A 115,343-nucleotide genomic window follows, 5' to 3' on the forward strand; every position below is an offset into this window, starting at 1 on the left:
TGCAAGCATCTGCACCTCTTGACTACCAATTACACGATTCTTACTTTATCGTTGCTCACTTCCACTACGTAATCGTTGGTGGTATCGTAACAGCGTTATTTGGTTCAGCGCACTTCTACTGGCCAATTTTCTTCAACCGTATGTTAAACGAAACACTTGGTAAAATTACTTTCTGGGTATTCTTTATCGGATTCCATTTAACGTTCTTCGTTCAACATTTCTTAGGTTTAATGGGTATGCCACGTCGCGTATTCACTTACATGGAAGGTCAAGGTTGGGATCAGTTCAACTATATCTCTACAATCGGTGCATTAATGATGGGTGTAGGGGTTATCTTAATGGTAATCAACTGTTTAATGTCAATCAAAGGCAAACCAGCAGGTCGCGATCCATGGGGCGATGGACGTACTTTAGAATGGTCAATTCCACAACCAATCCCATTCTATAACTTCCGTCAAACACCTCTTGTTCGTGGTTTAGATCCTTGGTGGATTGAAAAGCAAGAAGGTAATAAAGAAGTTACATTTGCTGAGCCAATCGGTGATATTCATATGCCAAACAACTCAGCTATCCCATTTGTTATTTCTATGGGTATGTTTATCGCAGCATTCGGTGCTCTTTACAATCCAGATGCAGATAAACCATGGTCAATTTATATTTTAATTGCTGGTCTTGCAATTACATTTGGTGCTATGATTTTCCGTTCTGTTAAGGACGATCACGGCTTCCACTTACACAAAGAAGAAATTCTTGAAATTGAAGAACATCTTTACGGCAAAGGAGGAAATAAATAATGGATTTCAATACTAAATTTACTCCTCATACTTGGCCAGATCATCCTGAACAAGCTACGATGGAAGGGAAAAATAAAGTTGTTGGTTTCTGGATTTTCCTTGCCTGTGAAGTTGTACTTTTCGCAAGTTTATTCGCTACTTACTTAGCGCTTAAGAACAAAGGGCCAGCTGGCATGGAGTTCACAACACAAAGTTTATTTGAATTACCTTTAGCTTTCGCTATGACGATGTTATTATTAACATCATCACTAACGTCTGTTTATGCCATTTACCATATGCGTAACTTTAACTTTAAGGCTATGCAAACTTGGTTAGGTATAACATTGCTTTTAGGTCTTGGATTCTTAGGTCTTGAAATTTATGAATTCAATCATTATGTAGGTCTTGGTTTTACATTTGACCAATCTGCATTCTCAACTGCGTTTTATTCATTAGTTGGTACACATGGTTTCCACGTAACATTAGGTCTTGTGTGGATTGCTACGTTAATGCTTCGTAATGCTAAGCGTGGTCTTAACTTATACAATGCACCTAAATTCTTCGTGGCTGCATTATACTGGCACTTTATCGACGTAGTTTGGGTATTCATCTTTACAGTAGTTTACTTGATGGGAGTGATCGGATAATATGTCATCACACGATACACCTATAGTTGCTAAGTCACAGGCACAATACGAGTATGATCGTCATCATAATGCCGTTCATATGCGTAAACAAGTAATCAACTTTGCGATTATGATTTTCTTTACGTTTATCGCATTCGCAGTAGTTGCAGCTGATTTTTCTAAATACTTAATATTACCGCTTATTTTATTGCTTGCTGGAGTTCAAGTTGTTCTTCAACTTTACTCTTTCATGCACTTAGAAGACAAAAAAACACACTTCGGTGGTGTAATTGGCTTCTTCATGTGGATGGGTATTTTAATCGCATTTACATTCTTCTTAGCATTTTTAACAATCATTTGGTGGTAATCACCAAAAAAGCACGTTCTCTACTTTATGTAGGAACGTGCTTTTCTTCTATTGTGTCAATGAAATTAAGGAGTTAGTTATAAAGTATAGCTTGGGCAAAGCAAAAGGGGGGGGATTTCCGTTACGACTGAGCGCTTTCCTGGGGGCGTCCGATGAGCCGCTTCACTCGCGTTGCTCGCTCCATGGTCTCATCTGTGACGCTGATCCCCGAGGAGTCGCCCAGTCTCCACTCCAATCAACTTATCCACATGACATACTTTTTAACAAGATGACATCCAACTTTTAGTTTTATCGAAACACTTTCAGAAATTATCGCCCAACTTCTGAATATTATCGATAAACTTTCACGTTTTATCATCTAACTTTTAAATTTTATCGACATCCACCTTTCGAAGAGCAAAAAGGATTCATACACAAAACTGTGCGTGAATCCTTTTAATTTATTATGTTGCCCAGTCTCCATCCCAATCAACTGATTCACAAAGCATGTATCCTCTGACATGTCGCTTTAATTTAAGTGATAAAGTTTAGCAAAAGAGTTTCGTCTTAGGACAGCAACGACAATGTACAATTACGTCACTGTTAGAAGTCTATTCTGTTCAATTATGATGTGTAGTCATAGTGTCCAATCTTGAAATACATAAAATTAATAAAAATTCTACGCTATTGTTGATTGGAGTGGAAGGCTACTCGACTCCCGTGGGAAAGCGAGACAGGCGAGACCCTGCACGGAGCGGAGGAAGCGGCTCGACGCTCGCCCACAGGAAAGCGAGTAGCCTGGAACGGAAATCATCCTCATAAAAGTGTCACAACATTCACAGATTTCTTTGACCATATTGTTTTTCACACTTTAAACCACCGTAAACTATGGTTAGTAATTTGTTCACCTTTCGTTCATTGCAGAATGTTTGTAAGCGTTCTATAATAGGGATACTGAAGTTAAAGGAGTGCGTTTTGTATGCCACTTAGTATATTTGGTTTCCAAGCTTTATGGAGCCCATACTTAATAGGGGTTCTTGTTTTTATAACAGTCATCTATTTTCTAGTCACAACAAAGTGGCGGAAGGATTTTAAAGTAAGTGAGCCTTTGAAAAAAGGAGAGGCTATTTATTTTGTACTGGCGATGGTAACGATATATATTATTAAAGGATCTCCAATAGATTTAATGGCGCACATTATGTTTACAATGCATATGGTGCAAATGGCTATTTTATTGTTACTTGTACCGATTTTCTTAATTAAGGGGATTCCTTGGTGGATATGGAAAGTTGCAATTGAAGCACCAGTTGTTAGATCTTTATTTAAAGTATTAACATTTCCCGTCGCTGCAGTATTTGTGTTTATTGGTCTATTTTCTTTCTATCACTTACCTGCAGTGCTAGACTACATTAAATTAAACGAAACTCTACATGGTACATATACATTTGTATTATTTGTTTCTGCTGTCTTAATGTATTGGCCTTTGATTCAAAAGATGCCAAATCAACCACAAATGAAGCCCTTGCATAAATTAGCCTATATCATTTCGAATGCGGTATTAATTACACCTGCGTGTGCGTTAATTATTTTTGCACCAAATGCTATGTATGAAACATATACAAATGGTGAAGCATGGCTAAAGGCAATGGAACTTTGTGTACCAGTGGCCACACTTTCTAGTTTATCTCTTTCAGGACCAGAGCTCTTTACAAATATGACACCTGTTGCGGATCAGCAACTAGGCGGCGTTTTAATGAAGATATTACAAGAGCTTATTTTCGGGGTATTACTAGGGGCGATTTTCCTTAATTGGTATCGTGCAGAACAAAAGGATCCGGATAAAATTACTGCCGATGCTTTAAAAGAGCATCAAAAGAAATGGGAAAGCCAGCAGCAACATTAATTGTAAAAAAGAAATAAGGGGTTTTGTCGATGGAATTGCAAATTTTGCCTACTATAAGTACATCATTCATCGTTATTAGTGCTGTACTTGTAGCTATTGGTTGGGGCTTAATTATAAAAAGAAAGGTTGAGGCACATAAAAAAGTAATGTTTGCAGCAGGAGTTGCAGCACTTATCTTCTTTATTATTTATGCCTCACGTACAATCTTTATTGGTAACACAGCGTTTGGTGGCGGAGAAGATTTAAAACCTTATTATACGTTCTTCTTAATTTTCCACATTACGCTTGCAACAACTGGAGCAGTATTTGGGATTGTTAGTATCATCTCTGGTTTGAAAACGAATCTTAAGCTTCACCGTCGTATTGGACCAATTACAAGTATTATTTGGTTCTTCGTAGCTATTACGGGAGTTCTTGTTTACTTGTTACTTTATGTTTTATTTGAGCCAGGTGAAACAACATCTGTCATTAAAGCTATTTTAGGTTTCTAACTTCATTTAGCTGGTGTCATTGTGCTGAAGTATATTTGATCAAAAAGATCTCCCTCCTTTTATTTTTGAGAAGGAGGGAGATTTTTTATGGATGTTTGATTAAATAGGGACAGGACAACAACAAAGAGTAAAGGGCCGATTAAAATACCAACAAATCCAAACATTTCAAAACCGATAAACATTGCAATAAAGGTTATGAGTGAGGAGAGTCCAACTTTATTTCCAATCACTCTAGGTTCAATCATACGCCGAACTAAAAAAAGTGCGATTGTTAATACGACTAGCATAACAGCAAAAATATAATCACCTGTAAAGGCTTTGTATAGTGCCCATGGAAGAAGCAAAATGAACGAGTCTAAAAAAGGAACGAAGTCTAAAATGACTAGCAAGAGTGATAATACAAGTGGGAATGGAGTTTTAAGAAAATAAAAAGTCCCAAAAGATATAGCTAAAATACAAATACCAACAAAAAATTGTGCTTTCATAAAACCAAATAAAGCAAGTTTCACACGCTGTCCAATAAATAGTATTTTTTGTTGATAGTGAAACGGAATAGGTGCTAACATTTTACGGTTAATATTCGGTAGTTCTAAAAGAAACATATATAACACAATCCAATAAACAAAAATATCAAACAAACGTGAAGTAATATACGTAAGGAAAGATGACCAAACATTCACATTTGTTAAAGAAAGAGCATATTTCTCAATTGCAGAAAGAGCTTGTGCTATCATAAGCTGAATTTGTATAACAAGATCTAAGGGCAAACGATGCGTGTAGTTAGAGAGCTTGGATTGCATTTGAATCCATATTGCTGAGAGCTGATTGAGGTACTCTGGAATATCAATGATAAATATTGAGAATTGTTTCCAGCTTATAAATATGATGAGAATACATAATAATAATGTCACAATTGAAAAGATCATAAAAAAAATGGATGCGACTATTTTTCGTTTTTTTCGGAACCGTTTACTAATTCGTATGATGACAGGTTCCAATAATAATGCAGTTACGTAGGCAAGCAGTATCGGTAATGACAAGGATATAAACCAGAGGATTGCAATTCCGATCGCTATAACGATTATCGGATGGCGAAAAAAAGGGCTTTTTAAAAATTGTAACATCTATCTCACCTACATCATGTATAAGATATAGTTAGTATGAGAAGAAATAAAATTTTTACTCAAAATAAAAAAGACTGGACCACCAGTCTTTTCAGTTTAGCTATTGCACTGCATGCTATTGTCGTTACTGTTACCTGAATAAAAAATAAAATGATTTCGATGTTTAATCGACATATATGCACCGTGAAATAACTATCTAAAATTACGCATGAATTTCAAAATCTTGTAAGTCTAATTTAACCTTTTTTAAGATTTCTTCACATTTTTTTACAAGATGAGCTGGATAAACTTCATCATCACCATACTCAACACCGTGTGGATAGTAGTACTTACCAAGTACTGGTTTCATTAATGTTAGGATTGCATCGTGTGCACCAACATCACCTGATTTAGCATATGAGAATACACGTAGGTAATAACGTCCCTCACGAGTATCGAAACGCTTATCAAATGTCATACGTTCGTAGTCCCAGCCGCCATCACATTCTAAACCGTTTTTTTTCATGACGCTTACAATAAGTTCTTGATCAGCTGTTAAATTTTCAAGGTTAGTATTTTCAAAATACATCTCTAATCCTCCTTTAGGTTCTCGTACAAAGTATACGCTCATTTTTATAATAGAGCATATTCGACATTGTTGCAATGACAACATTGTGTCAACCCAACTACAATTGATATAATAGTTTTAGAATAATCGTGATAAGAAGGAGACATGTATGAAAGCTTTATTTCGCATTTTTATGGCATGTGCTGCAGTTGCGTTGATTGGCTTTATGTTTTTTAATACACCACGTGAAAACGAGCCGCTAAAAGGCCCGAATGCCAATTCAAATATCATTCCCAAAACCGAGTTAACGCAACCTGAAATGGGGGCAATGCCACGTCCGAAAAGCGGGATGTCAACATTAATCGGTAAAGAAATAAAGGTAATTTCAGATAAATATGGTGAACCAGTGCGAAAGGAACCATCGTCCTTTGGCTATGATTGGTGGATATACAATGCAAGTCCCTCCAAATTTTTCATGGTAGGCGTTGAAAATAATGTGGTGACACAAGTTTATCTAGCTGGTGAAGATTTAGATGCTTCTCCTTTTAAGGTTGGTCAGAAGCGCGATGATATATACCGAATGACTATCATTGATTACGAAGTAACGGCGAATGTTGGTAAAAATATTTTCTCTTTCTCGATGAGTGAAGAAGATATGCAGACGCGGTTGCTTGTAAAATTCGATGGGCTATTTGCACAACTCTATCTCGATAGAGAAACTAGTGAGCTACAAGGCGTACGATTTACTAATAGTAAAACTCTTGTTCTTCATCAACCTTATGAAATGACTTATCAAGGCGAGCTAGTTATACCAACCCCACCTTCTTCCTTTTTACAGAAGGAAATAAATGAAGCAAGTGCTGCGCAACTTGACGATTTAATCAATGTTGCAAGAGTTCGACATGATTTATCTCCATTAAAAATTGATGAATCAATAGAAAAAGTTGCAAATATGCATAGTGAAGATATGAAGGTTCAAAATTTCGTTGGTCATGAATCACCAACAAATGGAGATTTAAAAAAGAGATTAGAAACACAGGAAATCGAATATAGTGAAGCAAATGAAAATCTTGCGACTGATTATTTTGATGCTATCGAAGCAATGCATGGCTGGCTTAATTCATCTGAGCATCGAAAAATCATATTAAATGATTTATATACCACAGTGGGATCTGGAGTCTTTTTAAACTATTATACGCAAATATTGTTAGAATCTTCTTCACAGGAGCTGGATAGTGAGAATAAAGACTCTGAGGAACCAGTAGAAAATAATGATGAATCATCACCTTAAAGAGAACTTAACGTGTGGAGTTTTTCTTCACCTCACTAGTTTTCAATAATCAAGCGTTTTCGGGACAGTGAATCTCGTTCCGCTTTCGGTGCTTCTAAAATGCTGGAATATATAGAAATTAAAGACTGAAGATACACTTGATTTTGCCAAGTGTATCTTCAGTCTTTTCAGTTAGACGAAAAAGAAAAGTGCAATGACCAACTACAATTTTCGTCACACCATTATATACGCCGTCATATGCTAGAGAACCGAAAGGGGGAATGAAGCTTGCAATTAGCTGAGCTATTAAAAGACTGGCCGTGTAGTGTAACTGGAGGATCTATTCGTACAAATATTACAGGCGTTGAGGATTATGCTCAGGCAGTAAAACCTGGGGATATTTTTATTGTACGTAAAGGTAAGAAAACATCAGGAAGTCGTTTTGTAAAAGAAGCATTAGCTCGGGGAGCTGCCGCTATAGTATCAGAGGAAAGTATTTCAATACCTATTACTGATCAAAGTATTCCTTTTGTTTGGGTTCCGAATACATCCTTATTTTTATCGTATGCGAGTGCAAAGCTTTCAGCCTTTCCAGCGGAAGCATTGACAGTCATTGCGGTTACGGGTACAAATGGTAAAACAACAGTGAGTCATTTTGTGAGCCAATTGCTAAGAGCTCTACATAAAAACGTCGCGGTTATTGGAACTGTAGGATTTTTCATCAATGAACAGAAACAACAAACAGTGCATGAGCAATTAACTACATTACAGGCAAAAGAGTTGCATCCAATTTTAAAGCAATGTGTACGAAATGGTGTTACACATGTTGTTTTAGAAGCTTCGTCAATGGGGTTACAGCAACATAGGCTTGATCATTGTGATATCGATTGTGGTGTTTTTTTAAATTTAACGGAGGACCATTTAGAAGATCATGGAGGACTTGAAGCTTATAAGCGTGCGAAAAAGAGATTGGCAGATTTGTCAAAAAAACTTGTGCTAAATGGGGATGATAATTTTTGCCGCTCCGTTGGTATTTATGATAAGAAAAAATCCTGCTCATTCGGGTTTGATAATCATAATGATTTACATATCCAAATTGTTAGTGAATCAATTGGAAAAACGGTGCTTTGTTTACAAACATCCTCGAGCGAACATATCGTGGAAATTCCTTTTAACGGAAAATATCATGTGCAAAATGCTGTAGCTGCGTTAATGACTTTATGGCGACTAGGTATTTCAATTGAAGATCTGGCGGAGCATATGTGGTTGTTGAGGCTACCAGAAGGAAGGCTTGAGAAAATAGACAATCCATTTGGGGTTGACGTGTATGTTGATTATGCTCATACGGCCGAGGCATTACAGGCTGTTTTGCAAACTTTGGATTGTACTAAAAACCTTTACCTTGTATTTAGCTGTGGGGGAAATCGAGATAAGGCGAAGCGTTTTGCGATGGGAGCGGTAGCTAGTAAGTATGCGGATGTCATCTTTTTAACAACGGATAATCCACGTGATGAGGATCCTATTTTAATTAATGAAAGTATTATTGCTGGTTTTACTGAGCAGCAATATTATGAAATCTATTTAGATCGAAAAGTTGCTATTCATCAAGCGCTAGCAAAGGCAGAAAAAGGTGATATTGTACTTGTTGCCGGAAAAGGGCATGAACAAACCCAACAAATAAAAAATCAAAAATTCCCTTTTTCCGATCAACAATGTATTCGAGATTACTTTTTAAATCTTATGTCTAAGGACGGCGTTGAATAACAAAGAAAGATCCAGTCGCAATAGCAAGTCTTCGTCCAGTCTCATCCTCGATATCACATTCCATCACAAGTGTCTGGCGCCCTTTATGGACGAAGCGCCCACGAGCGATTAGTTCCTTGTTTGTTGTTGTAGCAATATAAGAGAGATTCATATTTGTTGTGACAACATTAAAGCCTTCTGGCACTGAACGCGAAGCAAGTCCGCCCATTGCTGCATCTGCAATAGTTGCAATAATCCCACCGTGTGGTACCTTAATAGTATTATGGATAACAGGTGTAATGGGAATACGAACTTCACTAACTTCGGGTTCGAATTTGCCAACCATGTGTAAGGCAGCATTAATATAACGTCGATGAATACCGTGTTGTTTATCGCGAAGCCCAGACAATAAATGTAGTAAGACTTCCTCATCTTCAGCCGTGCTATGTTGTAAAATCTCTGCAAGTAATTGTTCTATATGTTCTTTAGATGATGGCACCAATTTAAAAACTCCTTCATTTAAAAATATCAATAATGTAAAATTACCATAAAATCTGTTATGATGGAAAAGAGATTGGGGGAATTAAAAATGATGATGACCTCTGACTGGGCAATCATTTTGGATGAGACCGATGAGCTTTGTGAGATGATTCTTTCCTCTGAGCATGCGAAAGCGCTGCAACAAGCTTATGATGATGTGTATAGCGACGTCCAAATAGTGGAAGCTATTTACGCTTTCAATCGCATGAAAGAGCAGTACGAAGATGTACAACGTTTCGGAAAATATCATCCGGACTATCATACAATTATGAAATCGATTCGTCAGCAAAAGCGCGCACTCGATTTAAATGAAAAGGTTTCGGCATTGAAACTTGCTGAGAACGATTTTCAAGATTTGCTAGACCAAATAAGCTTACTTATAGGGAAAACTGTTTCTGAAGCGGTAAAAGTTCCTGTAAGTAATCCGTTCTTTGCATCAGGTTCTTCATGTGGTGGAGGATGTGGCTCAGGCGGTTCTTGCTCATGCTCTGCTTAACACAAGGTAATACTTTTTAATAGACTATATACAAAACTCGAGTGAGTTTGTATATAGTTTTTTTTATTACTATATTATGTTGTAGCGACAGCAACATACATCAGGATGAAATTGCTGAATAAAAATTGTATAGTAATTGAATAGGCAATATAGAAATTAAAGGAGGATAAATAGATGAAGACTTATCGAATTGCCGTTATACCAGGAGATGGGATTGGTCAAGAGGTTGTACCTGCGGCGATAGAAGTGCTTAATAAAGCTGCTCAACTAGATGGTAGCTTTCAATTTGAATGGACAACTTTCCCATGGGGCTGTGATTATTATTTAGAGACAGGTAAAATGATGCCTGATAATGGTATTGAAGTTTTAAAAGGTTATGATCAAATCTTTTTAGGTGCTGTAGGTATGCCCGATTTAGTACCAGATCACATTTCGTTATGGGGACTACTTATTAAAATCCGCCGTGAGATGAAACAATCTATTAATGTGCGTCCAGCAAAGCTACTTCAAGGTTTGCCTTCACCTTTACGTAACCCAAATGGCTTTGATTTTGTAGTTGTACGTGAAAACTCAGAAGGAGAGTATGCTGAGAGTGGTGGCAGAATACATAGTGGACAAGATGAAGTTGCTATCCAAAATGCTATTTTCACGAGGAAGGGAACAGAGCGGGCAATGCGATATGCATTTGAAATGGCGAAAACTCGACGCCAGCATGTTACAAGTGCCACAAAATCTAATGGAATTACGTATAGTATGCCATTTTGGGATGAAGTTTTTGAACAAGTAGGTAAAGATTATGAGAACATAGGACAAGTATCTAATCATATTGATGCTTTAGCTGCTTTTTTAGTAATGAAGCCAGAAAAATTTGATGTAATTGTTGCATCAAATTTATTTGGGGATATTTTAACCGACTTAGGTGGTGCAATTATGGGCAGCATCGGAATTGCGCCAGCTGCAAATTTAAATATAGAACGACAATATCCATCCATGTTTGAACCAGTTCATGGCTCAGCTCCTGATATTGCAGGACAAGGGATTGCAAATCCGCTTGGACAAATTTGGACAGGAAAAATGATGCTTGATTTTTTAGGCTATCATGAGGTTGGTACCAAAGTGCTGAATGCGATGGAAGCAACATTAGTGCAAGGTATTAAAACAGGTGATTTAGGAGGAAAAGCAACATTACGTGATGTAACGGATGCGGTATTACATCATTTACAATAAAGTGGAATTTAAAATGTCATTACCAAAAGTAGTGGGTGACATTTTTTAAAACGTATGCCATTTATCCTCATTCCGTAGAAGACTCTTACCTATGAAGATGGTGATAAATTGATCTTCGTTACGGCTGGGCGAGTCCTTGGGGATTAGCGGCTCATCGGACGCCCCTGGGAAAGCGCCCAGTCGGAACGGAAATCAACTACACGTTATGGTGATGATTTAACTTTAAACAGAGGGGTTTTCTTCAGCTCCCCTGTTTATTTTGTTAAAATAAAAAATTTTGCTGCAAAAATGAAAGGGGTGTAGGGTCTTATGATTAAGTTTTTTCAGTATAACTGGCAAGTAAGAGACGAATGGTTCGAGTGGTGTAATCAGCTAAGTATAGAGGAATTGTTGCAGAAAAGAATTGGGGGATTAGGTAGTATTCTATATACACTCTTTCATATTATTGAAGTTGAATATAGCTGGATTCGTGGCATTATGGGAGAAAGAGACAGAATATTCGATTTTGATGAATATAGAACGCTTGAAAAAGTAAAAAATCTTTCAATTGAATTACAAGGCGAAATTATGGGATTTTTGAAGCATAATGAGAATTTAAACGATGAAATCGTAAAGGTCTCTTGGGATACAAATACTTATACAAAAAATGATATTTTACACCATACTATTGCACATGAAATTCATCATATAGGGCAGCTTTCTGTATGGGCGAGAGAATTAAATCTATCCCCAGTACCTGCAAATTTTATAAGAAGAAAATATTAAAATAAAAGGTAAGGGCTATAAAAAGTAGCCCTTACCCATAATGTGTTACCTAATGGAAGTTAAGTTCCATTTCATTATTCTTGTTTTTGTAGTATTTCTACTGCAATATCAGGTCTATCTGTAACAATACCTTTTGCACCATTGTGAATTAATTTATTCATTGTTGGGACGTCATTGATTGTCCAATAATGAACAGGGATATTTAAATTGCTTAAAAATTGGATAAACTTCGGAGAATCCAAGTTAATTACTCCTGATTTAGGTGGTATTTGGAATACATCTACCTTTGGATGATATAAATGTCCGAACTGACTTGAGAAAGAAGCGAATGCTTTACGAACATCTGACTCGCCTGCACCTAATGCTACTTGATTTTGAGCATATAAATTAAAGCGATCAATCTGTTCACCGTAGAAGCTTGTGACAACTACTCGATTCTCAGCACCAAGCTCTTCAATTAAACGCCATAGTTTAGATGGCATTAAACTTCCTTCATACGTATCTGGCGCATCTTTAATATCAATATTTACTAACATGTTTGGATAAGATTCTAGAAGTTCGCGTAAAGTTACAACGTCTATTTTTTCATCTCGATAAGGAAATTCCCCATCCAAATCTTCAAAGTGATAACCGTGGTTTAATGCATTTATTTCTGCTAAAGTCATGTCTGCAACAAGTCCATAGCCATCTGTCGTACGATCAACAGTATCATCATGGAAAACGATAATTTCCTCATCTTTAGTTAAGCGAATATCTATTTCAAAGCCCTGAACACCTAACTGCATGGCTTTTTCAAAAGCAGGCATTGTATGCTCAGGTGCTAAATGAGCACCGCCGCGATGTGCGAGAATAATTGGGTGATCAAATTGTAATGCTTGTTTACCTTCTCGTTGTTGAGGTTTAGAAATAGCTTTACTACCTGCCCAAGCCGCTGCACTTGCCGCTGCGATTGCAAGCGCAATCTTTGTTTTCTTACCCATATTCGTCCTCCTTAACAATTAAAATAATATAAATAGTACTGACAATTTCACTTTTAAATTTTCAGTGAGCAAACAAAAAATTATAACTTAAATTAGTGCTCTATTAACTTGCATAAGTGAATGTAAAAATCTTAGTCAACGTTGTATGCTTTTCCATTATAACGGAAAATCGAGCGTTCTGTCAGCTAAACTCTGTTGCTATCATTTTCCGGTCTATGGTATTCTTTTATGTAAGAAATGAGGGGAATACTATGAACGAACGCCAAGGACTAATCGTTTACGTCCATCAATTAAAACATGCGAAGTCTCTTCGAAAATATGGTCATGTTCTTTATATTTCTCGGAGGCAAAAATATGTAGTTCTTTATTGCGAGCGAGAGGAAATTGAATCAATGACAACAAAACTACAACGCCTTCCATTCGTGAAAGACGTTGTAAAGTCTTATCGTCCATTTGTTAAAACTGAGTTTGAAAATGCAAAACCAGATAAAGCGAAAGAATATGACTATAAAGCAGGTCTATAATACTATGTTAAAGCTGGTATATAGTGATGAAGTCTCATTATTCCGATTAAGTATTGATAAAATAGTTTTGATTCCGAAAATATAGAAGAGTGCTTTATTTCTACAACAACCGCTTTTCTATCTAGTCGTTTAATACTTTCTTCAAACATTTTTTGTCGCTGTGAAGGCTGCTCTTCATTATAAGGGATGCCTTCTCGACAAATATAAATCGGCATGAATTTACTTTCACCGACTGGTTTTAAAGCGATTGCTAAAGAGGCAAACTTTTTTTCTTCTTTAGTGGATGTTAGTATAAAAGCTTGGTGGAAGCGATCTTGATTGGTTTTCACTATTTCAAGTAGCTCATAAACATCACCATAGCCTTCACCTAATTCTATAAATTGTTGTGGCATAAAAATTGCACATCCTTTCCAATACACATAGTATCATGCTGCGGGAGGTCAAGCACATGAAATTTGCAATGAGTTTTTTTTCCATTCTAGCATTAATCATTACCGGCACATTATTTTTTCAGTACCATGCCTATTCATCTGATTTAGAAGCAGGCAATGGCGAATTCCGTTATTCACAGGAGATAGAAATTGTCTATCGAGAAAATAGCTTGGATATTCGTCAACATTTTAAAAACTTACCAAACCAAAAAGTGAAAATAAAGTGGCCGGAAAATGCAGTGAACCCTAGTTGCTTTATCGATAACGAAAAAAGCTGTGAGCGATTATCAGAAGAAGTCTCTTATTTTAAACATGGAGAGACTAAATCACAATCTGTTTCATACATAATTCCGATTGAGGGTGGCTTAAAAGATAAAATGCTCATCCAAAATGCTTTCGCCACATTAACGAATGGTGAAGCATCTTATTCCGTAGTACATATTTCAACCGATAGTAAAATTGTTGGTCAGTGGATCACGGGATTGCCTTTAGTAGGTCAGCAAAAATTATCACTTGTTAACTATACAATGTTTAGTGGAGATGGTACAGTTCGTGATATTTATTGGCAAAAGGGTAATTTAAAAGCACAAGAGCAAAACTCTGTGTTATCTATTTATGCACGGGGAGCTATTTCGAAGGATTTATTGAAGTCATTGGAAAACATCAAGTTTTTGAATGATCAACATATTGCTATTATTCAAGAAAAGAATCCAGTGAAAGAACATGATGACCGACTTTTATTTATGCCTGAGCTAACTGAACAAGCAGTTGCACAGGAAGTTATACTGTCACAAATAAAGTCACAATATAAGTTTAAAGATTCACCAACATGGTTGCCGGAAGTTGTGGCATCCTATTTAGTGAAGGATACGATTGGTTCCGATAAAGCAAAGAAAATTGTGAAGACGTTAAAAGAATATATGACAGCAGATCAAGAGTTAGCATGGCAGGAATCTTTGGATAAGCTAGGGGAAGAGCCGATTTCCCCTACATTAATGGACGATCTTTTATCAAAGGTATTAAATGCAAAAACGTCTTATTTTAAGTTGAATGCGGCCCAAGTAAACGGGACATATCCACTTTTATTTGAGGATGATCGAAATGTTTATGTGAATGATGCTTTGAGAAAAGATGTTCATGTGATTCTTTCTGAAGGACAAGTATTGTATACTGCTGATACATTGTTACCGTATCTAGGATATACGGTTGGTGAAGGGAAAAATGGATATTATATCAATAGTGATAATCGCACCTTCCGATTCCCGAAAGAGCCTGGATTTTATGTATTTAATCAACGTAGATATTCTACAATTTCAGAACCAATTATAAAAATTGCCAATCATTATTATGTTGAAGAAGCTTGGCTACAACGATTATTTTTAGTAGAATTACAAAAAAGTGATGGTCGTATCAATATTAAGAAGTTAACACAAGAGGAAGAATAAATTTTTGCAGCGGAGGTTCGTCTTTCGCTGCAAAAATATTTTTAACTTCTTTAAAGTGGGTGCTAAACACCCGCTGAAATAGAGGAACTCAGTCTAAGAACGCCATGTCCTGTGGCAATTTGACTGTGCAAAAGCGAAGCGACAACACAATAAATAATAACAATTACGCCAAGGTGAAATTGTTATATGGAATAAGAAAGTACGGTGATTTGCCTATGAGAGTTGTAGCAGGAGAACGTAAAGGGATGCCGTTAAAGGCGATTGTAGGGAACACGACGAGACCTACAACTGATAAAGTTAAGGAATCCATCTTTAATATTATTGGTCCATTCTTTGATGGAGGTATAGCGCTTGATTTATTTGCAGGGAGTGGTGGCTTAGGGATCGAATCTTTAAGTAGAGGAATTGAGCAGGCCGTTTTTATTGAAAAGGATGCAAAGGCGTTCCAAGTACTACAGGAAAACATAAAGAAATGTCGTTACGAGGATTGCTCTGAGCTATTTCGTATAGATGCGAAGCGTGCTGTGAAAGCGCTATTAAAACGTGATATTTCGTTTAAATTAGCATTTTTAGACCCTCCATATCACCATAAAGAATATTATGACTTAGTGCAGATTCTTGTCGACAATGATAAAATTCAACATGATGGCGTAATTTTATGTGAGCATGCAAAAGAAGTAGAATTACCACAGAGGTTTGGGGACTTTGTATTAAAAAGACAAGAAACATATGGCGGAACGATTATATCCGTTTATCTTCATTCGTAGGGTATCCCACTACCAACTGAATAGTGGAACTCAGGCTAAGAACTTCACATCCTGTGAAAACGTAAGAGTGGCCACGTCATGCAGCCAAGGTAAAATGGATCGTTATGCAAAAGAAAGAGGGGAATAGATTGTCAGAGAAAATTGCTGTAGTTCCTGGGAGTTTTGATCCGGTGACATATGGTCACTTAGATATTATTAAACGAGCGGCAGATGTATTTGACACAGTTTATGTTGCTGTATTAAATAATTCATCCAAGCAGCCATTATTTTCGGTAGAAGAGCGTATGGCATTAATGGCTGAAGTGACTAAAACATTGCCTAATGTACGTATTGAAAGTTCATCTGGACTATTAATAGACTATGCCAAGGAAAAAAAAGCAAAAGCGATTGTCCGTGGTTTACGTGCTGTTTCGGATTTTGAATATGAAATGCAAATTACTTCGATGAACCGTTTTCTTGATAAAAACATTGAAACGTTTTTCATCATGACAAAAAATCAATATTCATTCTTGAGCTCAAGCATTGTCAAAGAGGTTGCGAAATATGGTAGTGATGTAACCGAGCTTGTTCCTGCTTGTGTTGTAGAAGCATTGAAAGAAAAGTATGGTTTTAATAAATAAAAGAAACAAAGAGGATGTCTTATTTTTAAGACATCCTTATTTTAGTTTGAGGAGCAATTTGTTTCCTACGTATAATGTTGAACCATGCAGATGATTATTTATTTTAAGAAAAAAAGAGCATAAATAGTAGGTACAATGATTATGCTAAGTAGGCGGAATTTTATATAGGGTCGAACAGACAGCTTGGCTGATTTTGCAATGACGAAGATTTGTAAGTGAATGCTTATACTTTGCATGGTTAACAACATAACAACTAGTAATGGCAAATACGAAAGATTTGGAAAAGCTGAGACGGTCATTTTAAGACCATTTGTAACTTCAAGAATTGCTGCTATGGAAAGTTCCGCTGCATAGGGAAGTTTAGGTAGCAGTGAATCTAAGCCTTGTTGGACAATTGTCTGGATGGTAGTGAAAAAAATTATTGTCGTTCCAACTAATAGTATTGTCGGGGCTGTTTCTTTTATGCTTTCAGAGAATGGTGCTGTATTCAAAGATGTATTGTGTATTGAGATGCTAGGAGGATCTGTTTTACGAAATAAAAAGTAACCAGTTAGTAAGCAGCAAATATTAAAACTATGTAGTAAACATAAAAAAAACCATCCGAACGTATTACTGTGTAATAAATCAAGGCTTACAAAGCCTAGGACAAAAAGAGGGCTTGGTGCATGACATACGGCTAATAAAAAATTTGCTTCTTTAGCGTGTAATTGCCCACTATTTTTTAAGTAAACAATGGTTGTTGCTCCAGACGGATAACCTCCAAGTGCGCTAATAATATAGGCTTGTACGTATAAAGAAGCTCTTTTTGTTTTTGTGCGCATAGGAGCCGTTAAACGGAGCAGCCATTGCGTTAAAATAAGATAAGGTAATAAATACGGGAATAGAGCATCCATAAAAAGGTTTAAACCTAAATCAGTACCTGTATGAGCTGTTTGTGGGAATAACAAGAGTAATAGAATAAGAACTATGCAAATCGCTATTTGAATTGTCGCGTACATGTTATCATCTCGTTTCAACTTTTTGTCATTCACATAGGCAAATGCTAAAATCAATATATGTAAAAAAGGCAAAAAAATGAACGTAAGGTTTTGCAAGCGTCCTAGGAGGTTTTTTCTTGTGAAGAAAAAAATTAGTATTTATGCAATGTTATTAGTCGTGATTTGTTTTTTAATGTTATACCGATTAGACGCTTATATTATGAAGCCTGGAAGTGCTTATGATGTCAGTGAATTTGTTAACGTTGAAAATAGCCACACGAATGATAAAGGTTCCATGAGTTTAATGACGGTGGCTATGCAGCAAGCTACGCCTTTTTCGTATCTTTGGGCAAAAACTCAAAAATACCAAAAATTAATGGATATTACGCAAGTTCGAAATCCGTTAGAGGATGAAGAGGAATATAATGTTCGACAGCTTAAATTAATGACGGATTCTCAATTTAATGCAAAATATGTAGCTTTTCAGAGAGCTGGCCTTCAAACAAAAATTCTTTTTAACGGTGTTTTTGTATTAAATGTTCTGGAGGGCGGTGCTTCGGAAAATTTATTAAAAGCTGGTGATGAGATTATTGAAGTTGATGGACAAAAAATAAGAAATCAACAAATGCTTGTAGATCTTTTAAAGCCGAAGCAGCTTGGAGAGAAAGTGACAATTCAATTTATACGTAATAAAAAAGAACAAGAGGTAACGATCACATTAAAGGAAATCCCTAGATCAGAAGAAACAAGGGCCGGTTTAGGTATTACTTATGCTGAAAGTAAATCTATTGAAACAAATCCAAATGTGTCAATGAAAACTGAGGATATTGGAGGTCCGTCTGCTGGACTAATGTTTACTTTAGAAATTTTAGACCAACTTCTCGAAGAAGATTTAACGAAGGGCTATGCTATCGCTGGGACAGGGGAGATGCTAGTTGACGGCACTGTTGGAAGAATTGGTGGAATAGACTATAAAGTCATTGCTGCTGATCGTGATGGTATGGAAATCTTTTTCGCGCCAGATGATGAAATTACTCCAGAAATGAAAGCTAAATATCCTGAGTTAGAATCAAATTATGCAACAGCAGTAAAGGTAGCGAAAGAAATAAAAACAAAAATGAAAATAGTTCCGGTTAAATCTGTGGATGATGCAATCGAATATTTAAAACAGCTACAGCCGAAATAAGAAACAAAAAAGATGCTAGAAGAATTTCTGGCATCTTTTTATTTTAAAGAAAATCTTATTATTGGGATTTAAATAAAAGTAAACCGCTGCTCGCAGATAAAAATGTTGCTATCGTTGTGATATTACAAAATTATTTAATTATAGTTCTTCGCCAAAGCGAGGATTGATTTCCGTTCCGACTGGGTGCTTTCCTGGGGGCGTCAGATGAGCCGCTTCGCTTCGCTGCAGGGTCTCATCTGTGACGCTGATCCCCGAGGAGTCACCCAGTCTCCACTCCAATCAACCACTTTACTCAGCGTGTATCTACCGGTCACACTAATTGTAATAAAAAGAAACTTTGCAACAAATGTTTAATATTTAAAACATATGGCAGTAATGGGAGATATATAATTGCGGCTGTTATAAGTCGGATTTGTTTGATTATGATGAGTAGTCATAGTGTTCATTTTTGAAATGTGCAAAATTAATAAAAGTTCTACGCTATCATTGATTGGAATGGAAGGTTACTCGACTCCTGTGGGTAGCGAGACAGGTGAGACCCTGCACGGAGCGAATGTTTTCCGTGCGAAAGCGGAGGAAGCGGTTCAACGCTCGCCCACAGGAAGCTTTGCTCTACGCGAAAACGAAGCGGTAGCGATAAAGCGAGTAGCTTGGACTGGAAATTACCCTTTAATGCGCCACGACATTCCTTGACCATTTTGTTTTTCTACAACATAAAAGGATGCTAGAAAATCTGGCATCCTTGTATTGAGATTTGCTATTACTTAAAAACGAATGGGTGGTGTTTGATAATCTTTAGGCAAACTTTGCCCTTTTGATCTTTGCTCTATACTTAAATTGTATACCTCTGCTGCATGAATATCTACAGCGAGCATAGCATCATCCATAGCTGCAACACGACTGATTAAAGGTAAAGGTATGTCTTTTTTGTGCATGCCCAAATACGCTTGTCCCTGCTTACTCATACCAAGCAAACGTATACTGGAAGGCGCATCAAAGCTTTGCAATTGTTCTTTTGTAAATCCAGTATAAATGTGCGTGAGCATACGTTGAAGTCGTGTCCAAGTATAGCGTTTAGATTTAATTTTCTCCATAAAGCTACCGAATGAATGACTCGTTTTCGCTGCTTTAATCAGTGCATTCTCAATGCCTTCTGTTACCTCAGCGTAGCGCGTCAGTTCACTAGGTGTGTGCCGAATAAGTGTAAACTGTAATAATGGCCAAAAAGTTTCCCAACTTGCAAATCCACCATATTTTCCATGCCAATCTGCTAAATGAACGAATGATGCTTTAGGTAGAAACTCTTGCACATTTTGTAGAGCACTTGTTGTTGCTAGTGCCTTGCGTATTCCTGTGGCGCTAGCGATGGATGCACCTTCTTGTATAGCGTCATGGTAACCTGCAACGATGCGAGGGATCGTTAAAGGTTTAATGTTACTACCTAAAGTTTTGGCAGCCTCAATGTAGTGAAAACCAAGTATATTGTTCGGTTGACCTAAATCAATGTATGCAGCAGGGAACTTTTGAGAAAGCTGTTCATAGGCGTAATGTAGACTTTTAGGATAGCTTGCCCCCGTTTTAAGGCTTTCTTTAATAAGAGCGTTATATTCAGTACGGTGACTATTAATGAGCTGAAACGTATTCATAAAGGGTTGTATGGAGCCATCTTCGCTTCCGAAAGTAAAAGAATCACAACCAATTCCAGAAAGTAAGGAAATGGCTCCTTTTGCGAAATCAGTTGCAGGTGCGGTACTATATACGTAGGGTAGTTCAATGACAATATCGACACCACCTGCGAGAGCCATTTTTGTGCGTGTCCATTTATCGACCATGGCTGGTTCACCACGTTGCAAAAAATCCCCGCTCATGACAGCGATGACAATATCCGCTTGTGCTACTTTCTTCGCCTGTTCCAAATGATAGGCATGTCCATTGTGAAAAGGATTGTATTCAACAACTATTCCAACTGCTTGCAAATGTAAGCCTCCTTTATCTATAGCATTTGCTTCTCGTTCTAAGGAGCATTTTTGCTTATATAGAACGGTTTAGAGCAAATACACATTTAATAATATATAATTATAGGTGGGTTTTATTGTGGTGACAAGAAATTATCTTGACATCTATTTTTACACATTATATAATCAACAGTGTTGTCTCGAGGTGATTAAACGAATGAAATGGTCAATTCATCAATTATCTAAATACCGCCAAAACGGGATGCCAATCGATGCCTATGTCCAGTTGGACGAGGTGATGGAGCGAAACCAGGATATTCGAGCAATTTCGCCCGTTCATGTAAAAGGGCTATGTACTTTCGGTGCATCGCAAATGACATGTCAGCTAACAGTGACAGCGACGTTAACACTTCCATGTGCCCGCACGTGGGAAGATGTTGAGTTTCCTATCGAAGTTGAGACAGTTGAAATTTTCAGCTGGGTTGACGAAGAAAATCGTGGGGAAGATGGCGGAGATATTCACTACATAGTTGGTGAAGTAATCGACATGAAGCCGGTTCTTGAGGAGTTAGTGCTTCTTGAAGTACCTATGCAAGTGTTCAAGGTGAATACCGAAGGGCAAGTGCATGGTGGTAAAAACTGGTCTTACGCAACAGATGAAGACGTTCAGCTACACAAAAAGGCTGACGAACAAAAAGTGGATCCAAGACTGGCTGATTTAGCTAAGTATTTTGATCAAACAGACGAATAGACGATCTGTAAGGAGGTGCCATCAATGGCTGTACCATTTAGAAGAACTTCTAAAACTGCAAAAAGAAAGCGTCGTACGCATTTCAAACTATCTGTACCTGGTATGGTAGCTTGCCCAAACTGTGGTGAAGCAAAATTATCACACCGTGTTTGCAAAGCTTGCGGACAATACAAAGGTAAAGAAGTAGTAAGCAAATAATTCAGTGTTTGCTCACGTCAAAGGCTAGTAAAGAGACCATGGCTCTTTACTAGCCTTTTTGTTGACTAGAAAAGACGGAATCTTTCGGCAATAACAGAAAAGATATATAGTACTATAATAATTGTATGATACAATTTATCCATTGGGACAAAGGGGGAAATAGTATGGCTTATATAATTGATAACAAAGATGGTATTATGACGTTTGCGATTGATCGGGAAGAAAAAAGGAATGCGGTTAATGATGAGGTTATGGACGGGCTTCAAGAAGTTATTACATATATTCGACATCATGATGATGTCCGTTTTTTAGTCGTGACGGGTGCGGGAGATAAATCATTTTGCTCAGGGGGCGATTTATCTGAATTTCATTCGCTTGAAACGGAGGATGAGGCGTTCGGGATGTTGAGTAAGATGGGCAAAATATTATACGATCTTGCGACTTTGCCTGTGCCGACGATTGCGTTAATTAATGGAACGGCGGTTGGTGGAGGTTGTGAGATTGCAACAGCTTGCGATTTTCGTCTAGTGGCAAGTCATGCGAAATGTGGTTTTATACAGGGGACATTAGCAATTACGAGCGGCTGGGGAGGCGGTACATACTTATTCGAACGTGGGTTACGCCATGATCGTGCAATGAAGATGCTAGTCGATGCAAAACCTTATCCAGCAGAATTACTATATGAAATTGGTTGGGCAATGCGCGTCTTCGAAGGTTCAAAAGAAGAAGCGTTGAATGATTTTATCGAACATATGCGTAAAATTCATCCTTCTGTTCATAAGGCTTATAAAGAAATTGAACTTCGAAAGTGGCGTGAGCGTAATATGTATGAACGTGTTATGGAGGAAGTTCGTACGTGTGCGAAATTGTGGGAAAGCGAAGCTCACCACGAGGCAGTTGCTAATTTCCTAGCAAAGAAAAACAATAAATAATGTATAGCGGCAGTGATTATAACAAAGCATAATCACTGACTTTTTTATTTCGATGATTCTATTTTGCTCGCCCATGCATATAGTAGTAAAAAATGCGAGGGTGATAGATTATGGAATTGAAAAAAAGAAAAGATCAATGGACAAAGGAAGACGATGAAAGATTAGCAGAAATTGTGTTGCATAATGTGCAAAATGGCAAAACACAGCTAGAGGCTTTTGAAATGGCTGCTAATGAACTAGGTCGTACAAAACAGGCATGTGGTTTCCGTTGGAATAAAACATTACGTAGTCAATATAGTCAGTCACTACTAGCTGTACGAAATCAGCCGCAACAATCTATGCGAAGCCATTTGAAATTGGCATTAACAAGTTTCGATGAATTAACAGATGCCTATCAAAGTCTCGAAATAAGACACCGTGAATTACAAAATGAGCATGAAAAACTAGTGAAATGGTTACAGCAAGGATATTCTTTAATGAAAGATTAAAGTAAGGGAGCAGATGAGGGTTACAAGTGCGGTAGAGTAAGTTACTTAGAAAGAATATAAGTTAGATTAAAACATAATGCTGCGCTAAGTGAATTTATAGGCAGTAATTTATCTGTACCGAATGCGAAGCGCCAGGTATAAAACGCACACCTTGAAATGTAACGAAAGTAAAGAAGTTAGGTGTAAGAGTTACTGCCAGTAAAAGTCTGATTGGTGAAGACTAATGATCAGTGGAAAAACCCTGCTGATTAAGGTTTCACTTTATATATTGTCGTAAACACTTAGCCAATCTTGTATAATAAAAGAACCTGCATAGGAGGTGCCTTAGAAACTATTCTAAGGCACCTCCTTCTGTAGAGTGGGGCGAAATAGATTGTATAATGATGGACGGTAGCGGCTGTCCAAACACTCGCTCAAATAGAGAAACTCAGTCTAAGAACGCCACGTCCTGTGGCAACGACTGAGTGACCAACATCTTGTTGGTTCGAAGCCTCGACGGATGTCTCGGAATCAGAATGGAGTTCTTGTATCGCAACCATGCGATAACGGCTGACCAACCTGCATCGGTAAAAACGCCATATCCAGTGTCATTACTGAAATGACCGACATCGTGTCGGCCCTCACGCGGGCCTAAGCGTAAAGTCGATTCCGGACGCAATTATGTCGAAAGAGTGCGTTCTCTTATATTTGATCGTCCGTTGTAAATGTGGGAGGTGTGATGTATTGTGGGTGTAACGATTATTGGTGCCGGGGCTGTAGGGCAGTTAACGGCAAGTTTTATAGCTGAGTCTGGTATATCTGTAACGTTGGTTGCGAGAAGGCAGGAACAGGTAGATGAACTTCATGCAAAGTATTTAACACGAGTGAATGTTGATGGAACGAAAACTGTACAAAAAGTTGCTTCAACTACAAAATTAGAGGAACTACCACGACAAGATTTAATTGTAATTGCTGTTAAATACGGTCAATTACAAGAGCTTTACAAACAATTATCTGCATTACCGAGTACGGTACCGTTGTTGTTTATGCAAAATGGTTTGGCGCATTTTGGCGAGGCACTACGTTTGCCACAAAAGAATATTGCTTTTTGTTCTGTATCATTCGGTGCTCAATTGATCAATCAGACAACTGTGCAACATAGAGGTGTAGGTGCATGTAAAATCGCGATAGAGCGAGGAGATAGTAAAGCGTATGACGATTTGTTGCAACTAAGCAATTCCTTATATCCAGTTGAACTACTTGCAAATGCGGAACAAATGTTATTTGAAAAAGCTGTATTCAACTGCTTAATTAATCCATTGACGGCTATACTGCAACTGAAGAACGGAGAGTTAGTTACGAATAAGCAAGCGTTTCTATTAATGCAAACTCTCTATCGAGAAATTACGGAAGCTTTTGAAGGCATAGAACAAACTATACCTTTTTCTAAGGTGATAGACTTATGTGAACAAACGGCAAGTAATACATCCTCTATGCTAGCGGATCGGGTGCAAGGGAGGAAAAGTGAAATTGACACGATTGCAGGAGTAATACTAGAAAAAGCTCTAGCGGATGGTCACGATTTGCCAACTTTACGTACTTTATATCACCAAGTACTTGCGATAGAGGAGAGCGGTGAAAGACGTTGAAAGATTTTTTACATATTATGATAAGTGTCATTATTTTTTGTCCAATCCTCCTTTTTATGATTGTCTATTTAGTTGGTCGAAAGGTTAAAATTCGAGGCACTCATGCTTTCGGAGTAGCATCGGACGTGACGACATTGTGCTTGTTTTTTTCAGTACCACTAGCAATTAGGGTGCTGTGGAATGTCGATGTTAGCGCACTATTAGTTACATTGACGGTAGTGATGGCAATAATTTTTACATATATTGATTGGCGAACAAAAAAGGAAATTGAAGTAAAACCGCTACTTAGGAAAATTTGGCGCTTTCAGTTTTTAGTGCTAAGTGCGGCGTATATTGTTATTTGTTTAGTGGGAGTTATTCGATCTGTTATAGAATATTTACAGGCAGTCTAAGCATTTTCTTTTCATGTTGAAGCCATAAGCGTTAAAATAATAGCGTTATAAAATGTTTTTTTTAGTCCTACTCTAAATGTGCAAAAGTATGAAGTGAAATTGCAAAGTTTTCAAGCATTTGACAGTGTTTCGTAATGTTTGTTGGAAACTGTCATTATAAATTAACTTTCTATGGTAAATTGCATAGTAAGTATTAATGGGATTTATCAGGCGTGTTGATTGGAGAAATATAGATTTTTTATTGACTGATAAAAAGATTTTTTGTTGATATTTTGCAAATATATGCCCATTTTACTGATTGTAGCGTAGGGCTACTCGACTCCCGCGGGAAAGCGAGACAGGCGAGACCCTGCACGGAGCGAAGCGGCTCGATGCTCGCCTGCAGGAAAGCGAGTAGCCTGTAGCGGAAATCAGAAACTTAGTGTGGATGGAAATAGTTAATCGACACACTTGGGAATTATTTTATTTTAAGTTTGCTTATTAAAGAGTAAGAAGATGATTTAGGTAGAGGAGTTTGTGTTAAATGAAACTGGAGTCAATCCAAGTACCCATAAAAAATCGTTTGCTAGCAGATTATTGGTCACCGAATACTGCCATCCATGAGTTTTTTGAATACGAATATAACGATAAATCTTTTGAGAAACGTGCGCAATATCTAGATCAGCATGCGTATGATCAAAAAGAATTAACAGCCATCATACGTCAATTTATGGAGCCTCTTGGTATTTCGAAGAAAGCGAATGAACATTTGCAACAACTAGAGCAAGGAGCTGTTACGGTTGTTGGTGGGCAACAAGCAGGTATCTTAACAGGCCCTCTTTACTCGGTGCATAAGGCGATATCGGTTATTGCATTAGCGAAAGAGCAAAGTGAAAAGCTACAGCGACCGGTTGTTCCTGTTTTTTGGATAGCTGGAGAAGATCATGATTTAGAGGAAATTAACCATACGTATACAGTTCGTGGTGTAGATATTAAAAAACGTGCATACGGTGAACGCTCAAGACGTAAAACAATGGCTTCTGAAACAAGTATAAACAAAGAATCCATGACACAATTAATAAATACTATTGTGAAGGATATGGGTGAAACAGAATTCACTGAAATGCTTATTAAACAATTAGTAAATACTCTAAATGAGAGTGACACGTTTACGGACTTCTTTGCGCAACTTATGAACCACTTGTTTAAAGATGAAGGTTTATTGATGATAGATGCAGCAGACTTTAAATTCCGTCAATATGAGAGTGGGAATTTTACCCGTATCATTCATAAAAATGAAGAAATTGCTAGAGTGGTAACGGAGAAGGAAGCGGAGCTTGAACGTGCGGGTTATGGCCAGCCTATTTTGGCAACAAATGAAGCGGCCAATTTATTTTATGTAGAAGATGAAGAGCGTCATCTTTTAGAAAGAAAAAATCAGCAATTTGTCAATCTAGCTGCCAATATCAAACTATCTCGTGAAGAAGTTTTAAAAATTGCTGAAGAACATCCTGAGCAGCTAAGTAATAACGTTGTGACGCGTCCGTTAATGCAGGAAATGACATTGCCCGTGCTAGCATTTGTTGGTGGACCAGGGGAGCTTGCCTACTGGGCGACATTGAAGGATGCATTTTCGGTATTAGGCTTACAAATGCCGATTTTTGCTCCACGTCTTCATATCACACTTGTTACACGTCGCGTAGAACAACTTTTACGTGAATATCGTTTAACTGTTGCTGAAGTTTGGGATGGTAAAGTGTTACAGCTTAAAGAGCAGTATGTTGCTGACGTACAGGACACTGAAGCGAAGCGCCAAATTCAAACGATGCAACGAGATCTTTTAGAGAAATATGATGCACTTCAACATTATTTAGAAGAACAACAGCTATTATTAGATAAAATACTTGAGAAAAATAAAGAGAATCATCTAAAGCAATTTGAGTATTTGCAGCAAAAGGTTGAACAAACTGTTCTTAACAAACATGAAACAACGATCCGAAAATTTATGACGTTACAAAATGAGCTGTATCCAAATGAGGGGTTCCAGGAAAGAACTTATAGTCCATATCGATATTTTAATGAGTTTGGACCTACGTTAATTACTGAAATGCTGAAACAAAATTATAGCGTTGGCAATCACCACTATATAATTTATTTATAATCCAATATTTGTGTCTATATACCTAATTAATAATTTGATACAATGTGAATTTGATGGGTAATGTCGATATAAATAGTAAATAGAGAGCTATCCTACTAAGGATGGCTCTTTTTTTGAGTCATTTAGCATAGTTCCAATAAATTGTTAAAGGCCTAATCGCACATTAATTGTTAAAATGTCAAGTTTTTTTTAAAAAAAGTGGAGGAAAGTGGGGGGATGTGGTACATTATTTAATAAAGTGGGGTGAATAGCATGTTCATGGGAGAATATCAACACTCTGTTGATGCAAAAGGACGATTAATCGTGCCCGCAAAATTTCGTGAAGCCTTAGGTGAAACGTTTGTTGTAACACGCGGACTTGATAATTGTTTATTTGGCTATCCTATGGATGAATGGCGAAAACTCGAAGAAAAATTAAAGGGCTTACCGATGACCAAAAAAGATACACGTGCATTTGCAAGGTTTTTCTTTTCTGGAGCAACGGAAGTAGAGATAGACAAGCAGGGGCGCATAAACATTCCTTCGACTCTAATGCAGCATGCACATCTTGTAAAAGAATGTGTCGTGTTAGGAGTTTCGAATCGGATTGAAGTATGGGCGAAAGATGCTTGGGAGACTTACTTTAGTGAGTCGGAGCAATCCTTTAATGAAATTGCAGAAAATATGATTGGCTTTGATTTTTAACTTTTTTAGACACTTAAGTGTCAGCTAGATGAAGTTGAGGCCTGAAGGGAGCGAGTGGTATGTTCGATCATACAACCGTGTTATTAAGAGAAACAGTTGATGGGTTGAACATCGATCCTGATGGTGTGTATGTGGACTGTACGTTAGGTGGAGCAGGACACAGTGAGTATTTAGTACAACAATTATCTGAAAAAGGTCGTTTAATTTGCTTTGATCAAGATATGACAGCTATTAACAATGCAAAAATTCGATTGGCACCATATATTGAACGTGTGACATTTGTTCATTCGAATTTCCGCTATTTAAAAGATGAGCTATTGGCGATTGGTATTGAGCAAGTTGATGGTGTTTTATATGATTTAGGCGTATCTTCGCCACAGCTTGATACACCAGAACGAGGCTTTAGTTATCACCATGATGCACCTTTAGATATGCGCATGGATCAAACGGCATCCCTTACAGCATTTCATGTCGTAAATGAATGGGCATATGAAGATTTAGTACGTATATTTTTCCGTTATGGGGAAGAGAAATTTTCAAAACAAGTTGCTCGTAAAATCGAAGAGGCACGTAAGGTAGCACCGATTGAATCAACTGGCCAACTTGTAGAACTTATTAAAGAGGGTATTCCAGCAGCGGCTCGCCGTAAAGGTGGACATCCAGCGAAGCGCATATTCCAGGCAATACGAATTGCTGTTAACGATGAGCTAGGCGCAGCAGAGGATTCATTAGTCGATGCGATTGATATGATAAACGTAGGTGGACGCATTAGTGTCATTACGTTCCATTCATTGGAGGACCGCCTATGCAAGACTATTTTTAAGGAAGCGTCATCATTACCGGAATTACCACCGAATTTACCAGTAATTCCTGATGACATGAAGCCAACTTTAAAGCTTATCTCGAGAAAGCCGATCGTTCCTTCTGATGAAGAACTAGCTGTAAACAATCGCGCTCGCTCAGCAAAGCTTAGAGTGGTAGAGAAAATTAACGACAAAGGGAGTGAGTAAATGGCAGCAGTTCGTGTAAGGCAGCACCAGCAACAGCAAGTGCAACAACCAATAACACCCCCTAGCCCACAACCCACTATCAAACGTCGTAAAAAATCGAACCAGAAGTTTGAAAAAACAATGCTAATTGCTTTAGTTAGCATTATCGCTGTAATGTCAGTACTAGTGTTAAATAAGCAAGCAGCCATTCAGACAACCAGCATGGACATTCAAAAAATCGAAACTGAAGCAGAAGAGATTACTAAAAAGAATGTTGACTTGACAGTTCGTGTAAGTGAACTGTCTACATACGAAAACATATGGAACAAAGCTAAAGAACTCGGTTTAACTCAAAATGAGAAAAATGTAAAGGTAGTGCCGGGAGAATGAAAAAAAAGAGATTTCGATTCCAATGGGGAGCCTTTCTATTATTTATTTTTTATGGAGGGCTCTTTTTTCTATTGTTCACGAGAATGGTGACGTTACAAGCTACAGGTGAAGTGGAAGGTCAAGAGCTTGCGGCAAAGGCAGCTGCAAAATATAGCAAAGAAAGTGTAATAACAGCAAATAGAGGGAAAATCTTTGATGCAAATGGACAAGTTATTGCGGAGGATACACTTAGTTATCGACTAATCGCAATCGTCAATAAAGAGGCCACGACGAATTCAAAAAAACCTCGACATGTAGTAGATCCAGATAAAACTGCAAAAATATTAGCAGATTATATTTCAATGGACGAAAAAGCAATCTATAAACAGCTTACTAGGGTAAATGATAAGGGCGAAAAGCCTTATCAAGTTGAATTTGGCGGTGCGGGACGTGGATTAAGTCATGAGACGATGAGTAAAATCAAAGAAGAGAAATTACCAGGGATTTTATTTGTAAACGATTTAAAACGTTATTATCCAAATGGAATCTTTGCCTCACATTTAATTGGTTTCGCACTAAAAGAGGAAAATAAGGATGGTACGCTTACAACAAAAGGGAAAATGGGTCTTGAGCTTACCTACAACAAAGAACTAACTGGAAAAGACGGTAAGGTAGAATATGAGACAGATGCTTTCAGTTATTTATTACCGAATAGCGAAAAAATGGTGACGCCTGCCGAAAATGGTGATGACATTTATTTAACACTTGATAAAACAGTTCAAAGCTTTTTAGAGGAAAGGATGACAGAGGTTGAAAAGGAATATAACCCTGAAGCGATGACAGCTATTGTGGCAGATCCGAAAACAGGTAAAATCCTTGCGATGTCACAGCGACCTACATTTAATCCTGATACACGTGAAGGCGATAATATGAAATGGCTGAACGAAGCTATTGAAGAGACGATAGAACCAGGTTCGACGATGAAAACATTCACACTCGCTTCAGCGATTGATACAGGGGTTTGGGATCCAAATAAGACCTATCCGTCAGGTCAATACAGAGTCCATGATCGTGTAATTAAAGATTATAATAGAGTTGGTTGGGGGTATATTACTTATTTACAAGGCTTCCAACGATCATCCAATACTGCAATGGCACACTTATTAAAGCTTATTGGTGAGGATGTATTTTTTGACTATTTAGATCGATTTGGTTTTGGTAAAAAAACAGGTATTGATTTACCGAATGAAGCATCAGGAAAACTTTTATCAAATTATCCAGTGGAACGAGTGACAACAACGTTCGGTCAAGGTTCTACGGTAACGCCAATTCAATTAATTCAAGCATTGACAGCGATTGCGAATGACGGGAAAATGATGCAACCGTATGTGATCGATCGTATTGTTGACCCTTCGACAGGAAAAACGATTAAAAAGCATGAGCCGATTGTAAAGGGAAAACCAGTTTCAGCTGACACAGCGAAACAAGTAAAAGAAACCCTTGCATCTACGTTAACAGCTAAGGATGGTTCGGCGAGCGACTTTATTCTTGATGAATATGAAGTTGCAGGGAAAACAGGTACTGCCCAAATTCCTTTAGGAAATGGTAGGTATTCATGGGGGTCAAATGAATTTCTATATTCTTTCTTAGGGATGGCTCCTGTAGATGACCCTCAGCTCATTATGTATGTATCCATCAAACGGCCAAAGTTAAAGGGTGAAGCTGGTTCTATACCAGTTTCAAAAGTATTTAAACCTGTTATGTTAAATAGTTTAAAGTATTTAAATGTTAACCCTGAGGATGTAAAGCAAGTTGATGATACAAAAATACAGGATTACACAGGTAAAAGTGCTGAGGCCATACAAGTAGAGCTTCAGAATGATGGTCTGCAGCCAATTATTGTTGGTGGTGGCGGTAAAATTATTGACCAATATCCTAAAGGTCCACAAAAACTTGTGAAAGGTAATTTTGTGTTTTTAAAGACAGCAGGCGATGTAGTACTTCCAGACTTCACTAACTGGTCGTTGCGTAATGTACTTGCTTTTAAGGCATTGGCAGAGTTAGAACTTGAAGTCGTTGGGGAGGGCTTTGTAGCTAGTCAGAGCGTCTCGGCAGGTACTGTAATTTCAGATCGTTCACCGATTGTCGTGAAGCTGAAAACGCCAGCTGAAAGCTTTATCAAAGATGTAGAGGCCCCAACTGAGGGTGAAACTGAATAAAGACTGAATAGAAGCCCACTTTATTTCATACGTTGTAAAAAACAAGGTGTGATGTCGAATGAAGTGGATTTCTATCCATTCCAAAAAGCGTTTGCGTATTTTATATGTATTGTTTATGTTTGTAGCCGCTGCGATTATTATTAGGCTGTTCTTCTTGCAAGTATTAGATCAAAAAGAACTGACAAAGAAAGCCGAAGAGAATTGGGACCGAGAAATTCCTTTTGCCAATGAGCGAGGGCATATTACTGACCGTAAGGGGAAAAATATTGTCACAAATAAGCTTGCACCAACTTTATATTTCATGCCTTCTCAAAGTAAGGATATTGAAGGTGCAGCGGCCAAAATTGCACAGGTTTTAGGTGTAGATGAACAAAAGCTTTTGGCAAAAATGAAGAAGAAAGTGTACTTAGTAAAGCTGGCACCAGAAGGAAAAAATATTCCTTATGAAAAAGCAGTAGAGTTACAAGGTATGCAGATTGAGGGATTATATAGTGGTGTCGATTATTCAAGGGATTATCCATATGGTACCCTACTATCTCGTTTTTTAGGTTTCACAGGCTATGATGCACAAGGTTTAGCGGGAATCGAATATGAATACGATAAGCTGTTACAGGCTAATTCTTCGGCTATACGAATCTTTACAGATGCGAAAGGGAATAATTTACCGAATGTAAAGAGTGCCTGGAAGGCTGGTGAAGATGGCGCAACGATCGAGCTAACGATAGATGTAGATGCACAACAGGTCGTTGAACGTGAATTATCACAGGCGATGAAGCGTTATGATGCTGACCAAGCAATGGCCATTGCTATGAATCCAAACAATGGTGAAATTTTAGCATTGGCCTCATACCCTACATTCAATCCGGCAGAATATCAAACTGTAGAGCCCGCTATCTACAATCGAAATTTACCGGTTTGGATGACATATGAGCCAGGGTCAACGTTCAAAATCATAACACTCGCCGCAGCACTGGAAGAAAATGTAGTGGATTTAGAGAAGGATACTTTTTATGATCCAGGCTATTCAATGGTTGCAGGAGCAAGATTGCGTTGTTGGAAGCGAGAAGGTCATGGATCTGAAACCTTCCTTGAAGTGGTAGAAAATTCTTGTAACCCTGGCTTTATTGAATTAGGTCAGCGAATAGGTAATGAAAAACTACTACAGTATGTTAAAGATTTTGGTTTTGGTACAAAAACAGGTTCTAACATTGCTGGTGAGGCTTCAGGAATATTATTTTCCAAGGATGCTTTTGGACCCGTTGAGCAGGCCACAACTTCATTTGGCCAAGGGGTTGCCGTTACACCAATTCAACAAGTGCAAGCAGTAGCCGCAGCAATAAATGGGGGCAAGCTGTATACGCCATATGTTGTGAAGAAGGTTTTTAACCCTAATACCGGGGACGTTATAAAAGAGACTGAACCAGAAGTTAAAAAACAAGTTATTCGTGAGGAGACGTCTGCAAAGGTTCGAGGTGCATTAGAATCTGTTGTCGCAAAGGGCTCAGGACGTCAAGCTTACCGAGATGGATTACGAATCGGTGGTAAAACAGGTACGGCACAAAAGGTAGAGAATGGCCGTTATAAAGACGGCGAATATATCGTATCGTTTATTGGCTTCGCACCTGCGGATAATCCGCAAATTGTCGTTTATGTAGCGGTAGATAACCCGAAAAAGGGAACGCAGTTTGGCGGTGTGATAGCAGCTCCAATCGTTGGTCAAATTATTGAAGATATTGCACCTTTTGTTGGCATTGAAAAATCGAAGGAACAGCTTGAAAAGGATTATCGATGGGGTGACCCAATCACTGTGAAGGTACCAAGTTTTATTGGTCAATCGAAGGACGATATTGCCAAGCAACATTATCCATTCCGCATTGTATGGCATGGGGAAGGGACTAAAATTGGCAATCAGCTGCCTGAAGTGGATAGTGTTATCAAACAAGATGGTACCATTCATCTTTATTTAGAAAACTAATTAACTTTACCTTTAAAAAATGGGAAAGAACCACTATTATTATGAAGGGTAGTATTAAATACATGAAAGTTTGTGCTTTTTTCTTCAAGAAGAAAGTGAAACAAGATTTAAAGGAGATTTTTCAATGAAACTCGCAACAACGCTTACCATTTTAGCTCTTGCTTTTATAGTAACAGTTATCCTGGCACCAATTAGTATTCCACTTCTTCGCCGATTAAAGTTCGGTCAAAGTATTCGTGAGGAGGGGCCGAAATCCCATATGAAGAAAGCTGGTACTCCAACAATGGGGGGCATTATTTACTTAATTGCCATTATCCTCACTACTGTTGGAGTAGGAAGCTATTTAGATTTATTTACAACATATACCGTCGTACTGCTACTAGTATTAGTAGGGTTTGGGTTAATCGGCTTGTTAGATGATAGCTTAAAGGTTGTTTTTAAACGTAATTTAGGATTAACATCACTTCAAAAGCTTATTGGTCAAATTGCCATTGCAGTCTTGGCTTATTTCTTACTACATGGATCGTTTGATACATCAATTGCAATACCATTTACAGATTGGACGATTGATCTTGGTATTTTCTATGTAGCCTTTTTAATTTTCTGGTTAGTAGGCTTCTCAAATGCTGTGAATTTAACAGATGGTTTAGATGGGCTTGTAGCAGGTACTGCTTCCATTGCCTTTGCAGCATTTGGTGTTATTGCTCTATTCCAAGAACAAGCTGATATCGCCTTATTTACATTCGCAGTAACAGGTGCATTATTAGGGTTTTTACTTTTTAATGCGAATCCTGCAAAAGTATTTATGGGAGATACAGGTTCTCTAGCATTAGGTGGAGCTTTAGCTATGATCTCTGTATTAGTAAAAGCAGAACTCTTACTGTTATTAATTGGATTAGTGTTTGTTATTGAAACATTATCCGTTATTTTACAGGTAGGTAGCTTCAAACTTCGTAAAAAACGTATTTTTAAAATGAGTCCTATTCATCATCATTTTGAATTATCAGGTTGGTCAGAATGGAAGGTAGTACTTGTCTTTTGGTCAACGGCTTTAGCAGTAGCATTGATTGGAGTTTTATCGGAGGCGTTCTTATGAGAAATTTTACAGATTTACAACATAAAAAAGTCCTTGTTTTAGGTCTAGCTAAAAGTGGTGTGGCTGCAGCTGAGATTTTACATGAGCTTGGCGCCTTTGTGACGGTTAATGATTCAAAACCATTTGACGAAAGCCCAGATGCGCAAGGTCTATTGCAAAAGGGGATTACAGTTATTTGCGGGCGTCATCCAGAAGATTTACTAGATGAAGGCTTTGAAATAGTTGTGAAAAATCCAGGAATTCCTTATAGCAATAAAATAGTAGCAGATGCTATAAGCCGTGAAATCCCTGTTTGGACAGAAATTGAGCTTGCTTATTTAATTAGTGAAGCGCCATTTGTCGGTATTACAGGATCAAACGGTAAAACAACTACGACAACGTTAATTTTCGACATGCTGAATAACGGAAGTTTAAAACCGTTAATTGCAGGGAATATAGGAACAGTTGCATGTGGTGTTGCAAGAGAAGCACAAAAGGATAATGTAATTGTGACAGAGTTATCATCCTTCCAATTAATGGGGACTAAAACGTTTAAGCCGAAGATTGCTATATTAACAAATCTTTATGATGCACATCTTGATTATCATGGGACATTTGATGACTATGCTGAGGCAAAATTTGGTGTTACACGTAATCAAGATGAAAGCGATTATTTTATTTATAATGCTGATCAGCCAGTTGTTGTTGGCTATGCCACAAAATCAAAAGCTCAAAAGGTACCCTTTAGTTCTAAGGGACGCACGGATGAAGGAATTAGTGCGGATGACACAACAATTTATTGGCAAGGAGAGCCGTATTTAGATCGAGCAAATATCGCTTTGCCTGGTAAGCATAACTTAGAAAACATTTTAGCAGCTGTCGCAGCTTGTATTTTAGTCGGCTGTGACAAAGCTAAAATGGAAGAAGTGCTAGCGAAGTTTGCGGGCGTTCGTCACCGTACTCAATTTGTACGTGAATGGAATGGACGTAAAATTTACAACGACTCCAAAGCAACAAATTGCTTAGCTACAAAAAGTGCTTTAGATGCATTCCAAGCACCTGTTATTTTACTTGCAGGTGGATTAGATCGAGGACATTCGTTTGAAGAATTACGTCCATGTATGAGCCATGTAAAAGGTGTTGTTGCCTTTGGAGAAACAGGACTACGTTTTGTAGAATTTGCAAAATCATGTGGTATACAGCAAACTGTCATTGCACAAAATGTTGAGGATGCAGTACACTATGCTGCGCCGATGTCAGCAGAAGGCGATGTTATTTTGCTATCTCCGGCTTGCGCAAGCTGGGATCAATATGACAGCTTTGAAATAAGAGGCGATGTTTTTATTGATGCTGTAATGAAGCTGTAATGAGCCTGTAACTATTTTAGAATATACTTGACTTGGAAGGATGGCATTACTGAGAGGAAAAGAAAGCTATTTATTGCTCGTCACAACATTGATGCTTTCAATAATCGGCATTATTTTCGTCTATTCTGCAGGTACCTATTGGAGTGCCGTTCATTATAGTGGAAAAATGCCGTTTTATATGAAGCAAAGTCTATACTTTGCCGTAGCTATTGTAGTGTTTTTAATCACGGTTCGATTAAATATTTTGAAAGAGCAGTCCTTTTGGAAAATGGCCTATATATTTTCGTTAGTTTTACTAGTCCTTGTACTTATACCGGGAATTGGACTTGTACGAAATGGCTCTCAAAGCTGGATTGGCGTAGGTCCCCTAACAATTCAGCCAGCTGAACTAGCGAAAATTACTGTCATTGTATACATGAGCCATATTTTAGCGCAGCATAAAACGGGTACGTCGATTGTTAATTGGCGGCATGGATTGATCTTATTATTGCCCGTTGTACTTATTATGCTACAGCCCGATTTTGGTTCAGTTTTTATTCTCGTTGTTTCTGTGTTTTTATTGTTTTTTGTGGCAGGGTATCCTTTAAAGCTTTATGCAATGTTTATGATTGCTGGAATTGCTGGATTAGTAGGCTTGATTGTCACAGCGCCATACCGACTAAAGCGAATTGAAGCATTTATTGATCCGTGGGTCGATCCTTTAGGTAGTGGGTTTCAGGCTGTGCAGTCGTTAATGGCTATAGGTCCGGCTGGGATTTTCGGGCATGGTTTTGGACAAAGTAGGCAAAAGTTTTTATATTTACCAGAACCACAAAATGACTTTATTTACGCAATAATCCTTGAAGAGGTCGGATTATTTGGTGGACTTGTTATTTTAGCACTTTTCGTACTGACGATTTATGCAGGCTATAAATTTGCAGTGCGGGCTAAAACAAGAACATCTTATTACGCGATCATTGGACTTGTAACAATGTTAGCCGTACAAGCATTTCTAAATATAGCAGTAGTGATTGGTTTAGTGCCTGTAACAGGTGTCACATTACCTTTTATCAGCTATGGAGGAACATCTTTAGTAACAATGTGGCTAATAATAGGTATTATTTATCAATTAGCGAAATAAATATAAAGGAGGAGTACTTTTTGGAGAAAGTAATTGACATAGAAGATCGCATACCTACGCTAAAAAAGCGACGAAAAAAGCGTACAAATCGGAAATTTATAGTGCTAATATTACTTTTCTTTATCGTGTTAGCAGTACTCCTTTATTTTCAATCTCCTTATAGTAAAATCAACAAAATTACAGTCAATGGCGCTCGATTAGTAGAAGAACAATATTATTTGAAGTCAAGTACTCTTGCAACTGGGAAATCAATGTGGGGATTTAAAGAAGGAGAGGTAGAGAAATTATTACTAAAGGATAAATGGGTGAAAGAAGCACATGTTAAACGTAATTGGCCTCAAGGCGTGGCAATAGAAATTAAAGAATGGAAAAAGGTTGCGTACTTAGCTGGTGACGGTACTTATTATCCATTACTTGAAAATGGCAAGCGCTTTGATCAAGCTGGAGATGAAATCCCGATTGATGCACCTGTATTTATCGGCATATCTGGCGAAAAGACAATTAAGAAACTTGTAAAGCAGTTAGCACAATTAAATCCAGAAGTATTAACTCTCATTTCTCAAGTCAATACTAACAGCAATAACTCAAACCCTAATGCAGTCAAGCTCTATATGAACGATGGCTATGAAGTTCGAGCTGTTATTCAAACATTAGCAAAAAAGCTAAATCATTACCCTTCACTTGTGGCACAAATTTCAAATTTGGAGAAGGGAGTTATCGATTTAGAGGTAGGCTCGTATTATCGTCCTTTCAATAATGAGTACAACCAAGCAGCTATTGATATAGATACCGATGCGACCGACCAGGAAGTGGAAAAAGATGAACAAGAAAAAGAATAGCAAAGAAAATTTCTTTTCAAGAAAACAATTTCAGTTGCTTATTGTTTGTGTGACTATGGGGTTTATCATTGGCTATTCCTACAACCAGGCAAAAGATAATCGAGATGCAGGTTCGACTAATCCAAAGCTTTTGGAGCAAGAGGATTCATATCGTGAGGAGTTAATTGCACAGCAAGAGCGCAATAAAGAATTATCAGAAGAAGCGAATGCTTTGCAGGAAAAAATTCGTAAGTATGAAAAATCATTCGTCGCTAGCAAAAAGGATTATACAAAGCTTGTTGAAGAAGCAGAGGATTTACGTTTGTTGTTAGGCGATTTAAATTCAGAAGGAAAAGGGATACGTATAACTCTTCAAGATGGTGATTACGATCCAAAATCTGCTAATCCTAATGATTATATCGTGCATGAAAGCCATATTTTTAAATTGCTCAATGAGCTTAAAATTTCTGGCGCTCAAGCAATTGCTATTAATGGTCAACGTGTTTTGGCGAATTCTTATATACGCTGTAATGGACCAGTCATTACGATTGATGGCAAGCAACATCCAGCTCCATTCGTCATCGAGGCTGTAGGAGATTCAGCAACATTCAAAGCTTCCTTAAACTTAAAAGGCGGCGTTGTGGATCAATTATTAAATGACAATATTGTTATATCATTTGAAGAAGAGCAAAAGCTAACGATGCCAAAATCAAAAGTAGAAAGTTAAACGATTTTTCTAATTTAAGATCTAAGGCGTAAATCTGTGAGGGGTTACGATACGTCTAGGAGGGGCTATTTTGAAAAAAAATATGTATACCCGAATAACGATCGTGCTATTTATTATCGGTTTGATGATAGCGGTACAATACAATACCATAAAGCAACCAGCTGAGCGAGATACACGAGATATTTGGGCCATAAGAGAGGAATTAGCAGAAGAAAAGCAAAGGCATTCCACATTATTAGCAGAAATTCGTTCACTTAATGAAGTAGTGGGTCGCTATGAGCAATCTGAGAAGGCAAATTTACAGTCGGCATTATATCAAACGCTGAATCGTTTAAAGCAACAGGCCGGGTTAACGGAAGTGACAGGGCCCGGAGTTGTACTTCGTGTTGAACCAGCGCCCGAATTAGTAGAAATGGGGTATGAAATCAAAGAAATTTCCCCTGATTTACTAACCCAATTACTAAATGCTTTGTTTAAAAACAATGCAGCGAGTGTCTCGATAGATGGAAATCGAGTTGTCCAGACAACAGCCATTCGAGACATAAATAGAAAGACGACAGTGAACAGTGTACCACTGTCCGCACCACCCTTTGAAATTTATGTTGGGACAAGCTCATTTAAGGAAGCACAAAAAATGTACAATTCATTACAGGCTTCCACATTTATTGATTCCTTTTATTTGGACAACTTTAACTTAATAATAGAGGAACCAACAGAGCATTTAATAATCCCAGCATTTGATCAGCCATTGACAAATGATTATTTAACAGAGGTGAAAAAAGGAGAATAATATATGTGGCTACCATTTTTAGGTTTGATATTTGGACTTGCCCTTGGCTTGTTAACAAATATGCAAATACCCTCTATATATGAAAATTATCTGTCAATAGCTGTTTTAGCAGCTTTAGATACATTATTTGGCGGTATTCGTGCTCAATTACAGCAAGTATATGACGATAAAGTATTTGTATCAGGATTCTTTTTTAATATAATTCTGGCAGCGGGATTAGCGTTTTTAGGTGTGTATTTAGGAATAGATTTGTATTTAGCCGCCATTTTCGCTTTCGGAGTACGTTTGTTCCAGAATATAGCAATAATTAGGCGTATTTTACTAACTAAGATAGATGAGAAACGTCACAAAAGGAACAAAAATTCCATAGAATGAGAGAAAAGTTGAGCTAAATGCTCGATTTGCTTAGACATTATGCCGAATTTACAATAGAATGAGAATAAGAGCATTTTTTCGAGGAGGTGCAGCGAATTGAATCAGCAAGATTTATATATTTCTCTTGATATAGGATCATCCTCTATCAAGGTATTAATAGGTGAAATGAGCGACGGTCAGTTACATGTAATTGGGGTCGGAAATGTAAAATCGAATGGAGTTCGAAAAGGTGCGATTGTTGATATTGATGCAACAGTTCAATCAATTCGAAAAGCAATAGATCAAGCTGAACGAATGACAGGATATCAAATTAATGAAGTCGTTTTAGGTGTTCCAGCTAACCAGACGATGTTACAGCTGGTTAAAGGTGTAGTCGCTGTAAATAGTGAAAATAGAGAAATTACAGATGATGATTTAGATAGAGTAGTAGAATCTGCACAAGTCATGTCAATACCTCCTGAACGTGAATTAGTGAATATTATTCCAAGACAGTTTATTGTGGATAATTTAGATGAGATTAAAGATCCACGAGGCATGATTGGCATCCGTTTAGAAATGGATGCCACAATGATTACTACTTCAAAAACACTTTTACACAATGTTCTACGTTGTGTAGAACGTGCAGGTCTAAGCATTCGAGAAATATATTTGCAACCATTAGCAGCAGGTTTTTTTGCATTATCGGAGGATGAAAAAAACCAAGGAACCGCGTTTGTTGATCTAGGAGGCGGTTCAACTACTATCGCAGTATTTGAAGAGGGATTATTAACACATACAGGTGTCATTCCAATTGGTGGCGATCATATTACAAAAGATATTTCAATCGTCTTAAAAACACCAACAGAACAGGCAGAACAAATTAAACATCAATTTGGACATGCCTATTATGATGATGCATCTGATGAAGAACTCTTCGAAGTACCGGTTGTAGGGACAGATTCAACAGATCAGTACAGCCAGCGCTATATTTCAGAAATAATTGGCGCTCGTTTAGAAGAATTATTTGAATTAGTCATTGACGAATTAGCCCGTCTAGGTGTTAGAGATTTACCAGGTGGTGTTGTTTTGACTGGAGGCGTTGCAAAGCTTGACGGTATTGCTCAACTGGCACGTCAAATTCTGCAAACTCGTGTTAGAATATATACACCTGACTATATTGGCGTTAGAGAGCCTTCATTTTCGACGGCAGTTGGACTTATTCGTTACGCCTATTTAGAAGATGATTTTTATGGAAAAAGTGCTAATACGCAACCTATTGAATATGCAGTTGTAGGATCTCCTGCAGCCACATCTAAGAAGCAAGAATATGCTACACCTTCAGAACCAAAAGGAAGCGTAATCGGAAGAGCAAAAAAATTATTTGATAAGTTTTTTGATTAACTTCTTTCAGCAAATGTCCTTTGTACCGAAAGCGTAGCGATAGGTACAGAAGTCTCCACCTCTATAGGTGGTGAGATGAATGCGGATTTAAGCTACTTTTCAGCAGATGTCCAAACACCTGCTGAAAGAAGTTAATGCCTCCGGCGGATGTCACGGAATCGGAAAAAGTTCTACATAGGATGTTAGCCTAAAATCATCGCATCCATGCGATAACGGCTAACTGACCTGCATCGGTAAAAACGCCACGTCCTGTGGCATTACCGAAATGACCGACATCGTGTCGGCCCTCACGCAGGCCTAAGCACAAAGCCGATTCCGGACGCAATTATACCGAGGCATAATTGATCTTGAATGCGTAATGAATGATACAGAGTCGAGTTACCGTGGGAGGAAAAAGAAATGTTAGAATTTGATACAAGTGTTGATCAACTTGCAGTAATAAAAGTCATTGGTGTTGGTGGCGGCGGTAACAACGCTGTCAATCGAATGATAGAACATGGTGTTCAAGGTGTTGACTTTATCGCAGTAAACACAGATGCACAGGCCTTAAATTTATCGAAGGCAGAAATAAAGCTACAAATTGGTACGAAACTTACACGTGGATTAGGTGCAGGTGCTAATCCTGAAGTAGGGAAAAAAGCTGCAGAAGAGAGCCGTGAACAATTAGAGGAAGTTCTTCGTGGTGCAGATATGGTATTCGTTACAGCTGGAATGGGCGGAGGAACTGGTACTGGTGCCGCGCCAGTAATCGCACAAATTGCTCGCGATTTAGTAGCTCTTACAGTCGGTGTTGTAACGCGTCCATTTACGTTTGAAGGTCGCAAACGACAAACACAAGCTATCGGTGGTATCGGTGGCATGAAAGAGTCTGTTGATACTTTAATCGTTATTCCAAACGACAAGTTATTACAAATTGTCGATAAATCTACACCAATGCTAGAAGCATTCCGTGAAGCAGATAATGTTTTACGACAAGGTGTACAAGGTATTTCAGATTTAATTGCAACGCCAGGTCTTATTAACTTAGACTTTGCAGACGTAAAAACTATTATGTCTAACAAAGGTTCAGCGTTAATGGGTATTGGTATTGCTACAGGTGAAAACCGTGCTGCAGAAGCGGCTAAGAAAGCTATTTCAAGTCCATTACTTGAATCATCAATTGATGGCGCTAAAGGTGTCCTTATGAACATTACTGGTGGCTCAAATCTTAGCCTATTTGAAGTCCAAGAGGCTGCTGATATTGTAGCATCAGCATCAGATGAAGAAGTAAATATGATTTTCGGTTCTGTTATTAACGAAAATCTAAAAGATGAAATTATTGTGACAGTAATTGCAACTGGTTTCTCAGAGGAAGCTTTACAGCAACAGCGTAATACTCCACGACCGACGTTAAATGCAAACAGACAAGCTACACAACAACAGCAAGCTCCGATTCGTGAGCAGCGTCAAGAAGTGCATGTGCAGCAAGAACAACCACGTCAAAGTCAACAAAATTATGTACAGGATGACACGCTTGAAGTACCAGCCTTTTTACGCAATCGTAAAAATCGCGGATAAGTCAGCATCCAAACTTTAAAAAGCTCGTATTTTACATTATGTGAAATACGGGCTTTTTTGTGTTGGTGAAAACTATTTGAATGTTGTTGATGTCGCTACGATTTCTCACTGAAAATATTTTCTCCAGAAGAAATATTCTAAGAAATGGTTGATTGGAGTGGAGACTGGGCGACTCCTTGGGGATCAGCGGTATAGAGGAACGAAGGCTAAAAGCATCACGTCCTGTGATAACGCCTTCGTGACCAACATCCTGTTGGCCCGAGACCCTGCAGCGAGCACCGCGAGTGAAGCGGCTCATCGGACGCCCCCAGGAAAGCGCCCAGTCGGAACGGAAATCAACCCCTCGCTTTGCAGAAAAGCCATATACTTTATTTAATATGACAGCATAATTTCATTGATATTTTCAGTGACTTAAAAATTAATTATGTTCAAATGTGTAAGGAAAGGATGTATTTTGTCAAAACATTTTTATGAAATGATGCGATTGTTTGACAATATTTGTGGGTGTAACATGCTAACTTTGTAAGTAGGAGGCGGCTGTTATGTATGGAGAATGGCTGGTGCTCATTAATACACTTTTTAATCTAGCGATACTTACGTTTACAGCGAGAGTAACAGGGGTTTTGGTAAAGAACACGAGATTATTAATGAGTTCTATTTGTAGTAGTTTTGTAGCTGTAATAGGTGGTCAAATGCTGTTAATGACGATACTGAGCTTTATCTTACTAATCGGCATAGCTTTTCGCTTTAAGATTCGAAGTTTTCAAAAGCAAGGACCGATTGTTTTAACAGCAACAATCATTATTGGTGGATTATTAACAGCGTTACAACCGTATTTAAAAAATCTTTCTGCTGTCCATTTTATAATTATTTGCCTACTATTAGCAGTTGGTAACCTTGTTGCTTTTTATAAGCAATGGGGATTTGTAAAGCTTGAGCGGTTAAGTGGTCAGTTTGTGTTTGATACGAATTTGAAAATTTTTGATATCACGATACCGCTTTCTGCATTTGTAGATACAGGGAATCAAGCAATTGAGCCACTTTCAGGAAAACCTGTTCACTTTGTCTCTTATGCAGCATTACGCTCACATTTACCTGCAGCATTTTGCAAATCATTAATAGAATGGCAAGAAACTGATCCGTATAATGTATCCATGTTTTCAGAAGATTATCAGCGTTTTATTCGATTTATTCATGTCAATACAGTGCAACAGCAGTCGGTTGTACTAGGTTTCCGCTTTGATGAGTGGCATATAAAAGGGGAGCACTCACAAGTGAAAAAGAATGAATATATCGTATTAACAAAAAAGGCTAAAAATTTTCCGCACAGCACAGCAGCAATTTTACATTTTTCAGCGCTTTCAAATAACTCATAGAGGGGGAGAACTATTGCTTCTTAGGCTACTTGCTAGCTTGAAAAAATTTTGGAGTAAGTTTCGGAGTCGTGAAACGTACTATATAGGGGGAAATGATTCATTGCCAGTGCCATTAAGTCGAGAAGAAGAAGTTACAGTCATTGCATCCTTTATGAATGGTGATTTAAGAGCTAGAGATACACTAATTGAACGTAATTTGCGTCTTGTTGTTTATATTGCTAGACGTTTTGATAATACGGGAACACCGATTGAGGATTTAATAAGTATTGGCTCGATCGGTTTAATTAAGGCGATTGAAACGTTCAATACTGATAAAAATATTAAGCTTGCCACATACGCATCACGTTGTATTGAAAATGAAATTTTGATGCATTTACGTAAAACAAGTCGCATGAAGGGTGAAGTTTCATTAGATGAACCATTAAACTCAGATGCTGATGGAAATGAATTGTTATTGTCTGATATTTTAGGAACGGAAGAGCATATTATTTTAGACAATGTAGAGAAGAAAATTGAGCGTCAACATATGTTTCATGCGATTAATTTACTAGGCGCGCGTGAAAGATATATTATGGAATGCCGTTTCGGCCTCAATGGAAAAATTGAAATGACTCAAAAAGAAGTTGCGGATCATTTAGGTATTTCGCAATCATATATTTCCCGATTAGAGAAGAAAATTATTCAAGATCTACGTGAAAATCTGAATCAGCCAATATCTTAGAGAGGGAAATTTACCCTACCTAAAATTGGTCGTAGCTTTTGTGCATATTCTCGTTTCTCTCGGACAAACTGATGTAACGGTTTAGTCAGAGAATAACATCCGGAGGAATCGAATATATGCGAACTAAAGTAGATCTTTGCGGCTTAGATACATCGACTTTGCCAATTTTAAAGCACGAGGAAATGAAGGAACTATTTATTCGTTTACAAGCTGGAGAAACTGAGATTAGGGAAGAGCTTGTAATGTGCAATTTAAGGTTAGTGCTCAGTATTGTCGGTAGATTTGCCTATAGGGGTGAACAGGCAGATGATTTATTTCAGGTAGGCTGTATTGGCCTCATGAAAGCCATTGATCATTTTGATTTGAAGCATAATGTACGATTTTCAACGTATGCTGTGCCAATGATCATAGGTGAAATTCGTCGCCATCTGCGTGATCATCATGCATTGCGCGTTTCTCGTTCTCTGAGAGATATTGCATATAAGGCGATGCAGGCAAAAGAGCAATGGATAACCGATAATTTACGAGAACCAACGATTGAAGAAATTGCTGAAATGATTGACATGAAAAAGGAAGATGTTTTATTTGCTTTAGATGCCATTCAAGACCCAGTTTCCTTACAGGAGCCTATTTATTCAGACGGCGGAGACGCTGTTTATATGATGGATCAATTACGTGATGATGATGTATCAGAAGATCAATGGGTTGCCTACGTGTCGGTAAAGGAAAGTTTACAAAAGTTAGATGATCGTCAACAAATGATTGTTGCAAAGCGTTTTTATTACGGTGAGACACAAACTGAAATTGCAAAAGAATTGGGGATTTCTCAAGCGCAAATTTCACGTCTAGAAAAAAATGCGATTGAAACAATGCAGAAAGATTATAAGTAAAAAACAATGCGCACCCGAATCTCGGGGCGCATTTTATTATAGCAAAATGTGAGTGATTTCCGTTCCAGGCTACCCGCTTTCCTGTGGGCGAGCGTCGAGCTGCTTCCTCCGCTGAAGGAACGAAGGCTAAATGCGTCACGTCCTGTGACAATGCCTTCGTGACCAACATCATGTTGGCCTCAGGGTCTCGCCTGTCTCTCTTTCCCACGGGAGTCGAGTAGCCTTCTACTCCAATCAATGATAGCGTAGTACTTTTAATTTATGCATTCGACAATGAACGCTATGGCTACATACTATAATCGAACAGAATAGAGAATGTTATTGATATCTGCTGTAGCATTGATTACTCATTTAAATATTTATAGTGATGTTATGCTGTCGCATATATCACTATAAATTAGAGAGTGACGTGCAGAAGATACATACTAAATGAATTAGTTGATTGTAGTGGAGACTGAGCGACTCCTTGGGGATTAGCGGTATAGAGGAACGAAGGCTAAAAGCATCACGTCCTGTGATAACGCCTTCGTGACCAACATCCTGCCGCTGCCGCTACGTTGCACTCACGCTTTCGCGCAAAAGATATCTGTTGGCCCGAGATCCTGAAGCGCAGCGAAGCGGCTCATCGGACGCCCCCAGGAAAGCGCTCAGTCAGAACGGAAATCAACCACACGTTTTGCCAAAGAGCCAAATTAATTTAACTATGACAGTTTTACAACATTCACTTAATCATTTCATTTTCATTTAAACAACAATAAACACATAAATATAAAGAGAGAACATAGTTTAACTTCTTTCAGCAAATGTTTTATGTAACGAAAGTGCAACGGCAGTTACAGATCTCTTTTGTACCGAAAGCGTAGCGACAGGTACAGAAATCTCCCATCTCTATAGGTGAGATGAATGCGAATGTAAGCTATTTTTCAGCGGGTGTCCAAACGCCCGCTGAAATAGAGGGACTCAGTCTAAGAACGCCACGTCCTGTGGCAATTTATCTGTGCGAAAGCGTAGCGACAGCAACAACGACTGAGTGACCAACATCACGTTGGCCCAAAGCCTCCGGCGGATGTCATGGAATCGGAAATGAGTTCTACATAGGATGTTAGCCTAAGATCATCGCATTCATGTGATAACGGCTAACTGACCTGTATCGGTAAAAACGCCACGTCCTGTGGCATTACCGAAATGACCGACATCGTGTCGGCCCTCGTGCAGGCCTAAGCACAAAGCCGATTCCAGACGCAATTATGCCAAGGCACAATTGATTGAGATAAAAACGATGTTGAGAGTAATTGATTTAGGAGGGATAAAATGCGTTTCTCGATGTTACAGCAAAAAGAAGTAATTGAAGCAGGGAACGGACGCTTTTTAGGATTTGTGGTAGATGCAGAGGTATCTAAAGAAACAGGCTATGTAACGGCTTTTATGATTGCAGAGCCCCGAAAATATTTAGGGCTTTTTCGCGGGGAAGAATCGGTTAGGAAAGTGTATATGAAAGATGTACTTGTAGTTGGAAAGGATGTCATTTTAGTGAAAGCAATATCCTAAAAGACAAAATTATTATGCATATTAAAAATCTAAGCATTTTTAAGCGTTGCCAGTGTAAAATGTACTTTCACTTAGGTCAGGCTATTCATTGATAATTCAAGCATTGCTTGTTACAATATAAGAAACTATTGTTGTAAAGTTGGGAAAAACATTGACAAAAATCTTAACAAATTTGAAGAAAATTAATGATCTTATACAAGCAGCAAAAAAACGTGCAAATCGTGAAGCAGAGAGAGTTCAAATTATTGCAGTGACAAAAGAAGTTTCTGTAGAAAGAACACAAGAAGCAATTGATGCAGGCCTTATTCATTTAGGAGAGAACCGCCCAGAAGGCTTAAATCGTAAAACTGAAGCGATTCAAGCTGATGTACATTGGCATTATATCGGTTCTTTACAAACACGTAAGGTTAAACAGGTCATTAACAGTATTGATTATTTACATTCACTAGATCGTTTGAGTTTAGCGCAAGAAATTGAAAAAAGAGCAGACAAACCTGTTAAATGCTTTGTACAAGTTAATGTATCGGGCGAAGAGGCAAAACATGGTTTATCGATTGAAGAAGTCCTACCTTTTATTGAATCATTAAAAAGTTTTACGAAAGTTCAAGTCGTTGGTTTAATGACGATGGCACCGAATACAGATGAGGATACAATTATTCGCTCTGTTTTTAAGCAATTAAAACAATGTCAACAGCAAATAGCCGAGCAAGGATTCGCACATGCACCTTGTACCGAGTTATCAATGGGCATGTCTAATGACTTTGAAATTGCGGTAGAAGAAGGGGCTACATTTGTACGAGTAGGAACGGCTCTTGTTGGAAATGAAAGAGGGGAACAGGATGAGCATGAAAAATAAAATTAAAAATTTCTTTTATCTTGAGGAAGAAATAGAAGAAGAAATCACTCAAGCTCCTATTCAACAGCAGCAACCCGTACAACAACAGCAACAGATCCAATCGGTGAAGCCTAAAAAAGTAATGAAGGAGCGTAAGGGACCGGTTCAGGAAATTTTTCCGCAAAGTACAACATCTACAAACAATATTGTCAGTTTGCAGTCAGCAATGAATTCTAAAGGTTCAAAAGTTGTATTAGTTGAACCTAGAGTTTATGCCGAAGCGCAGGATATTGCAGAACATTTAAAAAATAGGCGTGCAACGATCGTCAATTTACAACGAATTGAGCGAGAACAAGGTGTACGAATTATTGATTTTTTAAGCGGCACAGTGTATGCACTCGGCGGTGATATTCAAAGAATCGGTAAAGACATTTTCCTATGCACACCTGAAAATGTAGAAGTATCTGGCGAAATTTCGAATTTTATTTTAGACGATAATTAATAGCGAGGATTGTAGTTTATATGACATTTTATTTAATCTTAAAGTATGTGTCTATAGCATTTTATGTATATTCACTAATGCTAGTCGCATATGTGTTAATGTCCTGGGTGCCTGCTGTTCAAAATACATCAGTTGGACGTATTTTAACAAAATTATGTGAACCTTATCTTGGAATTTTCAGAAAGTTTATTCCGCCAATTGGCATGATTGATATTTCACCTATCGTAGCAATATTTCTCCTTAACTATATTCAAAAAGGGCTGTTTATTGTTATTTTAAAAATTTACGAAATGTTGATTTAAAAAAAATCCTCACGAACGGTGAGGATTTTTTATTTATGGGGAATACTACATTTAACAAAAATGGTTGCTTTACAATTTAGGTATAAAAGTTGAGGTGGCATTAGTTTAACGTAATGTTGATTTAAGTGGTGGATGTCGCTACATCTAATATTAAATATAACAATTTTTTGTTGATATTTTGCGGAATATACCCATTTTACTGATTGTAGCGTAGGATGCTGCTCGACGCTCGCCCGCAGCGGAAATTAGAGAATGTTCAATAAGGGATAACCAATATTTTCTGATATAAAACCAAAAAATACCGATAAAATTGTGCTAGTAAATGAGAGATAATAAAGGTGGAGTAAACATGGAGCATTTAATACAGCATTTTAGAAAAGACGAACAATCTTTTATTGAACAGGTTGTGAGCTGGCAGCATGAGGTAGAGGATCGATACGCTCCAAAGCTTACTGATTTTCTAGATCCTCGTCAACGTTTTATTGTTACATCGATTATTGGACAATATGACACATTGAAAACAGCTAATGCTGGGCTTTTTGATAATGCAGAAAGACAACGCATGTTGATTTATCCTACCTATTATGAGCCTGTGGAAGAAGATTTTCAGCTTACCGTATTTACGATTCAATACCCTGTGAAATTTGTCCAACTACGACATCCAGATGTTCTTGGAGCTTTATTATCTTTAGGACTGAATCGGTGCAAATTCGGTGATATTCGTGTGAATGAACAGCTAGTACAATTTGTAGTAGCGAGTGAGGTAGCGGAATATGTACGCTTACATTTAACAGGCATCGGCAATGTAAAGGTACATGTAGAATCGATTAAAGAGACAGAGACGCTGCTACAAAACGAGGAAGAGTGGTTAGAAGAATCTCATACTGTTTCCTCTATGCGTTTAGACGTTATTATTTCAACGGTTTTAAAAACTTCTCGCCAGAAGGCACAAGCATTAATTACAGGTAAAAAGGTACGTGTCAATTGGACTGAACGGGATACAGTTGCCTTTGAATTACAAGAAGGAGATATTTTATCTGTACGTGGAAGCGGTCGAATAAAAATTATGATGACGGAAGGCCGTACAAAAAAAGATAAAATTCGATTACAAATCGGTCGATTGACCCAAAAAAGCTGAAAATCCAGTGAATTTCATTAATTTTTACTGCTAAGTTGTTGGAACAATTGTATAATAGAAATTATGAATGTACATGTAAAGGAGAGAAGGATCGTATGCCGTTATCACCTATTGATATACATAATAAGGAGTTTACTAAATCCTTCAGAGGTTATGCTGAAGATGAAGTAAATGAATTTTTAGATCAAATTATTAAAGACTATGAGATTTTGTTACGGGAAAAGAAGGAAGTAGACAGACAACTGGAGATTTCCTTAGAACAAGCGAGACATTTTAATTCTTTAGAGGAAACGTTACAAAAGTCAATTGTTGTTGCGCAAGAGGCAGCTGACGAAGTACGAAGAAATTCTCAAAAAGAAGCTAAACTTATTGTAAAAGAAGCAGAAAAAAATGCTGATCGTATTATCAATGAGGCTTTAACGAAGGCTCGTAAAGTGACAATTGAAATTGATGAGCTGAAAAAGCAATCAAAAGTATTCCGTAATCGTTTTAAAATGCTTGTAGAGGCACAGCTTGATTTACTAAATGCAGATGACTGGGATCATTTGCTACAATATGATATTGACCTTACTGAAATTCAAGCATCTGTCGAAGAAGCACAAGAAGCTGATCAAGTTTAGTCTCTATATTTGTAGACATTAGGAAGCATTAAGTGAAACTTGACGTGATTGTATGATTTTCATATACTATGGTAATAGTAATTATTTTGAACACATATGCAAACAGGCAAAGACGAAGACAGTATTTGTTAGGCGTAGTTAAGCGATTTGGGGATAGTGTGAGCCCAAACAAGCAAATAACAATGAACATCACTTCGGAGCTAAATAACTGAATGTAGTAAGTTATTTCGTAGTGCACGACGTTAATGTGCTTTAAGTGGTAGTACAATTTTGTGCTACAATTAGGGTGGTACCGCGAGTATAAGCTTCTCGTCCCTTTCAGGGATTGAGAGGCTTTTTTTATGTTCAAATGACGGTTGGCTTCATTTCTTTTAGAGTGAAATGTTAAATTCTGTATTTGAACTTATACTTCCATTGTTAAAACGTGTTGATTTTGCCGATAACTAGAACTTGAGGGCATTTACCGAAATGTATCTATGTAGCACCAAGCCGGAACGGAAATCAACCACACGTTATAATAATAAGCCTAATAACTGTCGTAAGTGTATGAGCGCCTATGAGCATTTGTTTTTCGTTTGTAAACATAAAGGAGGAATTGAAAAATGGTTGAGTACAAAGATACTTTATTAATGCCAAAAACAGATTTCCCAATGCGTGGAAACTTACCGGCAAATGAACCGAAGATGCAAGAAAAATGGGACGAAATGGACATTAATAAATTGCAGATGGAGCGTACAGAAGGACGTCCTGAATATGTGTTACACGATGGACCTCCATATGCAAATGGTGATATCCATATCGGTCACGCTTTAAATAAAGTGCTGAAAGATATGATTACGCGTCATCGCTCTATGAATGGTTACCATGTAAACTATATTCCAGGTTGGGATACTCATGGTTTACCAATTGAGCAAGCACTTACGAACAAAGGTGTAAAGCGTAAAGAAATGTCTGTTGCTGAATTCCGTAAATTATGTGAAGAGTATGCTTACGAGCAAATTGACAATCAACGTACACAATTCCGCCGTTTAGGTGTTCGTGGTGATTGGGAAAATCCATATATTACATTAAAGCCTGAATTTGAAGCACGTCAAATCGAAGTATTCGGTAAGATGGCTGAAAAGGGATATATTTATAAAGGTTTAAAACCAGTTTACTGGTCTCCATCATCTGAATCTGCACTTGCAGAAGCAGAGATTGAATATCAAGATGTTAAATCGCCTTCTATTTATGTAAGCTTTGCACTTAAAGATGCTAAAGGTGTAGTTCCAGCAGATGCTAAAATGATTATTTGGACAACAACACCTTGGACAATTCCAGCGAACTTAGGGATTTCTGTAAACCCTGAATTTATTTATGTTGTGGTGGCAGTTGCAGATAAAAAATTCATCATAGCAAAAGAATTATTAGAAAAAGTTGCTAACGAACTTGAATGGGAAGCATATGAAGTTGTGCAAGAAGTTAAAGGGGAAGCGTTAGACCGAGTTGTTGCACAGCATCCATTCTATGACCGTGAATCTCTTGTAATGGTTGGAGAGCACGTAACTGCTGAAGCGGGTACTGGCTGTGTTCATACAGCACCAGGACACGGTGAAGATGACTATCATATTAGTAAACAATATGGTCTACCAATTCTTAGCCCAGTTGATAATAGCGGCTGCTATACAGAAGAAGCACCTGGTTTTGAAGGTGTATTCTATAATGATGCCAACAAATTGATCACTGAAAAATTAAAAGAAGTAGGTGCTTTAGAAAAGCTTAACTTCTTTACACACTCATATCCACATGACTGGCGTACGAAAAAACCAGTTATTTACCGTGCAACACCACAATGGTTTGCGTCGGTTGATGCATTCCGTGATGAGTTACTAGGGGCTGTAAAATCAACATCATTTACACCTGCTTGGGGTGAAACTCGTCTTTATAATATGATTCGTGACCGTGGAGACTGGGTAATTTCACGTCAGCGTGCATGGGGCGTGCCAATTCCAATTTTCTATGCTGAAAATGGAGAGCCAATTATTACACCAGAAACAATTGCTCATATTTCAGCTTTATTCCGTGAACATGGGTCAAATATTTGGTTCCAAAAAACAGCTAAAGAATTATTACCTGAAGGCTTCACACACGCTGGTAGTCCGAACGGTGAATTTACAAAAGAAAACGATATTATGGACGTTTGGTTTGACTCAGGTTCTTCTCACCAAGGTGTGCTAGTAGAACGTGGTATGAAGTATCCAGCTGATCTATATTTAGAAGGTTCTGACCAACACCGTGGATGGTTTAACTCATCATTAATTACTTCTGTAGCTATTAATGGCTATGCACCATATAAAGGACTATTAACACATGGTTTCGTTCTAGATGGTGAAGGTCGTAAGATGAGTAAGTCTTTAGGAAATGTCATTATCCCGAAAAAGGTGATGGACCAATACGGAGCAGATATTCTTCGTTTATGGGTTGCATCTGTAGATTATACAGCAGACGTTCGTATCTCAATGGATATGTTGAAGCAAGTTTCTGAGGTTTATCGTAAAATCCGTAACACATTCCGTTTCTTACACGGAAATGTAGCTGATTTTGATGCGACGAAAGATCGTGTAGCATATGCAGACCTTCGTGAAATGGATCAATACGTTTATATGCGCTTACAAGATGTTTTAAAAACTGTTCGTGCTGCATATGATCGCTATGATTTCGCGGCTGTGTATCATGCAGTGAATAACTTTGTTGCTGTAGAATTATCTTCATTCTATTTAGATATTGCAAAAGATGTTGTGTACATCGAAGGTCATGACAACAAAGACCGCCGTGCAATGCAAACAGTTATTTATGATACATTAATGACGTTAGTAAAAGTAATGTCACCTATTATCCCTCACACAAGTGATGAAATGTGGTCTTACTTACATGGTCAAGGTGTTGTAGAAGCGGTATCTGTACAATTAACAGACTTCCCAGAAGTAGATGAACATGAAAACTTCGAAAGTCTACGCGAAAAATGGGTAAAAATTATTGATGTTCGTGATGATGTTTTAAAAGCATTAGAGGAAGCTCGTAATGCAAAAACAATCGGTAAATCACTTGAAGCGAAAGTGACAGTTTATGCGAAAGAAGATGTGGCAGCATTATTAAATGATGCAAGCATTAATTTTGCACAGCTTTCAATCGTTTCTGCCTTTGAAGTAGCATCAATAGAAGCTGCACCAGCAGATGCATTAGCTTTAGAACATGCTTCGATCGTTGTAGAAAAAGCAACAGGTGAAAAATGTGAGCGTTGTTGGTCTATTTCTGAAACAGTCGGTTCAAATGAAGCACATTCAACAGTATGTGCGCGTTGTGCAGAAGTTGTAGAAACGTATTACGCTTAATTTAAAAATAAGAATCTGCATTCTATGTAATTAATAACGCAAGTCTCCTTGATGATGGGGGGCTTGCGTTTTTTATTTTGTCACCTGAGGTCTAGCAGATTCTTTTTTGTCATAGAGTGATTTCTTAGAAATCTGAATGCACTATTTAAATAATATTTCTTGTGTATTGCGGTAGTCAGTTGGAGATATACCGACATATTTCTTAAACGTAAGGCTGAAATAATTAGGTGTGTTGAAGCCACAGATGAAGGAAATCTTTTCAATGGTGTAATCGTATTTTCGCAAATACGGTAGTGACTTGATGATACGTGTAAAAGCTACATAATCAACAAAATTGCGACCAATCTCTTTTTTAAACAATCTGCTAAAATGAGTAGCACTAAAATTACTATATTTGGCAACGTCACTGATCGCAAGTTGTTCATCATAGTGCTCCTCGATATATTGGATAGCTTTTTGGAGCTGTTCTTGCTTTGTTAAATCCTCATAAAATCGTACATGAATGCTTTGAACAGGAGGTTTCCTCCGTGCCTTTCGAGCTTGGCTATAGGATTCCTTGACTTGCATGGCGTCCTGAAAAACGCCACCAATCCCCATAAAAAGATGGATGCAATAATCTTTTTTTAACGTTTCAATAACCTCAAGTAAACAAGCTACCCCCTCCGACCAATGCCTAAATGATGTGTATTCATTAGGAATGCGCATAAGCAATAGTAAATAACGTTCAAAATGTAAAAAAGATATAGGTACTTTATTAGCAAAGTTTTGGTGGAACACATTGGTGATCACACTGCTTGCATCATGAGGGTAAGGTCGATCTTCATTCACATCTATATAACCCTGGATTAAAAACACGATATTTGGGATACACTGTCTTGATAAAAAAGAGGAAGACTGGATTATTTCCTGCTCACTTTCAACTTCTCCGCGTATAAGTCGTTTTAAAAAAGCTTCTCGGAATGGTGAAGTATGGTCTTGCGAAATTTGCTGTGATAACTCAAGCATTGTAAGAGTACTTGCTTGTTTTGCTTGATAGGATGTATAAAGCTTTTTAACGATGCGTAGAAATTTTACTTTCTGTAACGGTTTAATAAGAAGTGCAGTCAAGTTTAGTTCAATGGCTATACCAGTTGAGTAGGTAAGGTGTTCTGCAACAATAGGGACAATTATACTATTAGGATAATTTCTTTTTAACCGGTTTATCTTTACCCAGTCAAATAAACGGTTAATTTCATAGACAATGATAGCGGAAATCTCTGTTTTGGGTTCTTCGCAATTAATAAAAGTATTAGGTAGGAATTCTTCTAGCCAGTAGCTCATTTGTTGTTGTTCATGTGAATTTTCAATGTACCAAACAATATTTAAAATGCTAACATCACCCTTCTATTATAAATGGGGAATAATAAAAATATTTTAACTTAAAATAGCATTTTTTTGTACTAATACAGCAATATTTTGTAACTATTTTATAGATTAAATAGAATAGAATAATTGTAGTGAATAATAATTTGAAATTTCAGACAATTATTTACTGAAACAGGAAGGGAGAGTTGAAATATGGCAGAAGTAGGGAGTCATGATTATGAATACGTGGAAGCTGGAACCATCGATGTAAAGGATCTTCCGCCACTAGATGCAACTACTAACAAAATTATGAAAGATGAGTTTACTACAGGTTTTAGCTTAACGGTATTTTATTTCATTTTAATTTTTAGTATTCCGGTAATGAACTGGTTCGCTCCAGAGCTTGCTTTCAAGAAAATTTTGGGCGGTATGACAGTAACGTGGTTTGTGACAACCGTCGTGATGATGGTAATGGCTTTTATTATTGCATACGTGCATACAACGTTGTACGAGAAGCGCCTTAAGAAATACGAAATACTGAATAAGTAGTTTTAGCTAAGGGGGATATGTAGAATGATGAAAGCTCTATTAGAACCGAAGATGTTAATGACTATTGCTTTAATGGGGACAATTGTATACATTACGTACTTAACGAAAAGAAATGCAACGGCATCCGATTTCTTTGTTGGGGGACGAAGTTTTGGGTGGTTTACAAACGGTTCGGCAATTGGGGGAGACTATTTAAGTGCTGCTACATTTCTCGGGATAGCCGGTTTGACTTTCCAATTAGGGTATGACGGTGCTTACTATGCATTTTGCTTCTCCATTGGATTGACATTGCTAGCTATTTTTGTGGCAGGCCCGTTAAGACGATTTGGTGCATTTACCGTTGCAGATTTTTTAGCTTATCGTTTTCATAGTAGACGAGCTCGGCTAGTAGCGGTAGCTGTGGTTTTGGCGATTTCTGGTTTTTATGCAGCGCCACAATTATTAGGGGCGGCACAAATTTTAAGTATGTTTTTCGGGACTTCATATGAATTCGGCATTATCTTTACATGTATTGTAATGGTTTTCTATGTAGGAATAGGCGGTATGAAAGGAACAACAATCAACCAAGCTTTAGAGCTTTGGATTCGCCTTGGAGCGTTTGTTGTTATGTTGATTGCAGCAATTTATAGTGGTTTGCATTACGATAAGATTTTAGCTGCTATTAATTCATTCAGCGGTCCTATTACAGGAACATCACCATATGCTTTAGATGGAAATAATGTTAATTTTGATGGTGCTGCTTGGACGGGAACAGGTTTCTATTTCCCAACATTTTGGCAAACTATCAGTATGACAATTGGTTTAGCGCTAGGCACAATTGGTTTGCCACATATTCTACTAAGATTTTATACGAATCCAAGTGCGAAGGCGGCTCGTAAATCAGCGTTGATGGCGATTGGGATTGCCAGTACGTTTTTCTTATTAGCAGTATATTTAGGTGTTGTAGGTCGTTCTATTTTTATCTCGGGTACAGCAAGTGAGGAAGTCATGCGTGATCTAGTGCTTGGTGGGAACAATATGGTGATTCCTACAACAGCACTTGCACTAGGAGGTAAGTGGCTACTTGGACTAGTCATAGCAGGTGCGTTTGCGGCCATATTCTCAAATTTATCAGGGTTATTTATTACAAGTTCAGGTGCATTAGCTCACGATTTATATGCAAGCGTTATGAAAAAGGATATTACAGAAAAACAACGAGTAGTTGCAGGGAAAGTAGCCATCGTTTTATTAGGTATTTTATATGGAGCCTTGGGTTTATTAGTTAAGGATGCATCCATTGGCCATTTAGTGGCACTTGCTTTTACTGTTGCGGCGAGTACATTTACACCAATATTTATATTAGGTATTTGGTGGAGAGGAATGACAGAAAAAGGAGCAATTGCGGGTTTACTCATTGGTCTTGGTGTATCGATGTGGATGATTTTTCTTCCAGGAACTTTACCGAGCTTCTTACAATTTAAAATCCCAGGCATCATCACAGTACCTGTAGGATTCTTATCCGTTATTATTGTGTCATTATTAGATCGAAAAGTACCGGCTGATGTCAATGATTTCATGAAGCGTGTGCATTCAAAAGAGTCTGAAACAGCTTAAAACGGTATAATTTTGAATAAAAATTGATAAGCTATTGCCATTACTTATGAAGTGAAGGCGATAGCTTTTTTATTGAAGGGAAGTTGACGGCGGGAAAAAGAGCGGCCGACGGATCGAACTGTCAGAGCGACGGAAGGAAAACAGACTGACGGAAAGAACAGCCGAAGCGACGGATAGAACTGCCAAAGCGACGGAAAGAAGAGTCGAAGCGACGGATAGAACACCCAGAGTGACGGAAAGAAGACAGAGAGACGGATAGAACTACCAGAGCGACGGAAAGAAGAGTCGAAGCGACGGATAAAACTGCCAAAGCGACGGTAAGAAAACAAGCCGACGGATCGAACTGTCAGAGCGACGGTAAGAATACCCAAAACAACGGACGGCTCAACAAACGCCCGCAGGAAAGTGCCAAATCGAAGCAAAAATCAACCCTACAATATGGTGATGACCCATATTTTCATGCTATATTAGTTATTCTGAGATGGGGTGTTATGGTAGAATAGGTTAGATGTTGAGCGAACGGAGGAGTGTCTGTGTATAAATATTATGGATTGGCCGCATTCGTGATTCTTTTAGATCAATGGACAAAGTGGCTAATTGTGAAAAATATGGAGTTTGGCGAACGAATTTCAGTATGGGATCCATGGTTTGGGATATTGTCTCATCGAAATAGAGGAGCAGCATGGGGAATGTTAGAAGGCCAAATGTGGTTATTTAGCATTATCACGATAGGTGTTATTTGTGCCGTTCTATACTTTTATCATAAAGAGGCTAAAGGTAAACCGATTTTTCAAGTTGGCCTAATGCTTTTATTAGGCGGAGCTATAGGGAATTTTATTGACCGTATATTTAGAGGTGAAGTGGTCGATTTTGTAAGTGTATTAATTCCAGTAATTAATTATGATTTCCCGATCTTCAATATTGCGGATGCAGCTTTAACAATGGCGGTAGTAATATTAATGATTGGCATAATAATGGAAGATAAAAAAGGAAAGAAACAGGTGAAATAATGACGCAAGTATCATATACAATGGAAGAACAACAAAAGGGAGAGCGCATTGATAAGGCGCTTTCGAGTGTGCAATCGGAGTGGTCGCGTACACAAATTGGTAATTGGATTACTGATGGTATTATTAAAGTAAATGGAGAGACTGTAAAGGCTAAGTATAAGGTAAAAGTAGGGGATGTTGTAGAAATCGATGTACCTGAAGCGGAGCCATTAGATGTCATTGCTGAAAACTTAGATCTTGATATTGTTTATGAGGATGCGGATGTCCTTGTTGTAAATAAACCAAAGGGCATGGTTGTCCATCCAGCGCCTGGACATATGACGGGTACACTCGTTAATGGTTTAATGTATCATTGTAAGGATTTATCGGGTATCAATGGCATTATGCGTCCGGGAATTGTGCATCGTATTGATAAAGATACGTCAGGATTATTGATGGTGGCTAAAAATGATGCAGCTCATGAATCTTTAGTGAATCAGCTAGTCAATAAAACAGTGACACGTAAATATACTGCGCTCGTTCACGGGCATATTGCACATGATAAAGGAACAATTGATGCACCTATTGGTCGAGACCAAAAAGATCGTCAAAAACAAGCAGTTGTCGACAACGGTAAGCATGCAGTAACCCACTTCCAAGTTATCGAACGCTTTGGCGACTTTACTTTAGTAGAGTGTCGTTTAGAAACAGGGCGCACGCACCAAATTCGTGTTCATATGAAGTATATTGGATTCCCACTTGTTGGTGACCCAAAATATGGACCAAAAAAGACAATCGACTTTGGTGGACAAGTATTACACGCGGGAGTTTTAGGCTTTGATCATCCTACATCAGGTGAATATTTGCAGTTTGAAGCGCAAATTCCTGCTGATTATGAACAATTATTACTAGATTTAAGAAATAGGGATTGACGTATAGATAAAGAAGGTCTATACTAACGAAAGTGAATGAACAACTTAACTAAATATTCACCTTTAATAGCAGTCCAGAGAGGCTGAGAAGGTACATGTGAAAGTGTTGCGAAAAATTTGTGCTGCAAATTTTTTTAACACGCTATTTAAACACGTATATAACCCTCTCAGGCTATTCGCCTCGAGAGGTTTTTTTATGGACACATGACCCAATAATAGATAGAAGAGAGGAGGAAACTTACATGGCACAAAATGAGTTATTAGATGGCCCATCTATGGCAAGAGCGTTAACACGCATTGCACACGAAATTATTGAACGCAATAAAGGAATCGACGAATGTATTTTAGTCGGTATTAAAACGCGAGGTGCCTTTCTTGCAAGACGCCTAGCAGAACGAATTGAAAAAATTGAAGGCAAGCCAATCCGTACGGGGGAGCTTGACATCACTCTCTATCGAGATGATTTAACGACAAAGCATGATAATGAACAGGCACATGTTGAACAAGTCGATATCGATTATGTGATCGTCAATCAAAAAATTATTTTAGTCGATGATGTACTCTATACTGGACGAACAGTACGCGCAGCGCTAGATGCAGTAATGGATCTAGGGCGACCAGGCCAAATTCAACTTGCAGTACTAATCGACAGAGGGCATAGAGAGCTACCAATAAGAGCTGATTATGTTGGTAAAAATGTTCCGACATCTGGAGCTGAACGTATAGTCGTAAATTTACAAGAAGTAGACGGAGAAGATTGCGTCATTATTTATAAAGAAGACTAACTTAAAGTGAGGAAACATTATGTCAAATGCAGTATTAGATGTTAAAGATAAACCGACCCCAGTCCAACTAGTGACATTAAGTTTCCAGCACATGTTCGCCATGTTTGGGTCAACGATCTTAGTTCCTCAGTTGGTTGGTCTTAGTCCAGCGATTGCCCTATTAACGAGTGGGATTGCTACACTGTTCTTCTTATTAATTACGAAATTTCAAGTACCTGCTTATTTAGGATCATCATTCGCCTTTATTGCGCCAATCTTACTAGCGGCAGGTGGTTTAAATAAAGATGGTTCCAGTGTCAATCCTGGTCATGCAATGATTGGTGCTATGGCAGTAGGGATTACATATGGCATCGTATCCCTTATCATCTGGAAAAGCGGCTATAAGTGGATTATGAAAATTTTACCACCGATTGTGGTAGGCCCTGTCATTATGGTAATTGGTCTTGGACTATCAGGGACAGCGGTCAATATGGCGATGAATGTAGATGGTAAATATAACTTTTTACACTTCTCAGCAGCGCTAGTGACTTTATTTACAGCCATTATTTTCACGATTGCCTTTAAAGGCATTTTAAGCACAATGCCAATTTTGATTGGCTTAATCGTAGGATATGTTTACTCAATGATGATCGACATAGTTGATTACTCACCAATTGCGAAAGCTGATTTCTTTGCACTACCTGACTTCTTAATCCCAGGTGTTCACTATGAGTTTGAAATCACAACAACGCTGCTCCTAACAATGGTACCAATCGTTATCGTAACGATTTCCGAGCATATTGGTCATCAGTTAGTATTAGGTAAAGTGGTCAATCGAGATTATATTAAAGAGCCAGGCTTACATCGTTCGTTATTAGGGGACGGTCTTGGTACATTTATTAGTGCACTAATCGGTGGTCCGCCGAAAACAACTTACGGTGAAAATATCGGTGTCCTTGCGATCACTCGAGTTTACAGTGTGTATGTCATTGCAGGTGCAGCAGTCGTAGCCATTTTACTGTCATTCTTCGGGAAAGCAATGGCAGTTATTGCAACAATTCCAACAGCTGTACTTGGTGGGGTTTCCATCTTACTCTTCGGTATAATTGCAGCAAGTGGATTACGAATGTTAGTGGATAACCATATCGACTTTGGTAATAGTCGTAACTTGGTCATCGCCTCAGTTATTCTAGTCATCGGTATCGGTGGTGCGAAGTTCGTTGTTTCAGAATCACTAAGTATCGAAGGTATGGCATTAGCAGCGATTATCGGTGTTCTTTTAAATGTCATCTTACCAGGTAAAAAAGAAGCGGACATACCAATACCGCACAATCAAAACGAAAATTCATAAAAGTACCTTTTAATGAATTGTCCAGAGAGGCAAAAAAAGGGAAGTTGTAGACAGTCTAAATGTAGGAGTGTATCCTGCTGTAGTTTGTCACGCCTCCTTATGCCTCGTTGATGACATCAACGAGGCTTTTATTATCTTCATTCATCCTACACTTGAAAGTGAGATGAATGAAGATAAAGCTTCCGGCGGATGTCACGGATTTTGAAAGGAAAGAATTGTGCTCGCGCAATTCAAAATCCGGACGCATTGTTTATCTGTGCGAAAGCGCAGTGCTAACGTAGCGACAGCAACAATTACGCCAAGGCGAAATTGATATAGAGAACGTTATACATAAACGTTCATGAAACACACCCTACGGAGGTTACAATGAAGAACTTATTATCGATGGAACATTTAACAATTGAAGAAATTAACCACATTCTAGATCGTGCGCAAGCTTTTGAGAATGGTGAGGCATCATCGTTATCTCGCCCATACAACGTCGCAAATTTATTTTTTGAACCAAGTACGCGCACGAAAACAAGCTTTGAAATGGCGGAGCGCAAAGTTGGCTGTACCGTTATCCCGTTTGATGGTAGCTTTTCGAGCGTCTCTAAAGGAGAGACATTGTACGATACGGTAAAGACGTTAGAAATGATTGGTATAGATGCAGTAGTCATTCGCGCACAGGAAGATGCGTATTACAATGAACTACTTGAAGGCATCGATGTGTCAATTATTAACGGGGGTGACGGCACTGGTCAGCATCCGTCTCAATCACTATTAGATCTTTATACAATCAAAAAAGAGTTTGGTTCTTTTGAAGGGTTAAATGTGACAATCGCTGGAGATATATGTCATAGCCGTGTAGCGAAGTCGAATGCGTTAGCGTTACAACGACTAGGGGCAAATGTTCATTTCCTTTGTCCAGAAGAGTGGCAAGGCAGTTTCGAAGCGCATCATTCTTGGGATGATTTAATCGAAATAAGCGATGTGATTATGTTACTTCGTGTGCAGCATGAACGTCATAAGGTAAATAAAAGCTTCTCAAAAGGAAGCTATCATGAAGAGTACGGTTTAACGGTTGAACGTGAGAAACAAATGAAAGAAAAGGCAATTATCATGCATCCAGCACCGGTCAATCGTGATGTGGAAATTGCTTCAGAGCTAGTAGAATGTGATCGTTCTAGAATTTTCGAGCAAGTTCGAAATGGTGTTTATACACGAATGGCTATTGTAGAAACAATTTTAAAGGGGAGAGAGTAACATGACAAAAGTTCTTCAAAATGTACAAATGATAAATGAACAAAGCGAGCTACAAACAGTAAATATCGCAATGGTAGACGGCAAAATTACTGAAATAGGTCAAAATGTAACTGTAGCAGGCGCAGAAGTAATCGAAGGAAATGGTTTAGTTGTTGCACCAGGCTTTGTCGATGTCCACACACATTTACGTGAGCCGGGCTTTGAGCATAAAGAAACAATTGCTACAGGTTCAGCATCAGCAGCAAAAGGCGGCTTCACAACAATTTGCGCGATGCCAAATACAAAGCCAGTGCCAGATTCAGTAGAAAACATGCAGTTGATTAACGGTCTTATTAAAGAAAGTGCAGCTATTCGAGTACTTCCATATGGCTCATTAACAAGGGACATCTCAGGTGAGGTTCGTACAAATATTGAAGAATTAAAGGCGCAGGGGGCTGTCGCATTTTCAGATGATGGTGTTGGGATCCAGCTTGCATCAACAATGTATGAGCAAATGAAGGACGCAGCACAGCACGATGTGGTTGTTGTTGCACACTGTGAAGATAACTCATTAATTTACGACGGAGTAATGCATGAAGGGAAACGTAATAAAGAGCTTGGTTTACCAGGAATTCCATCGATTTGTGAATCCGTTCAAATTGCACGAGATGTTCTACTGGCAGAAGCAGCTGGAGCACGCTACCACGTATGTCACGTATCAACGAAGGAATCTGTACGTGCAGTACGAGATGCGAAAGCAGCAGGAATTCGTGTCACAGCAGAAGTTTGCCCACACCATTTATTACTTGAAGAAATGGATATTCCATCAGATGATGCAAACTGGAAAATGAATCCTCCGTTACGTGGAATAGATGATAAAGACTCACTTCACGCAGCGCTGCTAGACGGCACGATCGATTGCATCGCTACAGACCATGCTCCACATACAGTAGAAGAAAAATGCTGTGGTATGGTTGGTGCACCATTTGGCATTGTAGGCTTCGAAACAACATTCCCACTGCTTTACACGCAGTTTGTAGAAACAGGGAAATGGACGTTAAAACAGTTGATTGACTGGATGTCTGTAAAAGCAGCTCAAATTTTTGATCTACCATATGGCACATTAGAAGTTGGAGCTTCAGCAGATATGATTTTAATAGATTTAAATAAAGAGCAAACAATTGATGCAGAAGGCTTTGTATCAAAAGGACGCAATACACCATTCAATGGTTGGACTGCAAAAGGATGGCCGGTCCTTACAATTTTTGAAGGCAATATCGTATACCAGGAGGCAGAGTAATGAAAAAACGTTTACTTATTTTAGAAGATGGCACAGTATTTACAGGTACAGCGTTCGGGAGTGAGCGCGCTTCACAAGGTGAGGTTGTATTCACAACAGGGATGACGGGTTATCAGGAAACAATTTCAGATCCTTCATTCTACGGACAAATTATAACGTTAACTTACCCTTTAATCGGTAATTACGGTATTAACCGTGATGATTTTGAATCAATCTCACCAGCTATTCGTGGATTTGTAGTCCGTGAATTAGCAAAAACACCTTCAAACTTCCGCTGTGACTTAACAGTAGATGAGTACTTAACATCTAAGGATATCCCTGGGATTGAAGGAATCGATACACGAAAATTAACACGCATTATTCGCAGTAAAGGTTCAGTAAAAGCTATTTTAACAGCAGCTGATGAAGAAGTGAATGTGGATGAAATCGTAGCGAAATTACAGGCAACACCAGAGATTACACATCATGTTCGTGAAGTATCACCGAAAGCAGCTTACCCATCACCTGGTCGTGGCAAACGCGTCGTATTAATTGACTACGGTATGAAGCACGGTATTCTTCGTGAGTTAAACAAACGTGACTGCGACGTACTCGTTGTCCCTTACAATACTTCGGCAGAAGAAATTTTAGCATGGCATCCAGATGGCATTATGCTGTCAAACGGTCCAGGTAACCCTGAAGACGTAGCAGAAAGCGTTGAAACAGTACGCAATTTAATTGGAAAAGTGCCAATGTTCGGTATTTGCTTAGGTCACCAAATCTTCTCCCTAGCATGCGGTGCGCGAAGCTATAAACTACCATTCGGTCACCGAGGTGGTAACCATCCAGTAAAAGATTTACGCACAGGCCGTACTGACTTAACATCTCAAAATCATGGTTATGCAATCGACATCGATTCATTAAAAGATACAGATTTAGAAATTACACATATCGCATTAAATGATGGTACTTGTGAAGGTGTACGACATAAGAAATATCCAGTCTTCACAGTGCAATATCACCCAGAAGCATCACCAGGTCCAGAGGATTCAAATCACTTATTTGATGAATTTATCGAAATGATGGAAGTAGAAGCAGGGAAGGGGAAACAACATGCCTAAACGTACAGATATTAAAACTATTTTAGTAATCGGATCAGGTCCAATCGTGATCGGACAAGCAGCAGAATTTGACTACGCAGGAACACAAGCTTGTCTTTCTTTAAAAGAAGAAGGTTACCGCGTTATTTTAATAAACTCAAACCCTGCGACAATTATGACAGATACAGAAATTGCCGACAAAGTATATATTGAGCCAATCTCGCTTGAGTTTGTATCACGAATTTTACGTAAAGAGCGTCCAGATGCTATTCTACCAACACTTGGTGGTCAAACTGGTTTAAATATGGCCATTGAATTAGATAAATCAGGAATATTAGATGAGCTAAATATTGAAATTCTTGGTACAAAATTAGAAGCTATCCATAAAGCGGAAGACCGCGATCTTTTCCGTAATTTAATGTATGAGCTAGGTGCGCCAGTACCTGAATCAGATATTATCCATAACTTAGACGAAGCGAAAAACTTTGTAGCGAGAATTGGTTACCCAGTAATTGTTCGTCCTGCCTTCACACTTGGTGGTACAGGCGGCGGTATTTGCTACAACGATCAAGATTTAGAGGAAATCGTTACATCGGGTCTAAAATATTCTCCAGTAACACAATGTTTACTAGAAAAATCGATTGCTGGTTATAAAGAAATCGAATATGAAGTAATGCGTGATGCTGCTGACAACGCCATCGTTGTATGTAACATGGAAAACGTTGACCCAGTTGGGATTCATACAGGTGACTCAATTGTAGTAGCACCTACACAAACACTTTCAGATCGTGAAAACCAAATGTTACGTAATATCTCTTTAGATATTATCCGTGCACTGAAAATCGAAGGTGGCTGTAACGTACAGTTAGCTCTTGATCCATATAGCTTCAATTATTATGTGATCGAAGTAAACCCTCGTGTATCGCGTTCATCAGCATTAGCGTCAAAAGCAACAGGTTACCCAATTGCTAAGCTAGCAGCAAAAATCGCAGTTGGTTTAACATTAGATGAAATCAAAAATCCTGTTACAGGTTCTACGTATGCTTGCTTCGAGCCAGCTCTAGACTACATCGTGGCGAAAATTCCACGCTGGCCATTCGATAAATTCGAATCAGCAAAGCGTAATCTTGGTACACAAATGAAAGCGACTGGTGAAGTAATGGCACTTGGTCGTACATTTGAAGAAGCTATGCTAAAAGCAGTGCGCTCTCTTGAAACAGGCCAAGTTCACTTAGAGCTGAAACATGCAGAAGAAAACACGGATTCTTGGATTGAAAAGCGTATCCGTAAAGCAGGTGACGAGCGTCTATTCTTCATCGGTGAAGCACTTCGTCGCGGGGTAACAATTGAGCAAATCCATGAATGGTCTGCCATTGACTTGTTCTTCTTAAATAAATTCAAAAACATCGTAGATATGGAGCAAACACTTGCTGACAATAAAAACGATAAAGATGTATTACGTACAGCAAAACGTCTAGGCTTTGCAGATAAGAAAATTGCCGAGCTTTGGGAAACAACACCAGAAGAAATTTATGCATACCGTAAAGAAAATGGCATTATTCCTGTATATAAAATGGTTGATACTTGTGCAGCGGAGTTTGAATCGGAAACACCATACTTCTATGGCACATATGAAGATGAAAATGAATCGATTAAATCTGATAAGCCATCAGTAGTGGTACTTGGCTCAGGTCCAATCCGCATTGGTCAAGGGGTAGAGTTCGACTACGCAACAGTACACTCAGTATGGGCAATCCAAGAAGCAGGCTACGAAGCAATTATTATAAACTCGAATCCAGAAACAGTATCAACGGACTTCTCGATTTCAGATAAATTATACTTCGAGCCATTAACAATCGAAGATGTAATGCATATTATCGACCTGGAGCAACCAATTGGTGTAGTTGTACAATTCGGTGGTCAAACAGCTATTAATCTAGCTGATAAATTAGCTGCTAATGGTGTGAAAATCCTAGGTACAACACTTGAAGATATCGACCGTGCAGAAAACCGAGACAAATTCGAGCAAGCATTACGTGACTTGGACATTCCACAGCCACTAGGTCAAACAGCTGTATCTACGGAGGAAGCTCTTGCGATTAGTGAACGTCTAGGCTTCCCTGTACTAGTACGTCCTTCATACGTGCTAGGTGGTCGTGCGATGGAAATTGTCTACAACCAAGAGGAATTAAAACACTATATGGAGAACGCGGTAGAAGCATCTCCAGATCATCCAGTATTAGTAGACCGCTACTTAACTGGTCAAGAAATCGAAGTAGATGCCATTTGTGACGGTGAAAATGTACTAATCCCAGGTATTATGGAGCATATCGAGCGTGCAGGGGTTCACTCTGGTGACTCTATCTCTGTATACCCTCCACAAAAATTAACACAAGCGCAAAAAGATACGCTAGTGGATTATACAACTCGCCTTGCAAAAGGTCTGGGCATCATAGGCTTAATGAACATTCAATATGTTATTTCAAAAGGCGAAGTGTTTGTCATCGAGGTGAACCCGCGTTCATCTCGTACAGTACCGTTCTTAAGTAAAATTACTAACATTCCGATGGCGAATATTGCAACGAAAGCGATTCTTGGGAAATCAATCGTAGAACAAGGCTATCCAACAGGCTTAGCGCCAGAGCAAAATGGTGTCTTCGTAAAAGTACCAGTATTCTCATTCGCTAAATTACGCCGTGTTGACATTACACTAGGCCCTGAAATGAAATCAACAGGTGAAGTAATGGGTAAAGATGCAACATTAGAAAAAGCACTATACAAAGGCTTAGTTGCAGCAGGTATGGAAATTCGCACTGAAGGCACAGTATTGTTCACAGTGTCCGATAAAGATAAAGAAGAAGCAATTGCACTTGCAAAACGCTTCTCAACAGTAGGTTACCGTATTGTCGCTACTGAAGGTACAGCTCAAGCGTTCGAAGCGGCTGGCGTACGCACAGATGTAGTTGGCAAAATCGGTGCAAAAGGTGAAACTTTAATCGATTTAATTCAAAACGGTGAGGCACAGCTTGTTGTCAACACATTAACGAAAGGGAAGCAACCGGCACGTGATGGCTTCCGAATTCGCCGCGAGTCTGTAGAAAACGGCGTACCTTGTTTAACTTCATTAGACACAGCAGAAGCGATGGTCCGTGTTATTGAATCGATGACATTCACAGCTGAACATATGCCAAAAGCGGAGGTAGTACATTAATATGATTCGTCAAGAGAAAATGACGGTCGTCTCTCAAAAGCAAATTGCGACAAACATTTTCGAATTGACACTTTGTGGAGAACTGGTTCAGGATATGACACCTGGCCAGTTTGTCCATGTAAAGGTGTCAGATTCAATGGAGCCGCTTTTACGTCGACCAATTAGTATTGCAAACATAAATAAAGACAACAACGAATTTACAATGATTTATCGCGCGGAAGGTCGCGGAACTCAAGTGTTAGCGACAAATCGTGAAGGGCAGCTTGTCAATGTCCTTGGTCCGATCGGTAATGGGTTCCCAGTAGAAGCAGTAAAAGAGGGAGGCACAGCCCTACTAGTTGGTGGAGGAATCGGAGTACCTCCATTACACGAGCTTTCCAAGCAATTGAACGCACGTGGTGTAAAAACAATTCATGTCCTTGGCTTTCAAACGGAAGATGTATGCTTCTATGAGGAAAAATTCAGTGCCCTTGGAGAAACGCATTATGTAACGGTTGACGGCTCTAAAGGAACTAAAGGCTTTGTGACAAATGTTTTAGAGTCTCGAGCACCGGAGTTCGATGTCTTTTATTCTTGCGGTCCTCTACCGATGTTAAAAGCACTTGAAGGCTTCTATCCAGAAAAAGAAGGTTATTTATCATTTGAAGAGCGTATGGGCTGCGGTATCGGTGCTTGTTTCGCTTGTGTATGTAAAACAACAGACCAAGTAGCAAAAGACTATGTCAAAGTATGCTCTGACGGTCCAGTTTTCCCGAAAGGTACGGTGGCATTATGAGTCGTTTAAACATTCAATTACCAGGTTTAGATTTAAAAAATCCAATAATGCCAGCTTCCGGCTGCTTTGGCTTTGGACGTGAATATGCACAGCTTTATGATTTATCTAAGCTTGGCGCTATTATGATTAAAGCTACGACTGTGGAAACACGTCCTGGCAATCCAACTCCACGTGTCGCAGAAACAGCGGCAGGGATGTTGAATGCCATTGGTTTACAAAATCCCGGCATCGAAAAAGTAATGAACGAAGAATTAAAGTTTCTAGAAGCATATGATGTGCCAATTATTGCAAATGTTGCTGGTACAGAGACAGCTGACTACGTAGAAGTAGCGCAACGCATTTCTACTGCATCTAATGTGAAAGCATTAGAGCTTAACATTTCTTGCCCGAACGTTAAATGTGGTGGTATTCAATTTGGTACAGACCCTGCAACTGCACGTGAGCTAGTGGCAGCTGTCAAAGCTGTTTCTGAAGTGCCTGTATACGTGAAATTGTCTCCTAACGTAACGAATATCGTAGAAATTGCACAAGCTGTTGAAGCGGGTGGTGCAGATGGCATTACAATGATTAATACACTAATCGGTATGCGTTTAGACGAGCGTACAGGTAAGCCAGTGATTGCCAATGGTACAGGCGGCTTATCAGGTCCTGCCGTAAAGCCAGTGGCGATTCGTATGGTCTATGAGGTGTATAAGGCTGTCAATATTCCGATAATTGGGATGGGTGGCGTGTCAGAAGCACAGGATGTTATAGACTTTATGTCGGCCGGCGCATCTGCAGTTGCTGTAGGAACAGCAAACTTTGTGGATCATTTCGTTTGTCCAACTATAATTGATGAACTACCAGCAAAGCTCGATCAATTAGGAGTAGAGCATATTTCAGAAATTATCGGAAGGAGCCACCGTTCATGAATACAAAACCAATACTTGCACTAGATTTCCCTGGAGAAACAGAAGTAGTTAACTTTCTAAAACATTTTAATGAGCCTCTTTTCGTGAAAATTGGTATGGAATTATATATGCAGGAAGGCCCAGATATTGTCCGTAAAGTAAAAGATCTAGGTCATGATATTTTCCTTGATTTAAAGCTACACGATATTCCTAATACAGTTGGCTCTGCTATGAAAGGTCTAGCAAAATTAGGGGTAGATTTAGTCAACGTTCATGCGGCAGGCGGACGTCCGATGATGGAGGCAGCACTTGAGGGGCTTGAAGCGGGTACTCCTGCAGGGCGTGAACGTGCGGCATTAATTGCTGTAACACAGCTGACTTCTACAACAGAAGAGCAAATGCAAGCAGAGCAAAAAATTGCTTTATCTCTACAGGAATCAGTATTACATTACGCAAGCTTAACAAAACAAGCTGGTTTAAATGGTGTTGTCTGCTCCGTACATGAAGCAAAAGCGATTGCTGAAGTGTGCGGTGGAGATTTCTTACGTGTAACACCTGGTATTCGATTAGCAGGTGGCGACGCACACGATCAAAAACGCATCGCAACACCAGACGGCGCAAAACGTGACGGTTCTTCGTTAATCGTCGTTGGGCGCGCCGTTACAGGTGCACAAGATCCAGTAGCAGCATATAAAATCGTAAGTGAATTATGGGAGGCATAAATATGACATTACAAAATGAAATCGCACACGCAATGTTAAAAGTAGGCGCAGTCGAACTAAATCCAACAGAACTATTCACATGGGCATCAGGCATTAAATCCCCAATTTACTGTGACACACGCCTAACAATTTCTGACCCTGTCATTCGTAAGCAATTAGCAAACGGTCTAGCATCTCTTATTAGAGAAAACTTTGGACCAACAGAAATCGTAGCAGGTACAGCAACAGCAGGCATTCCACATGCCGCTTGGGTAAGTGATATTTTAGATTTACCGATGGTTTATGTACGCTCTAAAGCAAAAGAGCATGGCCGTGGTAACCAAATCGAAGGAAAATACGCAGCAGGTCAAAAAGTCGTAGTAGTAGAAGATATCGTTTCTACAGGCGGCTCATCGATTACAGCTGTAGAAGCCTTACGCGCAGCAGGCTGTGAAGTACTAGGCGTTGTATGTGTCTACACATACAATCTTCCACGTGCTGAACAAGCATTTGAAGAGGCAGGCATTCAATATGTATCGCTAACAAATTTCGATTATTTAATTGAAGCAGCAAATGAATCAGGTGCTATTCAAGAAGGAGACATTCCATTCTTAAAAGACTGGCATGGAAAGTTAAAAGCAGGCGAGCTTTAATGAAAAAAAGGGTGGTATGATAATTTATTCATACCACCCTTTCATTTGTTGAAACGCTATTGAAATTAAGGTGTCCTGTTAAATAAAGTTAGTCCTTGATCAAAACGAGGGGTTGATTTCCGTTAGGCTGGGCGCATTGTTGCTGTCGATCTTTAATTTAGTTTTATCGAAACACTTTCAAGAATTATCGACCAAATTTTGAAGTTTATCGACCAACTTTCACGTTTTATCGACCAAATTTTGAAGTTTATCACCCAACTTTTCATTTTTATCGACATCCAATAAATCTACAGTAGTGGAGAAATGAGTCGCATAAGAGATTCAAGCATGCGTTTTTGAATACTTCGCTTTTGAAATGACGCCCATGTCATTTCAATGGAGTCTTTAAAATCTTGTTCAAAATCATTTTTTATATTTAGAACTGTTTTAGTTTCATATAAGACTGCAATGAGTTCATAATTAAGCTCAAAACTACGAATATCCATATTTGCTGTACCAATTGTTGCAACTTCATCATCAACAAGAACAATCTTTGCATGCATAAACGCATCATTAAGGCGGTAAATGGAGACACCTGCTTTTAATAGTGGTGTAAAGTATGATTGGGATGCTTGATCACTAATGATGCTATCGCCTTTTCCAGGATATAAAATACGGACATCTACGCCGGAAAGTGCGCTCAAACGTAATAATGTTAATGTTTCCTGATCAGGAATGAAGTATGGAGTAGCAATCCAAATAGACTTTTGTGCAGAGCCCATAATTTTCAATAAAGCATTTCGAATATTTGTATCTTCTGAGCTAGGTCCACTCGCAACGATTTGTACGGCACCTTCTGCTTGATGTACTTTTTGACTTGGAAAGTATGTGCTGTTCATAAAGTGATTCCAAGACTCAGTATTTAAACTACTAGTGGCATAGAGATAATCTTCTAGGAAAATGGCCTGCAGCTTATATAATGCTCTTCCTTCTATTTTTAAATGGCTATCACGCCAAATAGGAAATTTCTTCGATCGACTAAGATATTCATCCCCGACATTGAGTCCACCTGTAAACCCAATTGCCCCATCTACAATAACAATTTTACGGTGATTACGATAATTGACGGTTTCTAATAGCCAAGGTGAAAGAATAGAATCAAACTCGACTACTTCAATTCCGGCGTCTTTCATTGGTTGTAAGAAACGCCTACGTAATTTACTACTTCCAAGTCCATCGTAAAGAAAGCGTATGATCACACCAGATTTTGCTTTTCTTATTAAGGCATCTCGAATTGAAGTACCGATTTCATCGGATCGATAAATATAGTATTGAATATGAATATGATGTGTAGCATTTTCAATTGCTTGTAGGATTTCAGTAAATGTTTCATCTCCGTTTGTTAAGAGTTTTGTTGCTGTATCATTAGCAACAGGACCGCCGCCAAATTTTTGGATAACTTGTGCTAAATAGGTGGATCGTTCATTTAAAGGGCAAGAGGATTCTAAATTAAAATTTCTTCCTGCTAAAAGTTCACGGAATAACTTTCTTTTTTCTTCTGAACGAGATAAATGTTTCTTTCTTCTCCAGCGACTTCTTCCGAATAGTAAGTACAGCAGTAAACCGATAACAGGGAGGATAGTTAATACTAAAAACCAAGCAAATGTACTTTGCGGGGAACGATTTTCAATAAAAATAATGAAGGCAATCCCAATAAGTGTGATAGGCCATAGTAAGCCGATTAAGGTAGATAAGGGAATAATGGACTTATTTAAAAATATGAGCATAATTGCTGCTATTGAAAATACAAATAGCAATTGGACAACGCGATTTTTCATATGTATACATTTCACCTATTCTTTCTTACATATAATCAAGAGAAAGTTGTACGTTAATAGCTTCATGATAAAATGTTTTCTTTTTTTTTACAATAGAGACATTTCTACGCCAACGTGTATTGTTACGTTTTAAGTGTTATGAGCGAATCACATCACTAAAATAACGAGAATTAATCCTCAAGTATTAAAATAGGATCTCCGAAATTACTTAATATAGGAAGTTTCCTTCTTGATTCTTGGGCGGGTAAGACCCCGGGGAACATGAAAATGTAGTCAGCGTTTAAAAGGACAATCACGATAAAAAGAAGCCAAATATTAATGAGGCTGTTTCAAAATGTTGAACTTGGTTTATCTAAAAGGGGCAAGAAAAATAATCTTTGCGCTAGGGATAGTAAAGTTTTATTTTCATTAAATTAAAACGGAATCAGAATTAAAATCTATTTATACAAAAAAATTATTTATTTATTACATAAAAAAATTAAGAAGAAGTCCGTAAAAAAGTCCCTTGAGAAATTGGATCAAATTATTTTTCTGCGGTAACATTATGTGCTTCAGGGAGTTAATGCGATAAATGAAAAAAATTATACATTAATAGTGATTGGTTAATGAGGATAAATATGGAAATTTATAAAAATTCGGTTAAAAAGCTTTAATTATAATGAAATTCTAATAAATTTAAATATTGAAAGGGGGATTATAAAAGGGTAAATCAATCATTTACTATATCGTGATAATAAAAAAATAATACTTTAAACCGATAAAGTGAAAATTGAACAAGTTTTCATCTAAGAGAAAAATAAATTTATTGAGAAAAATCGGAATAGTTGTATGGTTTATTTTGTATATAAGAATATAAGAAATGTAAAAATTCTCTTGATTATATGTGTGATTTCTATATAAAATGATAGCATACTTAATTATCTGAATATTATATCATTTGGTACTTATAAGAAAATCTTTATAAAGAAGAAATAATGTTTTAAAAGTATTGTAAATTGATGATTTTTTATTTTGATATGATTGTAAAATAAGTTTATCGAAATCGACATTTTTTTCGGAATATTAAATCAATAAAACCTGAAAGTGATTTTTTGTAAAAAATGACGCGCAGTATCTAACTCACTACATTTGCAGCAGTAGTTAAATAAAAACTTTTAAAAGGTGTGATATGAAATGAGCTTAATGTTAGAAGTGAAAAACCTTAAAACTGGCTTTGATATAGATGGAGAAATATATCATGCCGTGGATGATGTTTCATTTTCGGTTAAATCAGGTCAGATCGTTGGGGTAGTTGGCGAATCAGGCTGTGGAAAAAGTGTAATGTCTCTTTCTATTATGCAACTTCTTCCCAAAGGAATTGGTCAAATCACGGGCGGAGAAATAAAATTCCATGGGAAAAACATAGAAAGTCATTCGAGCGATGAGATGAATAAAATTAGGGGAAAAGATATAAGCATGATTTTCCAAGAACCTATGACATCCTTAAACCCAGTTTTTACTATAGGCTCACAAATTGAAGAAATCATGCTTAATCATAGTAAGATTTCTAAGGCTGAGGCTAAAGATAAAGCGATTGGATTATTAAAACAGGTTGGTATTCCACGAGCTGAAAAAATTATAGATGAATACCCTCATCAATTGTCAGGCGGTATGAGACAAAGAGTAATGATTGCTATCGCCATCGCTTGTCATCCTAGACTTTTAATAGCGGATGAACCAACTACTGCACTTGATGTAACTGTGCAGGCTCAAATATTAGATTTATTGAAAAATATTCAAGAAGAAAATAACATGTCTATTGTATTAATAACTCACGATTTAGGTGTAGTCGCGGAAATGTGTGATGAAGTAATTATTATGTATGCAGGGAAGATTGTAGAACGAACAAATGTTGATAATTTGTTTCACAATCCCAAGCACCCATATACAAAACTCTTGATGGCGTCGATTCCGAGGATAGATATAGAAGTGAATGAGTTAACCACTATTAAAGGTATAGTACCTTCTTTAAAAAATATGCCTCAATTAGGCTGCCGTTTTGTTGATAGATGCCCATCGGCTATACCTGAATGTAGCAAGGTTACGCCGCAACTTGCCAACGTGGGTGACAATCATGAAGTTTCTTGTTTACTTTTTGAAGGCTGCAATTCTAGAAAGGGCGTGAGCTGACAACATGGAGCAAACAACAATGAAACAAAATAGCGAAAATTTATTGGAGTTAATTGATTTAAAAACTTATTACCCAATTAAAGGTGGGTTTTTCAAACATACGGTTGGCTTTGTTAAAGCTGTTGATAATATTTCTTTTTCCATAAAAAGCGGTGAAACATTAGGATTAGTTGGCGAATCGGGTTGTGGAAAATCTACAACTGGTCGCACTATTTTAAGATTGTTAGATTCAACGGATGGAAAAATCATTTTTAACGGCCAGGATATTACAAAATCACATGGGAAATCATTAAGGGAAATAAGGAAAGATATCCAAATGGTATTTCAAGATCCCTATGCATCGTTAAACCCGATGCAAATGGTAGGTAGTATCATAGCTGAACCGATCATGAATTTCCATAAAAGATCACTGAAATCTTTAAAAAAAGAAGTGATGGAGCTCTTACAAAAAGTAGGTTTACCTGAAGATGCTTATTACAAGTATGCACATGAATTTTCAGGTGGTCAGCGTCAACGGATTGGTATTGCGAGAGCACTTGCACTTAGACCAAAACTAATTATAGCAGATGAACCAGTTTCAGCCTTAGACGTATCTGTACAATCTCAGGTTCTGAATCTGCTAAAAGAGTTACAAGATGAGTTTGACTTAACATTTTTATTCATCGCTCATGATTTAAGTGTTGTAAAACATATGAGTGATCGAATCGGTGTTATGTATTTAGGAAATATTGTGGAGATTGCAGATAAGGAACATATTTATGAGGAACCATTGCACCCTTATACACAGGCATTAATCTCCGCAATACCGGTACCTGATCCAAGGAAAAAGAGTAGTCGTATAGTATTAGAAGGGGATATCCCTAGTCCGGCTAATCCGCCAAAGGGGTGTCCTTTCCATCCACGGTGTCCGAAGGCAATGGAAGAGTGTTCATTATCAAAACCAACTTTAAAGGAGGTGAAGCAAGGGCATAGAGTTGCGTGCCATTTATATTAAAAAATAACAAAAAGAATAGTGTAATAATTATTTTCAAAATAAAAATCAAGGGGGATAAAGAATGAAAAAATCAGCATTATGGTCTTTCATGCTTATGCTAGTTATGGCTTTATTTTTAGCTGCATGTAATAGCGACAACTCAACAACTGACAAAGATAAGGAAAAAGACAAGGGGGATTCCACGAAGACTAGTGAAACAGCAAAAGGTGGAGTTGTAACTTTTGGTACTGACCAAGCACCTGAAGGTGTATATGATCCGGCCTTTAGTGGAAGTATTGTAGATTCTTATATCCAAAATTTCACAACGGATGGTATTTATGATGTAAATGATAACTTAGAATATGTTCCTAATTTAGCAACTTGGGACATTAGTGAGGATAAATTAACGTATACGTTTAACCTTAAGAAAGGTGTAAAATGGCACAATGGTGAGGAGCTAACTGCTGATGACTGGGTATTTGCATTAGAGACACTAGCTGATAAGGATTACGATGGCCCACGATACAATTATGTTGAGAATATCAAAGGTGCAGCAGCAAAAAAAGCAGGGAAAGCTGACAAAATCGAAGGTATTGAAGTCGTTGATCCCTACACTGTAAAAATTACTTTTGAAAAAGTGAAAATTAATAACCTAGAAAACCTTTGGCAGTATCCTATGCCAAAGAAACATTATGAAGGTATTGCTGTTAAAGATTTAGGCGAATCGAAACAAGTTCGTGAAAATCCTGTTGGAGTAGGACCTTTTAAAGTGAAAAAGGTTGTAGACGGTGAATATTCTGAATTAGAGCGTTTTGATGATTACTGGAAGGGCAAGCCACAGCTTGATGGGGTAATTGTAAAAGTAATTGACCCATCATTGGCAGCTGGTGCGTTCCAAAACGGAGAAATTGACATCATGGACATTAAACCACAAGCTGTAAAAGAATTGTCAGCATTAGATAACGTACGCATTGAAGAAACGAATGGTGTAAGTTACTCATATATCGGTCTTCGTTTTGGTCATCGTGATAAAGCTACTCTTAAAAATGTAGCAGATTTTGATAAGTTTAAATCAAAAGAATTGCGTCAAGCACTATTATACGCAATTAACCGTCCAGCAATGATCGATGCTTTCTTAGAAGGAAAAGCTGATGTTGCGAATACTGTAGTTCCACGTGCCTTCTGGACTGCTGCAAAGGAATCTGACTTAAATAAATATGAATACAATGCAGAAAAGGCTAAAGAGCTACTTAAATCTGCTGGTTATGTAGATACAGATGGCGATGGATTTGTGGAAGATCCTAAAGGTAAACCATTTAAAATTTCGTTTGGTCACTATGCAGGTCCTGCTGCCTTCGAAGGTCGCTCTCAAGCAATTATTCAAGCTTGGAATGATATCGGAGTGAAAACAGAATTAGCTACTGGTACATTAATAGAATTTAACTTATATAATGATATGAAAGATAATGATGATGCTGCACTAGAAGCATTCTTCGGTTCTTGGAGTACAGGTGCAGATCCTGACCCATCTGGATTATGGGGTAACGATGCAGAATGGAACTATGGTCGCTATGTAGATGCTAAGAATCAAGATTTATTAGAAAAAGGCTTAAATGAAGAAGCATTTGACAAAGATAAGCGTATGGAGACTTATGTGGAATGGCAAAAATACTTCAATGAAGAATTACCAGCCCTTCCATTGTGGGAAAATTTAGATTTATATGGCATTAATAATCGATTACAAGGTGTTCATATCAACGCTGTTGGTTTCCAAACAGATGTTTACAAATGGCACATTAAGGAATAAATTGTAAACTAACTAAACCTACTAACTAGGTCCACTTCATGAATTGGGCCTAGTTAGTAAATTTCTAGATAAGGAGACGTCATATGCTTCAATACACACTTCGAAGATTACTAGGCATGATCCCATTGCTACTCCTTATTTCGTTGGTGGTATTCTTTTTAGCTAAAATGATGCCAGGAGATCCGTTTGGTGGAGAAATCAATCCGTCTAATACGAATCCACAATACATCGAAGAAATGAGAGAAAAATTAGGCTATAATGATCCGGTTATCAAGCAATATGGTAGATGGATTTCTAATTTTGCACAAGGGGATTTTGGAAAATCGACTGTTTATAAAAAACCAGCAGCAGAGATTATTGCTCAGAGGATACCTAATACAATATTTTTGGCATTAACATCATTAATTTTCACGTACATTTTTGCGTTTCTTATGGGCATGTATGCGGGAAGAAAACCTTATACACTTGGGGATAATTTGATTGCGACTTATAACTATTTAGCTTTAGCAATTCCATCATTTGTTGCAGGGATTGTTGCTATTTACTTTTTCTCCTTTAAACTAGGATGGTTCCCTTTCAACGGATCCGTAGGTGTAGGCATGGAAGCAGGAACTTTGGAATATTACCTGAGTAGGTTCCATCATGTTTTATTACCGGCACTTATATTAGGATTAATGGGAACGGCGTCCTATACACAATTTTTACGAAATGACATTATTGAAAATAGTAGAAAAGATTTTGTCAGAACTGCAAGAGCAAAAGGAACAAAGGAAACAAAAATTTATAACAAACATATTTTACGCAATTCAATCATTCCGATTATTACGTTTCTTGGTTTTGATATCGCAACATTGATCAGTGGCGCAGTAATAACAGAAACGATCTTTACTTATCCAGGAGTAGGAGCACTTTTCTTAGAATCAGTTGGAAGAAGAGATTATGCAGTGATGATGTCGATAACTATGTTACTTTCGTTTTTAACACTTTTTGGAAATTTGGTAGCGGATATATTATATGGTGTGGTAGATCCGCGTATTAGACTAGATTAAGGAGGGGGTATTATGACATTGGTAACTGATCAAGAAGTTATAACTCCAAAAACACCGAAAAAAAGCCCCTCGCCATGGGTGATAGCGAGACGGAAGTTCTTTAAAAATAAATTAGCGATGATTAGTCTTATCTTTTTACTAATAGTTATCATTCTATCTTTTTTAGCTCCATATATTACAACAAAAGATATTGTACGTGTCGACTTTATGAAAATTAGTCTACCTCCATCAAGTGAGCATTGGTTAGGAACGGATACGAATGGACGTGATGTTTTTACTAGAATGCTCTACGCTGGAAGATCATCTTTAACAGTTGGATTGGGCTGTATGATTTTTATTGTAGTGATTGGAACTATTGTTGGCTCGATTTCAGGGTATTTTGGGGGAAAAATAGATCAAATGTTAATGCGATTTACTGATTTCGTATTAATGTTTCCATTTTTAGTATTCGTTATTGTTATAAATACGATCCTTTCAGGAAAAATATCTGGTTTATGGACATTAATAATTGTTATTTCGCTTTTAAGCTGGGGAGGTGTTGCAAGGATAGTGCGTAGTAGGGTGCTAGCTGAAAAGGAAAATGAATATATATTAGCAGCGCAATCAATTGGATGTAAACCTTCAAAAATAATCATTAAGCACTTATTGCCAAACGTAGCCTCGACAATTATTGTACAAGCTACATTATTAATGGCCGTAACCATAGTTGCTGAATCCAGTTTAAGCTTTTTAGGATTTGGTGTACCAGCTGATACTCCGAGCTGGGGCAATATGTTATTTGAGGCTAGAAACTCAGAAGTACTGAAGGGTAAGCTTTGGATGTGGGTACCACCTGCAATAGCCATTTCATTAGTTATTTTGTCAATCAACTTTATTGGGGAAGGATTAAAGGATGCATTAAATCCAAAATCAAGAAGGTAAGTGGCGCATACTGCTGCCACCTAGCGCAAGAAGAAAGCGCACCAATATACGACAATTGTCTTTATGCGCTATATTTTCATCGCATGTTAAAAGTGACAAGAAGCTGATCGAAAACATTTGGCAATATGTTTTATGAACATATAAGCGACATCGATTCCTGGCAGCAAAATGAACAAATGGTTGGCCTCAACCTAGTTGTTCCAAGTAATGTCTGGCCATCTCAGGATACTAGAGTTGAGTATTAATTAAAGATATTTTTCATAGGAATAAATTTTCTGTATATTCTAAAAGAAATAACTTGCAAATTTATTTCCTTTTTATTACAATTAAGGTATAGTTTTCAAAATATTATGTTTTTGAAGGAGGTGAATTGGTAAATGGAAAGAGATATTTTTGATTTAGATTTAAAAGTATCAGAAGTAAGCCCACAGATCTCGCATCCAGAACAAGAACTACCAAGTTCTAAAGATGCTAACGCTAACCTTTCTTTTAAGCCACCTTGTCCTATAAGACCATAACTATAAATGCGGTGAAAAGTACTTTCTTTTCGCCGCTTTATATTTTTACTAAATTTGAAATTTTAATAGAATAGGGAGGTTAAATTATGAAAAAAGACTGGAATATATTAGATTTAAGTGTTGTGAGAACCCCATTATTCCCACTTTCATTTTATATGAGTAAATTATCTTTAGAAACAAATCCAGATAATATTATACATTTAGTTCTGAATAATCAAGTTATTAAAGAAGCAATATATTTTGCTAATCCAAATCTCTTAAATGAAATAGAAAAATATAATAATAAAAGTGATAAGAAAAAAAGAAATATTATAACCTCTTTATATAAATACCTTGCAAGAATTTCTACAAAATCAACTCCATTTGGACTTTTTTCAGGAGTTCAAGAAGTTTCGCGAAAAAATACTTCATATACCTCTTTAAATAATCAAACAGAAAAAAAACATAATAAATATATAAGAGTAGATTCAATGTGGTTACTAGGTGTAATAGAAAAAATAGAAGTTCAGGAACAATTGTGGGATTTTATAAATGTTAAATTTGTGGATATGTATTTATTTGAGGGAGATAGGATATTTTTCCCGTACAAAACGATGTACGGACAATTTGATAGATATAAAGAACAAGGTGAAAAAAACGGCTTTTCTATTCGCAATAACGAGCTAATTAATAAAATAAGGTTAATCGCAACTGACTTTATTCCACTTTCTGTTTTGTTATTTGAGCTAAAAAATATTTATACGGATATTAATGTGACTGAAATTAAATCTTATTTGAAACAATTAATATCCCTTGAAATATTACATACAAATTTGCGTCCAAATTTAACAAATGCAAATAGTCTAGATGATTTATTATTATTTTTTAAAAGGTTTAATTTATCAGATCAGCCAATGTTTCAATTGCTTTATAAAATACAAGAATGTATTTCAGAATATTCGGATTTAGAATTAGGTAAGTTTGAAAGTGTTGAGTTATTGAATGAAATAAAGGTGAAAATGGAGGATTTATATAAATGTAAAGATTATTTACATATAGATTTAAAATTTGAAAGTGATTATGAGCTTCCGAGAAACTTTAATGAGGATATAAAGAAAGCAATTGATATATTAAGTCTTTTTTTAATTCATCAAAATCACAATCACAATCAAAGTTTAGAAGCCTTTAAAGAAGTATTTATTGAAAAGTATGGTTACAATACAGAAATAAAATTAGTTGAACTACTATATTCTCTTGAAATTACTGATTATACGACAAAGAATATAACGACAAGAACTTTAGATGAGGTAGAGGATCATACAATTTATAATTATATGGAAAGCTTAATCACGAATGCTTTATTCCAAGGACTTCAAGAATTAGAGATAACTGATAAAGAAATAATAAAGTTTAAACAGTATCAAAAAATAGACTTTTCTTATGTATATGAGTCATTTGATATGCTATTCTCAATAGTCAAAAATAATAATCATGTTTATTTGACAGTTAATAATGATAATTTTTCTGATAATGCAGGTCAAACAATAGGTAGATTTTTCCATTTATTGAGTGAAAAATATACAAAGGAAATAGAAATATTAACTGATTTTGAAAAGAATCTTTATGGAGATAATTATGAGATAGCTGAAGTTGGTTGTCAAAGTGTCTACGGAAGAGCCTCTAATATACGTTCAACTATAAATCCTAGGGATCATGAATTACCTATTCTTTCAGGTTTCTCTAAATTAAAAAATAATATTAAAATTGATGCGATTATTTCTGGCATTAATGATTATGGAGAATTATATTTGAAAAATTCTGATACAAATAACTTTATTGTTCCTAAAACAACAAATATGTTAAATGGCGTAAATTATTTTCCTAAGGTCTATAAATTTTTATTAGACGTAGGAAAAGAAGGGGAGATTCCTTTTCAAACTTTCTTTCCGATTTTTTATAATAAATTTGTATTTACTCCTAGAATCAGATATAAAAATATTGTTTTGTCTAAAAAACAATGGAGAATTGATTTGTATATTCTACAGTTAGAGAAGCAGTTCAAATATGAGGATTGGGAATATGCAATTTCCAAATGGAGAGAAATGTACAAAGTTCCAAGAATAGTTGAAATGAAAAATTTAGATTCTACAATTTATTTTAATTTAGATAATTCATTGCATTTAAATATTTTACGAAAAGAATTTTCTACATCAAATAAGCTTATTTTTACTGAAGTAGACTATGGAATTGATATTAACTCTATAAACGAAAATCAATTTAAAGAAGAATTAACAGTATCTGTATTGAATAAAAGGAGTATTAAAAAGAAATTTAGTACACTGCATAATAATTCGGAAATTAAGAGGAAGATCATTCCGGGTGATGATTGGATTTATTATAAACTTTATATCAAAGAAGATTATCAAGATGAGTTATTAATAAAGTCTATATTACCATCTATGAATAAATTATTGAAAGAAAATAAGATATATTCTTATTTCTATGTAAGATATAAAGATTCTCATCCTCATATTAGGCTGAGAATAAAAGTGGACTCAACAAATTTCAATTTTGTATTTTCATTTATGTATGATTGGATAAAAATATATATTGAAGAGAATTTTATTAATAGTTTAAGTATTGATACGTATTATCCAGAATATATGAGATATGGTGGACATCGATTGGAAGAACAATTTCATGAAGTATTTTTTGCAGACAGCCAATATTGTTTAGAGTTATTAAATCTAAACAAAAAAATTGGGGAACCTATTGAGAAAATAATTTTTTATTCGGTAAAGTGTTTATTACAAGATATTGGTTTCGAAAAAGATCAGCAAATTAAACTTCTAAATCGATATTTATACCTACATAGGTTAAATAAAAAAATATTGAAATTGAGTTTCAAAGATAATATTTTAGAAAATTCAAGGATAGATGATTCTAATTTCGAAGCTGAAGAAGTTTCAAAATTTAGAGCATGTTTGCTTAAACAATTCTCTAAAGAGTTAGAAATTGCACAATTAGAGGGGTTTAACATAAATGATATTGTCCTATCAGTAATTCATATGAATGTAAATAGATTAATGATTGTAGATAAAGAAAAAGAAAATCAACTAATGTATAGTTTATTAAAATTTCTTGAGAAAAATTAAAAAACCTTTAAGTGTTTAGTGATCTTCCAACATCATATTACATTTCTTCATAATCTTTATTATTTGGGGGTAAAACCAATGCATACATCTTCTTTAGATCTTCAAAAACAATGTTCAATACTTTTTGAAGAACATTTGAAAAACTTTGCTAACAATACTTTGAAAACAAATTTTGAAGATAAAGGTATTCACACCCTTAGTGATGGGATTCCGGGACTTTGTATTTTTTATGCAAGTTTAAATAAGTTGTATCCGAAAAATGATTGGGACTATTATGCACACAGGCATTTAGAAATATTAAATAAAAAGATAGACTTTAATAGTATAGGTGTTTCACTTTACAGTGGAATAAGTGGAATTGGGGCATCGGTTTTATCTTTAGCAAAAGAGGGTAGATACCAACAATACTTAAAATCATTAAATGAAGTTTTAGAAAATCGAATAAGAAAATTACTAAATGAATTCCCTTCACAATATGACGTCTCAACATATGATGTATTTTCTGGAATAACAGGTGTAGTTAGATATATGCTGTTTTTTAAAGAAAATAATAATATGAATCAGTTAATAAAAGAACTAGTTAGCAAGATAATATTATTTGCAGAGTATGAAATGGATAGACTTTCTAGTGATTCTGCAAATAAAGATGATTCTGTTAACTTGGGAACTGCGCATGGTTTATCAGGCATCTTATCAATTTTATCAATAGTCAAACTAGAAAAATTTGAAGTTGAAAATTTGAATCTAACTATAGTTAATCTAATAGCATTTTTTGAAAAATATACATTCGAAACCTTAGGTGTACTTACTTTCCCTGAACGCTTACCTTTTATAAATACACCTAGACATAAAAAATATATTAATTCCTCTTGGTGTTACGGTCTAACGGGGATTACTAGGTCAATGATTTTAGCATCTAAGGCAATAGATGATATGTTACTTAAAGAAAAATACATTAATAATTACAATATGTTCCTCGACTCGTTAGATTTAGAGAAAGGAAAGGTTTCTACCGTATTTTGCCACGGTGTTTCAGGGATAATTTATGAAACCTTCTTGATATATAAAGAATCTGGAAATATCAAATTTATTGAACACATTTTAAAGTTACTAACTATATTGCATGTTAATTCAGATTTTAATAATTCCAATTCATTCCCGGATCGCTCGTTAGAAGAAAACTATATTGAATACAAGGAAGGGATTGTAGACGGAACTATAAGTGTATACATCGTAATAGTAGCTATTTTGCTAAATGAAAGGGAAGATATGGATTGGATTTTTTTGAAAAGTTAATTTAGTTAGGAGTTGAATCGCGCATTTAAATTAAAGTACGTATTAAATCCTAAATCAAGAAGGTAATGCTGTAAAACATCTAACACAAAAAATAGAGACACCTTTTAAGGGATTTTTATTGTTTTACTGTAAGGAAAATATAGCGTACTGAAGCAATAAAAAAACTCCCATCACAGTGTGCTTACTGTTGATAGGAGTTAAGGTTATTATCGACTTGCAACCCAAGTTTTCACAAGATCAGCAGTGCCATAAACGTAATGCTGCTCGCCTACTTCATGGTAAGATGCGCTATCGTCAACTTCCGTATGCTTGTACGGAATACGTTGACGGCGTTTTTCTGACATTGGGTCAGGAAGTGGAATTGCTGATAATAATGATTTTGTATACGGATGAACAGGGTGATTGTAAATATCATCTGCTTTTCCGATTTCCATAATTTTACCACGGTACATAACAGCGATACGGTCGCTGATATACTTAACCATCGATAAGTCATGGGCAATGAAAAGATATGTTAGGCCACGTTCTTTTTGTAGTTGTTTTAATAAGTTAACAACTTGCGCTTGGATCGATACGTCAAGTGCTGATATCGGTTCATCGGCGATAATAAACTTTGGATCTAAGCTAAGCGCACGAGCAATTCCAATACGTTGACGTTGGCCGCCAGAGAATTCGTGTGCATAACGGTTTGCATGCTCTTTGTTTAAGCCAACAGCCTCTAACAGCTGATTAACTTTTTCACGACGCTCTTTTTTATCTTTGTAAAGACCGTGAATCGTAAAGCCTTCACTAATAATTTCTCCAGCTGTCATACGCGGATTTAATGAAGCGTATGGATCTTGGAAAATCATTTGCATTTCACGATTAAATTTCTTTAAATCATTTTTAGATTTTTTCCCTTGGACGTTCTCACCATCGAAAATAATTTCACCATCTGTAATGTCGTACAGGCGGATAATGGAACGACCAGTTGTCGATTTACCACAGCCGGATTCTCCAACAAGACCAAGTGTCTCACCTTCGTATACATCGAAGCTAATACCATCGACAGCTTTAATAGGGTTACTTGCTGAACCGAAATGCTGCTTTAAATTTTTAATTTCAAGAATTTTTTTTGTGCTCGATTTAGTCATTTGATTGTGCCTCCTTTGCTAAATATCCTTCAATACGTTTAGCAACCTCATCAGGAAGCGGGATTTTTGGTGCGTCAGGATGCATCAACCAAGTTTTTGCAAAGTGCGTTTCACTTACTTGGAACATCGGTGGTTCTTGCTCATAGTCAATAGCCATTGCAAATTCGTTACGAGCGGCAAACGCATCGCCCTTTGGAGGGTTCGTAAGATCTGGTGGTGAACCAGGAATCGTGCGTAGTAGCTCATCATTATCGTTATCTAAGTCTGGCATTGAACCAAGCAGACCCCATGTATATGGATGCTTAGGATTATAGAAAATATCATAAACAGTACCATATTCGACGATTTGACCTGCATACATAACTGCAACTCGGTCGGCAATGTTTGCAACGACGCCTAAATCGTGAGTAATGAAAATGATAGATGTTTTCGAATTTTTTTGGATTTCTTTCATTAGCTCTAAAATTTGCGCTTGAATTGTAACGTCTAACGCTGTTGTAGGTTCATCGGCAATTAGAAGCTTTGGATCAGCTGCAAGTGCGATGGCAATAACAACACGTTGACGCATACCGCCTGAAAATTCATGCGGGTATTGGTTATAACGTTTTTCAGGGAAGGGGATACCTACCTGCGTTAAAAGTTCGATTGCACGTTTTTTAGCCTCAGCTTTTGATACTTTTTTATGTTGTAAAATAACTTCAGTTATTTGACGTCCGACCTTCATCGTCGGGTTTAAGCTTGTCATTGGATCTTGGAAAATCATTGCAATTTCATTTCCGCGTACTTTTGACATTTCTTTATCACTTAAAGGAACTAAATCACGACCGTTAAATAAAATTTGCCCCGACTCATAAATACCAGGTGGCTGTGGAATTAGTTTCATTAATGCGTTACTCGTAACACTCTTACCAGAACCGGATTCACCAACGATTGCTAGTGTTTCACCTTCTTTTAAGTCAAAGTTTACACCGCGAACTGCGTGAACTAGTCCTGCATACGTTTTAAAGTTTATTTTTAAATCTTTTACTTCTAAAATTGTTTTACTCATTTTCGGCCACCTCCTTATTTACGTAGTTTTGGATCTAATGCATCACGTAAGCCGTCACCAACTGCGTTAAACGCAAAGATTGTTAGTGAAATGAACAATGCAGGGAATATTAAACGCCAAGGAGCATTTGCAATTGCACCATTACCTTCAGAAGCCATTGTTCCCCAAGATGCAAGTGGAGCAGGAACTCCAAGCCCTAAATAACTAAGGAAAGACTCTGTAAAAATAGCGGATGGTACTGTTAATGTCATTGTTACTAAAATTGCACCAAGTGCATTTGGCACTAAATGTTTTATAATTAAATGCCCTGTGCGTGCACCTAAAGTACGAGCAGCCAGTACATATTCTTGGTTTTTAATAGATAAGACTTCACCGCGAACAATACGAGCCATTTGAATCCAACCTGTAATAGATAATGCGATGATCATTGGTACAATACCTGGTTTTAATACTACTAAAAGTACAATAACAACTAAAAGGTAAGGTATAGCTGTTAGAACATCGGCAATACGCATCATTATATTATCAACACGACCGCCTGCTAAACCAGAAATACTTCCCCATAATACGCCAATGATCAAGTCAATAATGGCAGCAGCAAACCCGATTAATAAAGAAATACGAGCGCCAGCCCATACCCGAACGAAAATGTCTCGGCCTAAATCATCTGTACCAAACCAAAATTCTGCCGATGGTGGGGCATTGTAAGAACCTAATTGCTCACTATAGTGGTATTGTGAAAACATTGGCACAAAGGTAGCCATTAAAATAATACCTATTAAAGCGATTAAACCAAAAATCGCCATTTTATTATGAGAAAAACGAAGAAATACTTCCTTCCAAAAGGAGACAGATTTATCAGCTAATTTATCAGTTGCTTCATGATTTCCGCCAACAATTTTGAACTTATCTTTTTCGATTTGTTGCTGTGTCATTACTTTTTCGCTCCTTTCAGCTTAATTCGCGGATCGATTACACTATATAAAATATCTACGATGAATACCGCAAATAAAAGAATGATTGCGTAGAACACGGTTGTCCCCATAACAACTGTATAGTCACGGTTCGTAATACTTTGTACAAAGTGCTTACCTAAACCAGGAACCGCGAAAATTTGCTCTACAATGAAGCTTCCTGTAACAACACCGGCTGTTAATGGACCTAAATAGGTAACAACTGGTAAAAGGGCGTTACGTAAAGTATGGCGGAAGACGACTGTCCATTTGCCTAAACCTTTTGCACGAGCCATTTTTACATAATCGCTATTGTTTTGTTCAAGCATACTTGAACGTGTCAGTTTAGCGATAAAGCCCATATGCGAAAATGCAATAGCTAAGGCTGGCAATATACTATAACTAAAGCCTTTCCATCCACTAATCGGGAATAACTGAAGTTTGTATGCAAGGAAATACTGCATGAGTCCAGCTAAAATGAAAGATGGAACGGAAATTCCGAGCACCGCAAAGGTCGTTGCCAAATAATCTGGGAACTTATTATGATAAAGCGCTGCCACTACACCGATTAATACACCAAATCCAATAGCTAGCAGCATAGCTTCAATCCCTAATGTTAAAGATACCGGGAAGCCTTCTGCAATCATATCATTAGTAGAACGCGCTTTATATTTCATAGATTCACCGAAATCAAAAGTGGCCGCATCGATTAAATAATCTTTGTACTGAATATACCAAGGGTTATTTAATCCATACGTTTCGTTTAACTTTTCCTCTATTTGAGGAGGGAAATTACGTTCAGATGCAAATGGGTTACCAGGAGCAAGACGCAAAAGGAAAAACGTAGCCGTTACGATGACGAAAAGCGCGAGAAGTATATACATCAGCCTTTTCAAAATATATTTAATCACATAAAACTCCTCCTTCTACTTGTCAATTATCTGACAAATAAGTGCCTTCGTATTTTAAAAAGAGCTGACTCGCGCCGAAGTGGCCACGAGGCAGCTCTCCGCTTAGAGCTTAAAAAGAAACTATTATTTCATCTTTACATATTTAAGATGAATATCACCAGTTGGATTTGGATCTAAGTTTTCAATATCATCATTAACTACTGACAAGTTAGTGTAGTAGTAAATAGGTGCAACTGGGAGTTCTTTCATAATAACTGCTTCTGCTTGTTTTAAGTACTCAATACGTTTAGCTTCATCTACTTCAGCGATAGCTTTATCTAAGAAGCCTTTGTATTCAGCGCTTTCCCAACCTGTATCGTTATTACCGTTTTTAGCAGTATCGAACATTTCAAGGAATGTATATGCGTCTAGATAGTCAGCTACCCAACCCATACGAGCTACTTGGTAATCACCAGTGTTGATTTTTTCTAGATAAACTTGCCATTCTGAATTATCTAACTGAGAAGTAATACCAAGTTTTGTTTTCCATTCTTCTTGAATATATTGAGCGATTGCAGCATGTGCTTCAGAAGTGTTGAATGAAATATTCACTTGAATATCTTTAGCATCTTTAATGCCAAGTTCTTTCATACCAGCTTCAAGAGCAGCTTTTGCGCCATCAACATCGTTATCTTTCATGTAACCACGGTCATCTTCAAAATTAGGAACTGCTATAGGAACCATACCTGTAGCTGGTTTTTGTTCACCTTTAGTTACGTTGTCAATTAATTTTTGACGATCGATTGCTAGAGTAAGAGCTTTACGGATATTTGCGTTAGACATAACTTTGTCTTTTGTATTGAATTTGTACCAATAAATAGATGCTTGGTCTTTGATTCTTAAAGATTTATCTTTTTTGAACTCATCAATTGCATTAAGATCTACTGTTTGGAATGGTGCACCGATATAGTCAAGCTCGCCACCTTTATACTTAGTAGCAACAGTTGCTTCTTTTTCAACCATATCAATATTTACAGTATCAAGATCAACATTTGATGCATCCCAATAATCTGCATTTTTTGCAAGAACGATAGATTCATTATGTTTCCAATCGCTTAATTTAAATGGACCATTTGTTACGAAGTTTTCACCTGCGTCTGTGTACCATTCTTTATTAGCTTCAGTCACTTTTTGGTTAACTGGTAAATAAGTTTTGAATCCTGTTAATTCTAAGAAATACGGAGTTGGATTTTCTAAAGTAACGACTAAAGTTTTGTCATCTTCAGCTTTGATACCAACAGCATCAATAGAACCTTTTCCTTCGTTGTATGCTTGAGCCCCTTTAATTGGGTAGAAAATAGAAGCATACTCAGAAAGATTTTCTGGATTTAACGCCCATTTCCAAGAATATTCGAAGTCACCTGCTACAACTGAATCACCATTTGACCATTTTGCATCACGTAAGTGGAAAGTATAAGTCTTTTTATCTTCACTTACGTCCCATTTCTCAGCCATACCTGGAGTAGGTTTACCCTCAATGTCTGAAACAGTCAGACCTTCAAGAACGTTGATTAGGATTGCGCTAGATGTAGTATCTGTTGCAAGTTGTGGGTGTAAAGATGGTGGTTCTGAAGTGATTGCTAAGTTAATTTCTTTAGCTTTTGAACCAGAATCTTTTTTGCCGTCTGAAGATGAAGAATTATCAGACTTTTCACCACCGAAGCCACATGCAGCTAATACCAGTGAGAATACTGCAAGGACAGTTAATAATAAAAACTTTTTGTTTTTAACCATGTGAATCCCCCTTATACAATTTTAAGCCTTTTGTGAAGCTCTTATTTAATATACCAAAAAATCATTGTGTACAAAATAAAAAAGATTCAAATTTATATAGTATTATCTGACATTTAAGAAGATAATAAATTTTTTCTATTCATCACATTAAAGAATAAAAGCGCTTTCATAGCAATAATTTGATATTAATCCATTCAAAATATCAAAAATAAAATAAAAATATAGAAAAGACTTACTATACCGAAAATTCATATTGTTTAGATAATAATATTGTTATAGTAAAAATGAGCCAAAAGTCACGGGCTGGTAATATGGTTGGTTTATGTCGATTTGTAGAAAATTATCGCAAAATCGAGTAATTTCGATTCTCGGAGAGGTGTTTTTTTGCAAATTATAATCCCGAAGGATGAATGTTTTTATCTATTAATGATATATAAGAAACTTGTTTTGTATTTTTTTTAGAATATCCGGTATAAGAGAGAACAAAGAAGAAGTAGAGTATATGTATGACAAAATGTGCTGCTCTTAAAGAATAAATGTACGTTAGTTAATGAAAATATGTTTTTTTGAAATAATTTACACATTACTTGAATATTCAATATTGTATAAATAAGACGTTGCATGGAATCAATTTATGAGTGTAGGGTTGAGTTTATACTAAATGAAAAAAATACATAATTATCATTACTTTTATGCTGTTGTTTTATGGAGAAGTCCATTTGTCTTGCTTAGGAGGAAAGCTTCTACATATAGTTACTAAAAATTACGTAAGTAGAACTTAATGAGTAGAAAATTACTTAGTTCATTTACGTGGTCAATTTTACCATATTTTATTTACTAAATGGAGGGTTTCCTAAAAATAAACAGCAAAGTGATTAGAAACAATATAGATGGACGATTTCTTAAGAAAGTAGTGGATAACCAAAGTGTTAAACAATATTAGTTACTATCAGTGTCCTCTCGTTGCACTCGCGTTTTTGATTAGAAATACGGACTGGGACAAAAACAAGCAGAGAATAAAGAACTCTCTGCTTGAATGATTAAAGCTTAAATTGGTTAATTTGGGTTTGTAAGTCTGAGGATTTTTCACTTAAATCTATAGCAACGTGATTTATTTGTTGCATAGTTGCTGCTTGTTCTTCACTAGCTTCGGCTATGATTTGTGTATTAGCAGCACTTGAAGAAGCACCATGAGCAATTTCTGAAACAGAGGCAGCTACTTGCTCAGCACTTGCAGAGATTTCTTCAGAAGTAGCTGAAATGTCTTCTATTTGATTTGTCATCATATTAATCGCTTTTACGATTGCTTCAAAAGAGTTGCCAGCATCCCCAATGATTTTTACACCATCTGTAACAGATTGTAGCCCATCTTCGACAGCTTTTTCTACATTTTGGGTATCTTCTTGGATTTCTTGTGTCAAGGTAACAATTTGATTCGCTGATTGCTTTGATTCTTCTGCTAGTTTACGAACTTCGTCAGCTACGACAGCGAAGCCTTTTCCATGTTCACCTGCACGTGCAGCTTCGATTGCAGCATTTAACGCTAATAAATTCGTTTGATCTGTGATGGCTGTAATGACTGTAGTAATATTGCCTATTTCTTCTGATTGCTTACTTAATTTTTGAACGAGATTGTTAATCATTTGGGTAGAATCATAAATTACGTTCATCTGTTGTTGAGCCTCATCAACTTTACTATTACCGTTATTCGCTAATTCAGTTGTTGTCACTGCGCTTTGGTGGAGTTGTTGAGTAGCCTCTGCTATTCGCTGTACACCTACAGCTGTTTCATCCATAGCATGTGCACTCTCATTGGCGGCAATTGTAGCAGTAGATGCCGTATTTGCCGTCCCGTTAATTCGTACAGTAATTTTATCAGCAGAAGCAGAAATCTCTTCGATAGAGGCGGATAGTTCTTCCGCAGAAGCTGATAAATGTTCCGCATTACCTTGAATATTTGTTAATAAACCTCGTAGGCTACTTTTCATTACGTTAAATGCTGTAGATAGTTGTCCAATTTCATCTTTAGATTGGTGGGAAATATCTTGATGATATAATTCACCATTCGCAATATTATTGGCAGCAAGAACGACGGATTTTAAAGGTCGTGAAATTGTACGCTGTACATAAAACATTAAGGATATTCCAAGTATTACACCAATGATGATCGCGATGATTGAGATTGTTTGTGCATTTGATACTGTTTCCTTAGATTCTTTCGTGACAATATCAAGTTGATTTTTTTGATAACTTACAATTTTCTCTGATACTGCTAACAAATCTTGGTTTGCTTGTTGGACATCGCCATTAACTTTTTGTATCGCTTCTTCTAAATTTCCGCCATCATGAAGTGCTAGTGCTTCTTCAGCAGCTTTGTTAAAAGCTTCATTATATGTATTTAAATCTTTTGCATAAGTCTCCATTTTGGATGAATCAGATTTTTCCATCGTCTCAATTACATACGAATCTAGCATTTTAGCATACTTTGTAAAGTTATCTTTATTAGCTGCTGAGTCTTCGATGAGTATTGCCCGAATGTAAAGACCTTGCATTGCTCGAGCAGTTTGAATATTATTAGCTAATTCTACTAGAGCTACACGATTTTCTAGCGCATTTTCTACCTTCTTATCAATATTTGAGAATTGAATAAACATAATTACTAATGAAATAATTAAGGTCAGGATGATGGTGATAAATCCAAAGCTTAATTTTTTACCTACAGACATAGAAATACGCCCTTTCTAAAATACCATTTATAGTTTATTTAAATTTAGCCATTAAGAGAGGAGGAAGTCAATAACGCTCGGAATAAACAGTTCGGATTATTCACGAGTTTTTTTAGCGTTATTATAATAGGAAACAATAGCTATAAAGTCAATCAAGTTAAAAGGGGAATTAATAGATGTATAGTCCAGATTACGTGGTCATCGCAATAAAAAAGGAATACGATACAATTCGTATCGTATTCCAACCATTAAGACTGTTTTTTTAATTGTAAAATGACAGCTTCATCTGGATCGATGTATAAAGTTTTTTGTTCAAAGTAAATAACAAAACCAGGCTTAGCACCATTTGGTTTTTTTACTTGACGTATTTCAGTGTAATCTACTGGAACAGAGGAAGAGTCTCTTGCTTTTGAAAAATAGGCAGCAAGTGTTGCAGCTTCTCGTAATGTTGTTTCGTCAGGTTCACTTGTATGGATGACAACATGTGAGCCAGGAATATCCTTCGTATGCAACCAGGTATCTGTACGTTTAGCAATTTTAAATGTAAGCATGTCATTTTGTTTGTTATTTTTCCCAACAGATATTGCTACACCTGTAGAAGAGACATAACGTTCAGGCTCTGGTTTCGTTTGTTTTTTCTTTTTTCTTGCATGACGTAATTTCAAGTAACCTTGTTCTGCTAATTCTTCGCGAATTTCTTCTATATCTCCAGGAGCAGCTTGTTGTACTTGCTGAGCAAGCATTTCAAAATAAGCTATTTCTTCCTTCGTTTTTTCTAACTGTTCTTGTACCATAATAAGGGCATTTTTTGCTTTTGTGTATTTAGTGTAATAGCTTTGAGCATTTTCAATAGGTGTTTTACGTTCACTCACTGGAATGATGATTTCTTCATCTCCAGATTCGCTATAATAGTTAGTGACAGTTACTTCCTTTACACCTTTTTCAAACGCGTAAACATTCGCCATCAGTAACTCCCCATATAATTGGAACTGATCTAGCTTTGATGCGCGTTCGTAGTCTTTATTTAACTTTTTAGTTTTTAATATAAGTTTGTCAATTTCATTTTGCAACCATCGTTCCAAATCACCAGCCTGCTGTTTGACACGATCACGCTCAGCTCGAGCAAAGAATACGCGGTCAAGTAGCTCATGGACATTCGGATAAATCGTTACATCTCCTTGTAAATGCGTTAGAGCGATTGGTGAGAAGTAAGTTTTATTATTAGCGACTACATACATTGGCTTTGCTTCACCATTAGTAAAGGAAGCTATAAAATTTTTAAAGCAATTTACACGATCATCTGTGTCTGTAAATCTGAATAATAATTCCTCAGCATGTATAGGTGAGAAACCTGTAAATTGCGAAACAATTTCCTTAGCCGTTTTTGGTTCTGAGAAAAATAGTGTAATTTGTTCGTCGGTTACTGTTAAAGGGTGCCATTTATTTTGTGCGGGTGGTGCGATATAAGGTTGACCAGGTAATACTGTACGGAAGCTATTTACGGATGGTGGTAAATGCTTTAAGCTGTCGACTATTTTTCCCTGCTCTTTATCTATTAATAATAGGTTACTGTGACGGCCCATAATTTCAGCATGTAACTCCCTTACAATCGGGTCGCCAATTTCGTTTTTACTTTCGATTTCTACTATTATAATACGATCAAAATCGTGCTGTTTAATAGAAGAAATAAAACCACCCTCTATATGCTTTCTCAACAGCATACAAAACATTGGGGGTTCTGCTGGATTTTCAATAGAATGCTCAGTAAGGTGAACACGTGCGTATGAAGAATGAATCGAAAAAAGTAATTTATGATTGCTTCCGTTCGCACGAATATGTAGAACAACTTCCTGAGCGTTTGGTTGATGTATTTTAGTAATCCGACCTGATACTAATTGTTGTAGGTCGGCTGTCATTGAATAAGTAAATAAGCCGTCAAATGCCATATGAATTCCTCTTTCCAACGATATAAGCATCCTTGGTACTTTCGTATTTATTATTTTAATTTTGTAGCAAATTTTTTTCACCAAATTATGTGGTTGATTTCCGTTCCGGCTGGGCGCTTTGTTGCTGCCGCTACGTTAACACTACGCTTTCGCACAGAGCAAAGCTTCCTGGGGGCGTCCGATGAGCCGCTTCGCTTCGCTGCAGGGTCTCGGGCCAACAGATGTCTTTTGCGCGAAAGCGTGAGTGCAACGTAGCGGCAGCAGCACGATGTTGGTCACGGAGGCGTTATCACAGGATGTGATGCTTTTAGCCTCCGTTCCTCTAAATCGCTGATCCCCGAGGAGTCGCCCAGCATCCACTCCAATCAACTTATTTGCATGACATACATATTAGCAAAATGTTATCCCTAAATTCCGATATGGATCAATTTGTAAGATTTGCTGCCGCTACGCTTTCGCGCAAAAAACATCTGTTGCTGTCGCTGCGTTAGCACTACGCTTTCGCACAAAAAACATTTGCAGGTCAAAGCACAAAGCCGTTTCCGAATGCAATTATGCCGAGGCATAATTGATCAGGTGTATTGATTAACCACTTTTATCTTCTCAAATTATTTAGAGTGTAACTGAATTGATTTGAGAAGAAATGTTGATTAGAAAACATTATTTTGAGCAATTAAAGGGTTTTTTGTTGATATTCTGCTTATAAGTGCCCATTTTTAGCAGATTGTAGTGAAGGGCTACTTGACTCCCGCGGGAAAGCGAGACAGACGAGACCCTGAGGCCAACATGATGTTGGTCACGAAGGCATTGTCACAGGACGTGACGCATTTAGCCTTCGTTCCTTTAGCGGAGGAAGCGGCTCGACGCTCGCCCGCAGGAGGCCTTGCTCTGCGCGAAAGAGAAGCGTCAGCGGGAAAAGCAAGTAGCCCGTAACGGGAATCGGCTTTCCCCCGAGGAGTCGCCTGTTTTTCACTTTAATCATCATCTAGACATGCATCCATTTTGACAAATGTCATCTCTATGCTTTGCTAATGAATTTTTTCTTATGTTTATCATAGCATTTTTTAGGTGAATATTAAAATATAGCATCCATTGTGGTAGAATTAGCTTTTGCTCTAACTTCATTCAGTGAGTGTCCAATCACCCACTGAATGAAGATAGAGGCCTCCGGGGGATGTCACGGATTTTGAAAGGAATGAATTGTGCTGGCACAATTCAAAATCCGGACGCATTGTTTATCTGTGCGAAAGCGAAGCGACAGCAACAATTACGCCAAGGCGAAATTGATCTATTTTTTACGTCATAAACGTCAGAGCTTATGTTATAATAATCCCAGTATGCAAAGAAGGGTGTGACGAACCTTGGTGCGTAGTATGACTGGTTTTGGCAGAGGTGTCACAACAACAAGAGACTTTCAATTAACAGTAGAAATGCGCTCGGTCAACCATCGATTTTTAGAAATTAATGCAAAATTCCCGAAAGAATGGCTTGAAGCAGAAATTTTTGCAAAGAAATTAATTTCGAAAGCTTTGTCACGTGGCAAAATTGATGTGATGGTTTATGTTAAGGACTTAGATAACGCCGAGCAATCTATTGAAATTAATTGGTCATTAATTGAAGCGTATCGTAAGGCAAAAGAGCAATTAGCAAATAAAGTACCACTAGAAGAAAAATGGACGATGCAAGAGCTACTATCGCTTGAACAAGCGCTTGTACAGGAAAAGCCACAGCTTACACCTGAGGATTTACTTTGTGCTGTTGAAAAGGCTATTATGAAAGCGCTGGAACAGCTCATTCAAATGCGTGAGCGTGAAGGGCAAGAATTGCATGATGTTGTTGTACAATATAAAGAACAGTTAAAAGAACAAGTGAATCAGATTCGTTCTTGTGCTTCCCTAGCTGTAGAAAAATATCGTACCCGATTATTGGAACGAGTTACTGAAGTGGCGAATGGAGCTTTGTTAGAAGATCGTCTACTTGCCGAAGTAGCAATATTTGCAGAACGTGTGGACATCACCGAAGAATTGGACCGATTAGATAGTCACTTTAATCAACTAGAAGAAACATTACAAGAAACGATTTCGGTTGGCCGTAAATTAGACTTTTTAATGCAGGAAATACACCGCGAGATCAATACGATTGGTTCAAAAAATCAATCAACAGAGGCGGCCATTGCGGTAGTTCAGGCGAAAACAATTTTAGAAAAGATGCGCGAGCAAGTTCAAAATATCGAATAGCTTGCATGTATCTGTGATAAATTAAGGGAGATATAGAGAATAAATGATAAAAGAACGTGGATTATTAATTGTTCTGTCTGGCCCATCTGGTGTAGGTAAAGGGACAGTGCGAAAAGAATTATTTTCTCAGCCGAATACGAATTATGAGTATTCCATCTCGATGACAACACGAAATCCTCGCGAAGGTGAAGTAGATGGTGTAGACTATTTTTTCAAGACGCGTGAAGAATTTGAAACGTTGATTGAACAGGGTGGCTTATTGGAGCATGCTGAATTTGTAGGGAATTATTACGGAACACCGTTAGCCTACGTAAATGAAACACTGGATGCAGGGCGTGATGTGTTTTTAGAAATCGAAGTGCAAGGTGCTGCACAAATCCGCGAAAAGGCACCAGATGCATTATTTATTTTCTTAGCCCCACCAAGTTTAACGGAATTAAAGGATCGTTTAGTTGGTCGAGGGACGGAAACAGCAGAGGTTATTGCAAAACGTATAGCAACTGCAAGTGAAGAGCTTGAAATGATGAGCCTTTATGATTACGTAGTTGAAAATGATGAAGTGACAAATGCTTGTGATCGTATAAATGCGATTATTAAGGCCGAGCATTGTCGTAGAGAACGTGTTGAAAAAAGATATTTGTCAATGTTGAGAGGAGAATAAATCTATGTTATACCCATCAGTAGATACATTAAAAAAAGAAATCGATTCAAAATACTCATTAGTGAGTTTAGCATCTAAACGTGCTCGTCAAATGCAAGAGGAACAAGACACTGAGCGTTTACACAAGTATGTTTCTCATAAGTACGTAGGGAAAGCACTTGAAGAAGTAGCGGCAGGTGTACTTACGAAGGTATCACAGGATGAGTCAACTGTGTACGAAGACGAAATCTAACATTAATGTAAATAAGCTTTTGCGAAAATGTTAACGTCTGCAGTGGATTTTTGATTATACAGAATGCCGAGAGCTCCCGAGGAATTTTCCTTTGGGAGCTTATCATTTGAAAGGGCGATTGTGCATGAATAAAAATATTTTACTTTGTGTTTCAGGTGGTATAGCGGTTTATAAGGCTGTCGCTCTAGTTAGCAAGCTATCTCAGGCTGGGGCAAATGTAAAGGTCATCATGACAGCATCAGCAAGACAATTTGTGAATCCATTGAGCTTTCAAGTTATGTCCAAAAATGATGTTTTTTTCGATACTTTTGATGAAAAGGATTCAAGTGTTATTGCCCATATTGATTTGGCAGATTGGGCAGATTTAATTTTAGTTGCACCAGCTACCGCAAATGTTATAGGGAAGCTGGCGAATGGAATTGCGGACGATATGGTAACAACGACCTTGCTTGCAGCAACTGCTCCTGTATGGCTTGCACCAGCGATGAATGTACATATGTATGACCATCCAGCGGTAAAACGAAATTTGGAACAGTTGCAATCTGATGGCTATCAATTTATTGAGCCTTCAGAAGGGTTTTTGGCATGTGGCTATGTTGGTAAAGGCCGTTTAGAAGAACCTGAAAAAATAACAGCAATCGTGCAAGAATTTTTTTCAGAGAAGGCGAAGCCATTATCTAGTAAAACAGTAGTAGTCACAGCTGGAGCGTTTTATGTACCATTAGATGAGCGTCATGTCATTAGCACACAGTCGAATAGCAGAATTGGACAGGCTATAGCAAAAGAGGCACAAATACTTGGGGCAAATGTAATCCTACTAGATGAGAAAGCAGCAAGCATGTATAAGCTTTTTGAACAGCTTGATGATTATAAAAAACAATATCCATCCGCATTTTTTATCCATGCAGCAAATACGCCTACAACTGAAGAGGCACCGATATTATCCGTAGAAGGAATGACCGCAATAACTTTTGGACAAAAGGTTATTGGTGAACCAATGGTAACAATTATGTCAGACAAGTGGATTGATTTTAGTGACACGGCAGAAGTAAATGGTCAAATGTGGGATGCGACAGATGCCAAGCAATTTGCCCAAGTATTTTGGACATATATATTACAGGGTGAGAGGCAATGAGTTTTTTGATTGCAGAGGTTATAGTGGATGTTTCGACTTACCATGTAGATCGTCCGTTTGACTATGAAGTTCCTACAGAATGGTCACATGTTATAGAAATGGGCTGTCGTGTAAAAGTACCGTTTGGGCCAAGGAATGTTCTCGGATTTGTGGTCGGATTAAAAAATGAAACAGATGTACCATCTAACAAAATAAAGTCTATTGCACAAATTTTAGATATTGAGCCTGTATTAACCGAAGAAATGCTGTTAATGGCTAAATGGCTGAAAAACGAAACGATTTGCTATGAAATTGATGCCTTACAGGTGATGCTTCCGTCAGCGCTTCGAGCGAAGTATGAAAAAATCATCACACTACAAACGGAGAAAGATGTTTTACCAGATGAGGTTAATGCTATTTTTGGCAAGCGACAACAGGTTAATTTCAAAGAATTCGAACGTGCTGAATTACTTCCTTTATTAAAGCAGCTTATAACTGATAAAATCGTAAAAATTGAAAATGTTGTGAAGCAGCAAGGGAATGTAAAAGAAATACGTATGGTCAAAATTACAGATCATCAGCAAGATATTGACAAAGCTATGGAAGGTGCAGCGAGAGCAGCCAAACAGCGCCAACTGATTGAATGGATGGGCAAACACCTTGGAGAGGTTCTTTTGCCGCAGAAAATCTTTGAGGAAACAGGTGCGTCTTCCACGGTATTACAGTCAGTAATCGAAAAAGGAGCTGCTCACTTTATACAAGAAGAGGTGTATCGAGATCCCTTTACGAAGGAGGTTTCCCGTACTCAATCTTTACAATTGACGGATGAGCAGGACGTAGCATTAAAGGCTATTACTGGATCGATGGAAGAACAGACTGCGAAAACTTTTTTACTACACGGCGTTACCGGGAGTGGTAAAACGGAGATCTATTTGCAAGCAATTCAAAAGGTGTTAGATGAAGGTAAGGAAGCCATTATGCTAGTACCTGAAATATCATTAACACCACAAATGACAGAGCGTTTTCGTAGTCGTTTTGGTGAGCTGGTTGCTGTCATGCATAGTGGCTTATCTGTAGGTGAAAAGTATGATGAATGGCGTAAAATTCAACAAGGTAAGGTAAGCGTTGTTGTTGGAGCTCGTTCGGCAATTTTCGCACCTTTTACAAATATAGGTCTTATTATTTTAGATGAAGAGCATGAATCAACATACAAGCAAGAAGATTCACCACGTTATCACGCTAGAGATGTGGCAATATGGCGAAGTGAATTTTATAAATGTCCTGTTATATTAGGCAGTGCAACGCCTGCGCTGGAATCATTTGCAAGAGCAAAGAAAGGCGTATATGGTTTGCTATCATTAAAACAACGTGCTTTGCATCAAGCATTACCGACAGTTTTTATTGCGGATATGCGAGAGGAGCTTCGAAATGGAAATCGTTCCATGTTTTCCGAGCAACTTGTTGATGCAATACGTGTAAGACTAGAGAAAAATGAACAGATGGTCATGTTTTTAAATCGCCGTGGCTATTCTTCTTTTGTGCTTTGTCGTGATTGTGGAACGGTTGTACAATGTCCAAACTGTGATATCTCGTTAACGTATCATCGAACAACAGAGAAATTAAAATGTCATTATTGCGGTTATGACGAACGTGTTCCTGACATATGTCCACAATGCCAGAGTGAGCATATACGTTATTTTGGTACGGGAACGCAAAAAGTCGAGGAAGAAATTTATAAGCTGTTTCCTGAGGCAAGGGTTCTCAGAATGGATGTTGATACAACAAAGCAGAAAGGTGCACATGAAGAAATTTTGCAGGCATTTGGGGAAGGACAGGCAGATATTTTGCTAGGTACGCAAATGATTGCTAAAGGTCTTGATTTTCCTAATATAACGCTTGTTGGTGTACTTAGTGCGGATACATCTCTGCATCTGCCCGATTACCGTGCAGCGGAGCGTACATTCCAACTATTAACGCAGGTTAGTGGTAGAGCGGGACGTCATGATAAGCATGGTGAGGTTATTATTCAATCGTATACACCAGAGCATTATGCAATTGAATTGGCAAAAATTCAAGACTACGAGCCATTTTACGAACGTGAAATGTTTTTACGCCGTCGCTCTAGCTACCCACCGTATTATTATGTAGCACTTGTCCAAATTTCCCATGAAGATGTCATGATGGCGGCAGAATATGCTGGACGTGCAGCAGATTGGCTAAAGGGAAATTTATCAGACCGAGTTGCCATTATTGGTCCAACAACTGCAAGCATTAGCCGTCTTCAAAATAGATATCGCTATCAATGTTTGATAAAATATAAAATTGAACCAAATCTCATTCCAGTATTACAGCGGCTTCTTGCCATGTATCGTGCGGAATGGATTAAACAGGGTATTTTAATGACGGTAGACTTAGATCCGTCAACTATATAAAATGATTCATCATCAGATCGGACATGACATTTTGTTTAAACGTATGTCATGCGGATAGGTTGATTGTAGTGTTGGCTGGGCGACTCCTCGGGGATCAGCATCACTGATGATGGCCTGCAGCGAAGCGTCAGCAACAAATGTTTTCTGTGCGAAAGCGAAGTGACAGCAACAATGTTTTCTGTGCGAAAGCGAAGCGTCAGCAACAATGTTTTCTGTGCGAAAGCGAAGCGTCAGCAACAAAGCGCCCAGCCGCTACTGAAATCAAGGCCAAGTTAAAATGATGAGCCATTCAAGTGGAATTTTCTAATAGACTTTGTCCGATCACTGAAAGTTTGGGCGACTCCTCGGGGATTAGCGTTACAGATGAGACCCTGCAGCGAAGCGAAGCGGCTCATCGAACGCCCCCAGGAAAGCGCCCAGCAGGAACGGAAATCAACCCCACATTATGATGTAGCGTTACAATTATAAAAGGTATAAGCCTTAAATATAGAAATGAGGAACATAACATGGCAATTAAAAAAGTTGTAGAACATCCAGCGAAGGTATTATCAACACCATGCGCGGAAGTAACAGAAATCAATGAAGAAATTATTACATTACTAGATGATTTATATGACACAATGGTTGAATACGATGGCGTTGGTATTGCAGCACCTCAAATAAATGTAGGATTACGTGTTGCAATTGTCGAACTTGGCGAAGAACGAGATGTTTTAGAAATGATTAATCCAACTGTTATTGCAACGGATGGAGCTGAAGTAGATATTGAAGGATGCTTAAGCTTCCCGGGATTATACGGTGAGGTTGAACGTCCTGATTATGTGAAGATTGAAGCATGTGACCGTGAAGGGCGTGTATATGAGCTAGAAGCGGGAGGCTTTGATGCACGAGCAATTTTACATGAAATCGACCATTTAGATGGCGTGCTGTTTGATTCGAAAATCAAACGAATTTTAACTGAAGAAGAGCTTGAAGCAATGTACGCTGAAGAGGAGGAATAATATGACTTCAATAATTTTTATGGGGACACCTGATTTCTCCGCGCCGATTTTGCGTATGCTACATCATGAAGGTTATGATATTAAAGCTGTAGTTACACAACCAGATCGTCCAGTTGGGCGTAAACGTGTGTTAACACCACCGCCTGTTAAAGCAGCAGCGATGGAGTTAGGTTTACCTGTTATTCAGCCTGAAAAGCTACGTGGTTCTGAGGAATTACAGCAAATTATTGATTTACAGCCTGACCTAGTCGTAACAGCTGCTTTTGGACAAATTTTGCCGAAAGAATTGCTAGATGCACCACCGCTTGGTTGTATTAATGTCCATGCGTCACTTTTACCGAAGTATCGTGGTGGGGCGCCGATTCACCAAGCGGTTATTGATGGTGAAAAAGAAACAGGTGTAACGATTATGTATATGGCGCAAAAGCTAGATGCTGGTGATATCATTTCCCAAAAGGCTATCCCAATTGAAAAGGATGATTATACGGGTAGACTATTTGATAAGCTGAGTGCTGTGGGTAGCGATTTATTAAAAGAGACACTTCCTTCTATTATAAATGGAACAAATAATCGTTCCGTGCAGGATGAAGCACAAGTAACTTTTGCAAGCAATATTTCACGTGAACAAGAGCGTATCGATTGGGCAAAGGATGCTACTACTTTATACAATCAAGTGCGTGGTCTTCATCCATGGCCAGTTGCCTATACAACATTTGAAGATGGCAACTTTAAAATTTGGTGGGCACAGGTTGGTAATACTAAGCATGATGCTATACCTGGTGAGGTTGTTGCGATTTCGAAGGATCATTTTGAAGTTGCAGCAGGAAATGGTACAACACTTGCCCTGTATGATGTACAACCTGCTGGTAAAAAACGCATGACAGCAGAGGAATACTTGCGTGGTACAGGTTCTAAATTACAGATTGGGGACCAATTTAAATGAGTAAAAAAAGTGTAGTAATTTGGGATGGAAATGTGCGAGACGCTGCACTTTCTATTCTGTTAGCAGTAGATAAAAATCAAGCCTATAGTAATTTGCTTTTAAATGAAACGATTAAGCGACATAAAATTGAAGCGAAGGATCGTGCTCTTTTAACAGAAATTACGTATGGCACTCTCCAATATAAAATGACACTTGACTACTATTTAGAGCCATTTATTCGTGGTTCAGTAGATCATTGGGTGCGCTGGCTTTTACGTTTATCTTTATATCAAATGCATTATTTAACACGTATACCACCTCATGCTGCGGTGAATGAGGCTGTAGAAATTGCTAAACGTCGAGGTCACCAAGGGATAGCTTCGATGGTCAATGGTATTTTACGATCTATTTTACGTCAAGGTGTAGCTTCTACTGAGGACATTAAAGATCCGATTGAGCGCCTTGCTATTGAAACGAGTCATCCGGAGTGGCTAGTACAACGCTTTGTCGATAACTATGGTATTGAAGTGGCGTCTCAAATGTTACATGAAAATAATATACCTCCAGTGCAAACTGTCCGTGTAAATACGACGAAAGCAAGCGTCGATCAAGCGATTGCCAGTATAGAAGCGGAAGGTTTAACAGCGGAAAAAAGTGATCTAATGCCTGAATGCTTACATGTAACAAATGGTCAGCCAGCTCGAACAAAGGCTTTCCAAGAAGGGCTTATTACTATTCAGGATGAAAGCTCCATGATTCCAGCAAATGTGTTAAATCCGTCTCCTGGCATGCGCGTTTTAGATATGTGTGCAGCACCAGGTGGAAAAACGACACATATAGCTGAGATTATGAAGAATGAAGGTTCGATTTTAGCGACCGACCTTCACCCTCATAAATTGGATTTAATCGACCATAATACGAATCGTCTAGGGATTGATATAGTTGAGACTGCTCCGATTGATGGACGTAAGGCACCAGATTTTCTACAACTAGAATCATACGACGCTATTTTAGTGGATGCCCCTTGTAGTGGTTTAGGTGTTATGCGCCGCAAGCCAGATATTAAATATACAAAACGTGAAGAAGATTTAGAAAACCTTCAAAAAATACAATTGGCGCTATTAGATGCTGCAACAAAAGTATTGAAAATAGATGGCAAGCTTGTGTACAGTACATGTACAGTAGATAAAAGAGAGAATGAAGGTACTGTAGAGGCCTTTTTATCAACGCATCCAGAAATGGAAGCTATACAACTAGAATCTTTACCAACAAAATTAGCGGAAAAGCAAGCAAATGGCATGCTTCAAGTCTTTCCACAAGACTTTGGCAGTGACGGTTTCTTCGTTGCCGCCTTTCGTAAAAAAGGAGAATCCAACTAATGGTGGATCAAGAGAAATTTAATGAGCGTATAAACGACTTAGTTGACGAAGCGGAAGACAAGCCTGTTCGACGCGCAAAAAAAGAAAAACCAAATTTAAAGGAATCGGTATACTCATTACAGCCGAAACAACTAGAAGAATGGTTAAAGGAAAATGGTGAAAAGCCGTTCCGTGCAGCGCAAATTTTTGATTGGCTTTATAATAAACGAGTAAAAACATTTGAAGAAATGTCTAATCTTTCAAAGGGATTACGTGAAAAGCTTGAAGCAAGTTTTTCATTAACGACATTATCAACAATTATTAAACAGGAATCTAAAGATGGTACGATCAAGTTTTTATTCCAATTACAAGACGGCTATTCTATTGAAACTGTATTAATGCGTCATGAATATGGGAACTCTGTTTGTGTGACAACACAAGTAGGCTGCCGAATTGGCTGTACGTTTTGTGCCTCAACTTTAGGTGGTTTAAAGCGACACTTATTAGCAGGGGAAATCGTGGAGCAAGTTGTAAAAGTACAGCAGACTTTAGATGAAGTGGGCGAACGTGTATCACATATCGTTATTATGGGTATTGGAGAACCTTTCGATAATTATGATGCGATGATGAACTTCTTAAAAGTCATCAACCATGAAAAAGGGTTAAATATTGGTGCTCGTCACATCACTGTATCAACATCAGGAATAGTTCCTAAAATTTACGAATTTGCTGATGAACAGCTACAAATCAACTTTGCCGTTTCCTTACACGCACCAAACCAAGAGGATCGTCAAAAACTTATGCCAATTGCGCGTGCTTATAAGTTAGATGAATTAATGGAAGCCGTTCAATATTATACTAATAAAACGGGCCGACGTGTTACTTTTGAGTATGGTTTAATGTCTGGTGAAAATGATTCAGTTGAAATTGCAGAAGAATTATCTGCTTTAATAAAAGGAATTAAATGCCACGTGAACTTAATTCCTGTAAACTATGTACCAGAACGTGATTATGTTCGTACATCTCGAAGTCAAATTTTTGCCTTTGAAAAAACATTAAAGAAGAATGGTATTAACGTAACGATCCGCCGAGAGCAAGGTGCTGATATTGCAGCAGCGTGTGGTCAATTACGTGCGCAAGAGAGATCTGAAGAGACGAGGTGACCAGTGTTGGAATACACAGTCGAAAGTGATATTGGGTTAAAACGGGCAATTAATGAAGACCGTGCGGCATTTTTTAATCGTCAAGACGGGCTTGCACTAGCACTTGTAGCGGACGGCATGGGTGGTCATAATGCTGGCGATGTAGCGAGTGATATGGCGATGAAACAGATGGAAACCGTTTTTTTACAGGCAGAGGCACATCATTTTGCGTCAACAACATCAAAAAGAGAGTGGTTATTACAAGCAGTCAAGCAATTGAATAAAAGTATATATGACTATTCTTTATCACATGAAGACTGTAAAGGAATGGGCACGACGTTTATTGCAGTGTTAATTGAAAAAAATCATTGCTTTATCGCACATGTTGGTGATAGTCGTGTGTATTATTTCTTTGAGGATGGTGCACAACAAATAACAAGAGATCACTCCTATGTAAATGTTCTGGTTGAAAATGGTGAAATTAGTGAAGAGGAAGCGTTAACGCATCCGAAGAAAAATTTCATCTTAAAAGCTGTAGGTACAGAAGAAACGATTGAACCAGACTTTTACGAAGTTGATTTAGCATCAAAATCGTATTTACTCATTTGCTCTGACGGTTTAAGCAATAAACTTACAGTGTATGAAATGGCATCAATTATTACGTATCCAGATTCAGTAGAAGAAAAAGGACGAAAACTTGTAGAATTAGCAAATGCAAGCGGGGGGGAAGACAACATCTCCCTCGTGCTACTCACAAGGCAAGATGAGGAGGTGTAAGTATGCTTGTAGGTAAACGAATTAGTGACCGCTATAAAATTATAGGTCTTATTGGTGGCGGTGGTATGTCTAATGTTTATTTAGCGCATGACATGATTTTAAACCGTGATGTAGCGATCAAAATATTGCGTTATGATTTTACCAATGAGGATGAATTGTATCGCCGTTTTCAACGTGAAGCACTTTCTGCTACAAGCCTTACACATCCGAATATCGTTAGTGTTTATGATGTAGGTGATGATGGTGATCTACATTATATAGTGATGGAGTATGTCCAAGGGAAAACATTAAAGCAGTACATACAGGAATTCGCACCAATTTCTCCTGCCAGATGTGTGCATATTATGAAGCAATTAACGTCAGCAATTGCCAATGCCCATGAAAATCATATTATCCACCGTGACATTAAACCTCAAAATATTTTAATGGATGCAGAAGGTAATGTGAAAATAACTGATTTTGGTATAGCGATGACGCTTAGTGCAACATCATTTACACAAACGAACTCCGTGCTTGGAACAGTGCATTATTTATCGCCTGAGCAGGCTCGTGGTGGTACGGCAACAAACAAATCTGATATTTATGCACTTGGCATTGTTTTATATGAATTGTTAACAGGGGAATTGCCTTTTTCAGGCGAGTCGGCTATTTCTATCGCGCTTAAACATTTACAATCAGAGACGCCATCAGTTCGTGCCTTCGATGCTACAATTCCACAAAGTGTGGAAAATGTTGTGCTAAAAGCTACAGCAAAAGATGCTTCTCACCGTTATTCAACTGTAGAGGAAATGCAAGCAGATTTAGAAACAGTTTTATCGCCGAATCGTATGAATGAACCGAAGTTTGTTATACCGGTAGATAATGATGTGACGAAGGCTATTCCGATTATAAAAGAACCAACTGCACGTCAAGACGAAGATTTAACGCAGACAAGAGTAATCGAACCAATTACACAATTAACGCCGAAATCCGAAGCGAAGAAGCCTGTTGAAAAGACAGTACCTGTAAAGAAAAAGAAAAAGAAAAAGAAAAAATGGCCAATAGTTGTTGCCGGATTAATAATAGTAGCCATCGCTATTTTCCTATTCGTTTTTTTTGGAACAGATGCATTTAACCCGAAAAAGATACCTGTACCTAGTGTGGCTAATATGACAGTTGCAGAAGCTACTAAAAAATTAGAGGCTGAAGGCTTTACCGTTAGCCAGTCGCCGCAGGAGCGATATGATGAGGATGTCGAAAAGGATAAGGTTATAGAAACTGACCCTACAGAGGGTACGGAGCGTGTAAAAGGCACAGAAGTAGACTTAATCGTGAGTCTTGGGGTTGAAACGACGAAAGTTGAAGATTATAGAGGCCAGCAAATCAGCCAAGTTCAATCGATGCTAAAGGATAAATATTTAGATTCTGAAGTTAGTTATGTAAATTCAAAAGAGCCTGAAGGACGAATTATTGAACAAGAGCCAGCACCACAAGAAGAGGTAGTCGCTAAGAATACAATAATGAAATTTACGGTAAGTGCGGGTGTAAAAATGATCACCGTAGATAATGTTGTGAATTACACTAAAGCTCAAATGGATGAGTATGTAAGAAGAGAAGGCTTGACATGGCGTATTGTTCGTGAAGAAAATGATGATACAATACCAGCTGGAAGTGTTAAATCACAATTGACAAGAGCAGGAACGCAGGTTGAAGCGGGCACTGCAATCGCTGTTATTTTAAGTAAAGGACCTGCAGCAAGGCCTGATAAAACTTTGGTGATAACTGTACCAATTGAATATAAACCAAATGAGGAAGGTTTAGAGCAAACTATTCGAATTGATATTCAAGATAAAAACCATAAAGTGTTAACAACAGTTGAAACATTTACTATTACAGCTGATCAAGAGCACCGAATACAGCTTGTTATTGCAGATGGTCAGGATGCAGCCTATAAAATTATTCGTGATTCAGAAATTATAGATGAAAAAATAATCAACTACGATGATGTCAAATAAGGGGGAATTGGATGGAGCAAGGCCAAATTCGCAAAGCATTAAGCGGTTATTATTATGTATATGATGGAGAAGAACTAATTCAATGTCGAGGACGTGGGGTATTTCGCAATCGCGGGGAATCCCCACTCGTTGGCGACATTGTAGAATACACTCTGGAAACAAAAGGCTCGGACGGTACTATTCAAAAAATTATGGAACGCCAAAATGAATTAGTACGTCCCCCTATAGCCAATATTGACCAAGGTATTCTTGTGTTTTCTGTAAAAGAACCTAATTTTAATACGATTTTACTGGATCGTTTCTTAGTTGTTTTAGAGTCATTTCATGTTCATCCGATTATTTGTTTAACAAAGATGGATCTGCTAGAAGACCATGAACGTGAGGAATTGCATGGCTATATAGCAGATTATGAACGTATGGGTTATACCGTGCTACAAACCTATAAGGGTGAGGAAGAATTAGTTGAACGTCTACAACCTATTTTAAAGGAGAAAACCTCCGTATTAGCAGGGCAATCTGGAGTTGGAAAATCTACACTACTAAATACATTGATTCCAGATTTAAATTTAAAAACAGGCGTTATTTCACAAAGCTTAGGGCGTGGTAAACATACAACTCGCCATGTCGAACTAATCGAAGTATGTGACGGTTTATTAGCAGATACTCCGGGATTTAGTTCATTTGATTTTGATGAAATAGAAAAAGAAGAATTAGGCGCATGTTTCCCCGAAATGGCCCGTATGGCAGATGATTGTAAATTTAGAGGCTGTTTACACTTGAAAGAACCGAAATGTGCAGTAAAAGCAGCGGTGGAGGCGGGGGAAATTCGTGACTACCGCTATAAACACTACGAACAATTTTTACAAGAAATTATGGATCGAAAGCCGAGGTATTAAGTGATGATACAAATAGCACCATCAATTTTAGCAGCAGACTTTGCTAAATTAGGAGAAGAAGTTAAGGAAGTAGAAAAAGCAGGTGCACAGCTTATTCATATCGATGTTATGGATGGACATTTTGTGCCAAATATTTCATTTGGCTCTATCGTATTAGACGCCATTCGTCCTTTAACGGATTTACCGTTAGATGTACATTTAATGATCGAAAATCCTGATCAGTATATTGAACAATTCGCCAAAGCAGGGGCAGACTATATTACGGTGCATGTAGAAGCTTGCCGCCATTTACACCGTACAATCCAATTAATTCGTTCATTTGGAGTCAAACCAGGTGTTGTATTAAATCCACATACACCAATAGAATCCATTCAACACATATTAGAGGATATTGATATGGTGTTGTTTATGACGGTGAATCCAGGGTTTGGCGGGCAAAAATTCATTCACTCTGTAGTGCCAAAAATTGAAGCATTAGCAGCTATTATTAAAGAACGTAATCTTGATATTGCTATAGAGATCGATGGTGGAATTAATGCAGAGACTATTGTTCCTTGTGCAAAAGCAGGAGCAACTATTTTTGTAGCTGGTTCAGCAATTTATAGTAAAGAAGATCGTACAGCGGCACTTCAAGAAATTTTAGCAGCTGGTGAGGCAGCGATTCAAGGATGACCAAAGTCGTTGTTTGTGCAGGTGGACCAAAAGAGGAACTCTGTTCATTTAGTCCGTTTATAGAGCAAAGTGATGTATTATTTATCGGAGCTGATCGAGGAGCGCTATATTTAATTGAGCAAGGCATCACGCCACATGCCATAGTGGGGGATTTTGACTCTTTATCAAAAGAAGAATACGAACTGGTGATGGCACATACAAATGATAGACAACGATTCCAAGAAGAAAAAGATGAAACAGATACGGACTTAGCGTTATTAAAAGCCTTGACCTATACACCACTAGAAATTGTTCTTACAGGTGTTACGGGTGGACGTTTAGATCATTATGAGGCGGCAGTTCGTTCGATTTATCGTTTACAAAAAGAGTATCCACACGTAGTATTGAAGATTATTAATCATGCAAATATGTTGCAATTTTTACTGCCAGGCAAGCACATCATAGAAGCAGATAAGCAATATCGTTATTTATCTTTCTTTGCACATGAAGAGCCGATTAAAGATGTGACATTAAGGCAAGTAAAATATGAAACAACAAATGAAGAAATCTCTCTTGGTACATCCCGCTTTACAAGTAATGAAATAATAGGCAATTCAGGGTCTATATCTTTCTCACAAGGCATATGTTTAATGATAAGAAGCATAGATTAGCGTAAGGGGGAGAGAGTCCTGAAAGTATATACATTCCAGCTGCCGAAATTTGTAAGCAGTATTACGCGTACGTGTATCAACATTTTCAAAAAAGATAAGAAAGTAAAAAAATCCGACTAACACTAGTCGGATTTTTTTGTGGTGTTGAAAAACAAATCTTAATATAGCATGTAAAAAATATGATGCTTCGGCAAAGCAAGGGGTTGATTTCCGTTCCGCCTGGGCAACAGATGTCTTTGCGCGAAAGCGTGAGTGCAACTTAGCGGCAGCAGAGTTTTTTTGTGCGAAAGCGCAGCGACAGCAAAAGGGTTTTATCTGCGCGAAAGCGAAGCGGCAGCGGCAACAGCACGATGTTGGTGAAGGCGTTATCACAGGACGTGATGGTTTTAGCCTTCGTTCCTCTATTGCTGATCCCCGAGGAGTCGCCCAGTCTCCACTACAATCAACCGCTTCACATAGCGTGTAATCTAAAATGAAACATCAACAGTAACTGTTTTAAGTGCGGAAGTGAAGAGACGGCAACAAATATTTTAAGTACGAAAGCGAAGCGACAGCAACAACAGATGGACAATCGCATCACTATCAGAAGTTATTCTATTCAATTAAGGAGTAGTAAAAAAGGTACCCATAAAATTGATAAAAGTTAAAGACTCTTATTTTATACAGATAATAAGCGATTTGTTGAGCTGGACAGCTATATGTAAAAAAGCCGCAAGCAATTATGTTTCTTTGTCATTGCTTGCGGCTTAGTCATTTTATTGTATTTATAGAAATCCACTAGTAGGATGATTAAATACGACTTATTCATGTAAATAAATACTCATAAAGGTGGTTGATAGCTTGCCTAGTTATTAAGAAAGAAAAAAATCGATTTGCGCCAAATGCGAAATCGATTTTTTGGAAGCGGCGATTAAACGCGCTCGATTTTACCTGATTTTAATGCACGAGCAGAAACCCATACACGTTTTGGTTTACCGTCTACTAAGATACGAACTTTTTGAAGGTTAGCACCCCAAGAACGTTTGCTAGCGTTCATAGCGTGGGAACGGTTGTTACCAGTACGAGCTTTACGCCCAGTGATTACACATTGTTTTGGCATGTTGTATTCCCTCCTTACTGTCAATGCTGAAAGATTATTATTTCAGTTCGGTATTTCACATACCATAATAATTTAACATACGATGACGTTCAGTGCAATAGTTTTCACATAACCTTTCAAGAAAAAAACCTTTACAGACTAAAAACACTTGTTAAATAATGGGTGTTAATGCCTAGATGAAACAATTATTAGGAGAAAAAATTGGAAGTTTTCAATTATCCCGCCTGGTTTGGAGAAGGCTCATAATCAGTAAGATATAAAGAAAACCCACTTCCATCTCGTTTTATTTTCCTCGGTAGCCAAGCTTTATGGAAACACGTTTACCAGTTTCCACTAAACGCTCTGTAAGAGTATTAGTATGTTCTGCTGAAACGTTAAAGCTAACAAAACCTATACTTATTGCACCGACTATTTCATTGAAACCATTTACAATGGATACTGCGATTGAGGATGTTCCAGCCGTTCTTTCCCCATGACTAATGGCAAACCCTTGTAGTCTTATTTGATCAAGCTGTGACTCTAATTCAGAGATTTCTTCATGAGGAATAAGCTGTTCAATAATCTCCCTCGCTTGAGAAATAGGCATTGTGGCTAAAATTGCTTTACTTGCAGCCCCGATATTCATCGGAATACGAATGCCTAACTGATCGTAAATTCGAATCGGGTTAGTTGTACTGTCAATTCTTTCAATGATAATTGTATCTAAACCAGCGGGCTTACTTAAGTAGACGCTTTCCTCGACTTCTCTTGCTAAACGTTCTAGTTCTGGCCTAATTTTACTAATGTAGTCCATCGTATCATACACTTGTAAGCCAAGCTCCATCCATATTGTACCGAGACGATATTGTTTAGTTTGATCGTCTTGTTCAATCATTCCCTCTTTAATCATCGCTTTTAAAATTCTATGTAGTGTGCTAAGTGGTAAATTGCATTTTGCCGAAAGCTCTGAAATGGACAAACTGTTTTCATTTGCTTCAGAAGCCAAAACTTTAGCGATTGTCATAGCTCGTTCTAATAATTGCATTCATAAGCCACCTCTCTTTCATTTATTTTATTTTTATTCATTGTCTACGTCTAGCTACATAATCGTGGATATTTGTTTTGTTCCCCTCTAAAAAGAATGAATATATAAATTTTTCTAAATATATTGACATTATACCTTAAAGCACATATATTTTTCATATAAACTTTCCTCACAACGGAAACGTTTTCCACTACACGGAAAAGGGGTGAAGGGAATGCATTATTGTTCATCAATGTATGCACCTTTGAGACACGTAATAGTAAAACATCCAAAAGATGCTTTCCGAAACCAAGAACATCTTAGCGATGAATGGAAAACATTTAACTACTTATCGGAACCTAGCTATAATGAGGCTCTTAAAGAATATGCACAATTTATGAGTATTCTAGAAAAGTATGTTGAAAAAATTGATTTTTTACCAGAATCAGATGAAGTAGGGCTCGATTCGCTGTATGCGCATGATCCCGTAAAGTTCACACCAAATGGTGCTATTATCTTAAAATCCGGCAAAAAATCAAGACAGCCAGAAGCAGCTGTTTATAAAGAGTTTTTACAAGAAAAGGGTATTCCGGTTATCGGAGAATTGACAGGAGAGGCTATATCAGATGGTGGTGATATTGTTTGGCTTGACGATCGTACGCTTGTTGTAGGTCGGGGCTATCGAACGAATGATGAAGCTATTCGTCAGCTAAAAGACATGACGAAGGATGTTGTCGATGAATTCATTGTTGTACAGCTACCGCATGATTTAGGTGAAGCAGAATGTTTACACTTAATGTCTTTCATTAGTATGGTAGATAAGGATTTAGCGGTTGTACATTCACGATTAATGCCAGTTTTCTTCCGTCAGCTTCTAATCGACCGAGGTATTCAATTAATTGAGGTTCCGAAAGATGAATATGATGCGCTAGGTTGTAACGTCTTGGCACTGGCGCCTAGAGTATGTATTGTTCCAATTGGAAATCCAATGACCAAGCAACAATTACTTCATGCAGGTGTAACAGTTTATGAATATAAAGGAAATGAAATTTCAATAAAAGGAACAGGTGGACCAACATGTTTAACCTGCCCAGTAGTAAGAGAAAAAAAGGAGATGAAGTAAAATGTTTAAAAATGTTATTGTAAAAAAACCAGGAAATAGTTATGTAAATGGTTTAACGACTAGTGACTTAGGAAAACCGATTTTAGAAAAATTATTTGAGCAGCATGAAAAATATATTGAAGCCTTAAAAAGATGTGGCGTGGAGGTTACACAGCTTCGAGCAAATGATGCCTTTCCAGATTCAACATTCGTAGAGGATACGGCTGTTTTAACATCTGAATTTGCCATTATTTCAAATCCTGGGGCCGAAGCTCGTAATCGTGAGATTGAGGAGATCGTGCCAGCAGTTAAAAAGTTCTATGAAAAATTATATTATATCGATGGCCCTGGAACACTTGATGGCGGAGATGTATTGCAAGCAGAAAAGAAATTTTATGTCGGCATCTCTGATCGTACAAATGAAGAAGGGGCTCGACAATTTAAAGAAATCGTAGAAAAAGAAGGTTATGAGGCAACGATTGTTCCGCTAAAAGAATTTTTCCATTTAA

At 37.6% G+C, this 115,343-nt stretch carries 104 protein-coding genes and 1 other annotated feature (2 of these 105 cut by a window edge); of the genes, 86 read left to right on the top strand and 18 right to left on the bottom strand.

Features of this window, described 5'->3' with window-relative positions; translation table 11 throughout:
• The 5 genes from ctaD to ABE34_RS08445 form a co-directional block, all read left to right on the top strand.
• A protein-coding gene (gene ctaD, locus ABE34_RS08425) for a cytochrome c oxidase subunit I (RefSeq protein WP_197141718.1) crosses the window boundary here: on the top strand, nt 1-794 show its end. It extends 1,090 nt beyond the left edge of the window; 794 of the gene's 1,884 nt are visible here — the last part of the coding sequence; its start codon lies off the left edge, out of view; its stop codon occupies nt 792-794.
• Nucleotides 794-1,420, top strand: a complete 627-nt coding sequence (locus ABE34_RS08430; protein WP_197141720.1) for a cytochrome c oxidase subunit 3 — start codon at nt 794-796, stop codon at nt 1,418-1,420. The genes ctaD and ABE34_RS08430 overlap by 1 nt, the downstream gene beginning before the upstream one ends.
• 1 nt (nt 1,421) lies before the next feature.
• Entirely contained in the window at nt 1,422-1,766 is a 345-nt protein-coding gene (locus ABE34_RS08435; RefSeq protein ID WP_197141722.1) for a cytochrome C oxidase subunit IV family protein, read from the top strand.
• A 958-nt stretch (nt 1,767-2,724) separates the two neighbouring features.
• On the top strand, nt 2,725-3,648 hold the full coding sequence (gene ctaG / locus ABE34_RS08440) for a cytochrome c oxidase assembly factor CtaG (RefSeq protein WP_197141724.1): 924 nt from the start codon (nt 2,725-2,727) through the stop codon (nt 3,646-3,648).
• A gap of 29 nt (nt 3,649-3,677) precedes the next feature.
• Nucleotides 3,678-4,139 (top strand): DUF420 domain-containing protein, encoded by a 462-nt coding sequence (locus ABE34_RS08445; RefSeq protein WP_197141727.1) that lies wholly within the window; start codon nt 3,678-3,680, stop codon nt 4,137-4,139.
• Between the two features lie 59 nt (nt 4,140-4,198).
• Here the strand turns inward: ABE34_RS08445 and ytvI are convergent, their stop codons facing one another.
• Together ytvI and ABE34_RS08455 are read right to left on the bottom strand one after the other, a co-directional pair.
• Entirely contained in the window at nt 4,199-5,263 is a 1,065-nt protein-coding gene (gene ytvI / locus ABE34_RS08450; RefSeq protein WP_197141729.1) for a sporulation integral membrane protein YtvI, read from the bottom strand.
• Between the two features lie 202 nt (nt 5,264-5,465).
• On the bottom strand, nt 5,466-5,831 hold the full coding sequence (locus ABE34_RS08455) for a YugN family protein (RefSeq protein ID WP_197141731.1): 366 nt from the start codon (nt 5,829-5,831) through the stop codon (nt 5,466-5,468).
• Between the two features lie 148 nt (nt 5,832-5,979).
• Here ABE34_RS08455 and ABE34_RS08460 point away from each other — a divergent pair, with 148 nt between their 5' ends.
• On the top strand, nt 5,980-7,101 hold the full coding sequence (locus ABE34_RS08460) for a CAP domain-containing protein (protein ID WP_197141733.1): 1,122 nt from the start codon (nt 5,980-5,982) through the stop codon (nt 7,099-7,101).
• Between the two features lie 267 nt (nt 7,102-7,368).
• On the top strand, nt 7,369-8,844 hold the full coding sequence (locus ABE34_RS08465; protein WP_197141735.1) for a UDP-N-acetylmuramoyl-L-alanyl-D-glutamate--2,6-diaminopimelate ligase: 1,476 nt from the start codon (nt 7,369-7,371) through the stop codon (nt 8,842-8,844).
• On the opposite strand, the gene ABE34_RS08470 is transcribed toward ABE34_RS08465, so the two are convergent.
• Nucleotides 8,825-9,322 (bottom strand): PaaI family thioesterase, encoded by a 498-nt coding sequence (locus ABE34_RS08470; RefSeq protein ID WP_346655545.1) that lies wholly within the window; start codon nt 9,320-9,322, stop codon nt 8,825-8,827. The two genes, ABE34_RS08465 and ABE34_RS08470, sit on opposite strands and share 20 nt — an antisense overlap.
• Nucleotides 9,323-9,412: 90 nt before the next feature.
• Between ABE34_RS08470 and ABE34_RS08475 the strand changes: the two genes are divergently transcribed.
• The 3 genes from ABE34_RS08475 (at nt 9,413) to ABE34_RS08485 (ending at nt 11,851) form a co-directional block, all read left to right on the top strand.
• The gene (locus ABE34_RS08475) at nt 9,413-9,859 is read left to right on the top strand and encodes a YlbF family regulator (protein ID WP_197141739.1); all 447 of its coding nucleotides are present in this window, start codon (nt 9,413-9,415) and stop codon (nt 9,857-9,859) included.
• 174 nt (nt 9,860-10,033) lie between these two features.
• A complete protein-coding gene (locus ABE34_RS08480) occupies nt 10,034-11,086 on the top strand; it encodes a tartrate dehydrogenase (RefSeq protein ID WP_197141741.1) in 1,053 nt (350 codons plus the stop codon).
• 309 nt (nt 11,087-11,395) lie between these two features.
• Nucleotides 11,396-11,851 carry a DinB family protein gene (locus ABE34_RS08485; RefSeq protein ID WP_197141742.1) on the top strand — a complete coding sequence of 152 codons (456 nt, stop codon included), beginning with the start codon at nt 11,396-11,398 and terminating at the stop codon, nt 11,849-11,851.
• Between the two features lie 74 nt (nt 11,852-11,925).
• Here the strand turns inward: ABE34_RS08485 and ABE34_RS08490 are convergent, their stop codons facing one another.
• On the bottom strand, nt 11,926-12,831 hold the full coding sequence (locus ABE34_RS08490) for a glycerophosphodiester phosphodiesterase (RefSeq protein ID WP_197141744.1): 906 nt from the start codon (nt 12,829-12,831) through the stop codon (nt 11,926-11,928).
• Between the two features lie 251 nt (nt 12,832-13,082).
• On the opposite strand from ABE34_RS08490, the gene ABE34_RS08495 reads away from it, so the two are divergent.
• The gene (locus tag ABE34_RS08495) at nt 13,083-13,355 is read left to right on the top strand and encodes a YlbG family protein (protein WP_197141746.1); all 273 of its coding nucleotides are present in this window, start codon (nt 13,083-13,085) and stop codon (nt 13,353-13,355) included.
• Between the two features lie 2 nt (nt 13,356-13,357).
• Here the strand turns inward: ABE34_RS08495 and ABE34_RS08500 are convergent, their stop codons facing one another.
• On the bottom strand, nt 13,358-13,747 hold the full coding sequence (locus ABE34_RS08500) for a DUF7147 family protein (RefSeq protein WP_197141747.1): 390 nt from the start codon (nt 13,745-13,747) through the stop codon (nt 13,358-13,360).
• A 56-nt stretch (nt 13,748-13,803) separates the two neighbouring features.
• Here ABE34_RS08500 and ABE34_RS08505 point away from each other — a divergent pair, with 56 nt between their 5' ends.
• The 3 genes from ABE34_RS08505 to coaD all read left to right on the top strand — a co-directional run bounded on the left by ABE34_RS08505 (nt 13,804) and on the right by coaD (nt 16,618).
• Nucleotides 13,804-15,231: an RNA polymerase II gene (locus ABE34_RS08505; protein ID WP_197141748.1), complete on the top strand. Its 1,428-nt coding sequence runs from the start codon at nt 13,804-13,806 to the stop codon at nt 15,229-15,231.
• Nucleotides 15,232-15,446: 215 nt separating this feature from the next.
• Complete coding sequence (gene rsmD, locus ABE34_RS08510) at nt 15,447-15,998, top strand: 16S rRNA (guanine(966)-N(2))-methyltransferase RsmD (RefSeq protein ID WP_197141749.1); 552 nt, start codon at nt 15,447-15,449, stop codon at nt 15,996-15,998.
• Nucleotides 15,999-16,102: 104 nt separating this feature from the next.
• On the top strand, nt 16,103-16,618 hold the full coding sequence (coaD, locus tag ABE34_RS08515; protein ID WP_170938874.1) for a pantetheine-phosphate adenylyltransferase: 516 nt from the start codon (nt 16,103-16,105) through the stop codon (nt 16,616-16,618).
• A gap of 98 nt (nt 16,619-16,716) precedes the next feature.
• Here coaD and ABE34_RS08520 read toward each other — a convergent pair whose 3' ends face one another.
• Nucleotides 16,717-17,616 (bottom strand): hypothetical protein, encoded by a 900-nt coding sequence (locus ABE34_RS08520; protein WP_241747156.1) that lies wholly within the window; start codon nt 17,614-17,616, stop codon nt 16,717-16,719.
• Between the two features lie 118 nt (nt 17,617-17,734).
• Here ABE34_RS08520 and ABE34_RS08525 point away from each other — a divergent pair, with 118 nt between their 5' ends.
• The gene (locus ABE34_RS08525) at nt 17,735-18,781 is read left to right on the top strand and encodes a SepM family pheromone-processing serine protease (RefSeq protein WP_197141750.1); all 1,047 of its coding nucleotides are present in this window, start codon (nt 17,735-17,737) and stop codon (nt 18,779-18,781) included.
• 764 nt (nt 18,782-19,545) lie between these two features.
• Here the strand turns inward: ABE34_RS08525 and ABE34_RS08530 are convergent.
• Entirely contained in the window at nt 19,546-20,757 is a 1,212-nt protein-coding gene (locus ABE34_RS08530; RefSeq protein ID WP_197141751.1) for a nucleotidyltransferase, read from the bottom strand.
• A gap of 196 nt (nt 20,758-20,953) precedes the next feature.
• On the opposite strand from ABE34_RS08530, the gene ABE34_RS08535 reads away from it, so the two are divergent.
• From ABE34_RS08535 to ileS, 31 genes are all read left to right on the top strand, one after another.
• A complete protein-coding gene (locus ABE34_RS08535; protein ID WP_197141752.1) occupies nt 20,954-21,487 on the top strand; it encodes a YceD family protein in 534 nt (177 codons plus the stop codon).
• A 24-nt stretch (nt 21,488-21,511) separates the two neighbouring features.
• Complete coding sequence (gene rpmF, locus ABE34_RS08540) at nt 21,512-21,685, top strand: 50S ribosomal protein L32 (RefSeq protein ID WP_010858320.1); 174 nt, start codon at nt 21,512-21,514, stop codon at nt 21,683-21,685.
• A gap of 164 nt (nt 21,686-21,849) precedes the next feature.
• A complete protein-coding gene (locus tag ABE34_RS08545) occupies nt 21,850-22,617 on the top strand; it encodes an enoyl-CoA hydratase/isomerase family protein (protein WP_197141753.1) in 768 nt (255 codons plus the stop codon).
• A 110-nt stretch (nt 22,618-22,727) separates the two neighbouring features.
• Nucleotides 22,728-23,105 (top strand): transcriptional regulator, encoded by a 378-nt coding sequence (locus ABE34_RS08550; RefSeq protein ID WP_197141755.1) that lies wholly within the window; start codon nt 22,728-22,730, stop codon nt 23,103-23,105.
• 725 nt (nt 23,106-23,830) lie between these two features.
• Nucleotides 23,831-24,733, top strand: coding sequence for a 2-dehydropantoate 2-reductase (locus ABE34_RS08555; RefSeq protein ID WP_197141756.1), 903 nt, complete (start codon nt 23,831-23,833; stop codon nt 24,731-24,733).
• Nucleotides 24,730-25,125, top strand: a complete 396-nt coding sequence (locus ABE34_RS08560; RefSeq protein ID WP_197141757.1) for a DUF3397 domain-containing protein — start codon at nt 24,730-24,732, stop codon at nt 25,123-25,125. The genes ABE34_RS08555 and ABE34_RS08560 overlap by 4 nt, the downstream gene beginning before the upstream one ends.
• Before the next feature lie 523 nt (nt 25,126-25,648).
• Complete coding sequence (bshC, locus tag ABE34_RS08565; protein WP_197141758.1) at nt 25,649-27,265, top strand: bacillithiol biosynthesis cysteine-adding enzyme BshC; 1,617 nt, start codon at nt 25,649-25,651, stop codon at nt 27,263-27,265.
• A 252-nt stretch (nt 27,266-27,517) separates the two neighbouring features.
• Nucleotides 27,518-27,949: a division/cell wall cluster transcriptional repressor MraZ gene (gene mraZ / locus ABE34_RS08570; RefSeq protein ID WP_079559763.1), complete on the top strand. Its 432-nt coding sequence runs from the start codon at nt 27,518-27,520 to the stop codon at nt 27,947-27,949.
• 59 nt (nt 27,950-28,008) lie between these two features.
• Nucleotides 28,009-28,959, top strand: coding sequence for a 16S rRNA (cytosine(1402)-N(4))-methyltransferase RsmH (gene rsmH / locus ABE34_RS08575; RefSeq protein WP_197141759.1), 951 nt, complete (start codon nt 28,009-28,011; stop codon nt 28,957-28,959).
• A complete protein-coding gene (ftsL2, locus tag ABE34_RS08580) occupies nt 28,960-29,328 on the top strand; it encodes a cell division protein FtsL (protein ID WP_197141760.1) in 369 nt (122 codons plus the stop codon).
• Nucleotides 29,325-31,526: a penicillin-binding protein gene (locus ABE34_RS08585; RefSeq protein WP_197141761.1), complete on the top strand. Its 2,202-nt coding sequence runs from the start codon at nt 29,325-29,327 to the stop codon at nt 31,524-31,526. The genes ftsL2 and ABE34_RS08585 overlap by 4 nt, the downstream gene beginning before the upstream one ends.
• 58 nt (nt 31,527-31,584) lie before the next feature.
• Nucleotides 31,585-33,501, top strand: a complete 1,917-nt coding sequence (locus ABE34_RS08590) for a stage V sporulation protein D (RefSeq protein WP_197141763.1) — start codon at nt 31,585-31,587, stop codon at nt 33,499-33,501.
• Between the two features lie 124 nt (nt 33,502-33,625).
• The gene (mraY, locus tag ABE34_RS08595; RefSeq protein ID WP_197141765.1) at nt 33,626-34,597 is read left to right on the top strand and encodes a phospho-N-acetylmuramoyl-pentapeptide-transferase; all 972 of its coding nucleotides are present in this window, start codon (nt 33,626-33,628) and stop codon (nt 34,595-34,597) included.
• Complete coding sequence (gene murD, locus ABE34_RS08600) at nt 34,594-35,943, top strand: UDP-N-acetylmuramoyl-L-alanine--D-glutamate ligase (RefSeq protein ID WP_197141767.1); 1,350 nt, start codon at nt 34,594-34,596, stop codon at nt 35,941-35,943. The genes mraY and murD overlap by 4 nt, the downstream gene beginning before the upstream one ends.
• 40 nt (nt 35,944-35,983) lie before the next feature.
• Complete coding sequence (locus ABE34_RS08605; RefSeq protein WP_197141769.1) at nt 35,984-37,063, top strand: FtsW/RodA/SpoVE family cell cycle protein; 1,080 nt, start codon at nt 35,984-35,986, stop codon at nt 37,061-37,063.
• A 20-nt stretch (nt 37,064-37,083) separates the two neighbouring features.
• Nucleotides 37,084-37,902, top strand: a complete 819-nt coding sequence (locus ABE34_RS08610; protein WP_197141771.1) for a cell division protein FtsQ/DivIB — start codon at nt 37,084-37,086, stop codon at nt 37,900-37,902.
• On the top strand, nt 37,883-38,608 hold the full coding sequence (locus ABE34_RS08615) for a DUF881 domain-containing protein (protein WP_197141773.1): 726 nt from the start codon (nt 37,883-37,885) through the stop codon (nt 38,606-38,608). The genes ABE34_RS08610 and ABE34_RS08615 overlap by 20 nt, the downstream gene beginning before the upstream one ends.
• A 70-nt stretch (nt 38,609-38,678) precedes the next feature.
• Nucleotides 38,679-39,398 (top strand): DUF881 domain-containing protein, encoded by a 720-nt coding sequence (locus ABE34_RS08620; RefSeq protein WP_241747157.1) that lies wholly within the window; start codon nt 38,679-38,681, stop codon nt 39,396-39,398.
• A gap of 3 nt (nt 39,399-39,401) precedes the next feature.
• Nucleotides 39,402-39,773 carry a small basic family protein gene (locus ABE34_RS08625; protein WP_079559774.1) on the top strand — a complete coding sequence of 124 codons (372 nt, stop codon included), beginning with the start codon at nt 39,402-39,404 and terminating at the stop codon, nt 39,771-39,773.
• 96 nt (nt 39,774-39,869) lie between these two features.
• A complete protein-coding gene (ftsA, locus tag ABE34_RS08630; RefSeq protein ID WP_079559775.1) occupies nt 39,870-41,153 on the top strand; it encodes a cell division protein FtsA in 1,284 nt (427 codons plus the stop codon).
• A 399-nt stretch (nt 41,154-41,552) separates the two neighbouring features.
• Nucleotides 41,553-42,710, top strand: a complete 1,158-nt coding sequence (gene ftsZ / locus ABE34_RS08635) for a cell division protein FtsZ (RefSeq protein ID WP_197141775.1) — start codon at nt 41,553-41,555, stop codon at nt 42,708-42,710.
• A gap of 542 nt (nt 42,711-43,252) precedes the next feature.
• Entirely contained in the window at nt 43,253-44,086 is an 834-nt protein-coding gene (locus ABE34_RS08640; RefSeq protein ID WP_197141776.1) for a sigma-E processing peptidase SpoIIGA, read from the top strand.
• Between the two features lie 13 nt (nt 44,087-44,099).
• Nucleotides 44,100-44,807 (top strand): RNA polymerase sporulation sigma factor SigE, encoded by a 708-nt coding sequence (gene sigE, locus ABE34_RS08645; RefSeq protein WP_049668349.1) that lies wholly within the window; start codon nt 44,100-44,102, stop codon nt 44,805-44,807.
• Nucleotides 44,808-44,923: 116 nt separating this feature from the next.
• Entirely contained in the window at nt 44,924-45,697 is a 774-nt protein-coding gene (gene sigG / locus ABE34_RS08650; RefSeq protein ID WP_049668350.1) for an RNA polymerase sporulation sigma factor SigG, read from the top strand.
• A 1,311-nt stretch (nt 45,698-47,008) separates the two neighbouring features.
• The gene (locus tag ABE34_RS08655) at nt 47,009-47,245 is read left to right on the top strand and encodes a PRC-barrel domain-containing protein (RefSeq protein WP_079559778.1); all 237 of its coding nucleotides are present in this window, start codon (nt 47,009-47,011) and stop codon (nt 47,243-47,245) included.
• 151 nt (nt 47,246-47,396) lie between these two features.
• Nucleotides 47,397-48,101, top strand: a complete 705-nt coding sequence (locus tag ABE34_RS08660) for a YggS family pyridoxal phosphate-dependent enzyme (RefSeq protein WP_241747158.1) — start codon at nt 47,397-47,399, stop codon at nt 48,099-48,101.
• Nucleotides 48,085-48,582: a cell division protein SepF gene (locus ABE34_RS08665; RefSeq protein ID WP_197141780.1), complete on the top strand. Its 498-nt coding sequence runs from the start codon at nt 48,085-48,087 to the stop codon at nt 48,580-48,582. The genes ABE34_RS08660 and ABE34_RS08665 overlap by 17 nt, the downstream gene beginning before the upstream one ends.
• A gap of 20 nt (nt 48,583-48,602) precedes the next feature.
• Nucleotides 48,603-48,884 carry a YggT family protein gene (locus tag ABE34_RS08670; RefSeq protein ID WP_197141782.1) on the top strand — a complete coding sequence of 94 codons (282 nt, stop codon included), beginning with the start codon at nt 48,603-48,605 and terminating at the stop codon, nt 48,882-48,884.
• 349 nt (nt 48,885-49,233) lie between these two features.
• Complete coding sequence (locus ABE34_RS08675) at nt 49,234-50,022, top strand: RNA-binding protein (protein ID WP_197141784.1); 789 nt, start codon at nt 49,234-49,236, stop codon at nt 50,020-50,022.
• A gap of 95 nt (nt 50,023-50,117) precedes the next feature.
• Nucleotides 50,118-50,642 (top strand): DivIVA domain-containing protein, encoded by a 525-nt coding sequence (locus ABE34_RS08680; RefSeq protein WP_132357526.1) that lies wholly within the window; start codon nt 50,118-50,120, stop codon nt 50,640-50,642.
• Nucleotides 50,643-50,742: 100 nt separating this feature from the next.
• Nucleotides 50,743-50,962 (top strand) — a binding site (T-box leader).
• Between the two features lie 282 nt (nt 50,963-51,244).
• The gene (gene ileS / locus ABE34_RS08685; protein ID WP_197141786.1) at nt 51,245-54,013 is read left to right on the top strand and encodes an isoleucine--tRNA ligase; all 2,769 of its coding nucleotides are present in this window, start codon (nt 51,245-51,247) and stop codon (nt 54,011-54,013) included.
• 141 nt (nt 54,014-54,154) lie between these two features.
• Here ileS and ABE34_RS08690 read toward each other — a convergent pair whose 3' ends face one another.
• Entirely contained in the window at nt 54,155-55,333 is a 1,179-nt protein-coding gene (locus tag ABE34_RS08690; protein WP_206700715.1) for a helix-turn-helix transcriptional regulator, read from the bottom strand.
• Between the two features lie 237 nt (nt 55,334-55,570).
• Between ABE34_RS08690 and ABE34_RS08695 the strand changes: the two genes are divergently transcribed.
• The 14 genes from ABE34_RS08695 (at nt 55,571) to pyrE (ending at nt 71,368) form a co-directional block, all read left to right on the top strand.
• Nucleotides 55,571-55,906 carry a hypothetical protein gene (locus ABE34_RS08695; RefSeq protein ID WP_197141788.1) on the top strand — a complete coding sequence of 112 codons (336 nt, stop codon included), beginning with the start codon at nt 55,571-55,573 and terminating at the stop codon, nt 55,904-55,906.
• Between the two features lie 24 nt (nt 55,907-55,930).
• On the top strand, nt 55,931-57,499 hold the full coding sequence (locus tag ABE34_RS08700) for a cation acetate symporter (protein ID WP_079559785.1): 1,569 nt from the start codon (nt 55,931-55,933) through the stop codon (nt 57,497-57,499).
• A 533-nt stretch (nt 57,500-58,032) separates the two neighbouring features.
• Complete coding sequence (gene lspA, locus ABE34_RS08705) at nt 58,033-58,509, top strand: signal peptidase II (protein WP_079559786.1); 477 nt, start codon at nt 58,033-58,035, stop codon at nt 58,507-58,509.
• Nucleotides 58,509-59,420, top strand: a complete 912-nt coding sequence (locus ABE34_RS08710) for an RluA family pseudouridine synthase (RefSeq protein WP_197141789.1) — start codon at nt 58,509-58,511, stop codon at nt 59,418-59,420. Before lspA ends, ABE34_RS08710 begins: the two co-directional genes overlap by 1 nt.
• Nucleotides 59,421-59,662: 242 nt before the next feature.
• Nucleotides 59,663-60,205: a bifunctional pyr operon transcriptional regulator/uracil phosphoribosyltransferase PyrR gene (gene pyrR / locus ABE34_RS08715; RefSeq protein WP_079559788.1), complete on the top strand. Its 543-nt coding sequence runs from the start codon at nt 59,663-59,665 to the stop codon at nt 60,203-60,205.
• A gap of 19 nt (nt 60,206-60,224) precedes the next feature.
• A complete protein-coding gene (locus ABE34_RS08720; protein WP_197141791.1) occupies nt 60,225-61,535 on the top strand; it encodes a solute carrier family 23 protein in 1,311 nt (436 codons plus the stop codon).
• Between the two features lie 366 nt (nt 61,536-61,901).
• A complete protein-coding gene (locus ABE34_RS08725) occupies nt 61,902-62,780 on the top strand; it encodes an aspartate carbamoyltransferase catalytic subunit (protein WP_197141792.1) in 879 nt (292 codons plus the stop codon).
• A 1-nt stretch (nt 62,781) separates the two neighbouring features.
• Nucleotides 62,782-64,059, top strand: coding sequence for a dihydroorotase (locus tag ABE34_RS08730; protein WP_197141793.1), 1,278 nt, complete (start codon nt 62,782-62,784; stop codon nt 64,057-64,059).
• The gene (locus tag ABE34_RS08735; protein WP_197141794.1) at nt 64,059-65,159 is read left to right on the top strand and encodes a carbamoyl phosphate synthase small subunit; all 1,101 of its coding nucleotides are present in this window, start codon (nt 64,059-64,061) and stop codon (nt 65,157-65,159) included. The genes ABE34_RS08730 and ABE34_RS08735 overlap by 1 nt, the downstream gene beginning before the upstream one ends.
• Nucleotides 65,152-68,349, top strand: coding sequence for a carbamoyl-phosphate synthase large subunit (gene carB / locus ABE34_RS08740; protein WP_197141795.1), 3,198 nt, complete (start codon nt 65,152-65,154; stop codon nt 68,347-68,349). The genes ABE34_RS08735 and carB overlap by 8 nt, the downstream gene beginning before the upstream one ends.
• A gap of 1 nt (nt 68,350) precedes the next feature.
• The gene (locus ABE34_RS08745; protein WP_197141796.1) at nt 68,351-69,124 is read left to right on the top strand and encodes a dihydroorotate dehydrogenase electron transfer subunit; all 774 of its coding nucleotides are present in this window, start codon (nt 68,351-68,353) and stop codon (nt 69,122-69,124) included.
• Nucleotides 69,121-70,035 (top strand): dihydroorotate dehydrogenase, encoded by a 915-nt coding sequence (locus tag ABE34_RS08750; protein ID WP_197141797.1) that lies wholly within the window; start codon nt 69,121-69,123, stop codon nt 70,033-70,035. The genes ABE34_RS08745 and ABE34_RS08750 overlap by 4 nt, the downstream gene beginning before the upstream one ends.
• Nucleotides 70,032-70,736 (top strand): orotidine-5'-phosphate decarboxylase, encoded by a 705-nt coding sequence (pyrF, locus tag ABE34_RS08755; RefSeq protein ID WP_197141799.1) that lies wholly within the window; start codon nt 70,032-70,034, stop codon nt 70,734-70,736. The genes ABE34_RS08750 and pyrF overlap by 4 nt, the downstream gene beginning before the upstream one ends.
• Nucleotides 70,737-70,738: 2 nt before the next feature.
• On the top strand, nt 70,739-71,368 hold the full coding sequence (gene pyrE, locus ABE34_RS08760) for an orotate phosphoribosyltransferase (protein ID WP_197141801.1): 630 nt from the start codon (nt 70,739-70,741) through the stop codon (nt 71,366-71,368).
• A 287-nt stretch (nt 71,369-71,655) separates the two neighbouring features.
• On the opposite strand, the gene ABE34_RS08765 is transcribed toward pyrE, so the two are convergent.
• Nucleotides 71,656-73,185 (bottom strand): cardiolipin synthase, encoded by a 1,530-nt coding sequence (locus ABE34_RS08765; protein WP_197141803.1) that lies wholly within the window; start codon nt 73,183-73,185, stop codon nt 71,656-71,658.
• Nucleotides 73,186-74,358: 1,173 nt separating this feature from the next.
• Here ABE34_RS08765 and ABE34_RS08770 point away from each other — a divergent pair.
• The 8 genes from ABE34_RS08770 (at nt 74,359) to ABE34_RS08805 (ending at nt 85,052) form a co-directional block, all read left to right on the top strand.
• Nucleotides 74,359-75,354: an ABC transporter ATP-binding protein gene (locus tag ABE34_RS08770; protein WP_197141804.1), complete on the top strand. Its 996-nt coding sequence runs from the start codon at nt 74,359-74,361 to the stop codon at nt 75,352-75,354.
• 4 nt (nt 75,355-75,358) lie between these two features.
• Nucleotides 75,359-76,348: an ABC transporter ATP-binding protein gene (locus tag ABE34_RS08775; RefSeq protein WP_197141806.1), complete on the top strand. Its 990-nt coding sequence runs from the start codon at nt 75,359-75,361 to the stop codon at nt 76,346-76,348.
• Nucleotides 76,349-76,409: 61 nt separating this feature from the next.
• Nucleotides 76,410-78,134, top strand: coding sequence for an oligopeptide ABC transporter substrate-binding protein (opp4A, locus tag ABE34_RS08780; protein ID WP_197141808.1), 1,725 nt, complete (start codon nt 76,410-76,412; stop codon nt 78,132-78,134).
• Between the two features lie 83 nt (nt 78,135-78,217).
• Nucleotides 78,218-79,183, top strand: a complete 966-nt coding sequence (gene opp4B / locus ABE34_RS08785) for an oligopeptide ABC transporter permease (RefSeq protein WP_197141810.1) — start codon at nt 78,218-78,220, stop codon at nt 79,181-79,183.
• Nucleotides 79,184-79,195: 12 nt separating this feature from the next.
• Nucleotides 79,196-80,104: an oligopeptide ABC transporter permease gene (opp4C, locus tag ABE34_RS08790; protein WP_197141812.1), complete on the top strand. Its 909-nt coding sequence runs from the start codon at nt 79,196-79,198 to the stop codon at nt 80,102-80,104.
• Nucleotides 80,105-80,481: 377 nt separating this feature from the next.
• On the top strand, nt 80,482-80,622 hold the full coding sequence (locus ABE34_RS08795; RefSeq protein WP_170938911.1) for a hypothetical protein: 141 nt from the start codon (nt 80,482-80,484) through the stop codon (nt 80,620-80,622).
• 86 nt (nt 80,623-80,708) lie between these two features.
• Nucleotides 80,709-83,756, top strand: coding sequence for a lantibiotic dehydratase (locus ABE34_RS08800; protein WP_197141814.1), 3,048 nt, complete (start codon nt 80,709-80,711; stop codon nt 83,754-83,756).
• 78 nt (nt 83,757-83,834) lie between these two features.
• The gene (locus ABE34_RS08805; RefSeq protein ID WP_197141816.1) at nt 83,835-85,052 is read left to right on the top strand and encodes a lanthionine synthetase C family protein; all 1,218 of its coding nucleotides are present in this window, start codon (nt 83,835-83,837) and stop codon (nt 85,050-85,052) included.
• Between the two features lie 206 nt (nt 85,053-85,258).
• On the opposite strand, the gene ABE34_RS08810 is transcribed toward ABE34_RS08805, so the two are convergent.
• From ABE34_RS08810 to ABE34_RS08840, 7 genes are all read right to left on the bottom strand, one after another.
• On the bottom strand, nt 85,259-86,185 hold the full coding sequence (locus ABE34_RS08810) for an ABC transporter ATP-binding protein (protein WP_197141817.1): 927 nt from the start codon (nt 86,183-86,185) through the stop codon (nt 85,259-85,261).
• The gene (locus ABE34_RS08815; protein WP_197141818.1) at nt 86,178-87,233 is read right to left on the bottom strand and encodes an ABC transporter ATP-binding protein; all 1,056 of its coding nucleotides are present in this window, start codon (nt 87,231-87,233) and stop codon (nt 86,178-86,180) included. Before ABE34_RS08815 ends, ABE34_RS08810 begins: the two co-directional genes overlap by 8 nt.
• A gap of 14 nt (nt 87,234-87,247) precedes the next feature.
• Complete coding sequence (locus tag ABE34_RS08820; protein WP_206700716.1) at nt 87,248-88,168, bottom strand: ABC transporter permease; 921 nt, start codon at nt 88,166-88,168, stop codon at nt 87,248-87,250.
• Nucleotides 88,168-89,097, bottom strand: coding sequence for an ABC transporter permease subunit (locus tag ABE34_RS08825; protein ID WP_197141819.1), 930 nt, complete (start codon nt 89,095-89,097; stop codon nt 88,168-88,170). Before ABE34_RS08825 ends, ABE34_RS08820 begins: the two co-directional genes overlap by 1 nt.
• Before the next feature lie 123 nt (nt 89,098-89,220).
• Nucleotides 89,221-90,870: a peptide ABC transporter substrate-binding protein gene (locus ABE34_RS08830; protein ID WP_197141820.1), complete on the bottom strand. Its 1,650-nt coding sequence runs from the start codon at nt 90,868-90,870 to the stop codon at nt 89,221-89,223.
• 1,040 nt (nt 90,871-91,910) lie between these two features.
• On the bottom strand, nt 91,911-93,596 hold the full coding sequence (locus tag ABE34_RS08835; RefSeq protein ID WP_197141821.1) for a methyl-accepting chemotaxis protein: 1,686 nt from the start codon (nt 93,594-93,596) through the stop codon (nt 91,911-91,913).
• A 248-nt stretch (nt 93,597-93,844) separates the two neighbouring features.
• A complete protein-coding gene (locus ABE34_RS08840; protein WP_197142055.1) occupies nt 93,845-95,542 on the bottom strand; it encodes an Rqc2 family fibronectin-binding protein in 1,698 nt (565 codons plus the stop codon).
• Nucleotides 95,543-96,716: 1,174 nt separating this feature from the next.
• On the opposite strand from ABE34_RS08840, the gene ABE34_RS25415 reads away from it, so the two are divergent.
• From ABE34_RS25415 to spoVM, 16 genes are all read left to right on the top strand, one after another.
• A complete protein-coding gene (locus ABE34_RS25415) occupies nt 96,717-96,848 on the top strand; it encodes a hypothetical protein (RefSeq protein ID WP_276569487.1) in 132 nt (43 codons plus the stop codon).
• Nucleotides 96,849-96,903: 55 nt separating this feature from the next.
• Complete coding sequence (locus ABE34_RS08845; RefSeq protein ID WP_197141822.1) at nt 96,904-97,779, top strand: YicC/YloC family endoribonuclease; 876 nt, start codon at nt 96,904-96,906, stop codon at nt 97,777-97,779.
• 43 nt (nt 97,780-97,822) lie between these two features.
• Nucleotides 97,823-98,440: a guanylate kinase gene (gene gmk / locus ABE34_RS08850; protein ID WP_197141824.1), complete on the top strand. Its 618-nt coding sequence runs from the start codon at nt 97,823-97,825 to the stop codon at nt 98,438-98,440.
• A 4-nt stretch (nt 98,441-98,444) separates the two neighbouring features.
• Nucleotides 98,445-98,672, top strand: a complete 228-nt coding sequence (gene rpoZ / locus ABE34_RS08855) for a DNA-directed RNA polymerase subunit omega (RefSeq protein WP_053483349.1) — start codon at nt 98,445-98,447, stop codon at nt 98,670-98,672.
• A gap of 124 nt (nt 98,673-98,796) precedes the next feature.
• Nucleotides 98,797-99,807, top strand: coding sequence for a bifunctional phosphopantothenoylcysteine decarboxylase/phosphopantothenate--cysteine ligase CoaBC (gene coaBC / locus ABE34_RS08860; RefSeq protein ID WP_197141825.1), 1,011 nt, complete (start codon nt 98,797-98,799; stop codon nt 99,805-99,807).
• Complete coding sequence (priA, locus tag ABE34_RS08865; protein WP_197141827.1) at nt 99,804-102,218, top strand: primosomal protein N'; 2,415 nt, start codon at nt 99,804-99,806, stop codon at nt 102,216-102,218. Before coaBC ends, priA begins: the two co-directional genes overlap by 4 nt.
• Nucleotides 102,219-102,724: 506 nt before the next feature.
• The gene (gene def / locus ABE34_RS08870) at nt 102,725-103,219 is read left to right on the top strand and encodes a peptide deformylase (protein WP_197141829.1); all 495 of its coding nucleotides are present in this window, start codon (nt 102,725-102,727) and stop codon (nt 103,217-103,219) included.
• Between the two features lies 1 nt (nt 103,220).
• A complete protein-coding gene (gene fmt, locus ABE34_RS08875) occupies nt 103,221-104,162 on the top strand; it encodes a methionyl-tRNA formyltransferase (protein WP_197141831.1) in 942 nt (313 codons plus the stop codon).
• Nucleotides 104,159-105,520: a 16S rRNA (cytosine(967)-C(5))-methyltransferase RsmB gene (gene rsmB / locus ABE34_RS08880; protein ID WP_197141833.1), complete on the top strand. Its 1,362-nt coding sequence runs from the start codon at nt 104,159-104,161 to the stop codon at nt 105,518-105,520. Before fmt ends, rsmB begins: the two co-directional genes overlap by 4 nt.
• A complete protein-coding gene (gene rlmN / locus ABE34_RS08885) occupies nt 105,520-106,662 on the top strand; it encodes a 23S rRNA (adenine(2503)-C(2))-methyltransferase RlmN (RefSeq protein WP_197141835.1) in 1,143 nt (380 codons plus the stop codon). The genes rsmB and rlmN overlap by 1 nt, the downstream gene beginning before the upstream one ends.
• A 6-nt stretch (nt 106,663-106,668) precedes the next feature.
• A complete protein-coding gene (locus ABE34_RS08890) occupies nt 106,669-107,418 on the top strand; it encodes a Stp1/IreP family PP2C-type Ser/Thr phosphatase (RefSeq protein ID WP_197142056.1) in 750 nt (249 codons plus the stop codon).
• Nucleotides 107,419-107,420: 2 nt separating this feature from the next.
• Nucleotides 107,421-109,412 carry a Stk1 family PASTA domain-containing Ser/Thr kinase gene (pknB, locus tag ABE34_RS08895; RefSeq protein WP_197141837.1) on the top strand — a complete coding sequence of 664 codons (1,992 nt, stop codon included), beginning with the start codon at nt 107,421-107,423 and terminating at the stop codon, nt 109,410-109,412.
• A gap of 11 nt (nt 109,413-109,423) precedes the next feature.
• Nucleotides 109,424-110,308, top strand: coding sequence for a ribosome small subunit-dependent GTPase A (gene rsgA / locus ABE34_RS08900; protein ID WP_197141839.1), 885 nt, complete (start codon nt 109,424-109,426; stop codon nt 110,306-110,308).
• A gap of 3 nt (nt 110,309-110,311) precedes the next feature.
• Nucleotides 110,312-110,980, top strand: coding sequence for a ribulose-phosphate 3-epimerase (gene rpe / locus ABE34_RS08905; protein WP_197142057.1), 669 nt, complete (start codon nt 110,312-110,314; stop codon nt 110,978-110,980).
• Nucleotides 110,977-111,630, top strand: a complete 654-nt coding sequence (locus ABE34_RS08910) for a thiamine diphosphokinase (protein ID WP_197141841.1) — start codon at nt 110,977-110,979, stop codon at nt 111,628-111,630. The genes rpe and ABE34_RS08910 overlap by 4 nt, the downstream gene beginning before the upstream one ends.
• 18 nt (nt 111,631-111,648) lie before the next feature.
• The gene (spoVM, locus tag ABE34_RS08915; protein ID WP_139376952.1) at nt 111,649-111,750 is read left to right on the top strand and encodes a stage V sporulation protein SpoVM; all 102 of its coding nucleotides are present in this window, start codon (nt 111,649-111,651) and stop codon (nt 111,748-111,750) included.
• A gap of 790 nt (nt 111,751-112,540) precedes the next feature.
• On the opposite strand, the gene rpmB is transcribed toward spoVM, so the two are convergent.
• Together rpmB and ABE34_RS08925 are read right to left on the bottom strand one after the other, a co-directional pair.
• Nucleotides 112,541-112,729, bottom strand: coding sequence for a 50S ribosomal protein L28 (rpmB, locus tag ABE34_RS08920; RefSeq protein WP_079560418.1), 189 nt, complete (start codon nt 112,727-112,729; stop codon nt 112,541-112,543).
• A 283-nt stretch (nt 112,730-113,012) separates the two neighbouring features.
• Nucleotides 113,013-113,753: an IclR family transcriptional regulator gene (locus tag ABE34_RS08925; protein ID WP_197141843.1), complete on the bottom strand. Its 741-nt coding sequence runs from the start codon at nt 113,751-113,753 to the stop codon at nt 113,013-113,015.
• A 214-nt stretch (nt 113,754-113,967) separates the two neighbouring features.
• Between ABE34_RS08925 and ABE34_RS08930 the strand changes: the two genes are divergently transcribed.
• Both ABE34_RS08930 and ABE34_RS08935 read left to right on the top strand, forming a co-directional pair.
• Nucleotides 113,968-114,855 carry a dimethylarginine dimethylaminohydrolase family protein gene (locus ABE34_RS08930; RefSeq protein ID WP_197141845.1) on the top strand — a complete coding sequence of 296 codons (888 nt, stop codon included), beginning with the start codon at nt 113,968-113,970 and terminating at the stop codon, nt 114,853-114,855.
• Nucleotide 114,856: 1 nt separating this feature from the next.
• On the top strand, nt 114,857-115,343 hold the 5' portion of the coding sequence (locus ABE34_RS08935) for a dimethylarginine dimethylaminohydrolase family protein (protein WP_197141847.1). It continues 275 nt past the right edge of the window; 487 of the gene's 762 nt are visible here — the first part of the coding sequence; the start codon lies at nt 114,857-114,859; its stop codon lies off the right edge, out of view.

The organism is Lysinibacillus sphaericus, assembly GCF_015844675.1.
In the GTDB taxonomy this organism is placed as follows: domain Bacteria; phylum Bacillota; class Bacilli; order Bacillales_A; family Planococcaceae; genus Lysinibacillus; species Lysinibacillus sphaericus_E.

Excerpts from the sequence above, each read along its gene's own strand:
- ABE34_RS08500 (WP_197141747.1), bottom strand. The coding sequence starts at position 13,747 with ATGCCACAACAATTTATAGAATTAGGTGAAGGCTATGGTGATGTTTAT.
- rsmD (WP_197141749.1), top strand. The coding sequence starts at position 15,447 with ATGAGAGTTGTAGCAGGAGAACGTAAAGGGATGCCGTTAAAGGCGATT.
- mraZ (WP_079559763.1), top strand. The coding sequence starts at position 27,518 with ATGTTCATGGGAGAATATCAACACTCTGTTGATGCAAAAGGACGATTA.
- pyrE (WP_197141801.1), top strand. The coding sequence starts at position 70,739 with ATGACATTACAAAATGAAATCGCACACGCAATGTTAAAAGTAGGCGCA.
- ABE34_RS08665 (WP_197141780.1), top strand. The coding sequence starts at position 48,085 with ATGAGCATGAAAAATAAAATTAAAAATTTCTTTTATCTTGAGGAAGAA.
- opp4A (WP_197141808.1), top strand. The coding sequence starts at position 76,410 with ATGAAAAAATCAGCATTATGGTCTTTCATGCTTATGCTAGTTATGGCT.
- ABE34_RS08775 (WP_197141806.1), top strand. The coding sequence starts at position 75,359 with ATGGAGCAAACAACAATGAAACAAAATAGCGAAAATTTATTGGAGTTA.
- ABE34_RS08720 (WP_197141791.1), top strand. The coding sequence starts at position 60,225 with ATGTCAAATGCAGTATTAGATGTTAAAGATAAACCGACCCCAGTCCAA.
- gmk (WP_197141824.1), top strand. The coding sequence starts at position 97,823 with ATGATAAAAGAACGTGGATTATTAATTGTTCTGTCTGGCCCATCTGGT.
- def (WP_197141829.1), top strand. The coding sequence starts at position 102,725 with ATGGCAATTAAAAAAGTTGTAGAACATCCAGCGAAGGTATTATCAACA.
- ABE34_RS08710 (WP_197141789.1), top strand. The coding sequence starts at position 58,509 with ATGACGCAAGTATCATATACAATGGAAGAACAACAAAAGGGAGAGCGC.
- ABE34_RS25415 (WP_276569487.1), top strand. The coding sequence starts at position 96,717 with ATGTCACGGATTTTGAAAGGAATGAATTGTGCTGGCACAATTCAAAAT.
- ABE34_RS08730 (WP_197141793.1), top strand. The coding sequence starts at position 62,782 with ATGACAAAAGTTCTTCAAAATGTACAAATGATAAATGAACAAAGCGAG.
- ABE34_RS08735 (WP_197141794.1), top strand. The coding sequence starts at position 64,059 with ATGAAAAAACGTTTACTTATTTTAGAAGATGGCACAGTATTTACAGGT.
- ABE34_RS08750 (WP_197141797.1), top strand. The coding sequence starts at position 69,121 with ATGAGTCGTTTAAACATTCAATTACCAGGTTTAGATTTAAAAAATCCA.
- ABE34_RS08625 (WP_079559774.1), top strand. The coding sequence starts at position 39,402 with ATGTGGCTACCATTTTTAGGTTTGATATTTGGACTTGCCCTTGGCTTG.
- ABE34_RS08430 (WP_197141720.1), top strand. The coding sequence starts at position 794 with ATGGATTTCAATACTAAATTTACTCCTCATACTTGGCCAGATCATCCT.
- pyrF (WP_197141799.1), top strand. The coding sequence starts at position 70,032 with ATGAATACAAAACCAATACTTGCACTAGATTTCCCTGGAGAAACAGAA.
- sigG (WP_049668350.1), top strand. The coding sequence starts at position 44,924 with ATGCGAACTAAAGTAGATCTTTGCGGCTTAGATACATCGACTTTGCCA.
- ABE34_RS08490 (WP_197141744.1), bottom strand. The coding sequence starts at position 12,831 with ATGGGTAAGAAAACAAAGATTGCGCTTGCAATCGCAGCGGCAAGTGCA.
- ABE34_RS08910 (WP_197141841.1), top strand. The coding sequence starts at position 110,977 with ATGACCAAAGTCGTTGTTTGTGCAGGTGGACCAAAAGAGGAACTCTGT.
- ABE34_RS08700 (WP_079559785.1), top strand. The coding sequence starts at position 55,931 with ATGATGAAAGCTCTATTAGAACCGAAGATGTTAATGACTATTGCTTTA.
- ABE34_RS08485 (WP_197141742.1), top strand. The coding sequence starts at position 11,396 with ATGATTAAGTTTTTTCAGTATAACTGGCAAGTAAGAGACGAATGGTTC.
- ABE34_RS08495 (WP_197141746.1), top strand. The coding sequence starts at position 13,083 with ATGAACGAACGCCAAGGACTAATCGTTTACGTCCATCAATTAAAACAT.
- ABE34_RS08690 (WP_206700715.1), bottom strand. The coding sequence starts at position 55,333 with ATGAGCTACTGGCTAGAAGAATTCCTACCTAATACTTTTATTAATTGC.
- ABE34_RS08840 (WP_197142055.1), bottom strand. The coding sequence starts at position 95,542 with ATGGCATTTGACGGCTTATTTACTTATTCAATGACAGCCGACCTACAA.
- rsmB (WP_197141833.1), top strand. The coding sequence starts at position 104,159 with ATGAGTAAAAAAAGTGTAGTAATTTGGGATGGAAATGTGCGAGACGCT.
- ABE34_RS08590 (WP_197141763.1), top strand. The coding sequence starts at position 31,585 with ATGAAGTGGATTTCTATCCATTCCAAAAAGCGTTTGCGTATTTTATAT.
- ABE34_RS08810 (WP_197141817.1), bottom strand. The coding sequence starts at position 86,185 with ATGACTAAATCGAGCACAAAAAAAATTCTTGAAATTAAAAATTTAAAG.
- ABE34_RS08695 (WP_197141788.1), top strand. The coding sequence starts at position 55,571 with ATGGCAGAAGTAGGGAGTCATGATTATGAATACGTGGAAGCTGGAACC.
- coaBC (WP_197141825.1), top strand. The coding sequence starts at position 98,797 with ATGAATAAAAATATTTTACTTTGTGTTTCAGGTGGTATAGCGGTTTAT.
- ABE34_RS08725 (WP_197141792.1), top strand. The coding sequence starts at position 61,902 with ATGAAGAACTTATTATCGATGGAACATTTAACAATTGAAGAAATTAAC.
- pknB (WP_197141837.1), top strand. The coding sequence starts at position 107,421 with ATGCTTGTAGGTAAACGAATTAGTGACCGCTATAAAATTATAGGTCTT.
- ftsZ (WP_197141775.1), top strand. The coding sequence starts at position 41,553 with ATGTTAGAATTTGATACAAGTGTTGATCAACTTGCAGTAATAAAAGTC.
- ABE34_RS08545 (WP_197141753.1), top strand. The coding sequence starts at position 21,850 with ATGGCTTATATAATTGATAACAAAGATGGTATTATGACGTTTGCGATT.
- fmt (WP_197141831.1), top strand. The coding sequence starts at position 103,221 with ATGACTTCAATAATTTTTATGGGGACACCTGATTTCTCCGCGCCGATT.
- ABE34_RS08795 (WP_170938911.1), top strand. The coding sequence starts at position 80,482 with ATGGAAAGAGATATTTTTGATTTAGATTTAAAAGTATCAGAAGTAAGC.
- ABE34_RS08520 (WP_241747156.1), bottom strand. The coding sequence starts at position 17,616 with ATGTACGCGACAATTCAAATAGCGATTTGCATAGTTCTTATTCTATTA.
- ABE34_RS08435 (WP_197141722.1), top strand. The coding sequence starts at position 1,422 with ATGTCATCACACGATACACCTATAGTTGCTAAGTCACAGGCACAATAC.
- rsmH (WP_197141759.1), top strand. The coding sequence starts at position 28,009 with ATGTTCGATCATACAACCGTGTTATTAAGAGAAACAGTTGATGGGTTG.
- ABE34_RS08585 (WP_197141761.1), top strand. The coding sequence starts at position 29,325 with ATGAAAAAAAAGAGATTTCGATTCCAATGGGGAGCCTTTCTATTATTT.
- mraY (WP_197141765.1), top strand. The coding sequence starts at position 33,626 with ATGAAACTCGCAACAACGCTTACCATTTTAGCTCTTGCTTTTATAGTA.
- ABE34_RS08765 (WP_197141803.1), bottom strand. The coding sequence starts at position 73,185 with ATGAAAAATCGCGTTGTCCAATTGCTATTTGTATTTTCAATAGCAGCA.
- ABE34_RS08815 (WP_197141818.1), bottom strand. The coding sequence starts at position 87,233 with ATGAGTAAAACAATTTTAGAAGTAAAAGATTTAAAAATAAACTTTAAA.
- ABE34_RS08550 (WP_197141755.1), top strand. The coding sequence starts at position 22,728 with ATGGAATTGAAAAAAAGAAAAGATCAATGGACAAAGGAAGACGATGAA.
- bshC (WP_197141758.1), top strand. The coding sequence starts at position 25,649 with ATGAAACTGGAGTCAATCCAAGTACCCATAAAAAATCGTTTGCTAGCA.
- ABE34_RS08535 (WP_197141752.1), top strand. The coding sequence starts at position 20,954 with ATGAAATGGTCAATTCATCAATTATCTAAATACCGCCAAAACGGGATG.
- carB (WP_197141795.1), top strand. The coding sequence starts at position 65,152 with ATGCCTAAACGTACAGATATTAAAACTATTTTAGTAATCGGATCAGGT.
- ABE34_RS08475 (WP_197141739.1), top strand. The coding sequence starts at position 9,413 with ATGATGATGACCTCTGACTGGGCAATCATTTTGGATGAGACCGATGAG.
- ABE34_RS08505 (WP_197141748.1), top strand. The coding sequence starts at position 13,804 with ATGAAATTTGCAATGAGTTTTTTTTCCATTCTAGCATTAATCATTACC.
- ABE34_RS08835 (WP_197141821.1), bottom strand. The coding sequence starts at position 93,596 with ATGTCTGTAGGTAAAAAATTAAGCTTTGGATTTATCACCATCATCCTG.
- ABE34_RS08460 (WP_197141733.1), top strand. The coding sequence starts at position 5,980 with ATGAAAGCTTTATTTCGCATTTTTATGGCATGTGCTGCAGTTGCGTTG.
- murD (WP_197141767.1), top strand. The coding sequence starts at position 34,594 with ATGAGAAATTTTACAGATTTACAACATAAAAAAGTCCTTGTTTTAGGT.
- pyrR (WP_079559788.1), top strand. The coding sequence starts at position 59,663 with ATGGCACAAAATGAGTTATTAGATGGCCCATCTATGGCAAGAGCGTTA.
- priA (WP_197141827.1), top strand. The coding sequence starts at position 99,804 with ATGAGTTTTTTGATTGCAGAGGTTATAGTGGATGTTTCGACTTACCAT.
- ABE34_RS08605 (WP_197141769.1), top strand. The coding sequence starts at position 35,984 with ATGGCATTACTGAGAGGAAAAGAAAGCTATTTATTGCTCGTCACAACA.
- ABE34_RS08675 (WP_197141784.1), top strand. The coding sequence starts at position 49,234 with ATGGAGCATTTAATACAGCATTTTAGAAAAGACGAACAATCTTTTATT.
- rpe (WP_197142057.1), top strand. The coding sequence starts at position 110,312 with ATGATACAAATAGCACCATCAATTTTAGCAGCAGACTTTGCTAAATTA.
- ABE34_RS08805 (WP_197141816.1), top strand. The coding sequence starts at position 83,835 with ATGCATACATCTTCTTTAGATCTTCAAAAACAATGTTCAATACTTTTT.
- ABE34_RS08925 (WP_197141843.1), bottom strand. The coding sequence starts at position 113,753 with ATGCAATTATTAGAACGAGCTATGACAATCGCTAAAGTTTTGGCTTCT.
- ABE34_RS08445 (WP_197141727.1), top strand. The coding sequence starts at position 3,678 with ATGGAATTGCAAATTTTGCCTACTATAAGTACATCATTCATCGTTATT.
- ABE34_RS08680 (WP_132357526.1), top strand. The coding sequence starts at position 50,118 with ATGCCGTTATCACCTATTGATATACATAATAAGGAGTTTACTAAATCC.
- rlmN (WP_197141835.1), top strand. The coding sequence starts at position 105,520 with ATGGTGGATCAAGAGAAATTTAATGAGCGTATAAACGACTTAGTTGAC.
- ABE34_RS08480 (WP_197141741.1), top strand. The coding sequence starts at position 10,034 with ATGAAGACTTATCGAATTGCCGTTATACCAGGAGATGGGATTGGTCAA.
- ABE34_RS08770 (WP_197141804.1), top strand. The coding sequence starts at position 74,359 with ATGAGCTTAATGTTAGAAGTGAAAAACCTTAAAACTGGCTTTGATATA.
- ABE34_RS08670 (WP_197141782.1), top strand. The coding sequence starts at position 48,603 with ATGACATTTTATTTAATCTTAAAGTATGTGTCTATAGCATTTTATGTA.
- ABE34_RS08820 (WP_206700716.1), bottom strand. The coding sequence starts at position 88,168 with ATGACACAGCAACAAATCGAAAAAGATAAGTTCAAAATTGTTGGCGGA.
- opp4C (WP_197141812.1), top strand. The coding sequence starts at position 79,196 with ATGACATTGGTAACTGATCAAGAAGTTATAACTCCAAAAACACCGAAA.
- rpmF (WP_010858320.1), top strand. The coding sequence starts at position 21,512 with ATGGCTGTACCATTTAGAAGAACTTCTAAAACTGCAAAAAGAAAGCGT.
- ileS (WP_197141786.1), top strand. The coding sequence starts at position 51,245 with ATGGTTGAGTACAAAGATACTTTATTAATGCCAAAAACAGATTTCCCA.
- rpmB (WP_079560418.1), bottom strand. The coding sequence starts at position 112,729 with ATGCCAAAACAATGTGTAATCACTGGGCGTAAAGCTCGTACTGGTAAC.
- ABE34_RS08930 (WP_197141845.1), top strand. The coding sequence starts at position 113,968 with ATGCATTATTGTTCATCAATGTATGCACCTTTGAGACACGTAATAGTA.
- ABE34_RS08830 (WP_197141820.1), bottom strand. The coding sequence starts at position 90,870 with ATGGTTAAAAACAAAAAGTTTTTATTATTAACTGTCCTTGCAGTATTC.
- coaD (WP_170938874.1), top strand. The coding sequence starts at position 16,103 with ATGCAAAAGAAAGAGGGGAATAGATTGTCAGAGAAAATTGCTGTAGTT.
- ABE34_RS08800 (WP_197141814.1), top strand. The coding sequence starts at position 80,709 with ATGAAAAAAGACTGGAATATATTAGATTTAAGTGTTGTGAGAACCCCA.
- ytvI (WP_197141729.1), bottom strand. The coding sequence starts at position 5,263 with ATGTTACAATTTTTAAAAAGCCCTTTTTTTCGCCATCCGATAATCGTT.
- ftsL2 (WP_197141760.1), top strand. The coding sequence starts at position 28,960 with ATGGCAGCAGTTCGTGTAAGGCAGCACCAGCAACAGCAAGTGCAACAA.
- opp4B (WP_197141810.1), top strand. The coding sequence starts at position 78,218 with ATGCTTCAATACACACTTCGAAGATTACTAGGCATGATCCCATTGCTA.
- rsgA (WP_197141839.1), top strand. The coding sequence starts at position 109,424 with ATGGAGCAAGGCCAAATTCGCAAAGCATTAAGCGGTTATTATTATGTA.
- ABE34_RS08655 (WP_079559778.1), top strand. The coding sequence starts at position 47,009 with ATGCGTTTCTCGATGTTACAGCAAAAAGAAGTAATTGAAGCAGGGAAC.
- ABE34_RS08615 (WP_197141773.1), top strand. The coding sequence starts at position 37,883 with ATGAACAAGAAAAAGAATAGCAAAGAAAATTTCTTTTCAAGAAAACAA.
- ABE34_RS08455 (WP_197141731.1), bottom strand. The coding sequence starts at position 5,831 with ATGTATTTTGAAAATACTAACCTTGAAAATTTAACAGCTGATCAAGAA.
- ctaG (WP_197141724.1), top strand. The coding sequence starts at position 2,725 with ATGCCACTTAGTATATTTGGTTTCCAAGCTTTATGGAGCCCATACTTA.
- rpoZ (WP_053483349.1), top strand. The coding sequence starts at position 98,445 with ATGTTATACCCATCAGTAGATACATTAAAAAAAGAAATCGATTCAAAA.
- ABE34_RS08745 (WP_197141796.1), top strand. The coding sequence starts at position 68,351 with ATGATTCGTCAAGAGAAAATGACGGTCGTCTCTCAAAAGCAAATTGCG.
- ABE34_RS08640 (WP_197141776.1), top strand. The coding sequence starts at position 43,253 with ATGTATGGAGAATGGCTGGTGCTCATTAATACACTTTTTAATCTAGCG.